84 protein-coding genes, 2 tRNA genes and 2 rRNA genes (1 of these 88 only partly in view) are annotated in these 96,417 nt (G+C 72.3%); 25 read left to right on the top strand and 63 right to left on the bottom strand.

Annotation, left to right across the window (positions count from 1 at the left end; all coding sequences use genetic code 11):
* The 5 genes from P3T27_RS11295 to proB form a co-directional block, all read right to left on the bottom strand.
* Positions 1-598: the 5' portion of a hypothetical protein gene (locus P3T27_RS11295; RefSeq protein ID WP_280677071.1), read on the bottom strand. It extends 464 nt beyond the left edge of the window; only the first 598 of its 1,062 coding nucleotides appear in the window; the start codon lies at positions 596-598; the stop codon falls past the left edge of the window.
* 104 nt (positions 599-702) lie between these two features.
* Positions 703-1,287: a hypothetical protein gene (locus P3T27_RS11300; protein ID WP_280677073.1), complete on the bottom strand. Its 585-nt coding sequence runs from the start codon at positions 1,285-1,287 to the stop codon at positions 703-705.
* Positions 1,288-1,400: 113 nt separating this feature from the next.
* Complete coding sequence (locus P3T27_RS11305) at positions 1,401-2,723, bottom strand: glutamate-5-semialdehyde dehydrogenase (RefSeq protein WP_280677075.1); 1,323 nt, start codon at positions 2,721-2,723, stop codon at positions 1,401-1,403.
* 70 nt (positions 2,724-2,793) lie between these two features.
* Positions 2,794-3,318: a hypothetical protein gene (locus P3T27_RS11310; RefSeq protein WP_280677077.1), complete on the bottom strand. Its 525-nt coding sequence runs from the start codon at positions 3,316-3,318 to the stop codon at positions 2,794-2,796.
* Between the two features lie 168 nt (positions 3,319-3,486).
* Positions 3,487-4,623: a glutamate 5-kinase gene (gene proB / locus P3T27_RS11315; RefSeq protein WP_280677079.1), complete on the bottom strand. Its 1,137-nt coding sequence runs from the start codon at positions 4,621-4,623 to the stop codon at positions 3,487-3,489.
* A gap of 310 nt (positions 4,624-4,933) precedes the next feature.
* Between proB and P3T27_RS11320 the strand changes: the two genes are divergently transcribed.
* Positions 4,934-5,668, top strand: a complete 735-nt coding sequence (locus tag P3T27_RS11320; protein WP_280677081.1) for a hypothetical protein — start codon at positions 4,934-4,936, stop codon at positions 5,666-5,668.
* Between the two features lie 91 nt (positions 5,669-5,759).
* Here the strand turns inward: P3T27_RS11320 and obgE are convergent, their stop codons facing one another.
* The 5 genes from obgE to P3T27_RS11345 form a co-directional block, all read right to left on the bottom strand.
* Positions 5,760-7,235 (bottom strand): GTPase ObgE, encoded by a 1,476-nt coding sequence (gene obgE, locus P3T27_RS11325; RefSeq protein WP_280677083.1) that lies wholly within the window; start codon positions 7,233-7,235, stop codon positions 5,760-5,762.
* A 100-nt stretch (positions 7,236-7,335) separates the two neighbouring features.
* On the bottom strand, positions 7,336-7,593 hold the full coding sequence (rpmA, locus tag P3T27_RS11330; protein ID WP_280677085.1) for a 50S ribosomal protein L27: 258 nt from the start codon (positions 7,591-7,593) through the stop codon (positions 7,336-7,338).
* Positions 7,594-7,607: 14 nt separating this feature from the next.
* Entirely contained in the window at positions 7,608-7,925 is a 318-nt protein-coding gene (rplU, locus tag P3T27_RS11335; protein ID WP_280677087.1) for a 50S ribosomal protein L21, read from the bottom strand.
* A gap of 230 nt (positions 7,926-8,155) precedes the next feature.
* On the bottom strand, positions 8,156-11,761 hold the full coding sequence (locus P3T27_RS11340) for an Rne/Rng family ribonuclease (RefSeq protein ID WP_280677089.1): 3,606 nt from the start codon (positions 11,759-11,761) through the stop codon (positions 8,156-8,158).
* Between the two features lie 432 nt (positions 11,762-12,193).
* Entirely contained in the window at positions 12,194-12,955 is a 762-nt protein-coding gene (locus P3T27_RS11345) for a TIGR03936 family radical SAM-associated protein (protein WP_280677091.1), read from the bottom strand.
* 329 nt (positions 12,956-13,284) lie between these two features.
* On the opposite strand from P3T27_RS11345, the gene P3T27_RS11350 reads away from it, so the two are divergent.
* Positions 13,285-14,898 carry a recombinase family protein gene (locus tag P3T27_RS11350; protein ID WP_280677093.1) on the top strand — a complete coding sequence of 538 codons (1,614 nt, stop codon included), beginning with the start codon at positions 13,285-13,287 and terminating at the stop codon, positions 14,896-14,898.
* Between the two features lie 54 nt (positions 14,899-14,952).
* Here the strand turns inward: P3T27_RS11350 and P3T27_RS11355 are convergent, their stop codons facing one another.
* The 5 genes from P3T27_RS11355 to P3T27_RS11375 are packed head-to-tail and all read right to left on the bottom strand — an operon-like array spanning position 14,953 to position 18,408.
* Positions 14,953-15,108, bottom strand: coding sequence for a hypothetical protein (locus P3T27_RS11355; RefSeq protein ID WP_280677095.1), 156 nt, complete (start codon positions 15,106-15,108; stop codon positions 14,953-14,955).
* Entirely contained in the window at positions 15,105-16,559 is a 1,455-nt protein-coding gene (locus tag P3T27_RS11360; RefSeq protein WP_280677097.1) for a replication initiator, read from the bottom strand. The genes P3T27_RS11355 and P3T27_RS11360 overlap by 4 nt, the downstream gene beginning before the upstream one ends.
* The gene (locus tag P3T27_RS11365) at positions 16,556-17,809 is read right to left on the bottom strand and encodes an FtsK/SpoIIIE domain-containing protein (RefSeq protein ID WP_280677099.1); all 1,254 of its coding nucleotides are present in this window, start codon (positions 17,807-17,809) and stop codon (positions 16,556-16,558) included. Before P3T27_RS11365 ends, P3T27_RS11360 begins: the two co-directional genes overlap by 4 nt.
* Positions 17,810-17,845: 36 nt before the next feature.
* Positions 17,846-18,052 (bottom strand): hypothetical protein, encoded by a 207-nt coding sequence (locus P3T27_RS11370; protein WP_280677101.1) that lies wholly within the window; start codon positions 18,050-18,052, stop codon positions 17,846-17,848.
* A complete protein-coding gene (locus tag P3T27_RS11375; RefSeq protein WP_280677103.1) occupies positions 18,052-18,408 on the bottom strand; it encodes a hypothetical protein in 357 nt (118 codons plus the stop codon). The genes P3T27_RS11370 and P3T27_RS11375 overlap by 1 nt, the downstream gene beginning before the upstream one ends.
* On the opposite strand from P3T27_RS11375, the gene P3T27_RS11380 reads away from it, so the two are divergent.
* From P3T27_RS11380 to P3T27_RS11400, 5 genes are all read left to right on the top strand, one after another.
* Positions 18,407-18,685: a hypothetical protein gene (locus tag P3T27_RS11380; protein WP_280677105.1), complete on the top strand. Its 279-nt coding sequence runs from the start codon at positions 18,407-18,409 to the stop codon at positions 18,683-18,685. The two genes, P3T27_RS11375 and P3T27_RS11380, sit on opposite strands and share 2 nt — an antisense overlap.
* 83 nt (positions 18,686-18,768) lie before the next feature.
* Positions 18,769-19,389 carry a hypothetical protein gene (locus P3T27_RS11385; RefSeq protein ID WP_280677107.1) on the top strand — a complete coding sequence of 207 codons (621 nt, stop codon included), beginning with the start codon at positions 18,769-18,771 and terminating at the stop codon, positions 19,387-19,389.
* A 7-nt stretch (positions 19,390-19,396) separates the two neighbouring features.
* A complete protein-coding gene (locus P3T27_RS11390) occupies positions 19,397-20,128 on the top strand; it encodes a creatininase family protein (RefSeq protein WP_280677109.1) in 732 nt (243 codons plus the stop codon).
* A gap of 453 nt (positions 20,129-20,581) precedes the next feature.
* Positions 20,582-20,947 carry a peptidoglycan-binding domain-containing protein gene (locus tag P3T27_RS11395; protein WP_280677110.1) on the top strand — a complete coding sequence of 122 codons (366 nt, stop codon included), beginning with the start codon at positions 20,582-20,584 and terminating at the stop codon, positions 20,945-20,947.
* A gap of 156 nt (positions 20,948-21,103) precedes the next feature.
* A complete protein-coding gene (locus tag P3T27_RS11400) occupies positions 21,104-21,316 on the top strand; it encodes a hypothetical protein (protein WP_280677111.1) in 213 nt (70 codons plus the stop codon).
* A gap of 119 nt (positions 21,317-21,435) precedes the next feature.
* Here P3T27_RS11400 and P3T27_RS11405 read toward each other — a convergent pair whose 3' ends face one another.
* From P3T27_RS11405 to P3T27_RS11415, 3 genes are all read right to left on the bottom strand, one after another.
* The gene (locus tag P3T27_RS11405) at positions 21,436-21,798 is read right to left on the bottom strand and encodes a hypothetical protein (RefSeq protein WP_280677112.1); all 363 of its coding nucleotides are present in this window, start codon (positions 21,796-21,798) and stop codon (positions 21,436-21,438) included.
* A gap of 274 nt (positions 21,799-22,072) precedes the next feature.
* Entirely contained in the window at positions 22,073-22,276 is a 204-nt protein-coding gene (locus P3T27_RS11410; protein WP_280677113.1) for a hypothetical protein, read from the bottom strand.
* 8 nt (positions 22,277-22,284) lie between these two features.
* On the bottom strand, positions 22,285-24,228 hold the full coding sequence (locus P3T27_RS11415) for a TIGR03960 family B12-binding radical SAM protein (protein ID WP_280677114.1): 1,944 nt from the start codon (positions 24,226-24,228) through the stop codon (positions 22,285-22,287).
* Positions 24,229-24,685: 457 nt separating this feature from the next.
* Between P3T27_RS11415 and P3T27_RS11420 the strand changes: the two genes are divergently transcribed.
* The gene (locus P3T27_RS11420; protein ID WP_280677115.1) at positions 24,686-25,978 is read left to right on the top strand and encodes a M14 family zinc carboxypeptidase; all 1,293 of its coding nucleotides are present in this window, start codon (positions 24,686-24,688) and stop codon (positions 25,976-25,978) included.
* 120 nt (positions 25,979-26,098) lie between these two features.
* On the opposite strand, the gene rodA is transcribed toward P3T27_RS11420, so the two are convergent.
* The 8 genes from rodA to P3T27_RS11460 all read right to left on the bottom strand — a co-directional run bounded on the left by rodA (position 26,099) and on the right by P3T27_RS11460 (position 34,964).
* Positions 26,099-27,298, bottom strand: a complete 1,200-nt coding sequence (gene rodA / locus P3T27_RS11425; RefSeq protein WP_280677116.1) for a rod shape-determining protein RodA — start codon at positions 27,296-27,298, stop codon at positions 26,099-26,101.
* Positions 27,295-29,598: a penicillin-binding protein 2 gene (gene mrdA / locus P3T27_RS11430; protein WP_280677117.1), complete on the bottom strand. Its 2,304-nt coding sequence runs from the start codon at positions 29,596-29,598 to the stop codon at positions 27,295-27,297. Before mrdA ends, rodA begins: the two co-directional genes overlap by 4 nt.
* Before the next feature lie 69 nt (positions 29,599-29,667).
* On the bottom strand, positions 29,668-30,309 hold the full coding sequence (mreD, locus tag P3T27_RS11435) for a rod shape-determining protein MreD (protein WP_280677118.1): 642 nt from the start codon (positions 30,307-30,309) through the stop codon (positions 29,668-29,670).
* Between the two features lie 3 nt (positions 30,310-30,312).
* Positions 30,313-31,257 (bottom strand): rod shape-determining protein MreC, encoded by a 945-nt coding sequence (gene mreC / locus P3T27_RS11440; RefSeq protein ID WP_280677120.1) that lies wholly within the window; start codon positions 31,255-31,257, stop codon positions 30,313-30,315.
* A 96-nt stretch (positions 31,258-31,353) separates the two neighbouring features.
* Positions 31,354-32,379, bottom strand: coding sequence for a rod shape-determining protein (locus P3T27_RS11445; RefSeq protein ID WP_280677238.1), 1,026 nt, complete (start codon positions 32,377-32,379; stop codon positions 31,354-31,356).
* 319 nt (positions 32,380-32,698) lie between these two features.
* A complete protein-coding gene (gene ndk, locus P3T27_RS11450; protein ID WP_280677122.1) occupies positions 32,699-33,112 on the bottom strand; it encodes a nucleoside-diphosphate kinase in 414 nt (137 codons plus the stop codon).
* Positions 33,113-33,220: 108 nt separating this feature from the next.
* A complete protein-coding gene (locus P3T27_RS11455) occupies positions 33,221-33,571 on the bottom strand; it encodes a DUF4233 domain-containing protein (RefSeq protein WP_280677124.1) in 351 nt (116 codons plus the stop codon).
* 1 nt (position 33,572) lies between these two features.
* Complete coding sequence (locus P3T27_RS11460) at positions 33,573-34,964, bottom strand: folylpolyglutamate synthase/dihydrofolate synthase family protein (RefSeq protein WP_280677126.1); 1,392 nt, start codon at positions 34,962-34,964, stop codon at positions 33,573-33,575.
* A gap of 174 nt (positions 34,965-35,138) precedes the next feature.
* Between P3T27_RS11460 and P3T27_RS11465 the strand changes: the two genes are divergently transcribed.
* The 3 genes from P3T27_RS11465 to P3T27_RS11475 all read left to right on the top strand — a co-directional run bounded on the left by P3T27_RS11465 (position 35,139) and on the right by P3T27_RS11475 (position 39,551).
* A complete protein-coding gene (locus tag P3T27_RS11465) occupies positions 35,139-36,572 on the top strand; it encodes a glycosyltransferase (RefSeq protein WP_280677128.1) in 1,434 nt (477 codons plus the stop codon).
* Positions 36,573-36,628: 56 nt separating this feature from the next.
* Complete coding sequence (wecB, locus tag P3T27_RS11470; protein ID WP_280677130.1) at positions 36,629-37,783, top strand: UDP-N-acetylglucosamine 2-epimerase (non-hydrolyzing); 1,155 nt, start codon at positions 36,629-36,631, stop codon at positions 37,781-37,783.
* 229 nt (positions 37,784-38,012) lie between these two features.
* Positions 38,013-39,551 carry a glycosyl hydrolase family 18 protein gene (locus P3T27_RS11475; protein ID WP_280677132.1) on the top strand — a complete coding sequence of 513 codons (1,539 nt, stop codon included), beginning with the start codon at positions 38,013-38,015 and terminating at the stop codon, positions 39,549-39,551.
* Positions 39,552-39,578: 27 nt separating this feature from the next.
* Here P3T27_RS11475 and P3T27_RS11480 read toward each other — a convergent pair whose 3' ends face one another.
* Both P3T27_RS11480 and P3T27_RS11485 read right to left on the bottom strand, forming a co-directional pair.
* Positions 39,579-40,106, bottom strand: coding sequence for a hypothetical protein (locus P3T27_RS11480; protein ID WP_280677134.1), 528 nt, complete (start codon positions 40,104-40,106; stop codon positions 39,579-39,581).
* Positions 40,107-40,416: 310 nt separating this feature from the next.
* Complete coding sequence (locus tag P3T27_RS11485; protein ID WP_280677240.1) at positions 40,417-43,029, bottom strand: valine--tRNA ligase; 2,613 nt, start codon at positions 43,027-43,029, stop codon at positions 40,417-40,419.
* A gap of 217 nt (positions 43,030-43,246) precedes the next feature.
* On the opposite strand from P3T27_RS11485, the gene P3T27_RS11490 reads away from it, so the two are divergent.
* Positions 43,247-44,092: a hypothetical protein gene (locus tag P3T27_RS11490; protein ID WP_280677136.1), complete on the top strand. Its 846-nt coding sequence runs from the start codon at positions 43,247-43,249 to the stop codon at positions 44,090-44,092.
* 73 nt (positions 44,093-44,165) lie between these two features.
* Positions 44,166-44,930, top strand: a complete 765-nt coding sequence (locus P3T27_RS11495; RefSeq protein ID WP_280677138.1) for a hypothetical protein — start codon at positions 44,166-44,168, stop codon at positions 44,928-44,930.
* Positions 44,931-45,007: 77 nt separating this feature from the next.
* On the opposite strand, the gene clpX is transcribed toward P3T27_RS11495, so the two are convergent.
* The 5 genes from clpX to P3T27_RS11520 form a co-directional block, all read right to left on the bottom strand.
* Positions 45,008-46,297: an ATP-dependent Clp protease ATP-binding subunit ClpX gene (gene clpX / locus P3T27_RS11500; RefSeq protein WP_063347569.1), complete on the bottom strand. Its 1,290-nt coding sequence runs from the start codon at positions 46,295-46,297 to the stop codon at positions 45,008-45,010.
* 249 nt (positions 46,298-46,546) lie between these two features.
* Positions 46,547-47,209, bottom strand: a complete 663-nt coding sequence (locus tag P3T27_RS11505; RefSeq protein ID WP_280677142.1) for an ATP-dependent Clp protease proteolytic subunit — start codon at positions 47,207-47,209, stop codon at positions 46,547-46,549.
* 56 nt (positions 47,210-47,265) lie between these two features.
* The gene (locus P3T27_RS11510) at positions 47,266-47,871 is read right to left on the bottom strand and encodes an ATP-dependent Clp protease proteolytic subunit (protein WP_280677242.1); all 606 of its coding nucleotides are present in this window, start codon (positions 47,869-47,871) and stop codon (positions 47,266-47,268) included.
* Positions 47,872-48,150: 279 nt separating this feature from the next.
* The gene (gene tig, locus P3T27_RS11515; protein WP_280677144.1) at positions 48,151-49,542 is read right to left on the bottom strand and encodes a trigger factor; all 1,392 of its coding nucleotides are present in this window, start codon (positions 49,540-49,542) and stop codon (positions 48,151-48,153) included.
* Between the two features lie 306 nt (positions 49,543-49,848).
* Positions 49,849-49,922: transfer RNA gene (locus P3T27_RS11520), tRNA-Pro, on the bottom strand.
* 157 nt (positions 49,923-50,079) lie between these two features.
* On the opposite strand from P3T27_RS11520, the gene P3T27_RS11525 reads away from it, so the two are divergent.
* Positions 50,080-50,150, top strand: a tRNA-Gly gene (locus P3T27_RS11525).
* Positions 50,151-50,199: 49 nt separating this feature from the next.
* Here the strand turns inward: P3T27_RS11525 and P3T27_RS11530 are convergent.
* Positions 50,200-50,739 (bottom strand): hypothetical protein, encoded by a 540-nt coding sequence (locus P3T27_RS11530; RefSeq protein WP_280677149.1) that lies wholly within the window; start codon positions 50,737-50,739, stop codon positions 50,200-50,202.
* A 209-nt stretch (positions 50,740-50,948) separates the two neighbouring features.
* Between P3T27_RS11530 and P3T27_RS11535 the strand changes: the two genes are divergently transcribed.
* Positions 50,949-51,734: a DUF6348 family protein gene (locus P3T27_RS11535; RefSeq protein ID WP_280677151.1), complete on the top strand. Its 786-nt coding sequence runs from the start codon at positions 50,949-50,951 to the stop codon at positions 51,732-51,734.
* 34 nt (positions 51,735-51,768) lie between these two features.
* Here P3T27_RS11535 and P3T27_RS11540 read toward each other — a convergent pair whose 3' ends face one another.
* The 4 genes from P3T27_RS11540 to P3T27_RS11555 form a co-directional block, all read right to left on the bottom strand.
* Entirely contained in the window at positions 51,769-51,966 is a 198-nt protein-coding gene (locus P3T27_RS11540) for a hypothetical protein (RefSeq protein ID WP_063347574.1), read from the bottom strand.
* Positions 51,967-52,468: 502 nt separating this feature from the next.
* Entirely contained in the window at positions 52,469-53,608 is a 1,140-nt protein-coding gene (locus P3T27_RS11545; protein ID WP_280677155.1) for a PP2C family protein-serine/threonine phosphatase, read from the bottom strand.
* Positions 53,609-53,997: 389 nt separating this feature from the next.
* Entirely contained in the window at positions 53,998-54,483 is a 486-nt protein-coding gene (locus tag P3T27_RS11550; protein ID WP_063347575.1) for a ribose-5-phosphate isomerase, read from the bottom strand.
* A 44-nt stretch (positions 54,484-54,527) separates the two neighbouring features.
* Positions 54,528-55,127 carry a biotin transporter BioY gene (locus P3T27_RS11555; RefSeq protein ID WP_280677159.1) on the bottom strand — a complete coding sequence of 200 codons (600 nt, stop codon included), beginning with the start codon at positions 55,125-55,127 and terminating at the stop codon, positions 54,528-54,530.
* Between the two features lie 375 nt (positions 55,128-55,502).
* Between P3T27_RS11555 and P3T27_RS11560 the strand changes: the two genes are divergently transcribed.
* Positions 55,503-56,813, top strand: a complete 1,311-nt coding sequence (locus P3T27_RS11560) for an amino acid permease (RefSeq protein WP_280677244.1) — start codon at positions 55,503-55,505, stop codon at positions 56,811-56,813.
* Between the two features lie 58 nt (positions 56,814-56,871).
* Here P3T27_RS11560 and P3T27_RS11565 read toward each other — a convergent pair whose 3' ends face one another.
* Positions 56,872-57,504: a DsbA family protein gene (locus P3T27_RS11565; protein ID WP_280677161.1), complete on the bottom strand. Its 633-nt coding sequence runs from the start codon at positions 57,502-57,504 to the stop codon at positions 56,872-56,874.
* A 224-nt stretch (positions 57,505-57,728) separates the two neighbouring features.
* Here P3T27_RS11565 and pepN point away from each other — a divergent pair, with 224 nt between their 5' ends.
* Positions 57,729-60,293 (top strand): aminopeptidase N, encoded by a 2,565-nt coding sequence (pepN, locus tag P3T27_RS11570; RefSeq protein WP_280677163.1) that lies wholly within the window; start codon positions 57,729-57,731, stop codon positions 60,291-60,293.
* A gap of 83 nt (positions 60,294-60,376) precedes the next feature.
* Here pepN and P3T27_RS11575 read toward each other — a convergent pair whose 3' ends face one another.
* The 3 genes from P3T27_RS11575 to P3T27_RS11585 form a co-directional block, all read right to left on the bottom strand.
* On the bottom strand, positions 60,377-61,684 hold the full coding sequence (locus tag P3T27_RS11575) for a glycoside hydrolase family 18 protein (RefSeq protein WP_280677165.1): 1,308 nt from the start codon (positions 61,682-61,684) through the stop codon (positions 60,377-60,379).
* Between the two features lie 166 nt (positions 61,685-61,850).
* A complete protein-coding gene (gene acnA / locus P3T27_RS11580) occupies positions 61,851-64,496 on the bottom strand; it encodes an aconitate hydratase AcnA (protein ID WP_280677167.1) in 2,646 nt (881 codons plus the stop codon).
* A 222-nt stretch (positions 64,497-64,718) separates the two neighbouring features.
* Positions 64,719-64,883 carry a hypothetical protein gene (locus tag P3T27_RS11585; RefSeq protein ID WP_280677169.1) on the bottom strand — a complete coding sequence of 55 codons (165 nt, stop codon included), beginning with the start codon at positions 64,881-64,883 and terminating at the stop codon, positions 64,719-64,721.
* A gap of 176 nt (positions 64,884-65,059) precedes the next feature.
* Between P3T27_RS11585 and P3T27_RS11590 the strand changes: the two genes are divergently transcribed.
* Together P3T27_RS11590 and P3T27_RS11595 are read left to right on the top strand one after the other, a co-directional pair.
* Positions 65,060-65,467, top strand: coding sequence for a type II toxin-antitoxin system VapC family toxin (locus P3T27_RS11590; protein ID WP_280677171.1), 408 nt, complete (start codon positions 65,060-65,062; stop codon positions 65,465-65,467).
* 75 nt (positions 65,468-65,542) lie between these two features.
* On the top strand, positions 65,543-66,076 hold the full coding sequence (locus tag P3T27_RS11595) for a superoxide dismutase family protein (RefSeq protein WP_280677173.1): 534 nt from the start codon (positions 65,543-65,545) through the stop codon (positions 66,074-66,076).
* An 84-nt stretch (positions 66,077-66,160) separates the two neighbouring features.
* Here P3T27_RS11595 and argF read toward each other — a convergent pair whose 3' ends face one another.
* The 3 genes from argF to P3T27_RS11610 all read right to left on the bottom strand — a co-directional run bounded on the left by argF (position 66,161) and on the right by P3T27_RS11610 (position 71,546).
* The gene (gene argF / locus P3T27_RS11600; protein WP_280677175.1) at positions 66,161-67,162 is read right to left on the bottom strand and encodes an ornithine carbamoyltransferase; all 1,002 of its coding nucleotides are present in this window, start codon (positions 67,160-67,162) and stop codon (positions 66,161-66,163) included.
* A gap of 137 nt (positions 67,163-67,299) precedes the next feature.
* Positions 67,300-69,972: a polynucleotide kinase-phosphatase gene (locus tag P3T27_RS11605; RefSeq protein WP_280677177.1), complete on the bottom strand. Its 2,673-nt coding sequence runs from the start codon at positions 69,970-69,972 to the stop codon at positions 67,300-67,302.
* On the bottom strand, positions 69,969-71,546 hold the full coding sequence (locus P3T27_RS11610) for a 3' terminal RNA ribose 2'-O-methyltransferase Hen1 (RefSeq protein ID WP_280677179.1): 1,578 nt from the start codon (positions 71,544-71,546) through the stop codon (positions 69,969-69,971). The genes P3T27_RS11605 and P3T27_RS11610 overlap by 4 nt, the downstream gene beginning before the upstream one ends.
* A 208-nt stretch (positions 71,547-71,754) precedes the next feature.
* Here P3T27_RS11610 and dapD point away from each other — a divergent pair, with 208 nt between their 5' ends.
* A complete protein-coding gene (gene dapD, locus P3T27_RS11615) occupies positions 71,755-72,744 on the top strand; it encodes a 2,3,4,5-tetrahydropyridine-2,6-dicarboxylate N-succinyltransferase (RefSeq protein ID WP_280677181.1) in 990 nt (329 codons plus the stop codon).
* 577 nt (positions 72,745-73,321) lie between these two features.
* Positions 73,322-73,507 (top strand): hypothetical protein, encoded by a 186-nt coding sequence (locus P3T27_RS11620; RefSeq protein ID WP_280677183.1) that lies wholly within the window; start codon positions 73,322-73,324, stop codon positions 73,505-73,507.
* Here the strand turns inward: P3T27_RS11620 and P3T27_RS11625 are convergent.
* The 6 genes from P3T27_RS11625 to P3T27_RS11650 form a co-directional block, all read right to left on the bottom strand.
* Positions 73,504-74,127 carry a DUF6099 family protein gene (locus tag P3T27_RS11625; RefSeq protein WP_280677185.1) on the bottom strand — a complete coding sequence of 208 codons (624 nt, stop codon included), beginning with the start codon at positions 74,125-74,127 and terminating at the stop codon, positions 73,504-73,506. The two genes, P3T27_RS11620 and P3T27_RS11625, sit on opposite strands and share 4 nt — an antisense overlap.
* Before the next feature lie 156 nt (positions 74,128-74,283).
* Positions 74,284-74,667: a nucleotide pyrophosphohydrolase gene (locus tag P3T27_RS11630; protein ID WP_280677246.1), complete on the bottom strand. Its 384-nt coding sequence runs from the start codon at positions 74,665-74,667 to the stop codon at positions 74,284-74,286.
* A 50-nt stretch (positions 74,668-74,717) separates the two neighbouring features.
* Positions 74,718-76,076, bottom strand: a complete 1,359-nt coding sequence (locus P3T27_RS11635; RefSeq protein WP_280677187.1) for an ATP-binding protein — start codon at positions 76,074-76,076, stop codon at positions 74,718-74,720.
* Positions 76,077-76,204: 128 nt separating this feature from the next.
* Positions 76,205-77,035: a putative RNA methyltransferase gene (locus tag P3T27_RS11640; protein ID WP_280677189.1), complete on the bottom strand. Its 831-nt coding sequence runs from the start codon at positions 77,033-77,035 to the stop codon at positions 76,205-76,207.
* Between the two features lie 167 nt (positions 77,036-77,202).
* On the bottom strand, positions 77,203-77,997 hold the full coding sequence (locus P3T27_RS11645) for an alpha-L-glutamate ligase (protein WP_280677191.1): 795 nt from the start codon (positions 77,995-77,997) through the stop codon (positions 77,203-77,205).
* Positions 77,994-78,977, bottom strand: coding sequence for an ATP-grasp domain-containing protein (locus tag P3T27_RS11650; protein WP_280677192.1), 984 nt, complete (start codon positions 78,975-78,977; stop codon positions 77,994-77,996). Before P3T27_RS11650 ends, P3T27_RS11645 begins: the two co-directional genes overlap by 4 nt.
* A 340-nt stretch (positions 78,978-79,317) precedes the next feature.
* Between P3T27_RS11650 and P3T27_RS11655 the strand changes: the two genes are divergently transcribed.
* Entirely contained in the window at positions 79,318-80,187 is an 870-nt protein-coding gene (locus P3T27_RS11655; protein WP_280677194.1) for a GNAT family N-acetyltransferase, read from the top strand.
* Between the two features lie 109 nt (positions 80,188-80,296).
* On the opposite strand, the gene P3T27_RS11660 is transcribed toward P3T27_RS11655, so the two are convergent.
* The 4 genes from P3T27_RS11660 to P3T27_RS11675 form a co-directional block, all read right to left on the bottom strand.
* Positions 80,297-80,719, bottom strand: a complete 423-nt coding sequence (locus P3T27_RS11660) for a fic family toxin-antitoxin system, toxin component (RefSeq protein ID WP_280677196.1) — start codon at positions 80,717-80,719, stop codon at positions 80,297-80,299.
* Positions 80,716-80,952 carry a toxin-antitoxin system HicB family antitoxin gene (locus P3T27_RS11665; protein ID WP_280677198.1) on the bottom strand — a complete coding sequence of 79 codons (237 nt, stop codon included), beginning with the start codon at positions 80,950-80,952 and terminating at the stop codon, positions 80,716-80,718. Before P3T27_RS11665 ends, P3T27_RS11660 begins: the two co-directional genes overlap by 4 nt.
* A 270-nt stretch (positions 80,953-81,222) precedes the next feature.
* Entirely contained in the window at positions 81,223-83,853 is a 2,631-nt protein-coding gene (locus P3T27_RS11670) for a collagenase (RefSeq protein ID WP_280677200.1), read from the bottom strand.
* A 220-nt stretch (positions 83,854-84,073) separates the two neighbouring features.
* The gene (locus P3T27_RS11675; RefSeq protein WP_280677202.1) at positions 84,074-85,033 is read right to left on the bottom strand and encodes a LysR family transcriptional regulator; all 960 of its coding nucleotides are present in this window, start codon (positions 85,031-85,033) and stop codon (positions 84,074-84,076) included.
* Between the two features lie 371 nt (positions 85,034-85,404).
* On the opposite strand from P3T27_RS11675, the gene P3T27_RS11680 reads away from it, so the two are divergent.
* Entirely contained in the window at positions 85,405-85,602 is a 198-nt protein-coding gene (locus P3T27_RS11680) for a hypothetical protein (protein ID WP_218206900.1), read from the top strand.
* 153 nt (positions 85,603-85,755) lie between these two features.
* Here P3T27_RS11680 and P3T27_RS11685 read toward each other — a convergent pair whose 3' ends face one another.
* A complete protein-coding gene (locus tag P3T27_RS11685; protein WP_280677248.1) occupies positions 85,756-87,102 on the bottom strand; it encodes a class I SAM-dependent RNA methyltransferase in 1,347 nt (448 codons plus the stop codon).
* A gap of 422 nt (positions 87,103-87,524) precedes the next feature.
* Complete coding sequence (locus P3T27_RS11690) at positions 87,525-89,606, bottom strand: APC family permease (protein WP_280677206.1); 2,082 nt, start codon at positions 89,604-89,606, stop codon at positions 87,525-87,527.
* A gap of 229 nt (positions 89,607-89,835) precedes the next feature.
* Here P3T27_RS11690 and P3T27_RS11695 point away from each other — a divergent pair, with 229 nt between their 5' ends.
* Entirely contained in the window at positions 89,836-90,504 is a 669-nt protein-coding gene (locus P3T27_RS11695) for a TrkA family potassium uptake protein (RefSeq protein WP_280677208.1), read from the top strand.
* Positions 90,504-91,175, top strand: coding sequence for a TrkA family potassium uptake protein (locus tag P3T27_RS11700; protein WP_063347598.1), 672 nt, complete (start codon positions 90,504-90,506; stop codon positions 91,173-91,175). Before P3T27_RS11695 ends, P3T27_RS11700 begins: the two co-directional genes overlap by 1 nt.
* Before the next feature lie 77 nt (positions 91,176-91,252).
* Here the strand turns inward: P3T27_RS11700 and P3T27_RS11705 are convergent, their stop codons facing one another.
* The 6 genes from P3T27_RS11705 to P3T27_RS11730 all read right to left on the bottom strand — a co-directional run.
* The gene (locus P3T27_RS11705; protein WP_280677209.1) at positions 91,253-92,011 is read right to left on the bottom strand and encodes a DUF3159 domain-containing protein; all 759 of its coding nucleotides are present in this window, start codon (positions 92,009-92,011) and stop codon (positions 91,253-91,255) included.
* A 2-nt stretch (positions 92,012-92,013) separates the two neighbouring features.
* Positions 92,014-92,421, bottom strand: a complete 408-nt coding sequence (locus tag P3T27_RS11710; protein ID WP_063347599.1) for an OB-fold nucleic acid binding domain-containing protein — start codon at positions 92,419-92,421, stop codon at positions 92,014-92,016.
* A 65-nt stretch (positions 92,422-92,486) separates the two neighbouring features.
* Positions 92,487-93,167, bottom strand: a complete 681-nt coding sequence (locus P3T27_RS11715) for a response regulator (protein WP_033351413.1) — start codon at positions 93,165-93,167, stop codon at positions 92,487-92,489.
* 125 nt (positions 93,168-93,292) lie between these two features.
* Positions 93,293-95,881, bottom strand: coding sequence for a sensor histidine kinase KdpD (locus tag P3T27_RS11720; RefSeq protein WP_280677212.1), 2,589 nt, complete (start codon positions 95,879-95,881; stop codon positions 93,293-93,295).
* Between the two features lie 240 nt (positions 95,882-96,121).
* Positions 96,122-96,238, bottom strand: a 5S ribosomal RNA gene (gene rrf, locus P3T27_RS11725).
* Between the two features lie 86 nt (positions 96,239-96,324).
* Positions 96,325-96,417, bottom strand: a 23S ribosomal RNA gene (locus P3T27_RS11730); the annotation flags it as partial.

Genomic DNA, 96,417 nt, shown 5'->3' on the forward strand with positions numbered 1-96,417 from the left:
CGTCGAACTGGGCCTGCTCACCGGGGGTGACGAAGGCCCGGACGTCGGCGGTGGCGCCCTGGACGAGGGTGGCCGGGGTCAGCGAGGAGGCGACCAGGTAGCGCTGGACGGTATCGAGCGCCTTGGTGACCTCGACCCGGCTGAAGTGCTCGGTGGCGGCCCCGGTCGGGGTGCCCAGTCCGATCGCCCCGTCGCTGTACCCGGTCGGCAGCGCGGCGAACGGATCCGCCGGGTCGGCCACCGCCCTGACCGCCGAGGCCGGGCTCAACGCGACCAGGCTGACGGTCAGTTGACTGCCCTCGGGCCGGGCCGACATCCCGGTCGGCGAGCGGACGCCGAAGTACACCGCGGCCCCGAAGGCCAGCAGGATGAGCAGCAGCAGGGCGAGCGCCTGCCGCGGCACGGTGCCCAGCGGGCCGAGCCGCACCCGCGGGCGGGTGGCCCGGCCGAAGGACCCGGCCAGCCGCTCCCGGGCGGACAGCTCCTGGATCCGGGCAGCCCGGACGAACGATTCGTCGAACACGACGGACCGGTATTCGTCCTCGTTGCCGGAACCACCGTCGGGCGCACCCTCAGGAGGCTCTCGCGGGTCACCCATGACACCAGGGTAAGGCGCATCCGCGCCCCGCCACGAGGGTGTTCACACAGATTCCCGGGAACGCCCGGCGACCGCCCGCCCCGGCGCGCACCACCCCTACGACGTCACCCCGCGGGTGCGGTGACCACGAGCGAAGGCTCGGCCGGCGCGGGCCTCGGGTCGGTCCCGGGGCTGCTGCTGCCGGACTCCGGGCGCCGGGGCGCGCCGGCGGAGCCGCCCACGCCCTGGTAGATCGCCGCGACCGCGACCGCCACCAGGCTCACGCCCATGATCACGGCCAGCACCCACGCCACCGGCCGGTGCCAGCGCTGCTGGGCCACGTACCGCCCGCGCCCGGGCACCGGGTCGTAGCTGCGCCGGCCCCGGCGCCGACCGGGGCGGCCGGTCGCCCGGCCGGGGCCCGACCAGGGATCCGGGTAGAGGCGGTCGTCGTCGAGTCCGCTCGGGTACGGGCGCAGCTCCAGCGGCAGCCCGTCCCCGGGTGTGACGTCATAGCCCCAGCCCGGGCCCGCGGTGTCCGGCTCGAACCTGGCCTCGGCGGCGGCGAGCTGCCGCTCCTTGGCCGTCGGCTCGTGCACGGCGGCGGATCGGACGAAGGCCTCATCGAAGACCACGGTGGCGAACTCGTCGTCCGCACCACCGTGGTCGGCGCCGTCGGGGTACGGCAAGCCCCCCACATCGTCAGCCACGGATTCAGCGTATTACCGGGCGGACGATTTGTCTGTGGCTCATCGCAGTTGGTCCGTCACACGTGTGACGCGCGACGGTCCGGGCCGCCCCGGCCCCGCCGCCCGGGTCCCGCTCAGCGGGCGTCCGCGGCCCCGCCCACGGTCTGCGTCGCCTCGCCGCGCACGTGCCCGTCACCAGTGACGATGTACTTGGTGCTGGTCAGCTCGGGCAGGCCCATCGGGCCACGGGCGTGCAGCTTCTGGGTGGAGATGCCGATCTCCGCGCCGAAGCCGAACTCCCCGCCGTCGGTGAAGCGGGTGGAGGCGTTGACGGCCACCGTGGTCGAGTCGACCAGCCGGGTGAAGCGACGGGCGGCGGCCTGCGAGGTGGTGACGATCGCCTCGGTGTGGCCGGAGGACCAGCGGCGGATGTGCTCGACGGCGGCGTCCAGCGAGGGCACCACGGCCGCGGCCAGGTCGTACGAGAGGTACTCGGCGCCCCAGTCCTCGTCGGTGGCGGGCACCACGGTCGCGGCACCGCCCTCGGCGGCCTTGAGCACCGCGTCGTCGCCGTGCACGGTCACCCCGGCCTCGGCGAGCGCGGCCAGCGCGAGCGGCAGGAAGGCGTCCGCGACGTCCTGGTGGACCAGCAGCGTCTCGGCGGCGTTGCAGACGCTGACCCGCTGCGCCTTGGAGTTCAGCAGGATGCCGACGGCCATCGCCAGGTCGGTCTGCGCGTCCACGTAGACGTGGCAGTTGCCGGTGCCGGTCTCGATCACCGGCACGGTCGAGCCCTCGACCACGGTGCGGATCAGCGAGGCACCGCCGCGCGGGATCAGCACGTCGACCAGGCCGCGGGCGCGCATCAGCTCCTGGACGGAGTCCCGGCTCTCGCCCGGGACGAGCTGGACGGCGTCGGCGGGCAGCCCGGCCTCGGCGACGGCATCCCGCAGGACGGCGACCAGCGCGGTGTTGGAGCGGTAGGCGGAGGCGGAGCCGCGCAGCAGCACCGCGTTGCCGGACTTGAGGCAGAGCGCGGCGGCGTCCACCGTGACGTTCGGCCGGGCCTCGTAGATGATGCCGACCACGCCGAGCGGCACCCGCACCTGGCGCACGTCCAGGCCGTTGGGCAGCGTGTAGCCGCGCAGCACCTCGCCGACCGGGTCGGGCAGGCCGACGACGTCGCGCACGTCGGACGCGATCGCGGCGATCCGCTCGTCGTCGAGGCTCAGCCGGTCGATCACCGACTCGGCGGTGCCGGCCTCGCGGGCCCGGGCCACGTCCTCGGCGTTGGCGGCGGTGATCTCGGCACTGCGGGCCACCAGGGCGTCCGCGATCGCCAGCAGCGCGGCGTCCTTCGCCTTGCGCGGCAGCGGGGCGAGCGCGGCGGCCGCCTCCCGGGCTCGGCGCGCTACGGCGAGGACGGGGCTGTCGGCGGTGGCGAGGTCGCTGGTCATGCGCCAAGGGTAGCGACTGCGCCGAGCCCGCCGAGCGGCCATTTCGCCCGGTGAGACGGCGTCCGGACGCTCAGTACGGGTGCACCCCGCCCAGGTGCGGCGGCGGATCGCCGAAGCCCTCCGCCACCCGCTTGTGGTACGTCGCCCGGTCGACCACCTCCAGGCCGACGATCTCCCACGGCGGCAGGTTCGCGGTGACCTTGTGCTCGCCCCACAGCCGCAGCGCGATCGCCGCCGCGTCGTGCAGGTCCCGGGCCTGCTCCCAGTACCGGATCTCGGCGTGGTCGGCGGCGTACCGGGCGGTGAGGAAGAACGAGTGGTCGTGCGCCAGCCGCTCCAGCGAGGCGCGCAGCGAGGACAGCGGGGTGACCTGCCCGGACACGCTCAGCACCACGTGCCAGAGCCGGGCCTGCTCGGGCACGGTGGGCGGCTCCCCCGCGTCGGCACGCCGCGGCCGCAGCCCGCGCACCCCGCCGGGCCCCTGCGGCGGCGGACCGGCCGGCTCGGCGGGGCCGTCCCCGCGGCCGCCGTCGATGCTGGTCAGCCGCCGGCCCGCCGTCCCTGCGGTCAGCGCTGCCTCGCGCCTGCGTTCCACCGGCGGCCTCCTGTTCGGCGATGTCGTGTCGTCCCCCACACCGGCCCCGCCGGCCCGCGGCCGACCGGTACGGCTGCGCCCCTCCTCGCCCGCGGCCGGGCCTCTCCCCGTACGCAGCGGTCCACCGACCGCACTCCGCCGGCGGGCCGGCACCGGCACACCGGCCGGTCAGCCGCGCAGAACGACCAGGTCGTCGCGGTGGACGACCTCACGCTCGTACGCGGCGCCGAACTCCTGGGCCAGGTCGCGGGTGGACCGGCCGAGCAGGCGGGGCAACTCCCTCGCATCAAAGTTGACCAGTCCGCGCGCCACGATGTGGCCGTTTTCGGCAAGAAGGTCCACCGGATCACCCGCGGTGAACTCCCCGTCGACCTTGGTGACCCCGGCGGGCAGCAGCGAGGCGCCGCCGGAGACGACGGCCGTGACGGCGCCCGCGTCCAGGTGCAGGGCGCCGCGCGGGCTGCTCGCGTGGGCCAGCCAGAGCATCCGGTCGGAGGTGCGGCTGCCGGTGCGCAGGAAGAGGGTGCCGGTGGGCCGGCCGGCCAGCGCGTCGGCGGCCTGGCTGGCGGCGGTGAGCACCACCGGGATGCCCGCGCCGGTGGCGATCCGGGCCGCCTCGACCTTGGTGACCATGCCGCCGGTGCCGACGCCGGCCTTGCCCGCGCTGCCGATCTCGACGCCGTCGAGGTCGTGCGGGCCGCTCACCCGGTCGATCCGGCTGCTGCCGGGGCGGGCCGGGTCGCCGTCGTAGAGGCCGTCCACGTCGGAGAGCAGCACGAGCAGGTCGGCCCGGACCAGATGGGCGACCAGCGCGGCCAGCCGGTCGTTGTCCCCGAACTTGATTTCGGCGGTGGCGACAGTGTCGTTCTCGTTGACGATCGGCATCGCCCCCATCGCCAGCAGCTGGTCGAGGGTGCGGTAGGCGTTGCGGTAGTGGGCGCGCCGGCTGGCGTCCTCGGCGGTGAGCAGCACCTGGCCGACCCGGATGCCGTACCGGGCGAAGGAGGCGGTGTAGCGGGCGACCAGCAGGCCCTGGCCGACGCTGGCGGCGGCCTGCTGGCGGGCCAGGTCCTTGGGCCGCCGGTCCAGGCCGAGCGGGGCGAGCCCGGCGGCGATGGCGCCGGAGGAGACGAGGACGACCTCGGGCGCCTCCGGGCGGCTGCGTGCTTTGGCGAGCGCGTCCACCAGGGCGTCGACCCGGTCGGCGTCCAGGCCGCCGGCCGCCGTGGTGAGCGAGGAGGAGCCGACCTTGACGACGATCCGCCGCGCGGTCAGCACCTCCTCGCGCAGTGAGTCCTCGCTCATCTCGCTGTACGCCCTTCCGGTGTGGTGCGGGTGCGGCGGGCCCGGCCCGGGGCCGCCACCCCCGAAATCTACGCGATCCGCGCAGGTCGCCCGCAGGGTGTTTCACCGGCTGGACCCGCCCTGGTCACGGCGTCGCCACAGCCCGGCCGCCAACCCGGATGGCTGGTATGGTCCCTGACCGCAAGCCAGATCGGGGGACGGCTTCTTGCCCGCTGAACCCATTCGTCTTCGACGTTCCTGTCATCGGGGCGGCGCCGCACTGGGCAGGCCGGCAACGGTTCGCGGCCGCGCGCCCGGGAGAAAGCGCACCATGCGTTCGTACACCACCAAGCTGACCGTCGCCGCCCTGGCGGCGGCCACCGCCCTGTCGCTCGCGGCCTGCGGTCCGGACAGCACGGACACCCCGGCCGGGGCGGGCGGCGCCACCGGCGCGGCGCCGGCGCCGACCACCGCCGCCTCCGGGGCCGCGACCGGCGGTTCGGCCACGGGCGGCGCGGCGACCGGCGGTTCGCCCGCGGCCCCGACCAGCGCGGCCCCCGGGGCCGGGACGGCCGGTGCCACGGGCGGTGGCGCGGGCGGCGCCGTGCCCGCGGCCGCCACCGCGGTGAAGGTCGGCCGGCCCGCGACCGTGGACTTCGCCGACAAGACCTCCAAGGTCGCCACCAAGCTGGAGATCACCGTCACCGGTGTCGAGGCCGGCTCGCTCCAGGAGCTGACCGCCGCGAAGGTCCCCACCACCGGTTTGGAGGGCCGCACCCCGATGTACGTGAGCTACACCATCAAGAACCTCGGGGACGCCAGCCTCTCCTTCACCGCCCCGGACTCGAAGTTCGTCGTCTTCGACAACACCGGTCAGAAGGGCCTGAACGTCATGAACGCCGCCAACCCGCTGCCCAAGTGCACGGGGGCGAAGTTCCAGGGCGTCACGAAGGGCGTCGAGGCCAAGGGCTGCATCATCATCGCCACCACCGGCACCGCCCCGGTCGCGGTCGGCTACACCGACCTCACCGACCTGCTGAAGCTCCAGGCCTCCTGGACGAAGTGACGCCCCGTCGGCCGTGAGCACGCGAGCGGCCCCCGCCACCTCGAAGGGTGGCGGGGGCCGCTCGTGCCGGTAGGCCCGGGGGCCCGTCCGGTCAGTCCTCGTCGTCGCCCTCGATGGAGGCCTGGCGGCCGCTGGAGAGCGCCTCGAAGGCGAGGAACTCGGCCTCGGCCGCGTCCTTGCCCTTCTGCTTCTCGCGGCGGCGGTCGACCGCCGGGCGCGGGTTCTCGAAGCGGTGGTCCTCACCGCGACGGCCGAGCATCTCGGCGCCGGCGGCCATGGTCGGCTCCCAGTCGAAGACGACGGCGTTCTCGTCCGGGCCGATGATGACGGTGTCGCCCTCGTGCGCCCCGACCTTCCACAGCTTGTCCTCGACGCCGAGGCGGGCCAGCCGGTCGGCGAGGTAGCCGACGGCCTCGTCGTTGGAGAAGTCGGTCTGGCGGACCCAGCGCTCCGGCTTGGTGCCGCGGATGCGGAAGGCGCCGTCCTCCTCGGTGATGGTGAAGCCGGCGTCGTCAACGGCCTTGGGGCGCAGCACGATCCGGGTCGACTCCTCGACCGGCTTGGCCGCGCGCGCCTCGGCGACGATCTGCGCCAGCGCGAAGCTCAGCTCGCGCAGGCCCTTGCGGGAGGCCGCGGAGACCTCGAACACCCGGTAGCCGCGCTCCTCCAGGGACTCCCGGGTGAGGTCGGCGATGTCCTGGCCGTCCGGCACGTCCACCTTGTTGAGCGCGACCAGGCGCGGGCGCTCGTCCAGGCCGCCGTACTCGGCCAGCTCGGCCTCGATGGTCTCCAGGTCGGTCAGCGGGTCGCGGCCGGGCTCCAGGGTGGCGCAGTCCAGCACGTGCACCAGCACCGAGCAGCGCTCGACGTGCCGCAGGAACTCCAGGCCGAGGCCGCGGCCCTGGCTGGCGCCGGGGATCAGGCCGGGCACGTCGGCGATGGTGTAGACGGTGTCGCCCGCGGTGACCACGCCGAGGTTGGGGATCAGGGTGGTGAACGGGTAGTCCGCGATCTTCGGCTTGGCCGCGGAGAGCACCGAGATCAGCGAGGACTTGCCGGCGCTCGGGTAGCCCACCAGGGCCACGTCGGCGACGGACTTGAGCTCCATGACGATGTCCCGGGCCTCGCCGGGCTCGCCGAGCAGCGCGAAGCCGGGCGCCTTGCGGCGGGCCGAGGCCAGCGCCGCGTTGCCGAGGCCGCCGCGGCCGCCCTGGGCGGCGACGAAGCTGGTGCCGTGCCCGACCAGGTCGGCCAGCACGTTGCCCTGCCTGTCCAGCACCACGGTGCCGTCCGGCACCAGCAGGACGAGGTCCTCGCCGTCCGCGCCGGTGCGGTGGCCGCCCGCGCCGGGCTTGCCGTTGGTGGCCTTGCGCTTGGGCGAGTGGTGGTACTCGAGCAGGGTGGTGATCTGCGCGTCGACGGTGAGGATGACGCTGCCGCCCTCCCCGCCGTTGCCGCCGTCCGGGCCGCCGAGCGGCTTGAACTTCTCCCGGTGCACGGAGGCGCAGCCGTGGCCCCCGTTACCCGCGGCGACGTGAAGTTCGACGCGGTCCACGAAGGTGGTCATGGTGTGCCTCCAGTGTGCGAAAGTCTGCTTCTACCTGCGTAAAGCGCGAAGGGTGGACCGGATCATCCCGGCCCACCCTTCACTGTGAGTCTGGTGTGACTCAGGCCTCGACGGCCACGATGTTGACGACCTTGCGGCCGCGGCGGGTGCCGAACTGCACCGCGCCGGCGTTCAGCGCGAACAGCGTGTCGTCGCCACCGCGACCGACGCCCGCACCCGGGTGGAAGTGGGTGCCGCGCTGGCGGACGAGGATCTCGCCGGCGGAGACGACCTGGCCGCCGAAGCGCTTCACGCCGAGGCGCTGGGCGTTCGAGTCACGGCCGTTACGGGTAGAGCTTGCGCCCTTCTTGTGTGCCATATCTCGCTATCCCCTTACTTGCTGACCGAGTCGATGCTGGTGATGCGCACCGCGGTGTGCTTCTGACGGTGACCCTGGCGACGGCGGTAGCCGGTCTTGTTCTTGTAGCGCAGGATGACGATCTTGTCACCCTTGGTCTGGTCGACCACCTCGGCGTGAGCCTTCACGCCGGCCAGGACCCACGGGTCCGAGGTGACGGCCTCGCCGTCGACGATCAGGATGGTCGAGAGCTCGACCGAGTCACCCGGCTTGGCCTCGATACGGTCGATCTCCAGCACGTCGCCGACGGCGACCTTGTGCTGGCGGCCGCCTGCGCGAACGATCGCGTACATGCGGTACCTGCTTTCCTTACTCGGTCTGAACCCCCGACGCCAGCCACCTGGGTACGGACACAGGGGCCTCTCCCCGCCCGTGCCGCGCGAACGCGGCGCCTCGGGAAGGTGATGTGCTCGGGAGCGTGGCGTAGACACGCCAGTGGTCAAGAATACGGACCGGCCGCCCCGGGGGCAAACCGGCCCGTACGGCCCGGGGCGGGAGAAGTCCCGCCCCGGGCGCGTGGGCACTACTCGGCCGCCGTATCACCTTCGGCGGCCGCCGCCTTCTTGGCCGCCGCGCTCGTCCGCTTGGTCGCGGTCTTGCGGGCGGTGGTCTTCTTGGCCGCCGTGGTCGTCTTCTTGGCGACGGTCTTCTTCGCGGCGGTCTTGCGGGCGGCCCGCTTCTTGGGCGCCGGGGCCTCCTCCGCGGCCGGTTCCTCGGCCTCGGCGGCCGGGGTCCCGGTCGCCGCGGCCTCCTCCGCCGGAGCCTCGACGGCCTCCGGGGCGGCGGCCTCGACGACCACGGCCTCCTCGACCGCCACCGGCTCGGCCGGCGCCTCGGTGGCGGCCTCCACGGCCTCCACGGCCTCGGGGGCCACGGCAGCCGGGGCGGCGGCCTCCAGGGCCGCCTCCAGGGCCGCGTCGGCCCGCGCCTGCAGCACCACGATCTCGGCCTCGCCCGGCACGCCGGCCGGAGCCGTCGCCTTGCGCACCGCGCGGCGGCGGGTGCGGCCGGCCGGAGCCGCCGGGGCGGCCGGGATCTCGACCAGGTCCGCCGGGGCGGCCGGGGCCTCCTCCGCGGCCGGCTCCTCGGCACCCGGGACCTCCAGGGCCAGCTGGCCCTCGATCTCCTCGCGCACCGGCTCGGCCGGCAGCTCGACGACGGCCTCGGCCACCTCGACCTCGACGGCCTGCGGCTCCTCCTGGACCGCCCCGCCCTTGCCCCGGCGACGGCGCTTGCCGCCGCCCGAGGCCGCCTCGGCCGACACGGCCGGGGCGTGGACGTGGGCGCTCGGCTGCTCCATGTGGACGATCACGCCGCGACCGTTGCAGTGCACGCACGACTCGGAGAAGGACTCCAGCAGGCCCTGGCCGACCCGCTTGCGGGTCATCTGGACCAGGCCCAGCGAGGTGACCTCGGCCACCTGGTGCTTGGTCCGGTCCCGTCCCAGGCACTCCAGCAGGCGGCGCAGCACCAGGTCCCGGTTGGACTCCAGCACCATGTCGATGAAGTCGATCACGATGATGCCGCCGAGGTCGCGCAGCCGCAGCTGGCGCACGATCTCCTCGGCCGCCTCGATGTTGTTGCGGGTGACCGTCTCCTCCAGGTTGCCGCCCTGGCCGACGAACTTCCCGGTGTTGACGTCGATGACGACCATCGCCTCGGTGCGGTCGATCACCAGCGAACCGCCGCTGGGCAGCCAGACCTTGCGGTCCAGCGCCTTCATCAGCTGCTCGTCGATCCGGTAGGTGGCGAACACGTCCACCTCGGAGGTCCACCGCTGGAGCCGCTCGGCGAGGTCCGGGGCCACGTTGGAGACGTAGTCGTGGATGGTGCTCCACGCCTCGTCGCCGGAGACGATGACCTTGGTGAAGTCCTCGTTGAAGATGTCGCGGACGACCCGGACGGTCATGTCCGGCTCGCCGTACAGCAGCGCGGGGGCGTTGCCGGTCGCGGCCTTCTTCTGGATGTCCTCCCACTGCTGCTGCAGCCGCTGGACGTCGCGGGTCAGCTCCTCCTCGGAGGCGCCCTCGGCGGCGGTGCGCACGATGACGCCCGCGTCGTCCGGGACGATCTTCTTGAGGATCTGCTTCAGCCGGGCGCGCTCGTTCTCGGGGAGCTTGCGCGAGATGCCGGTCATCGAGCCCTCGGGCACGTACACCAGGTAGCGGCCGGGCAGCGAGATCTGGCTGGTCAGACGGGCGCCCTTGTGGCCGATCGGGTCCTTGGAGACCTGCACCAGCACGGACTGGCCGGACTTCAGCACCGACTCGATCCGGCGCGGGCCGCCGTGGCCGCCCAGCGCACCGAAGTTGACCTCGCCGGCGTACAGCACGGCGTTGCGGCCCTTGCCGATGTCGACGAAGGCGGCCTCCATCGACGGCAGCACGTTCTGGACCTTGCCCAGGTAGACGTTGCCGACGTACGAGGTGGCCTGCTCCTTGTTGACGTAGTGCTCGACCAGCACGCCGTCCTCCAGGACGCCGATCTGGGTCCGCTGGCCGTTCTGGCGCACCACCATGACGCGCTCGACCGACTCGCGGCGGGCCAGGAACTCGGCCTCGGTGATGATCGGCACCCGGCGGCGGCCCAGCTCGCGGCCCTCGCGGCGGCGCTGCTTCTTCGCCTCCAGGCGGGTCGAGCCCTTGATGGACTGCACCTCGTCCGGGTCGAAGGACGGCTCGGTGGAACGGCGGCGCGGCTCGCGCACCTTCACCACCGTGCGGACGCCGTCCTCGGTGGTCTCGGCGACCTCGACGGCGCCGGCCTCACCGCTGCGGCGGCGACGGCGACGACGGCGACGGGACGAGGACAGACCGGCGGCCAGGTCGTCGTCCTCCTCGCCCTCCTCCTCGACGTCCGCGGCCGACTCCTCGGCGGCGGGCTGCCCGGTCTCGACGACCTCGGCCTCGAACTCCTCGGCCTCGCCACGGCGACGGCGACGGCCACCCCGGCGGCGACGGCGCGACGGACGGCCGTCGTCCTCCCACTCGCCCTCGGTCTCCGGACCGGCGACGGGGGCCTCGACGGCGGGCGCCTCGACCGGGGCCTCGGCGGCCTTCTCGACGACCTTGGCCTTCTGGACGACCGCGGCCTTCTCGACGGCCTTCTCGGCCGGCTTGGCCTTCTCCGCGGCCTTGGCCTTCTCCGCGGCCTTCGAACGGCTCGGCGGCTGCACCCGCACCGAGGTGCGCACCCGGCGGCGGCGGCCGACGCCGCTGTACTCGAACTCGTCCTCCTCGCGCTCGGCGGCCGGGGCCTCGACCGGCGCCGACGCCGGCGCGGCCGCGGTCGCGGGCTGCTGCTGCGCGGCGGGCGCGACGAAGGGGGCCGGCTCCTGGAACACCGGGGCCTGGAAGATCGCGGTGGACGGGCGGACCGCACGGCGGCGCACCCGGTGGGTCGGCTCGGCGGCCGGCTCGGGCCGGACGACCGGCTCGGGCTGGACGGCCACGGCCTCCTCGACCGGCTCCTCCTCGGCGGGCTCCTCGACGGCCGGCTCCTCGACCGGGGCCTCGACGACCGGCGCGGCCTCGACCACGCGGCGACGACGGGCCCGGCGGGCCGGAGCCGCGGGGGCCTCCTCGGCGACCGGCTCGGCGGCGGGGGCCTCGACGGCGGGCGCCGCGACGGCCGGCTCAGCGGCCGGGACCTCAGCGGCGGCCGGCGCCCCGGCGGGGGCCTCGGCGCGCTTGCGGGTGCGGCGGGCCCGGACGGGCTTCTCCGCCTTCTCGTCCTTCTCAGCGGCCGGCTCAGCGGCCTTCTCGACCGTCTCCTCGGTCGCCTTCTCGGCCGTCTTCTCGACGGCGGGCGCCTCGGCGGCCACGCTCGGGGTCGCCTCCGGCGCCCCGGCGGGGGCCTCGGCGCGCTTGCGGGTGCGGCGGGCCCGAACCGGCTTCTCGGCTGCCGGAGCCGCCTCCGGGGCGACGGCCGGAGCAGTCTCCGCCGTCGGCGCCTCGGCCGGGATGACCGTCTCGGCCGTCTCGGCGGCCGCGCCCTGCGGGGTGCCCGCCGGGCGGGACACCGCACGGCGACGGCGACGCGGAGGCGCGGACGCGCCCTCGCCGCCGTTCGCGGCGTTCTCGTTCTGTTCCGTTGCCGCGTTCTGCTGCGGATCGGTGTTATCGAGCATGCGGGTGGATCTCCCGTCAGGCCCCCGGGCTCCACATCCGGGCACGGCACGGCACCGGTGGCCGACCGGCATCGCGACGATGCTCGGCCCGGACCCTTTCACGGTGCCGCCGCGCGGACGCGAGGCCGCACAGGGGCTCGTAGTCTCGCTCGGCGCCCCACGCTCAGTGGGGTGTCGAAAAGTCTTCTGGTCTGACCAGTCTTCTGAGGTTTTCCCAAGCTGCGCCGTTCCCCAACCCCGGGTGGCTCCCGGACGGGGTTCCCGGGCCCACCGACCGTCCTGGTCGGCGGGCCTCAGGTGGCCGGCCTGTGCTGCGACGACGCTCGCTCCCCTGGGGAGCCGCGGGAACCTGGAGGACCGTCGGGTCCAGTGAGGCACTGGACCCGGCCTCCGCCCGTCAGGCGGACGCGGCCCCGCGAACCCTGGCGGCGGTCAGCCGGCCGGGGCCGCGGCGCGGTCGAGCGCCAGCGGGTCGGTCACCGTGCCGGTCCCCTCGTCGAGCGGCCCCTGCGCCAGCCTGGTCACCTCTGCGGGGACCGGCGGCGCCAGGTCGGCCGTCGCACGGAGACCGGACAATACGTCGTCGGGTCGTACGGCGGGTGTGGCGTGTCGTACTACCAGGCGCAGTATCGCACAGGGACGGCCGGTCCGAACATCGCGGTCCGCTTCGACCACCGTGTCCGCACCGCCGTCGACCTGCGGCGGGAGAACGTCGAGCGCCGCCACCGCACCGCGCGCGTCGAATACCCGCACGCCGTTCTTGGTCAGGCGTTCCACCTCCACCCGCTCCGCGGCGAGGAACACCGCGACCGCGCGGGCCGCCTCCTGCGGCTCGACACCATCCAGCCGGACCAGCCACTCGGAGGCTTCCAGGCGCTCCACGAAGTTCGGCGTCCGGACCTCGACCGCGTCGATCACGTCCAGGCCGGTCGGCAGCGACCCGTCCAGCTGCGCCCGCAGCTCCTCGGGGTCACGGAGAGCGGCCAGGCCGATCTCCAGGTACTCCGCCTCGCTCGCCACCCCGGTCGGGGCCGCGTTGGCGTAGGACACCTTCGGGTGCGGAGTGAAGCCGGCCGAATAGGCCATCGGCACGGCGGACCGGCGAAGAGCGCGCTCGAAGGCGCGCTGGAAGTCGCGGTGGCTGGTGAAGCGGAGCCGGCCGCGCTTCGTGTAGCGGAGACGGATCCGCTGCACCGTGGGCGCGGGCGGCGGACCGTCGGGCGTACGGCGTGCCAGGGTCGCTCAGTCCTTAGTCAGTTGTCCCCGTCCGGCGCGGCGGCTGCCGCCGCTGTCCGGACTCTGTCACCTCAAAGGGTACGCGCCCCGTCACCCCCCTCGTTCCGCCCCTGGTCAGCCGCACACCGACGACCCCCGGCCGGAACGGGTCCAACCGGGGGTCGCGGCGCGCGAAAGGACTACTTGTTGACGACGCTCAGCGGCAGCAACTTCTTGCCGGTGGGATCTGGAGGTCCATCTGAGGCTAAATGGCGACAGGTCTAAAACTGTCGACAGGGGTCACCGGCATGGCGAAGCGCACCCGCACAGCACGCAGCGCGCAACAGAAGGCGTACACGGTCGAAGCCGAGTGGACCGCCGCGGATCTGGCCCTGTTGGAAGAGCTGAAGAGAGCCGAGGCCGCACTTCCGGCGGACGCGCCCCGGGCGCTGCTCTCCGTCCGGCTGTCCGTGCTGACGGAGGACACCACCTCCCCCGTCCGCCAAGAGCTCGACCTTCGCCGCGAGGCCCTGAACCGGGGCTGCCGCGTCGTCGGCGTCGCCAGCGACCTCAACGTCTCCGCGACGAAGGTGCCGCCGTGGAAGCGGAAGCAGCTGGGCGACTGGCTGAACAACCGGGCGCCGGAGTTCGACGTCCTCCTGTTCTGGAAGCTCGACCGCTTCATCCGCCGGCTCTCCGACCTGAACGCGATGATCGACTGGGCGCTGAAGTACGGGAAGAACCTGGTCTCCAAGCACGACTCGATCGACCTGACCACCGTGGTCGGCAAGATCATGGTCACGCTGATCGGCGGCATCGCGGAGATCGAGGCCACCAACACGAGCACGCGCGTCGCGAGCCTCTGGGACTACGCCAAGACCCAGTCCGCCTGGCTCGTCGGCAAGCCGGCTTTCGGCTACACCACGGCCGAGGACGAGGACGAGAACGTCGTCCTTGTTATAGAGGCCGACGCCCACAAGGCCCTGCACTGGTGCCGGCGCCTGGCCCGCCGCGGCGTGTCCGCCCGCCGCATGGTCACGCTGCTCAAGCGCGCCGGTCTCGCCAGCGACGGCCTCACCCCCACCACCCTCCGCCGCCAACTGCGCAACCCGGCGCTGATGGGCTACCGCGTCGAGGAGGACAAGACGGGCGGCGTCCGCCGGTCCAAGCTCGTCCTGGACAAGAACGGGAAGCCCATCGGGGTCGCCGAGGCGATCTTCGAGGACGACGAGTTCTACGAGTTCCAGGCCGACCTCGACAAGCGCAGCAAGAACCAGCCTCAGCGGCAGCCGGGCAGCGCTACGAAGTTCCTCGGCGTCTTCATCTGCGCCGACTGCAAGACGAACATGACCGTGCAGAGGAACCGCGTCAAAGACCGGATGTACGCGTACCTGCGGTGCCAGGGATGCAAGGCCGGAGGCCTGGGCTCCCCCAACCCTGATGCGATCAACGCCAAGCTCGTCAGTGACGTGCTGTCCGTCCTCGGCGACGAGCCTGTACAGGTCCGGGAGTACGCGCGAGGCGCCGAGGCCCGCGCGAAGGTGGCCCAGCTTGAAGAGTCCGTCGCCTATTACATGAAGGAACTTGAGCCCGGCGGCCGGTTCTCGAAGACCCGATTCACCCGCGAGCAGGCTGAGGAGACCCTGGACAAACTGATCGCTGAGCTCGGGGAGATCGACCCCGCGACCACGGAAGACCGGTGGGTGAACGTGGCCAACGGCAAGACGTTCCGACAGACCTGGGAGGAAGGCGGCATCGAGGCCATGTCGGCCGACCTCCTGAGGGTGGGCGTCCGCTGCGAGGTCACCCGCACCAAAATCAAGGGCCAGCGCGCACCCGAGGTGAAGCTGAGGCTCATGATCCCCAAGGACTACCGGGACCGCCTGGTCATCAAGGAAGACCACTCCGCCGGAAAGATCTGAACAGACAAGGAGACGTGCGACAGCCCCCGACATCAGAGCCGGGGGCTGTCGTCGTCAGTGCCGCGTCGGGTCGTAGGGCTCCTCGTTGCCTTCGTCGTCCACGATGACGATCTCGCTCCTGATGACCGGCGCGCGCGCTTGCTCCGAAGCCCGCTCGGCAGAGCTTCCCGCCAGAGGGGTCGTGCCCGGCGTGGCGGGACGAACCGTCACGGCACTTCCCGGCGCCGGTCAGAGAGCCCCGCGGCGTCGCGGGCCACCTCACGGTTGGTCGTAAGGTCCTCCGCGATACCCGCAGCGATGAGCGCTTCCCCCGGACTGTGACCGGACCCGACGAAGCGCCATGCGGCGTCGACCGTCGTCCCGGTGTCCCAGTCGGCGTACAGGTCCCGGCCGGCGGCGACGGCGCGGGCATGTTCGGCACGGGCGGCACGGAGTTGGCCGTAGGTGGTGGAGTAGGCGCGGGTCTTGGTGAGGCAGTGGCCGCGGTATCCGAGCATGTGGGCCCAGGTGCGCAGGCGTAGGTGGCGCAGTTCGGGCAGGCCCCCGAGGCGCCAGGCGGTGGCGATGAGGGCCCTGACGTGCGGGTTGACGCGCAGCGTCCGTATCTCTGCCAGCGACGTGATGCGGCGGTCGGCGGCCCCGGCGGTTTCGGCGCTCTTGCTGGTGTATTTGGCGACGTAGGCGGCTACCGCGTCGTCCGTGAGCCGTCCGCCGTCCCCGTTGGTGAGGGGATGCGCGTCGAGCTGAGTACCAAAGCTGAGCCGTCCGCCGCTGTAAGCCTCCGAGTCGGGGCACGGCAGCGCGACGGCGGAAGCCGCGGAGTGGACCGTCTCCAGGAGGAGGTCCGGGGTGGCCCAGGGCGGGGGTGGCGATGTGGGTCCGTCGGGCCCGTCAAAGCGGATGACGGCGTGGAAGTGGACGGCGCCGCGCTTCTGGTACTCGGCGACCTTGGTGGCCGAGACCCGAACCAGGGTGCGCACCTGCGTCCGGCCTATGCCAGCCCCTGCGGCGATGTGGTGGTAGAGGTTGTCGCGGAAGGCCTTCCATAACGCCGGGGCCATGACGTTCCACAGGATGTGGCCGGGGTAGTCGTAGCAGTCGGCGCAGAGCGGCTGTCCGATGAGCGGGTCCGTGTCGGGGTGGGTTCGGCCGCAGCCGTGGTGGCCGCCGTGTTCGCAGCGTCGGCGCCGGGCGGGGTGGCAGTCGTCGGCGCGGTGGACCGGGCCGAACGAAGGCGCGGTCAGGGTGACGAACAGACGCGGGTGCGTCCGCACGGTGTCGGGGACGCCCTTGCCGCCGATGAGGCCGGAGCGGACCACGTGGAAGGTGTCGCCGCTGTGCTCGCGGGAGCAGGGTGCGCAGCGGGTGGCCCGGCGGTTGCGGCAGCGGATCGGGAGCCGGCCGCCGGGTTCGGTGCCGGTCGAGTAGTGGCGCAGGACCTCGCGGGTCTCGGCGTCGAGGGTGGTGGTGCTGCCGGTGAGGTAGATCGGTTGGGCGCAGCCGCCGGTGGCGCGGATCTGGTCGAGCCAGCGGTTGAGGTCGGGCATCTCGCCGAGGCGGACCAAGTCTCGCTCAATGAGAGGAAGTTGGCGCATCCGCGCCTCCCGGTCGAGGAGGGCGCGGCGTGCGGTGGGGTCGGTGTAGGGGTTGTTACGGGTCATGGTGGGTGTCTCCAGGGCCAGGGGTCGCCGGGCCCCGGCCGAGCCATGTGTGCGGTGGCTCGGCCGGGGGGACGAGCCTGGTCGGGAGTGACGTGGATGGAGCGGGCCCGGGTCCACCGACCGTCGGTGTCGGCGGTGATGGCGACGCCCTGTTCGGCGAGGGTGATCCGTTGTGCTGCCTCCAAGGCGTTCTTGTTGAGGTCGCCCAGCACCATCTCCGCCGTCCCCGCGTCGCTCACCCGGTGGCAGACCCGGCCGGCCAACTGCGCCCGCAGGGCCGTGACCCCGGGGCCGAGGTCCGAGCCGACGCGTTGCCCCGCGATAATCAGGTGGACTCCGAGGGCCGCGCCGAGCTGGGACAGGCGCAGGAGGTTCGTGGAGATCTCGCCGACCTCTGCCTTGTCCTCCCACGTGGCCATCAGGTACAGCTCCGCGACCTCGTCGACGATCAGGACGACAGGCAGCACCCGGGCCTTGGCGGGCAGGTCCCAGATCGACCGGGCCCCGACCGATCGGCACAACTGCATCCGCGCCTCAGTCTCAGCGACCAGTTCGGCCAGGAGCCTCGCCGCCTCGGCCCGGGTGGACGCCAGCGCCGACAAGCGGTCCTCGAACAGCGAGAGCTCAATGCCGCCCTTGAGGTCGATGCCGAACAGGGCGACCCGCTGCGGGGCAAGTTCCTTCACCAGGGAGGCGATCAGGGTGGACTTGCCCGAGCGGGTCGCGCCGACGATCAGCCAGTGCGGCGCGCGCCGGAAGTCGATCACCCAGGCCCGGCCGTCCTCCAGCAGCCCAACCACCGCCCGCAACACGCGCTGCTTCAACTGGTACGGCACGACCGGCGCCCACAGCGGGTCCCAGGCCAGAGCCGACAGGGTCACGAACCCGCGCTCGTCCGAGAACAGCCGGACCGCGTGAACCCGCCAGGCGTGCGTCAGCGCCTCCACGGCGGACAGGAAGTGGTCCGGCACCTGCCCCGGGTGCATCCGCACCGCCACGTCCAGGCCACCACGCCACAGCTTCGGCACGCCCAGGCGGGGCGGAACCGGCTTGAGGGGATCACCCCTCACCACCAGGTCGCCGAGCAACGCCCGCCCGGGACGCTTGGCCACCGCGAGGCCGAGGTTCGTTGTCAGCCGACGCCAGGTGAGCCGGACCCGGATCACGGTGACCGGGTAGCCGAGCACGCACCACCAGATGTAGGGGTAGCTGCGCCGCAGCCCCGGGGCCGTGGCGAGCAGGATGAGCACCGTGGCCAGCAGGCACCCAGAGGAGCTGGGCGAGGATCACGGCCGGCCCCCGTTCTCCATCGCGGTGTTGTGGGCCTCGGTCTCCAGATCACGGGCCTGGCCGGCGGCCTTGGCGGCGAGGGTCGCGATCTGGTCGAACAGCTGCGCGCCGCTGCTGTCGGCGGCGAACGGGCTGACCTCGTCGGCCAGGTCACCGAGCTCACACAGCAGACGCCGGAGCCGCGCGCGGGTGACGGTGCTCATCAGGCATCACCACCCTTAGGCGAGGCCGACGCGGGAGCGGGGACGGGGACGGGGGTGATCGTGTCAGCGCGGAAGGACAGGCCGTGCCGGTCCCCCATCGCCCACGAGAAGGCGGTCAGGCCGGTGACGTGCACCCGCACGCCCTCCACGACGCCGACCGGTTCGCCGGACGCGCTGATCTCGATGATCGAGGCCCGCCGGCCGTCCTGCCGTACCGCGACACCGACCGTGTACACGGTCTGCCCCTCACGGTCCTTCCTCACCTCCCCGGTCTCACGGTTCGCGATCCGCACCTCCGGGGCGACGATGCAGGTCATCGTGCCCAGCCGGGTTCCGTCCACGGGAATGGACTGCATGAGCGCACCGACACAGCCTCGATGCCACGCTCCGGCGCCGACCGCCGGCAGCCAGGACCTCCGTGCGCCGATCGACCCGGAGTTCCTCGTCGCCCACCTGCGCACGGTCATGCCCAGCCACTGCAAGGCCGCCAACCTGCTCGGCTCCCGTCATGCGCTCGACGCGGTGACCCGACACGTCGAACTGCTCGACCGCCTCCAGCAGAGCACGGGCGGCCGTGCCCGGGACGAACTCCTGACGATCGGCGCCCGCACCGCCGAGTTCCTGGCTGGCTGAACCAGGACCTGGGGGACTTCAACGAGGCCCTCTATTGGTCAGACCGCGCTATGGAATGGGCCCAAGAGAGCGGCGACGACGTCATGGCCGCTTACGTGCTCTTCCGGAAGAGCAACCAGGCCACCGCCCAGCGCAATGCCCAGAAGGCCGTGAGTCTCGCCCGAGCCGCCCAACGTTCGGTCGGCGCCACGCGCCGCATCCGGGCTCTGGCCGCACAGCAGGAGGCCCAGGGCCATGCCCTCATGGGCAACCCGCGCTTCGCCGAGGCAAAGTTCGACGAGGCCCACGAACTCGCCGCCGTACCGGACGACTCTCACGCGGACGAGGCGCTGGATCTGGCGTACTGCACGCCGACCTACATCGAGATGCAGCGTGCGAACTGCCTGATCGACTTCGGCGACCCGCGCACCGCCGTGGGCATGTTCGAGGCGGAACTCCGATCCCTGCCGCCGATCTACCGCAACGACCAGGGCGTGTACCTCTCACGGCTTGCACGCGCCTACGCCGTGTCCGGCGAGCCGGAACAGGCCGCCGCCGCAGCCGGCCGAGCCCTCTCGATCGCCATCGACACCGAGTCCGCCCGGACGATGTCCGAGCTGTCCGCAGCTGGAAAGGCCCTTCAGCGCTGGCACGCTATACCCGAAGTAGCCATGTTCACCGGTCGTTTGACCCTGATGAGCACGGCGAACCCTCTCGACCGCTGACGACCTGATGAGAGAGGCTGGGCCCACGGACGCACTGATCACGGCCGCCACCTCCGCAGACGAACGCCGGCGCGGCGCCAAGGTCGCCGTGCTGCCAGTCGGCAGCTTCGAGCAGCACGGCGACCACTTGCCGCTCACCACGGACACCGTCGTCGCCAGCCTGATCGCCCAGCGGATCGCCGCCGACTACGACCTGTTCCTCCTGCCGCCCATCACGCTGTCCTGTTCCCACGAGCACGCCCACATGCCGGGCACCGTCAGCATCAGCGCCGCGACGCTCTACGCCGTGATCAACGACACATGGAAGTCCCTCCAGGCGTCCGGGGTCCCCGGCCTCCTGATCGTGAACGGCCACGGCGGCAACTACGTCCTCTCGAACGTCGTCCAGGAGGCCAACACCGACAGCCCGCGCGTCGCCCTCTTTCCCGTTCGGGAGGACTGGCACCAGGCCCGCGAAGCGGCCGCCCTGGAGAGCTCAGGTGCCGAGGACATGCACGGCGGCGAGTTGGAAGTGTCCCTGCTCCTCCACGGCGCTCCCCACCTCGTCCGCGACGGCATCGAGGGCGACGACCACGACGCCCCGGAGCGTCCCCACCTCCTGACCCTGGGCATGGCCGGCTACACCGAGAACGGCATCATCGGCCGCCCGTCACTCGGTACGGCCGAGAAGGGCAAAGCCATCCTGGAGAGCCTGTCCAAGTCGGCCGCCGCACACCTGTCACTCATGGGGAGTAGCTGAGAACAACCGGGTATCGCTCGGAAGTGGATACCGAGGCCACGCGGGCACCCGATGAGCTGGCCAGGACTTGCCTCGCGAGCCATCGTCTCCCCCGGGCTCTCGTGCCAACGAGCAGTTGGCTTCGAGCGTACGCAGCGAGTACATAACCGGACTAGACATCGGCCGGACCCAGTGAAAATCAAAATGCGGCCATCCGTGCAGTCCTGCACATTCGGACCATGGCGGGGGTCATCGTGCTCCTTGAGCTGGACCAGGCCCAGGCAGGCTTTGTGGGACGTCTCAACTGAGGTGGCTAGCCATGTCTCAAATCCCAGGTCAGCGCCGTGAGACGCTGTAACTGACTGCTGGCGGAAGCTCCCTGACTACTTTTCGACACCTGCCCCTAGTAGGGTCAGCCCACGTCGGAGTCACCTTCGGCGTGATCTTGTGGTGCAAATTTTTCAGGAGGTTCAGATGAAGTCGTCACTCCGCGGCGGAATAGTGGCCGCATGCGCTGCCGCACTACTGGTGGCGGGCACCTCGTCAGCGAGTGCCAAGCCGGGGGTTCCCTACATCCAATATGGCGACAGCGGCCCGGCGGTTAAGTGCGTTCAGTTGCTGTATAACAACTGGAAGGTCCGAATAGATGGCCCGACAATTAACATCCTGAACCCCGACGGGGTCTTCGGAAACGACACCCTCAGCAAGATCAAGGACTACCAGAGCAGGATCGGGTCAACTCCCGATGGAATTGTCGGACCGGACACCGGCTCCTCGCTCCAGCAGTGGCAGGATGGCAACACGGCTTACTGCTGGAACTACGTACCGACCTACGTGTGACCATGCCCGCTCTGGGTGACGCGACGGCGGCCACATAGCCGGCTCTGCTGATTGGTCCCAGGACACATTGAAGGGCCAGGCCATCCGGCTTGGCCCTTTTCCGCCTTGAGAGTCAGGGCCCAACGTGCATGGAACGCCGTGCCGCACCACCGAAGCATGGCAGAGATCATGATCCTCTACGAGCTCGACCAGGCCCAGGCAGAGAGCCCGGAGGGCGACGAGTCCGCGGTGCTCCTGGTGCACGCCGCCGGCCGGGACCCCGAGGTCCGAGGGCCCTGGACTCTCCGCGGGAAGGACACCGGCCCCATGGGGCACTCCCATGACCGGCCGGAGAGGCCCGGCGCCGTCCGGCCTGCGAGGACGTCCTGAGGAGGCTCTGAGGGACCCTCGGGCCGCGGAGGTGCCCCGCCAGCCGTAGGGGCCTGGCCGGGCAGTTTGCTTTACTACCGAATGCCTTCTCGGTGCTTATCGAATCAGCCCGGGCAGCCTCACCCGCACACCTCCCCCTCCGAAGGAAATGCAGCAGCGTGGTAGTGAGTTGTCTCGGGCTTCAGCGTCGGCAGGACTGTTGCGCCCTCGGCGTCGCCTCCCCAGTGTTCGGACGCCAGTGCGCGGTGCTCCTCATGGCCGATCCAAGCCTCCACGATGCCCTGGACGGAAGCGTCGTTGGCGTCGCCCTTCCACCCGGACGCGGCGGTGTTGGCGTAGTGACACGTCGAGCACACCCAGGCAACCGACGTGCTAGCCGAACCGGGTGCCGCGCTCTCCGTGCCCGCGTTTGCAAGCGCCACACCAGTGCCCAAGCTGAACAGCGCGGCTGCTGCCACGCCGACTACTACACGCTTGATCACGATGGACCTCCAGTACCTCGAAGGGGTCAGTGCTCCGAGTCCACCAGGCGCGTGTAGACGTTCGATCAACGTGCTTTTGCTGAGGCGCTGAGAGGCACCGAACCTGCGCGGTCCGGCCTGCGAGGACAATCCTGAGGTGGTTGTGAGCGTCAGGGATGCGACGATGTGGCCCCAGGAGCGCCACGCAGAAGCCCCCTAGCGACGCCAGAGGGCTTCTGTCGATCTCCGCCTCGGAAAGGCCTGAGAGAGCCCTAGGGGGGCCTCCTGTGACTTCTCAGACCCACTCGATCGAGGACTCGATGCCCGGGGCACTCCGGGCGGCGGGCAGAGGGGTCCTCTGGCCGCCTTGCCGGGCCTCCCTGTGGTGGGCGGGGGCGCCCGGGGCGCGCATCATGCCGAGCGCGCCCAGAACGAACTCCCGCTCACCCTCCGGAAGGCCGTGAAGGAAGTCACACAGCTCGCTGACCGTGTCACCCATGCTTCGGGCTATTTCTGCTGGCCAGCGGCGTTGACGACCGTCAGCGGAAGCATCTTCTTGCCCGTCGGGCCGATTTGTATGGCCGTGTCCATCTGCGGGCACACGCCGCAGTCGAAGCACGGCGTCCAGCGGCAGTCGTCGACCTCGACCTCCTCCAGGGCGTCCTGCCAGTCCTCCCAGAGCCAGTCCTTGTCGAGGCCGCTGTCCAGGTGGTCCCAGGGCAGCACCTCCTCGTAGGTACGCTCGCGGGTGGTGTACCAGTCGACGTCGACGCCGGTGCTGGCCAGGCCCTTCTCGGCGGAGGCCATCCAGCGGTCGTAGGAGAAGTGCTCGCGCCAGCCGTCGAAGCGGCCGCCGTCCTCGTAGACGGCGCGGATGACGGCGCCGATGCGGCGGTCGCCGCGCGACAGCAGGCCCTCGACGATGCCGGGCTTGCCGTCGTGGTAGCGGTAGCCGATGTTCTTGCCGTACTTGCGGTCGCCGCGGATCGAGTCGCGCAGCTTGGCCAGGCGGGCGTCGGTGGCCTCGGCGGACAGCTGCGGGGCCCACTGGAACGGGGTGTGCGGCTTGGGCACGAACCCGCCGATGGAGACGGTGCAGCGGATGTCGTTCTGGCCGGTGACCTCGCGGCCCTTCTGGATGACGTTCTTCGCCATCTCGCCGATCTGGAGCACGTCCTCGTCGGTCTCGGTGGGCAGGCCGCACATGAAGTACAGCTTCACCTGGCGCCAGCCGTTGCCGTAGGCGGTGGCGACGGTGCGGATCAGGTCCTCCTCCGACACCATCTTGTTGATCACCTTGCGCATCCGCTCACTGCCGCCCTCGGGGGCGAAGGTGAGGCCCGAGCGGCGGCCGTTGCGGGACAGCTCGTTGGCGAGGTCGATGTTGAAGGCGTCGACGCGGGTGGACGGCAGCGACAGGCCGATCTTGTCGTCGCTGTAGCGGTCGGCCAGGCCCTTGGCGATGTCGCCGATCTCGGTGTGGTCGGCGCTGGACAGCGAGAGCAGGCCCACCTCCTCGAAGCCGGTCGCCTTCAGCCCGCGCTCGACCATCTCGCCGATGCCGGTGATGCTTCGCTCCCGCACGGGGCGCGTGATCATGCCGGCCTGGCAGAAGCGGCAGCCGCGGGTGCAGCCGCGGAAGATCTCCACGGACATCCGCTCGTGCACCGTCTCCGCGAGCGGGACGAGCGGCTGCTTCGGGTAGGGCCACTCGTCGAGGTCCATCACGGTGTGCTTGGACACCCGCCACGGCACGCCCGGGGCGTTCGGCACGACGCGGCCGATCCGGCCGTCGGCCAGGTACTCCACGTCGTAGAACTTCGGCACGTACACCCCGCCGGTGCGGGCCAGGCGCAGCAGCAGCTCGTCGCGCCCGCCCGGGCGGCCCTCGGCCTTCCAGCCGCGGACGAGCCCGGTGATGTCGAGCACGGCCTGCTCGCCGTCACCGACCACCGCGCAGTCGATGAAGTCCGCGATCGGCTCGGGGTTGAACGCGGCGTGGCCGCCGGCCAGGACGATCGGGTCCTCGTCGGTGCGGTCCTTGGCCTCCAGCGGGATGCCGGCCAGGTCGAGCGCGGTCAGCATGTTGGTGTAGCCGAGCTCGGTGGAGAACGACAGGCCGAACACGTCGAAGGCCTTCACCGGGCGGTGCGCGTCCACGGTGAACTGCGGGACGTCGTGCTCGCGCATCAACGCCTCGAGGTCCGGCCAGACGCTGTAGGTGCGCTCGGCCAGCACGCCCTCGCGCTCGTTGAGCACCTCGTAGAGGATCATGACGCCCTGGTTGGGCAGGCCGACCTCGTAGGCGTCGGGGTACATCAGCGCCCAACGGACGTCGCAGGCGTCCCAGTCCTTGACGGTCGAGTTGAGCTCGCCGCCGACGTACTGGATCGGCTTCTGGACGTGCGGGAGGAGGGCCTCCAGGCGTGGGAAGACCGATTCGACAGTCATGTACTAGGAACCCTTACGACGTGATTCGGTGCCGCGCGCATCGGCAGGCGACGGCGGGGAGGGGTGACCCTCAAGGGTAGCCCAATCCGGGGAACGGCCCGCTGGCTCACCCCCGGGCACGCCCCCGCCCGGCCCGGACGCCCGGCCGTGCTCCGGCGCGGCGGGCCCCGGTCCCGGCCGCCCCGGCACGCGCAGCGCGCGCCCGCCGCCCGACGCCGTCCGCCGTTGACATGTCCGGACGGCCCGTGCGGTACTGACAGGGCTCCGCCAGAGACCTCTGCACCCCTTCCGGACAGGGGAGTTGAGCCGTACGCTCGACCCTCGCCGACTCCCCGGCGACCCCCCTCCCCGGCGCTCAGGGCCCGTCCCCGGCCCCGCCGACCGCGTCCGGCGGCGCACCCGCACGCCCCGACGGCCTGGCAGCCGGGCAGCCACGCGGACACGCCCTAGGAGAGCCATGACCGACACCGACCGGCGGGCCCGCCCCTGCCGGCCCCTCGACACCCGGCCGGCCCGCTACCCCACGGTGGCCCAGGCCGAGACCGCGGCCCGGCGGCTCGCGCTGCGCCACCCGCAGCGCTGCCGGCTGCGCGAGGTGGGCCGGTCCCGGGCCGGGCGCCCGCTGCTGCTGCTGTCCGTCGACCGGGGCCCGCGCGCGGTCCTGGTCGTCGGCGGCCCGCACCCCAACGAGCCGATCGGCACGGCCGGCGCCCTGCGGCTGGCCGAGGTGCTGCTGGCGCGCCAGGCCCGGCCCGGCCTGTCCTGGCACCTGCTGCTCTGCCTGGACCCGGACGGCGCCGCGCTCAACGCGGGCTGGCTGGACGGACCGCTCACCATGCGCCGGCACTACGAACACTTCTTCCGTCCCTCCTTCGAGGAGCAGCCCGAACTGCTGCCGGCCGCCGACGCGGGCCGGCCCCCGATGCCGGAGAGCCTGGCGCTGACGGGCCTGATCGACGAGCTGCGCCCGTTCCTGCAGTGCTCGCTGCACGGGGTGGACTTCGGCGGCGCCTTCATCCAGCTGACCTCTCCGGTGCCACGGCTGCCCGAGCTCTTCGCCTCCTCGGTGCGCCGTGCCGGCCTCCCGCTGGACGTCGACCCCTTCGACGCGCTCGGCTGGGCCAGCCCGTCCCCCGGCACGTACCTGATGCCCGCGGCCGACGGCGCCGGCCGCTCGCGGGTGCTGCCGGACGAGCCGGAGCTGTCCACCTGGTCGTACGCCCGCCGGTACGGCGGGGTGACGGCCGTGCTGGAGGTGCCGATGTGGGCCGTCGACGCGGTCGGCGACGGCCGCCCGCACCCGGCGGTGGAGCGCGCGGTCGGCGCCGCGGCCCGGACGCTGCGGGAGCGCGCCGAGGAGCTCTCCGGACTGCTGGCCCAGGTGCCCGCGCACACCAGGGCGAGGTACGGCGCGCTGGTGCGCACGGCCGGGTTCACCCTGGAGGTCTGCCCGCCGGTGGCGGACGAGTGGCTGGCCCGCTGGTGCGCCGAGCCGCTCACGGTGTCCCGGGTGACCACCGCCGGGATCGTCGCGGCCCGGATCCCGCTGCGGGTGGCGTCGATGCTGCTGCGGTTGCTGGCGGACACCGGCGGTCCGGCGGTGGAGGCGGCCCGGGGCCGGGCCCGCGACATCGTCACCGAGAGCCTGGACCGGCTGCGCCACCGCTTCGGCGCCCGCTGGGTGCCGGTCCAGGACCAGCTGGCCCACCAGGTCCGCGCGGTGCTCACCGCCGCCGACTGCCTGCTCTGACCCGATGCCAGCCCCAACTCACCTTCCAGGTGGCCGAGTTGCGGTCCCGGGTGCGCCGCGGCAGACACCGCGAGGGCCGGCCCGAGAGGTTCTCGGACCGGCCCTCGCCGGACGGCTCGCTCAAGCCGCTATCGGCCGCTGACTGCGGACCGCCTGGAGCAGCCCGACCGCGATCCACACCGCGAACATCGACGACCCGCCGTAGGAGACGAACGGCAGCGGGATGCCCGCCACCGGCATGATGCCCAGGCACATCCCGATGTTCTCGAAGGCCTGGAAGGAGAGCCAGGCGATGATCCCCGCGGCCACGATCGTCCCGTACAGGTCGGTCGCCTGCCGGGCGATCCGGCCGGCCCGCCACAGCACCACGCCGACCAGCACGATGATCGCCAGCGCCCCGATGAAGCCCAGTTCCTCGCCGGCCACCGTGAACACGAAGTCGGTCTGCTGCTCCGGCACGAACTGCCCGGTGGTCTGCGTCCCGTGGAACAGCCCCTTGCCGGTCAGCCCGCCCGAGCCGATCGCGATCCGGGCCTGCGCGGTGTTGTAGCCGACGCCGGACGGGTCCAGCTGCGGGTTGGCGAAGGCGGCGAAGCGGTCGATCTGGTACTTGCTCAGCACCCCGAGCTTCCAGATCGCCACGCACCCGCCGGCGCCCGCCAGCAGCAGCCCGAGCACCCACCGGTTGGCCGCCCCCGAGCCGAGCAGGATGCCCAGCACGATCGAGGCCATCACCATCACCGAGCCGGCGTCCGGCATCAGCAGCACGATGCACATCGGCAGGCAGGCCCAGACCAGGCCGCGGAACACCGCCCGGTGCGAGGGGAACTCCCGCTCCCCCGCGTCCACCTGGTCCGACAGCACGACCGCCATCGACAGCACGATCGCCAGCTTCGCGAACTCGGCCGGCTGGATCGAGAAACCGCCGCCCAGCTGGATCCAGGAGTGCGCGCCGTTGATGGTCGAGCCCAGCGGGCTGAGCGTGGCGAGCAGCAGCAGGATCACGCCGACGTACAGGAACGGCACCAGGGTGCGGAAGCGCCGACTCCCTATCCCTATCACCACCGCGCACAGCACCAGCCCGACCACCAGGTTGGTCAGGTGCCGGTACAGGAAGTATTGCGGGTCGCCGTGGGTGAGCGAGTCCCGCCCGCGGGTCGCCGACCAGACCAGCAGCGAGCCGCCGAGCGACAGGGCCAGCGCGGCGAGCAGCAGTATCCAGTCCAGCCGCCACAGCGGGGAGTCCTTGGCCAGGGCCTTGGAGACCCCGCTGCGCTGCGGGGTCAGCCGCAGCTGCCGGTACGAGCCGTAGGAGGTCATGCCCGCCCCCTTCCCGGGCCGCGGTTCGGTTCGAGTGCGGCGTCGGCCGCGGTGCCCGGAGCCGGCCGGCCGGTCGGCTGCGGCGGGTCGAGGAAGGCCGATGCCGGGGCCGGCCCGCCCTGCACCGCGTCCAGCAGGGCCGGGGTCACAGCGGCCGGGGCCACGCCGGCCGGGGCCGGGTCGACGGTGTAAGCGGCCGGCTTGACGATCGCGGTGCCGTCCGCGTTGAACTTCGGCAGCTCGGCCTGCGGCGCGGGCAGCAGCGCCTTGCCGTTGTCGATGGCGCCCTTGTCGTCGACGCCGTACAGCGCCTGGTAGATCCGGCGGACCGCGTCACCCGAACCGCCGGAGCCGGTGCCGCCCTGGCTGATCGTCATGACGACCGCGTAGTCCTTGCTGTACGTGGTCAGCCAGGAGGTGGTCTGCTTGCCCTCGACCTCGGCGGTGCCGGTCTTGGCGTGCAGCTCGATCTTGTCCTGCGGCCAGCCGGCCCCGGCGAACTTCCAGGCGGCGGTACCGCTGGTGATGACACCCGCGGTGGCCTGGTTGATGTAGCTCAGCAGCTTCTGGTCGCCGGGGAACTTGGCGTCCTCGTGCGGGGCGATCTCGCGGACGAGATCCCCGCTCGGGCTTATCACCGCCTTGGCGATGGTCGGCCGGTAGAAGGTGCCGCCGTTGGCCAGCGCCGAGTAGATCCGGGCCATCTGGACCGGGGTGACGAGCGTGTCGCCCTGGCCGATCGCGAAGTTGGCGGCGTCACCGGCGCGCATCTGGTAGCCGTCGACGCAGTTCTCCTTGGCGATCTGGTCGGAGAAGCTGTTGCCGCCCTGCGCCGCCTGCTTGCACCAGGCGTCCTTGTTGTTGTCGTAGAAGGACTGCTTCCACTGCCGGTCCGGCACCCGGCCGGTGACCTCGGCGGGCAGGTCGATGCCGGTCTTGGCACCGAGGCCGAACTGGTGGGCGGTCTTGAAGAACCAGTCGCCCGGGTCCTTCTTCGGCTTGATGCCGCCGTCCTTCAGCCACTGGTCGTTCGCCAGGCCGTAGAAGACGGTGTCGCAGGAGACCTCCAGCGCCCTCTCCAGGGTGATGGAGCCGAAGCTCTCGCTCTCGAAGTTCTTGAACTCGCGGCCGCCGATGGTCACGCTCTTCGGGCACGCGTACGTCCCGTCCAGCGGGTAGCCGGCCTCCACGGCGGCGGTGGTGGAGATGACCTTGAAGGTCGAGCCGGGGGCGGACTGACCCTGTATGGCCCGGTTCAGCAGCGGGAAGTTGGAGTCCTTGCTGTTCAGCGACTGGTAGTCCTTGCCGCTGATGCCGCCCACCCAGAGGTTGGGGTCGTAGGTCGGCGCGCTGGCCATGGCGACGATCCGTCCGGTGTGGACGTCCATCACCACGGCGGCGCCGGAGTCGGCCTCGTAGTTGCGGTTGGTGACCTTGTCGAAGGTGTTCCGGGCGTCGGAGATGGCCTGCGCCAGGTTGTCCTCGACCACCTTCTGCACCCGGGCGTCGATGCTGGTGACCAGGTTGTTGCCGGTCTGCGGCGCCGCGGTGCCGGCGGTGCCGATCACCCGGCCGAGGTTGTCCACCTCCAGCTGGGTGATGCCGGCGGTGCCGCGCAGGTCGCGGTCGTACACCGACTCCAGCCCGGCCCGGCCGATCTGGTCGGCCGGCAGGTAGCGGTCCAGGCCGCTCTTGTCGGCGGTCTTGCTGACCTCGTCGTCGGTGACCGGCGAGAGATAGCCGAGCACCTGGGCCATGTTGGCGCCCTCGGCGCCGGTGTAGCGGCGCACGGCGGTGGGCTGCGCGGTGACCCCGGGGAAGTCCTCGCGGCGCTCCATTATCTGCATCGCCTGCTGGGTGGTCGCCTCCTTGGTGACCGGGATCGGCTGGTAGGGCGAGCCGTTCCAGCAGGGCTGCGGGGTCTTGGCGTCGCAGAGCCGGACCTTCTCCTGCACGTCCTTGGCGGGCATCCCCAGCACGTCGGCCAGCCGGCCGAGCACCGCCTTGCCGCCGTCCTTCTGCTGCAGCAGCGAGGTGCGGCTGACCGAGACCACCAGTCGGGTCTCGTTGCCGGCCAGGATCCGCCCGGAGGCGTCCAGGATCTCGCCGCGGACGGCCGGTTCGACCACCTCGCGGATGTGGTTGCCGGTCGCCTTGGCGGTGTAGACGCTGGCGTTGCGGATCTGCAGGTACCACAGCCGCCCGCCGAGGGTGGCGAGCAGCGACAGCACCAGGATCTGCAGCACCACCAGACGGATCGTCACCCGCCGGGTACGGCCGGTCTCGGGGATGTTGCTCACGTCTCGTGCGCTCCAGGATGCGGGAAGTCGGGAGGTCGGGGTCCGGACCGGTGACGGGCGCCGGGCCGGTTACGGGCGCCGGGCGAAGCCGGGCACGCGCCGCTTCTTGTAGGACGGGCCGGCCGAGGCCTCACGCGTGGTGCGGTAGCGGGCCAGCGTGCCCAGACCGGGGCCGCCCCCGTCGTCGTCGCTGGCGGCGCTCACCGGGTCGCGCCCGAAGCGGCGGCCGATCAGCATCACCAGCGGCACCACGAACGGCGCCAGCAGCAGGTCGTACAGCAGGGCGCTGACCACCAGGCCGCCGAGGCCGACGTGCCGGGCCGCGGTGTCGCCGACCAGGGCGCCGACCATCGCGTACAGCAGGGTGGAGGCGACCGCCGCGCCGGCCACCGCCAGCAGCGCGCCGGACACCGACCGCTGGCGGCCGTGGTCCGGGCGCAGCAGCCCGGCGGCGTAGCCCATCAGGCAGAGCACCAGCGCGTAGCGGCCGATCGCGTGGTCGGAGGGCGGCGCGAGGTCGGCCAGCAGGCCGGCCGAGAAGCCGACCACGCAGCCGCCGGACGGCCCGTAGACCATGGCCAGACCGACCACGACGAGCAGCAGTATGTCCGGGGTGGCCCCCGGGAGCTGGAGCCGGCCGAAGACGCTGACCTGGAGGATCAGGCCGAGCAGGATCAGGACGGCGGAGACGGGAATGCGGGCGAGGCGCATGGCTCAGTTCCCCCCAGTGGGCTTGGCGGGCGGGGCGGCGGGCGTGGCCGGGGCCTGGGTGGGGGCAGCCGGGGCCTGTCCCTGGGCGGGGGCCGGCGGCAGGACGCCGTCGCGCGGGTCGCTGCGCGGCGGCACGACCACCACGCCGACCAGGTCCAGCCGGGTGAACTGGACGAAGGGCTCGACCATGACGGTCTTGGTCAGCTGGCCCGGGGTGGCCTCGACCTCGACCACCTTGCCGACCGGCACGCCGGGCACGAACGGGCGGCCGCTCTGCGAGCCGAAGGTGACCAGCCGGTCGCCGGCCTTGACCTGGGCCTTGCCGTTGAGCAGCGAGACCTTCATCGGGCTGGTGCCGCCGCCGGAGGCGAAGCCGATCTCGCCGGTGCCCTCCAGCCGGGTGCCGGCCGAGAAGCCGGGGTCGGAGGCGAGCAGCACGGTGGCGGTGGTCGGGGCGACGGTGGTGATCCGGCCGACCAGGCCCTGGCCGTTGATCACCGTCATGTCGCGGGCCAGGCCGTCGTCGCTGCCGGCGTCGATGGTGATGGTCCAGGAGAAACCCTGGGCCGGGCCGATCGCGATGACCTGGGCGGCCTTGACGGTGTAGCCGCCGGCGCCGGCGGTGCGCAGCAGGTCGTCGAGCTGCTTGGTGCGCCCGGTGGCCATGTCGGAGGAGGCGAGCTTCTGCCGGAGTTCGGTGTTCTCGCGGGTGAGCTGGTCGGTGCGGCCGTTGTTGCCGGCGGCGTCGCGGAAGGCCCGGACGGTGTCGGCCACCGGGTCGACGAGGGTGGCCGCGCCGCGCTCGACCGGGCCGAGGACGCCGGCGGCCGCGCGTCGGGCACCGCCGAGCGGGGAACTCTCACCGCCCTTGATGTCCACGGTGATGAGTGCGAAGGCGACGGCCACCAGCAGGATGAGCAGCAGCCGGCTCTCTCGTGTGTCCCTCACGGTGCTGGTACTGCCCCTTCGTACCTGGCCGACCGCCCGGGCTGTGGGGCCCGGGCGGTCGGCCCGTTCAGTTGAGTGTCGGATGTCTCGTCGGTACTAACGGCGCGGGTGCGCGTCCAGTACCTGCTGGAGCGCCTCGAACTCCTCGACGCACTTGCCGGAGCCGAGCGCGACCGAGTCGAGCGGGTTCTCGGCGATGTGGATCGGCATGCCGGTCTCGCGGCGCAGCCGCTCGTCGAGGCCGCGCAGCAGGGCGCCGCCACCGGTGAGCACGATGCCGCGGTCCATGACGTCGCCGGCCAGCTCGGGCGGGCACTGGTCGAGGGTGGTCTTCACCGCGTCGATGATCGAGTTGACCGGCTCGTCGATGGCCTCGCGGACCTCGGCGGCGGAGATGACCACGGTCTTGGGCAGGCCGCTGACCAGGTCGCGGCCGCGGATCTCGGCGTGCTCGTCCTTCTCGCCCTCCAGGCCGAAGGCGCTGCCGATGCTCATCTTGATCTGCTCGGCGCTGCGCTCGCCGAGGAGCAGCGAGTACTCCTTCTTGATGTGCTGGACGATCGCGTTGTCCAGCTCGTCGCCGGCCACCCGGATGGACTGGGCGGTGACGATGCCGCCGAGGGAGATGACCGCGACCTCGGTGGTGCCGCCGCCGATGTCGACGACCATGTTGCCGGTGGCCTCGTGGACGGGCAGCCCGGCACCGATGGCCGCGGCCATCGGCTCCTCGATGATGTGCACCTGGCGGGCGCCGGCCTGCGAGGAGGCCTCGATCACGGCGCGGCGCTCGACCCCGGTGATGCCGGAGGGCACGCAGACCACGACCCGGGGGCGGGCGAGGTAGCGGCGGCGGTGGATCTTGAGGATGAAGTAGCGGAGCATCCGCTCGGTGATCTCGAAGTCGGCGATCACGCCGTCCTTGAGCGGGCGGATGGCGACGATGTTGCCCGGGGTGCGGCCGATCATCTTCTTCGCCTCGGCGCCGACCGCCAGGATGCCGCCGGTGTTGGTGTTCACCGCGACGACGGACGGCTCGTTGAGGACGATCCCCTTGCCCCTGACGTACACCAGCGTGTTGGCAGTTCCAAGGTCGATCGCCAAGTCGCGGCCGATGAACGACAGGTTGCTCGCCATGGGGTGTAGGTGCCTTCCCGGGCTCGGAGTTCATGGGGGTTGGACGGAAGCGCGCCCACGCTTGGGCGGAGACCAGCTGAGCTGCCTGACCGGGCCCTTGAGTCGCGTCCATCGTAGTCACGCCGCACGGCACGGACGTCGACGCGGGGCATACCGTCCATTGTCCGGAGCGTGATCGCTTCTCCGGGCATTGGGACGCCGTGTCGGCGTCCCCAGTTCCCTATTTCACGATAAGAATGCCCCGGCCGGGCCAATGGTCCCGACCGGGGCAGTGCCAAGGTCCCTCGGGCGTGCAGCCCGGCCTGGCTCAGGCGTGCGCCGGGAAGAAGATCTTGATCTCGCGCTCGGCCGACTCCGGGGAGTCGGAGGCGTGGATCAGGTTCTCGCGGGTGATCGTCGCGTAGTCGCCGCGGATGGTGCCCGCCCCGGCCTCCAGCGGGTTGGTCGCGCCGGCCAGCATCCGGATACCGCGGATGACCTCCTCGCCCTCGACGATCAGGGCGATCGACGGGCCGGAGGTCATGAACTCCAGCAGCGGCTCGTAGAACGGGCGGCCGACGTGCTCCGCGTAGTGCTGCTCCAGCGTCGCCCGGTCGAAGGTGCGCAGCTCGACGGCGGTGAGCCGCCAGCCGGCCTTGCGCTCGATGCGGCTGATGATCTCGCCGGCCAGGCCACGCTGGACGGCGTCGGGCTTGAGCAGGACGAGAGTGCGCTGGGACACGGTGCGTCTCCTGGGGATTCGGTTCGGCAGACAGTCGGGCCGCCAGGCGGGAGCCGACACGCAGAGATTACCTTGCGTGAGCGGCGTGTCGGCCCGCCGGTCCGGGCGCTAAGCCTGTACGGCGGCCGCCTCGGCGGCGGCGCGGGCGGCCTTGAACTCGTCCACCTTGCGGCCGTAGTGCACCGAGCACCACCACAGGCCGGCGAAGACCACACCGAGGACGAACATCGTCGGAAGGATGAAGCCGCTGGCGATCAGCCCGATCTGCAGCGCCCAGCCGACGGGCACCGCGCCGGGGCGGTTGATCATGCCGCACAGCGCGACGCACAGCGCCATGGCGATGCCACTGACGATCCACACCGTGGCCGTGGAGACGTCGGAGAGCTGCATCGCGACCAGCGCCGCGAAGAGGATCAGCAAGGCCTCGCCGATCAGCGTCGAGGAGCAGAGCGTCCTCATGTCACTTCCTCCCGAGCAGCAGGCGGGCCTCGCCCACCGTGATGACCGAACCGGTGACCAGCACGCCGGCGCCGCCGAGGTCGCCCTCCTCCTCGGCGAGGGTGACGGCGGCGGCGATGGCGTCGTCGAGCCGGGGCTCGACCTGGACGCGGTCCCCGCCGAAGATCTCGACGGCCAGCGCCGCCAACGCGTCGACGTCCATCGCGCGGTGGGTGGTGTTCTGGGTGATGACGACCTCGGCGAGGATCGGCTCGAAGGCCTCCAGCACGCCGGCCACGTCCTTGTCGCCGGAGGTGCCGATCACGCCGACCAGCCGGGTGAAGCCGAAGGACTCGCCGAGGGCGGCGACGGTGGCGCGGGCGCCGTGCGGGTTGTGCGCGGCGTCCAGGATGATCGTGGGGCTGCGGCGGACGACCTCCAGGCGACCGGGCGAGGAGACACCGGAGAAGGCCTGGCGGACCTTGTCCACGTCGAGCTGCCCGCCGCGGGCGCCGCCGACGCCGAAGAAGGCCTCGACCGCGGCCAGCGCCAGCGCCGCGTTCTGCGCCTGGTGCTCGCCGTGCAGCGGGATGAAGACGTCCTCGTACTCCTCGCCGCCGAGGCCACGCAGCGTCACCAGCTGGCCGCCGACGCCGAGCTCACGGCGGATCACGCCGAACTCCATGCCCTCGCGGGCCACTGTGGCGTCCACCTCGACGGCGCGCCGCAGGATGTTCTGGGCGGCGTCCAGCTGCTGCTGGGCGACGACGGCCACCGAGCCGGGCTTGATGATCCCGGACTTCTCGACCGCGATCTCGCCGGTGGTCTCGCCGAGCTTGTCGGTGTGGTCCAGCCCGATCGGGGTGATCACGGCGACGGCGGCGTCGATGACGTTGGTGGCGTCCCAGGAGCCGCCCATGCCGACCTCGACCACGGCGACGTCCACGGGGGCGTCGGCGAAGGCGGCGTAGGCCATGCCGGTCAGCACCTCGAAGAAGGACATCGGCACCGGCTGCTGGGCGTCGACCATCCGCACGTACGGCTCGATGTCGTTGTAGACCTCGACGAAGCGCTCGGGGGTGATCGGGGCGCCGTCCAGGCTGATCCGCTCGGTGACGCTCTCCACGTGCGGGCTGGTGTAGCGGCCGGTACGCAGTTCGAAGGCGTTGAGCAGCTGCTCGATCATCCGGGCGGTGGAGGTCTTGCCGTTGGTCCCGGTGATGTGGATGGAGGGGAAGGACCGCTGGGGCTGCCCCAGGATGTCCATCAGCGCCTCGATCCGGTCGAGCGAGGGCTCCAGCTTGTTCTCCGGCCAGCGCTTGGAGAGCTCCACTTCGACGTCGCGCAGGGCGTCGCCGGTGTCGCCGTCGGCGGGGCGGAGGGTGTACGGGTTCGGGTCGGCCTTGTCGCTCACGACCACAGTCTACGGAGCGTTGGCGGGCCGCCCTCACGGGGTGAGAACGGCCACTTTGGGCAGACTTTCCAGTTTGCCCGCTTTACTATTGATTTAGCGATTTTGAACCGCAATGAAGCATCGATTCGCACCCCCTGGAGCCGCACCGCCTTTGATCACGAGGAGAACCACGCCATGCCCGACGTTCTGCACGAGTGGATCGTGCTCCGCCAGGACGGCATCGTCTGGTTCGCCGGACTGGTCTCGCTGGCACTCGTCGGCTACATGGCCTTCGTCTTCGGACGCTTCCTCGTCTACTGGGCCGGCTCCCGGCACGCCTTCAAGCACAACCGGCCCGCCGAGCCCGGCGACCCGACCGCCTTCCGGTGGCACCTGGTCATCCCCTGCCGCGACGAGGAGGCCGTGGTCACCCAGACCCTGGCCGGCCTGCGCGAGAGCGCGCCCGAGGCCCACCTGTGGGTGATCGACGACGACAGCGAGGACGCCACCCGCGACCTCGTGCTCGCCGCCGCGGCCCACGACGACCGCGTCCACCTCGTCCAGCGCCGCCGCCCGCACGCCCGGATCGGCAAGGGCGCCGCCCTCAACGCCGCCTACCGCGAGATCTCCGCCTGGCTGCCCGAGGACACCGACCGCTCGCGCGTGGTGATCGGCGTGGTCGACGCCGACGGACGGCTCGACCCCGGCACCCTCGCCCAGGTCTGCAACGACAAGGCGCTCGCCCGCCCCGACACCGGCGCCGTCCAGATCGGCGTCCGGATGCGCAACGCCGACGACGAACTCCCGCTGCCCGGCCGCGGCCGCGCCGCCAACGCGCTCGCCCGCGCCCTGGTCCGGATGCAGGACGTCGAGTTCCAGGCCAACAACGCCGGCATGCAGCTGCTGCGCCGCCGCACCGGCAGCGTCGGACTCGGCGGGAACGGCCAGTTCGTCCGCCTCACCGCCCTCGACTCGCTCACCGCCGAGGAGGGCCGGGCCGGGCGCCCCTGGCCCGAGCGCGCCCTGCTGGAGGACTACGAGTCCGGCCTCGACCTGCGCCTGGCCGGCTGGCGGCTCACCCACGTCGCCGAGACCCAGGTCTCCCAGGAGGGCCTGATCTCACTGCGCCGCTTCCTCACCCAGCGCACCCGCTGGGCCCAGGGCAACATGCAGTGCCTGCGCTACACCGGCCGGGTGCTGCGCTCCCCCTACTACACCTGGGCCGGCAAGGCCGAGGTGCTCTACACCTTCCTGCAGCCGGTCGTCTGCGTGCTGCTGGTCCTGCTGACCCCGCTCTCGATCGGGATCACGGCGGCCGGCCTGGTGCTCTTCCCCGCGGAGACCGCCGACTTCCAGCTCCGGTTCGGGCCGTACATGCTGCTCGCCTTCGCGATCGCCACCGTGCCGATGGTGCTCTGGGGCTTCGCCTACCGCCGGCTCGCCCACCCCGACCGCCGCCGGCTCACCGGACTGCTCTGGGGCGTCCTGGTCTGGCTCTACGCCTACCACCTCTTCGTGGTCGCCGCCCGGGCCGCCGCCCGGATCGTGCTCGGCCGCAACGGCTGGGCCAAGACCCGGCGCAACGCCGAGAAGACCGCCCTCGGCGCCCCCACCGCGCTCGAGTCCTGAGCCCCCACCGCCCCTGCGTCCTGAGCCGCCCCACCCCTCGGAGCCTCCCCATGAGCATGCGCCTTCCCCCCGCCAGCGTAGCCGTCGTCCTCGGCACCCGCCCCGAGCTGGTCAAGCTCGCCCCGCTGATCCACGAACTCGGCGACGCCACCCGGCTGGTACACACCGGCCAGCACTGGGACGAGGCGATGTCCGGCCGCTTCCTGCGCGACCTCGACCTGCCCCGCCCGGAGCTGCTCACCGGTGTCGGCGGCCGCCCCCGGGCCGGCCAGATCGCCCAGTCCCTCGGCCAGCTGGACGCCGCCTTCACCGAGGACCGCCCCGCCGCCGTGGTCGTCCAGGGCGACACCAACGCCACCCTCGCCGGGGCGCTGGCCGCCAACGCCCGCGAGATCCCGCTGGTGCACGTCGAGGCCGGGCTGCGCAGCTTCGACCGGGCGATGCCCGAGGAGCACAACCGGGTGATGGTCGACCACGTCTCCGACCTGCTCTGCGCCGCCACCGGGGACAACGTCGCCAACCTGCGCGCCGAGGCCCTCGCCGAGGAGCGGATCGCGCTCACCGGCAACACCGTCGTCGAGGTGGTCCGCCGTCAACTGCCGACCGGGGCGGCCCGCGCCACGCTGCTCGCCGCGCACGGGCTGAGCCCGGACGGCTACGTCCTGGCCACCGTGCACCGCCCGGAGAACACCGACACCGCCGAGGCGCTCGGCTCCGTGCTGGCCGAGCTGGACCGGATCGCCCGGGCCGGCACCCCGGTGCTGTTCCCGATGCACCCGCGCACCCGGGCCGCCGTCGAGCGCTTCGGGCTGGACGCCCTGCTGGAGCGCCTGTCCGTCACCGGACCGGTCGGGTACGCCGACTTCCTGGGCCTGGCGAGCCACGCCGCGCTGCTGGTCTCCGACTCCGGAGGAGTGCAGGAGGAGTGCACCGTGCTCGGCCGCCCGCTGCTGGTGGTGCGCCGCTCCACCGAGCGCCCGGAGGCCGTCGCGGCGGGCTTCGCCGCGCTGGTGGGCCCCGGCGAGGAGCTGGGCGAGCTGGCCCGGACCTGGCTGGCCGACACCCCCGAGCGGCTCGCCCGGCTCGCGGCCACTCCGAGCCCGTACGGCGACGGCCTGGCCTCGGCCCGGATCGCCGCGCTGACCGCCGCGATCGCCGAACCGGCCGAGGCCGGCGCGGTCGACGCCGAGGCGCGGCCGCTGGCCGCCTAGGTCTGACCATTCCCGCCGAGCGCGCGACGCGAACGGTCAGACCCGCCCTGGGCCCCGGCGCCCTCTTGACAGCCGGATTGGTCTACTCCACCTTGTGAGGCAAGTCTCCTTTCCCAACAGGGACTTGAGTTGTCGGTAGCTCCCGCACGCGCACCATCGACACCCCGGACGGCGCTCCACCCCCACCACCCGGGCGCGCCGCCGGGCCTCCCCCACAGGAGATGGAGTCATGCCACCTGCCCGACACCGGCGCCCGCGCGCCGTCCACACCCTGCTCGCCGGGGCCGGCGCCGTCGCCCTGGGCCTGAGCGGGCTCGTCCTCGCCACCGGCCCCGGCGCCCAGGCCGCCGACCCCGACCTGATCACCAACGGCGGCTTCGAGACCGGCACCCTGTCCGGCTGGTCCTGCGGCAACGGCGCCGTCCAGAGTGCGACGGTGCACTCCGGCGGCTACGCCCTGCAGTCCACCCCGGGCGCGGGCGACACCGGCGAGTGCACCCAGACCGTCGCCGTGAAGCCCTCCTCGGCATACACGCTGAGCTCCTGGATCCAGGGCTCGTACGTCTACCTCGGCGCCCGCGGCACCGGGGGCACCGACCCGGGCACCTGGACGAACTCCGCCGGCTGGAGCCAGTTGAGCACCACGTTCACCACCGGCCCGGGCACCAGCAGCGTCACCGTCTACCTGCACGGCTGGTACGGCCAGCCCGCCTTCCTCGCCGACGACGTCTCGCTGATCGGCCCGGGCGGTCCGCAGCCCTCCCAGAGCCCGACCGCCACGACCTCCCCGAGCCCGAGCCCGACGGCCACCGACACCGGCGGCCCCTCCCCCACCGGCAGCCCGACCGCCACCTCGACCGGCAGGCCGCCCGGCCTGCCCAAGCACATCCTGACCGGCTACTGGCAGAACTTCGACAACGGCGCCACCGTCCAGCGGATCAGCGACGTCCCGGCCGCCTACGACGTCATCGCGGTCTCCTTCGCGGACGCCACCAGCACGCCGGGCGGGCTGAGCTTCACCCTGGACCCGGCCCTGTCCTCCCGCCTCGGCGGCTACACCGACGCCCAGTTCAAGGCCGACATCGCGGCCAAGCGGGCGGCCGGCAAGAAGGTGGTGCTCTCGGTCGGCGGGCAGAACGGCACGGTGTCGGTGAGCGATCCGACCTCCGCGGCCAACTTCGCGAACACCGCCTGGTCGCTGATGCAGGGCTACGGCTTCGACGGCATCGACATCGACCTGGAGAACGGCGTCAACGCCACCTCCATGAGCCAGGCGCTGCACTCGCTCGCCGCGAAGGCCGGCAACGGGTTCATCCTCACCATGGCGCCGCAGACCATCGACATGCAGTCGACCGGCATGGAGTACTTCAAGCTGGCGCTGAACGTGAAGGACATCCTCACCATCATCAACATGCAGTACTACAACTCCGGTGCGATGAACGGCTGCGACGGCAACGTCTACTCGCAGGGCACCGAGAACTTCCTCACCGCACTGGCCTGCATCCAGCTCAAGGGCGGGCTGCGGCCCGACCAGGTCGGGCTCGGGGTGCCGGCCTCCACCAGCGCGGCGGGCGGCGGGTACGTCAGCCCGAGCGTGGTCGACAACGCGCTGGACTGTCTGGCCGGCGGCACCAACTGCGGCAGCTACAAGCCCGACACCACCTGGCCGGGCATCGGCGGGGCGATGACCTGGTCGACCAACTGGGACGCCAAGGCGGGCAACCCGGTCGCGGGCACCATCGGCGCGCACCTGCACGCCATGCCGTGACGGCCCCCGCAGGCCCGGGACGGGGTCTCAGACCCCGCCCCGGGCCTCCGGGACGTGCGCCCCGGGCCCGCCGTGGCGGCGGCGCAACTCGGCCGTGATCTCGGCCAGTTCGCCCTCGGGCAGCAGCGGCAGCATCATCGCGACGCCCTGCAGCAGACCGCCGAGCAGGAAGGTGGTGTCGGCGGTCGAGGCGACCAGGCCGCGCACCTCGGCCACCTCGCCGGCCGCCACCGCCTCGATCAGCAGGGCGGCGTTCGCGCTCTCCTCGTCCACCGCGACCGCGCCGCTGTCGGCCGGGGACCGGCGGGCCATCGCCCGCAGCACCCGGTCGCCGACCTCGGGCGCGTACGCCTTGCGGACGGCCTCGGCGGCGATCCAGGCGAGCAGGGTGGTCACCTCTCGTTCGGCGTGCTCGGCGAGGAGCAGGTCCAGCTCGTGGTCGAACGCGAGCTGGTTGCCGTGCCGGAACGCCAACAGCAGGGTCGCCGCCCTGGCCTTGGCTTCCTCCACCGCCTCCGCAGGCAGTTCGTCGGCCAACTCCTCGGTCACCACCACGCCATGCCCTCCCGTCCGTCGGCTCAGCAGGAACGCTCAGCAGAAACACCTATCGGAAACTCCGTGCACACCGTACACATCCGACCTGCAAACTTCCGCGAAACCGCGCGGGCAAGACCGGAATGAATTCGGGCGGAATAAGACCTCACCCGGTCCAGGATGAATATTCGCCGGAAGGGAGCAATGTTTCTGGGCTATTAGGCGTAGTGCAATGAACACCCCGCCGCGCCCGGGCGGTGACATCCGGAAACGCCCGAGGGGCCGCACCCCGCGCGTCGCGGAGTGCGGCCCCTCGCGGGCCGGTGCGGGCTCAGCCCTGCGGCAGCGCCGCGAGCTGGGCGGTGATCCGGGCGATGTCGACCTCGGCGGCCTCCTGGCGCGCCTTGATCTTGGCGACCACCTCGTCCGGCGCCTTGGCCAGGAAGGCCTCGTTGCCGAGCTTGGCGGTGGTCTGGGCCTTCTCCTTCTCGGCGGCCGCGAGGTCCTTGGCGAGGCGCTTGCGCTCCGCCGCGACGTCGATGGTGCCGGAGAGGTCCAGCGAAACGGTGGCGCCGGCGACCGGCAGCGAGGCGGTGGCCGCGAAGCCCTCCTCGGGGACGGTCAGCTTCAGCAGCGAGCGGATCGCGTCCTCGTGGACGGCCAGCACGGTGCCGTCCAGCTCCAGCCGCGCCGGGACGCGCTGGCCCGGCTTGAGGCCCTGGCTCACGGCGAACCGGCGGACCTCGGTGACGACCTGCTGCAGCGTGGCGATCTCCGCCTCGGCCTCGGCGTCGCGGTAGCCGCCGTCCTTCGGCCAGTCGGCGATGACCAGCGACTCGGCGCCGGTCAGCGTGGTCCACAGCGTCTCGGTGACGAACGGCACGATCGGGTGCAGCAACCGCAGCGTGACGTCCAGGACCTCGCCGAGCACCCGGCGCGCGGCGTCGGCCTGCGGGCCGCCCTTGGCCAGGGTGGTCTTGGAGAGCTCGACGTACCAGTCGAAGACCTCGTCCCAGGCGAAGTGGTACAGCGCCTCGGAGAGCTTGGAGAACTGGTAGTCCTCGTACAGCCCGTCCACCTCGGCGACGGTGCTGTTCAGGCGCGAGAGGATCCAGCGGTCGGCCGGGGTCAGCTCCTCCGGCGCGGGCAGCGGGCCCTCGACGGTGGCGCCGTTCATCAGCGCGAAGCGGGTGGCGTTCCAGATCTTGTTGGCGAAGTTGCGGGCCGCCTGGACCCAGTCCTCGCCGATCGGCACGTCGACGCCCGGGTTGGCACCGCGCGCCAGCGTGAAGCGCAGCGCGTCGGAGCCGTACTTGTCCATCCAGTCCAGCGGGTTGACCACGTTGCCGAAGGACTTCGACATCTTCTTGCCGTTCTGGTCACGGACCATGCCGTGCAGCGCGATGGTGTGGAACGGCGGGGTGCCGTCCATCGCGTAGAGGCCGAACATCATCATCCGGGCGACCCAGAAGAACAGGATGTCGTAGCCGGTGACCAGGACGGAGTTCGGGTAGAACTTCGCCAGGCTCTCGGTCTGCTCCGGCCAGCCGAGCGTGGAGAACGGCCACAGGCCGGAGGAGAACCAGGTGTCCAGGACGTCGCTGTCCTGGTGCCAGCCCTCGCCGGTGGGCGGCTGCTCGTCCGGGCCGACGCAGACGACCTCGCCGCCCGGGCCGTACCAGACCGGGATGCGGTGGCCCCACCACAGCTGGCGCGAGATGCACCAGTCGTGCAGGTTGTCGACCCAGTCGAAGTAGCGCTTCTCCATCTCCTGCGGGTGGATCTTGACCCGGCCGTCGCGGACCGCGTCGCCGGCGGCCTGCGCGAGCGGGCCGACCTTGACCCACCACTGCATGGACAGCCGCGGCTCGATGGTGGTCTTGCAGCGCGAGCAGTGGCCGACGGAGTGCACGTACGGGCGCTTCTCGGCGACGATCCGGCCTTCGGCGCGCAGCGCGGCGACGATCGCCGAGCGGGCCTCCAGCCGGTCCAGGCCGAGGAACGGGCCGTGCACGGTGATGACCGCGCGCTCGTCCATGACGGCGATCGAGGGCAGGTCGTGCCGCTGGCCGATCTCGAAGTCGTTCGGGTCGTGCGCGGGCGTCACCTTGACGGCGCCGGTGCCGAACTCCGGGTCGACGTGGGCGTCGGCGACGACCGGGATCCGACGGCCGGTCAGCGGCAGCTCGATCTCGGTGCCGACCAGGTGCCGGTAGCGCTCGTCGTCCGGGTGGACGGCGACCGCGGTGTCGCCCAGCATCGTCTCGGCGCGGGTGGTGGCGACGACGATCGCGTTGTCGCCCTCGCCGTAGCGGATCGAGACCAGCTCGCCGTCGTCGTCCTGGTACTCCACCTCGATGTCCGAGATGGCGGTCAGGCAGCGCGGGCACCAGTTGATGATGCGCTCGGCGCGGTAGATCAGCTCGTCGTCGAAGAGCTTCTTGAAGATGGTCTGGACGGCCTGAGACAGGCCCTCGTCCATGGTGAAGCGCTCGCGGGACCAGTCCACGCCGTCGCCCAGGCGGCGCATCTGACCGGAGATCTGGCCGCCGGACTCCGCCTTCCACTTCCAGACGCGCTCGACGAAGGCCTCCCGGCCCAGGTCGTGGCGGGACTTGCCCTCCTTGGCGAGCTCGCGCTCGACCACGTTCTGGGTGGCGATGCCGGCGTGGTCCATGCCGGGCTGCCACAGCGCCTCGTAACCCTGCATCCGCTTGCGGCGGACCAGCGCGTCGATCAGCGTGTGCTCGAAGGCATGGCCCAGGTGCAGGCTGCCGGTGACGTTCGGCGGGGGGATGACGATGGTGAACGGGGGCTTGTCGCTCTTCGCGTCGGCGGTGAAGTAGCCACGCTCCACCCAGCGCTCGTACAGCTCGCCCTCTACGTCCGCGGGGGTGTAGGTCGTCGGGAGGGTCGCTGCTTCGTCCCCGGCAAAGGTGCTCACGGGGCGCTGGTTCGTCGTGTCGGTCACGACGCACAGTTTACGTAACCGTGGGCGCGTGTTACGAACCGCTTTCGCTCCGCGGACGCGCCCCGCCCGAACGGTTCGATTCCAGGCTCCGTACGGTACCGTTCCCGGGCACTCGTCCGGTCTCCGCGCGGGTGCGGAACACCTCAACACCACGACAGGCCGCGGGTGCGGCGGGGGAGCACGAACGCAGATGTACGGCCAGGGCCAGCAGTATCCGCAGGGACAGCCACAGCCTCAGCCGTACGGGGGGCAGCCCCCGTACGGTCCGCCGCAGCCGCAGCCGCCCTACGGCGCCCCGCAGCCCCAGTACGGCTACCCGCCGCAGGGCGGCCAGCCGTACGGCGCGCCCCAGCAGCCCTACGGCGCCCCGCAGCAGCCGTACGGCGTGCCGCCGCAGGCCCCGTACGGCCAGCCGGGCTACCCGCCGCCGCCGAAGAAGGGCCGGACCGGCCTGGTGGTCGGCCTGGTCGTCGGCGCGCTGGTGCTGGGCGGCGGCGGCTTCGCCGCGTGGAAGTTCCTCGGCGGCGGCGACAGCGGCGGCCAGTACAAGATCTCCGCGCCGCAGTCCCTGCCGGACGGCTACACCCAGAAGTCGGCCAAGGAGGAGGCCGTCGACCCGAGCAAGCCCGAGGCGGCGAAGTTCGGCAAGAACCTCAACGCGCTGGCGGCCAGCTACAGCAAGGGCTCCGACGCACTCGACACGCTCTCGGTGATCGGCGTCTACGGGGAGCTCAACGACCCCGACCAGATCATCGCCGACTCGAAGAAGGACACCGGCGGGCTGACCTGGTCCACGCCGATGACGGACTTCCCGGCGCAGGACGGCCACAGCTCCTCGGCCAAGCTCGCCTGCGGCGTGGCCAGCGTCATCGCGGGCAAGGCCGGGCCCACGGTCTGCGTGTGGGCGGACAAGTCCACCACCGGCCGGATCACCTTCAGCAAGATCAGCCTGACCGGCGGCGCCCAGGGGCTCGCCCCGGCCCAGGCCGCCGACAAGACCCGGGCGATCCGCGACGCGATGGTCGTCGCGAAGTAACCCGGACACCGTCCCCTTCCGCCGCCCGGGCCGCCGGCCGGCGCCCGCGCACCGCCACCAGAGAGAGTCTCGCGTGACCGAGCAGAACCCCTACGGCCCCCCGCCGCAGCCGGGATACGACGCACCGCCGCCGGCCGCCCCGGGCTACGGCGGCATCCCGCCGCAGGGCCCGCCGCCCGGCTATCCCCCGGCCGGCGAGCCCGGTGCCTACCCCGGGTACGGCGCGTACGCCCCGGTGCCGCCGCCGCGCAAGTCCCGCAAGACGCTCTGGACCGTGCTCGGCGTCGTCGGCGGCGTCCTGCTGCTGGGCGGCGGCGCGCTCGCCTACCTCGTCTACGACGTGACCAGTAACGCGGGCACCGAGAAGATCGTCCTGCCGGCGACCTTCAAGGAGCTGACCAAGAACACCGACCCCCAGGTCACCGACAGCATAGAGAAGGAGCTCACCTCGGGCTTCGGCAAGGGCGACGGCAACTGGAAGCCCACCGGGGTGGGTGCCCTCTACCAGGACGCGCAGTCGCAGCCGCAGCTGGTCGCGGTCGGCGCCTACGGCAAGGTCCTGGCGCCGAAGCAGGAGCTGGACCAGGCGTTCACGGGCATCACCGCGAGCGGTCCGAAGCTCAGCGGCCGGCACGCGGTGGACGCCGGGCCCAAGGGCGGCACGATGGAGTGCGCCGTGGCCGCCGACAGCGACACCACGATGGGCCTGTGCGCCTGGGCCGACAACAGCAGCATCGTCATCGTCATGAAGGTGGTCGACTCCGGCACCCAGCCGGACCTGGACAAGCTCGCCGCCGATTCCCGCGACCTGCGCGCGGTCGCCGAGGTGCCCAAGTAGTCCACGGCGTCCGGCACGGACGAAGGGGGCCCCGCACCGGTCGGTGCGGGGCCCCCTTCGTCCGTGCCGGACGCGGGTCAGGCGCTCTTCTCGCGCCGCTCGCGCTTGATCATGTCGCGCGGGACGAGGGTGGGGATGGCGTGCTTGGAGACCACGTCCCCGGTGACCACCACGCGGGCGACGTCCTGACGCGAGGGCACCTCGTACATCACGGACATCAGCACCTCCTCCATGATGGCCCGCAGACCACGCGCGCCGGTGCCGCGCAGGATCGCCTGGTCGGCGATCGCCTCCAGCGCGTCCCGGGAGAACTCCAGCTCCACGCCGTCCAGTTCGAAGAGCTTGCGATACTGCTTGACCAGCGCGTTCTTCGGCTCGGTGAGGATCTGCAGCAGCGCCTCGCGGTCCAGGTTGTGCACGCTGGTGATCACCGGCAGACGGCCGATGAACTCGGGGATCATGCCGAACTTCACCAGGTCCTCGGGCATCACCTGGCGGAAGTGGTCGCTGGCGTCCGACTCCCGCTTGGAGCGGATGTTGGCGCCGAAGCCGATGCCCTTGGCGCCGGCCCGGCCCTCGATGATCCGCTCCAGGCCGGCGAACGCGCCGCCGACGATGAACAGCACGTTCGTGGTATCGATCTGGATGAACTCCTGGTGCGGGTGCTTGCGCCCGCCCTGCGGCGGCACCGAGGCGGTGGTGCCCTCCAGGATCTTCAGCAGCGCCTGCTGCACGCCCTCGCCGGAGACGTCCCGGGTGATCGACGGGTTCTCGCTCTTGCGCGCGACCTTGTCGATCTCGTCGATGTAGATGATCCCGGTCTCGGCCTTCTTGACGTCGTAGTCGGCCGCCTGGATCAGCTTGAGCAGGATGTTCTCGACGTCCTCGCCGACGTACCCGGCCTCGGTCAGCGCGGTGGCGTCCGCGATCGCGAACGGCACGTTGAGCATCCGGGCCAGGGTCTGCGCGAGCAGCGTCTTGCCGGAGCCGGTGGGGCCCAGCAGCAGGATGTTGGACTTGGCCAGCTCGATGGCGTCCTCGCGGCCGTTGCCGCCGCTGCGGCCCGCCTCGCCGGCCTGGACCCGCTTGTAGTGGTTGTAGACGGCCACCGACAGCGCCTTCTTGGCGAGGTCCTGGCCGACCACGTACTGGTCCAGGAACTCGTAGATCTCGCGGGGCTTCGGCAGCTCCTCGAAGCGCACCTCGGAGGTCTCGGCGAGTTCCTCCTCGATGATCTCGTTGCACAGGTCGATGCACTCGTCGCAGATGTACACGCCTGGTCCGGCGATCAGCTTCTTCACCTGCTTCTGCGACTTGCCGCAGAACGAGCACTTGAGCAGGTCGCCACCGTCTCCGATGCGTGCCACGAGGTGCTTCCCCTTCGCCAGGGGCCCCGCAGGGGTTCCGGGGCCTGGTGCTGTGGACCGTCAACGCCGACGGCGATCGGTCTCGCTATCCGACGGTACTCTGCCGGGCCCCTGATTCCGTCCTCTTCGCCGGGTCTGCCCTACGCCCTGGGCGAATTGATACCGAACAGATGCCGTTTACGGAGGCCGCCGATGAGCCCGAGCGGGGCGCGCACCCTGGTGCGCGCCCCGCTTCGGAGGATGCCGGCCTCAGGAGGTCAGCGAGGTCTTGCGGGTGGAGATGATCTGGTCGATCAGGCCGTACTCCAGGGCCTCCTCGGCGGTGAGGATCTTGTCGCGCTCGATGTCCTCGCGCACCTGCTCCACCGGCTTCTTGGAGTGCTTGGAGAGCATCTCCTCCAGCTGCTCGCGCATCCGGAAGATCTCCTTGGCCTGGATCTCCAGGTCGGACACCTGGCCGCGGCCGGTCTCGGTGTACGGCTGGTGGATCAGGATCCGGGCGTTCGGCAGCGCCATCCGCTTGCCGGGGGTGCCGGCGGCGAGCAGCACGGCCGCGGCGGAGGCCGCCTGGCCCATGCAGACCGTGGTGATGTCCGGCTTCACGTACTGCATCGTGTCGTAGATGGCCGTCAGGGCCGTGAACGAGCCGCCGGGCGAGTTGATGTACATCTGGATCTCGCGGTCCGGGTCCATCGACTCCAGGCACAGCAGCTGCGCCATGATGTCGTTCGCCGAGACGTCGTCGACCTGCGAGCCGAGGAAGATGATGCGCTCCTCGAACAGCTTGGCGTACGGGTCGTACTCGCGGATGCCCTGCGTGGTGCGCTCGACGAAGCGCGGGACGATGTAGCGGCCCTCGGCGCGCATGTCCTCGACGCGGGCCTGGGCGGCCGACAGGCTGGGGATGTTCATGGGGGTCCTTGTCCTCCGGGGCGTTGTGGCTGTCGTCTCGTGGGCCGGGCCGAGGCTCAGGCGCCCGTGCCGCCGCCGCCGGGGACGTCCGCGGCGCTGTGCATGATCGCGTCGATCAGGCCGTACTCCAGGGCCTCCTCCGGCGTGAACCAGCGGTCGCGGTCGGAGTCCCTGGTGATCTGCTCGAAGGACTGGCCGCTGTGGAAGGCGATCAGCTCGGACATCCGCTTCTTGGTGCGCAGCAGCTGCTCGGCCTGGATGCGGATGTCGGTGGCGGAGCCGCCGAGGCCTGCGGAGGGCTGGTGCATCAGGATGTTGGCGTTCGGCAGCGAGAAGCGCTTGCCCTTGGCGCCGGCGGTCAGCAGGAACTGGCCCATCGAGGCCGCCATGCCCATCGCGATGGTGACGACGTCGTTCTTGATGTACTGCATGGTGTCGTAGATCGCCATGCCCGCCGAGATCGAACCGCCCGGGGAGTTGATGTAAAGGAAGATGTCCTTTTCCGGGTCCGCGGCCAGCAGCAGCAGCTGCGCGGTGATCTTGTTGGCGATGTCGTCGTCGACCTGCTGGCCGAGGAAGATGATCCGCTCGTTGAGCAGCCGGTTGTACACCTGGTCGCCCAGGCCGCCGAGCACGTCACCAGAGGCGGCGTGCGGCGCCATCGGGCCAGGCATCTGCATCTGCGGGAACGTCACTTAGCCACCTGCTCAGTCGATTTGGAGGGCCGTTCCACGGCTCTCACGGTGTCGCACAGCTTCCGGGTATCACGGTGTGATTGTTGCTGTCCAAGGACCCTAACGCGCAGGCCGGGCCGCAGAATCCCTCACGCAGAACTGTTCGCTGTGAGCGCAGGGTCGCGACCGCACCCGGTGGGACGACAGCGGGCCCGGACACCGTACGGTGTCCGGGCCCGCTGCGGGCCTCAGGGGCTACCGGGGCACTCAGGCCTCGGTCTTCTCCTCGGCGGCGGTCTCCTCGGCGGTGGCCTCGACGGTCTCGCCCGTCTCGTCCTCGTCGTCGAAGTTGATCTCGTTGCCCTCGGTGTCGACGACCTTGGCGGCCTCGACCACGGTGGCCAGCGCCTTGCCGCGGGCGACCTCGCCGACCAGCAGCGGCACCTGGCCACCCTGGACGACCTGCTGCGCGAACTGGTCCGGGGTGAGACCCGAGCCGGCGGCGCGGCGGATGAGGTGCTCGGTCAGCTCCTCCTGGTTAACACCCAGCTCCTCGTCGGCGACGATCTGGTCCAGGACGAACTGGGTCTTGATGCCCTTCTTCGCCTGCTCCTCGATCTCGGCCTCCCACTCCTCGCGGGTCTTGCCCTGGGTCTCCAGGTAGGTGTCGATGTCGAGGCCCATCGGCTGGAGCTGGTGGTGCTCCAGGTTGTGCTTGCGGGTCTCGATCTCGTCCTTGAGGAGCTTCTCCGGGAAGTCGATCTCGACCAGGCCGAGCAGCGCGTCCAGCACCTTCTCCTGGGCCTGGGTGGCCTGGTCGTACTCCTTCATGCGCTCCAGGCGCTTGCGGGAGTCGGCACGCAGGTCCTCCAGGGAGTCGAACTCGCTGGCCAGCTGGGCGAACTCGTCGTCCAGCTCGGGCAGCTCCTTCTCCTGGACGGCGGTGACGGTGACGGTGACCTCGGAGGTCTTGCCCGCCTGGGTGCCGCCCTTGAGCTCGGTGGAGAAGGTGGCGGTGCCACCGGCCTCCAGGCCGGTCACGGCGTCGTCGATGCCGTCGATCAGGCGGCCCGAGCCGATCTCGTAGCTGACGCCGTTCGCGGTGCCGTCCTCCGGCACCTCGCCGTCGACCTTGGCGATCAGGTCGACGACCACGATGTCGCCGGCGGCCGCGGCGCGCTCAACGTCCTTGACCGAGGAGAAGCGCTCGCGCAGCTGCTCCAGGGACTTCTCGACGTCCTCGTCGGAGACGGCGATCGGGTCGACGGCCACCTCGATGGAGGCGAAGTCGGGAAGGGTGATCTCCGGACGGATGTCCACCTCGGCGGTGAACTTCAGGTCACCGCCATCGGCGATGGTCTCGACACCCTCGATGTTGGTGATGTCGGGCTGGCCGAGGACCTCGATCTTGCCCTCGTCGACGGCCTGCGTGTAGAAGCGCGGCAGGGCGTCGTTGACGGCCTCCTCCAGCACGGCACCGCGGCCGAAACGCTGGTCGATGACGCGAGCCGGGATCTTGCCCTTGCGGAAGCCCGGAACCGTGACCTGCTGGTTGATCTTCTTGTACGCCGCGTCGAGGCTGGGCTTGAGCTCCTCGAAGGGCACCTCGACGGTGAGTCGAACCCGGGTCGGGTTCAGAGTCTCGACGGCGCTCTTCACGGTTAGGTCTCCTATGGGCTTGCGGTCAGGTTGCCTCCGCCGTTCCCGGCCGCCGGCCGAGGCCGTACGAGTGGGTCGGGCGAGACGGGCGATGGGCGGTTGGAGCAACATCTCCCGTGGGGGGTGAGCGGTGAGCGTGACTCCTCGCCCTCGTGCGGTTGACCTGGGTTGACGCCACAGGGACTACCGCCAGCGGCCCATCCTACCGGTACCACGAAAGGCGGACGCCAGGCGCCACCGTACCGCCCCAAGTACCGCCCCAACAGAACAGGGCCCCGCCCCGGTGGGCGAGACCCTGCCGCACTGTCGGGGTGACCGGATTCGAACCGACGGCCTTCCGCTCCCAAAGCGGACGCGCTACCAAACTGCGCCACACCCCGTGGTGCCGAGAGGAAGCGTACACGTCGGGCCCTGGCGGCTCGCCGACTTATTCGGGGGTGGTCCGAAGGAGTGCGCGGGAAATGCGGTGTGCACGGAAGCGGCCGGACCAGGTACGCTGTTCCCCGAACTTCCGGCCGGCAACGTCCGGGGGATCACGCGGGCGTAGCTCAATGGTAGAGCCCTAGTCTTCCAAACTAGTCACGCGAGTTCGATTCTCGTCGCCCGCTCGTCAGACCGGCCCCGGTGCGTCTCCACGCACCGGGGCCGGTCGCGTTTTCAGAGGCCGAGCCGGCCGGCCCGGGCGGCGGCCCGGCCGAGCAGCTGGTGGACGTCGGCCTCCCGGGTGGTGGGGCGGTCGTTGTACTCGTCCGGGGAGTGCGCCGGGCGGCCGGTCGCGTGCAGCACCTCCATCAGCTGGACCCGGGCGGTGCGGACGGTGGCCGGGGTGCCGTAGCCGTGCGCGAGGACGGCGGCCTGGGCGCCGAGCAGGCAGACCCGGCCGCGGGCGTCCCACATCGCGCCCTGCAGCCAGCCGTGGGCGCCGATGTAGCGCGAGGCGAGCCGCAGGTGGTCGGCGGCGCTGACCGGCACCGGGCGGGCCGGGCGGCACAGCACCCGGTCGAGCAGGGTGGCCCGGGGCGCCGGGTGGCCGGCACACCAGGGCCGTACGGCGGTGCCGTGGGGGCAGACGTACGGCGCCGGGAGGCGTACGGGGGCGGGCAGCGAGGCGAGGTAGGCCTCGATCTCGGCGACCAGGCCGGAGCCGTCCGGGTGGACCAGGAGCGGCGGAGGGGGCGTCAGGCCGGTGCGGGGCATGCGGGTTCTCCAGGCGGACAGCAGGGCCCCGGCCGGTGGCCGTGGGCGATTCCGCCTCCCAAAATGGTGTATTCGGGACATTCCCGCGACCGGAGGGCCGGTCGCCCCCGGCGGTTTCCCGCTCGGGTGCCGGGCCGATAGCCTCGGCGGCGTTCGAGCGCAGTTCGAGCGCGAGCTCACCCGCCGCGCTCCGAGGTGGAGGAGTCCCGGTGCGTCCCCAGGAGCGACTGGCCGTCATACAGCGGTGTGTGGTCCGGGAGATGGCCCGCCTCGGGCAGGAGTTCACCGCGGACGGCGAGGTGGTGCGCGGCCCGGGGACGACGGCGGTGGCGGTGCGCGAGCACCCCGGGGACGACGGCTCGGGCCATGTCGACCTCGGCTTCGTGCTGCACCTGGGCCGGGCGGACGCGCCGGTGGTGTGGGACTGCGCGGCCGGCCTCGGCAAGACCGAGGAGGAGAAGCTCGCCAACGCGGTGAAGATGTGGGCGACCACCACCGCCTCGGTGCTGGTCGAGCTGGCGGACGGGCGCGGCGTGCACGCCGACCACGCGGACCACGCCGAACTCCCGGGCTGGCACGCCGTCCAGGGGCCGGCGGCGGTGTTCGGCTTCGGCAACGAGCACCTGGCGGGCTGGCTCGCCGAACACCGGGTGCTGCCGGCGCTCGCGCCCGCGCTGCGGCCGCAGTTGGCCGGGCCGGGGCCGGTCGGGGTGAAGCTCTTCCTGGGCGGGAAGGCGGACGACGACGTCGCCGAGGTCCGGGTCAACGGCGAGGTGTCGGAGGCCGCCTCGGCGGCGCTGCGCGCGATGGACTGGCCGCGGGGCGAACGGCTGTGCTGGGCGCGGCTGTTCGTGCTGTTGACGGCCGAGCGGGCGGCGGCGGGACAGGCCGCGTCGGCGGGCGCCGTGGCACCCGCACCGATGCGCGCCCCGGCCCCGGCCCGCCCCCGGGGACTGTTCGCCCGCTGGCGGGAGGCCAGACGGGCCGGCCGGTGATCCCCTCGCGGGGAGCGCGGACGGCCCGGTCCGATCAGCCGCCGGTGATGCCTGAGATGCTGTGGGCGAGGTTCGCCAGCAGGGAGTTGATCGAGCCCGCGACCGTGGTCTCGTGCAGCATGAAGCCGAACAGGGCGGCGATGATGCCGTGCGCGATCTTCAACTGCTTGTTGCGGATGAAGATGATGCACAGGATCGCGAACAGGACCAGCGCGGAGACGGAGAGTGCCACCCGGACTCACTTCCTCGTTTCATAGCGTGGTGCCGCCGCCCGGCGGCACCTGCGAAGCCGGACCCCGGCCTGTCCGACGGTCCCGAGGCGGAATCCCGGACCGACCGGCACATCGCCGGCGAGGGAGCCCGGCGCGGTCGAACGATGTCTGTCGTGCCGCACGTGACGCCCCCCATCCCCCGAATCCTGAACAGTCCCGCCCGGACTCAGTGTGGTCGACCGTGCCGATTGCGTAAAGGTCTGACAGTCAGCCCAACGCCGATATCCTGCGATGCGAGACGAGTTTCCGCCGACCGGGACGATAGCGGAGCCGTTCTGACGAATCGTCGGCGGGGCGGCGCTGAGCGGCCGGGAAGCGGCCGGGGGCGGGTAGCGGAAGCCGCAGGTCCGGTCAGCCGGCGGGCCGTCCGATTTGGCCGAAGATCGGCTGCCCGGCTTGACAGCGACTGCCGGTGGCATGTGCCGATCCCGCCCGGTGACGGACGGCCGGGGCGGGCGGGCGTCAGTCGCGCCAGAGCAGCAGGACCGCGCGGTCGTCGTTGATGTCCCGGGCCACCGTCTCGATCAGCGCGGACGCCGCGCCGACCCCCGCGGCCGGACCGCTGCCGGGCACCAGCCGGTCCGCCTCCCCCATCAGCCGGTCCATCCCCTCGGAGAGGTCCCGGCCCGGCTCCTCGACCATGCCGTCGGTGCACAGCATCAGCACGTCGCCGCGGTTCAGCCGGCCGTGCACCCCCTCGAACTTCGCGCCGTCGTAGATCCCGAGCAGCGGGCCCTCGGCCTCCTTGACCTCCCAGCGCCCGGCGCCCGCCAGCCGCTGCATCCCGGGCAGGTGCCCGGCCGACAGCAGCTCGTACTCGCCGGTGTCCAGGTCCAGCACCAGGTGGACGGCGGTGGCGAAGCCCTCCTCCCAGGACTGGCGCAGCAGGTAGCCGTTGGCGGCGGGCAGGAAGTCGTGCGCGGGCAGCGAGCCCACCAGGCCGCCGAAGGCGCCGGACAGCAGCAGCGCGCGGGAGCCGGCGTCCATGCCCTTGCCGGAGACGTCCGCGAGGACCACCTCCAGCAGCCGCTGGCCCGGGCCGGTGCGGGCGGCGACCACGAAGTCCCCGGAGAAGGACTGCCCGCCGGCCGGGCGCAGCGCCATGTCGGCGTGCCAGCCGTCCGGCAGCTCCGGCACCCGGCTCTGCACCCGCAGCCGCTCGCGCAGGTCGAACAGCATGGTCGAGCCGCCCCACCAGGGCACGCCGACCCGGGCCCGGAACTGGGCCAGCAGCAGGCCGCCCACCCCGGCGGCGCCGACCACCAGGGCCGCGCCCGGGGTCACGCCGTAGATGTAGGCCTCCGGGTTCTCGCTGGCCACCCGCTGGCCGGTGTGGATCACCGACTCGGCGGACAGGCCGAGCGCCGCCAGCGCGTACAGCACCACCAGGCTGCCGGGGCGCAGCAGCAGCGCGCCGGCCAGGATCGGCAGCACCAGCGCGGTGGGCGGCGCCCAGGCGGGCATCCAGATGTTGAGCAGGATCAGCAGCGGGACGAGCAGGGCGAGGGCGCAGAGCACCGGCCAGTCGGCGGCGCCGCCGCGGAAGTAGTCGACACCGGCCGTGCGCAGCCTTCGGCGGACCCGGCGGAGCCTCCTGCGCAACCGGGCCGTCACGGGTCCGGACGCCTGAGCGGCGCCGGGCCTCGTCGCAGTCGTCTGGGGCGGTGCGCCCGGCGGTCTGCCAGCCATGGGGCCCGACCTTATCCACGGGCACCGCCCGGCGTCGACGGGCCGGACCCGGGCGGGTGCGACGAGGCGCGGGACCGTCGGCCGGTTTCGGCCGATCGCCGCGGCGGCGGGCGCGGCGTCAGGAGGCGTACGCCGGTTGGGCGTACGAACCACGCGGGCGGCGCACGCGCCTCGCGTGCGCCGACGTCCGCGCGCCGGGGCCTGTGGCCGACGACACAGGCCCAGGGGTCCGGAAACGGCGGCGGCCGGCCGCGGTGGAGCGTGCGGCCGGCCGTCGGAGGAGGGTGGACGGGTGGGGTGGATCAGCCCTGCGGGTGGTGGGCCGGGATGGGCGGGAGCTCGCCGGTGGTCTCGTACTCGCTCAGCATCTCGATCCGGCGGGTGTGCCGCGGCTCGCCGCTGTAGGGGGTGTTGAGGAAGACCTCGACGAACTTGGTGGCCTCCTCCAGCGTGTGCATGCGGCCGCCGACGGAGACCACGTTGGCGTTGTTGTGCTCGCGGCCGAGCCCGGCGGTCTGCTCGCTCCAGGCCAGCGCCGCCCGCACGCCCTTGACCTTGTTGGCGGCGATCGCCTCACCGTTGCCCGAGCCGCCGATGACGACGCCCAGCGCCTCCGGGTCGGCGGCGGTGCGCTCGGCGGCGCGCAGGCAGAACGGCGGGTAGTCGTCCTCGGCGTCGTAGATGTGCGGCCCGCAGTCGACCGGCTCGTGCCCGGCCTCCTTGAGCCACTCCACGAGGTGGTTCTTCAGTTCGTATCCGGCATGGTCTGAGCCCAGGTACACGCGCATGCCATGAGTGTGGCATGCGCGTGCGCCCGGACCCGGCAGGGGGCTCACCGCTTCGCGGCGAACTTCCAGACCAGCGGCAGGGCGCCGGCGGCGAAGGCGGCCTTCAGGGCGTCGCCGACCAGGTAGGGGTAGAGGCCCAGCTCGGCGGCCCGGGCGAGCGGGACGTGCAGCGACAGGGCCAGGTACGGGACGCCGACCGCGTAGATGGCGAGGCTGCCGAGGACCATGGTGACGGCGGTGTTCACCGGGGTGCGGTCGGCGCCACGGCGGGCCAGCGCGCCGGTCAGGGCGGCCGCGAGGACGAAGCCGAGCACGTAGCCGAACGAGGGCATCGCCCAGCCGGAGGTGCCCTCGGCGAACCAGGGCACGCCCGCCAGGCCGGCCAGCAGGTAGAGGCCGAGCGAGGCGACGCCGCGGCGGGCGCCGAGCGCGGTGCCGACCAGCAGCGCGGCGAAGGTCTGGCCGGTGACCGGCACCGGCGAGCCGGGGACGTTCACCGACAGCTGGGCGGCCACGCCGGTCAGGGCGGCGCCGCCGGCCACCAGGGCCAGGTCGCGGGCCTGGGCGCCGAGGCGGGTGGTGGCGGCGGGCAGCAGGTCGGCGAGGACGGCGCGGCGCGCTATCGGGGTGGTGGCAGTGGCCATCAGGGGTCTCCTCCGTGGGGTGCTCAGGTGAGTGAACACCTGTGAACCTACGCGGTGATCCACTGCGTCACCGTCACGGTTTCGGACAAAGCCCCGCCCTCGACCGTTGTCGGAACCGGCCCATCGGGGCCCGCGCCAACGCTCTGTCATCGAACGAACCCACCGCGTCACCGGTCGGTCCGCATGGTGGTCCCGAGGTCCGCGCTCCTGGCATGAACAGAGGTGCCCACGGATATTGGACAGCTCATGCCGTATTCCGAACAGTCTGGATCCAGCCCTATGGCCCCCACCTCCGCGCCCGGGACCACCGGCACCGACAGTCCCCCGGCCACCGGCCAGCAGCTCTCGCACGGCCTCAAGCAGCGCCACCTGTCGATGATCGCGCTGGGCGGGGTGATCGGCGCAGGCCTGTTCGTCGGCTCCGGCGCGGGCATCGCGGCCGCCGGTCCGGCGATCATCCTCGCGTTCCTCCTCTCCGGTCTGCTGGTCATGCTGATCATGCGGATGCTCGGCGAGATGTCCGCCGCCCGCCCCGCCTCCGGGTCGTTCTCGGTGCACGCCGAGAAGGAGATCGGCCCCTGGGCCGGGATCACGGCCGGCTGGATGTACTGGGTGATGCTGTGCTGCGGCGTCGCCGCCGAGGCCACCGCCGCCGGAAAGATCGTCAACGGCTGGGTCCCCGGAGTCTCCTCCTGGGTCTGGGTCGGCCTGTTCATGGTCTTCTTCTGCGTCAGCAACCTCACCGCGGTGAAGAACTTCGGCGAGTTCGAGTTCTGGTTCGCCACCATCAAGGTCGCCGCGATCATCGCCTTCCTGGTCCTCGGCGGGCTCGGCATCGCCGGGGTGATAGGCCCCGGCGCCCCCGGCACCCACAACCTGACCGGCGAGGGCGGCTTCCTGCCCACCGGGGTCAACGGGCTGATCGTCGGACTGCTCGCCTCGGTCTTCGCCTACGGCGGCCTGGAGACCGTGACCATCGCCGCCGCCGAGTCCGACGACCCCCGCAAGAACGTCGCCAACGCGGTGCGCACGGCGGTGTGGCGGATCGCGATCTTCTACATCGGCTCGATGGCCCTGGTCGTCACCCTGGTCTCCTGGAAGGACCCGGCGGTGGTCGCCGACGGCCCGTACGTCACCGTGCTGCGGCACCTCGGGGTGTCCGGCGCCGGAACGATCATGCAGGTGGTGGTGCTGATCGCGCTGCTCTCCGCGATGAACGCCAACATCTACGGCGCCTCCCGGATGGCGTACTCGCTGGTCGGCCGCGGCCAGGGCCCCCGGGCGCTCGCCAAGGTGAGCGGCGGGGTGCCGCGCCGGGCCGTGCTGGCCTCCTGCCTGTTCGGCTTCGGCGCCGTGCTGGCCGCCAAGTTCTGGCCGGCCACCGTCTTCACCTGGCTGATGAACACCACCGGCGTGGCCATCCTCGTGGTCTGGCTGTTCATCTGCGCGGTCCAGCTGCGGATGCGCCGCCGGCTGGAGCGAGAGGCGCCCGAACTGCTCACCGTGAAGATGTGGGGCTACCCGTACCTGACCTGGATCGCGATGGCCGCCGTGGCCGGCATCCTCGCCCTGATGACCACCACCGAGGACAACCGGCAGCAGCTGTACGCGGCCGGGGTACTGGTCGCCCTGCTGATCGTCGCCGGCCTGGTCAAGCAGCGCCGGGACGCGGCCGCCACCCGCTGAGCCCGGAACGCGCGAGGGCCCGGTACCTGGTCGGTACCGGGCCCTCGCGCGTCCGGCGCTACTCGAAGGACGGGCCCGCCGTACGGGTCCGCTTGATCTCGTAGAAGCCCGGGGTGGAGGCCACCAGCAGGGTGCCGTCCCAGAGCCGGGCCGCGGCCTCGCCCTTCGGGGCCGGGGTGACCACCGGGCCGAAGAAGGCGACCCGCTCGCCGTCCGCGCCCTCCACCGCGATCACCGGGGTGCCGACGTCCTCGCCGACCAGGGTGATGCCCTCCTTGTGCGAGGCGCGCAGGGCCTCGTCGTACGCGTCCGTGTCGGCCGCGTCCGCCAGCTCCGCGGGCAGCCCGGCGGCCACCAGCGCCGCCTCGACGGTCTCCCGGTTCTGCGGCAGGCCCTGGTTGTGGAAGCGCAGGCCCAGCTCGGTGTAGAGCCGGCCCAGCACCTCGTCGCCGTGCTGCTGGGCGGCCGCGATGCACACCCGCACCGCGCCCCAGGCGTTGTCCAGCAGCTCGCGGTAGTTCTGCGGGAGGTCGCGGTGCTCGTTCAGCACCGACAGGCTCATCACGTGCCAGTTCACGTCCACCGGACGCAGCTGCTGGACCTCGATCAGCCAGCGGGACGTCATCCACGCCCACGGGCAGGCCGGGTCGAACCAGAAGTCGGCGGTCTTGCGCTCAGCGGCAGTCGTCACGGCTGTCGTCCTTCGTGAGGTGATAACGAGGCGGGGAGGTGTTCCACCCCCTGCCCCAACACCCGCCCGGCGCCGCTGATTCCGGCCCCGCCGGGGCGGCCTGTGCAATGGTACCGGCGAGGGAGGGCGTGAAAGGATGCCCCCGCGGGGCGCAGGACACCGCGCACCGAGACCGCACCACCCACAGACGCACCACCGTGCGAGCCGGACAAAGGAGTACCGCCGTGCCGGGCAAAAACCTGAGCCGCGACGAAGCCCAGCAGCGGGCCAGCATCCTGGCCGTGGACAGTTACCGGGTCCGGCTGGACGTGACCTCCGCACCCGACCCGGCGGCCGCCACCTTCCGCTCCACCACCACCGTGGCCTTCCGCTGCTCCCAGCCCGGCGCCGCCACCTTCCTCGACCTGCTCGCCCCGGCCGTCCGCTCGGTCACCCTCAACGGCCGCTCGATCGACCCGGCCACCGCCTACGACGGCGCCCGCGTGCACGTCGACGGCCTCGCCGCCGAGAACGTCCTCACCGTCGAGGCGGACTGCGCCTACAGCCGCACCGGCGAGGGCCTGCACCGCTTCACCGACCCGGTGGACGGCGAGACCTACCTCTACACCCACTACGAGCCGGCCGACGCCCGCCGGGTCTTCGCGACCTTCGAACAGCCCGACCTGAAGGCCCCGTTCAGCTTCACCGTGACCGCCCCGGCCGCCTGGGACGTCTGGTCCAACGCCGTCCACGAGGACGTCGTCGAGGAAGGTGCCGCCCGCACCTGGGAGTTCGCGCCGACCAAGCCGATCTCCACCTACCTCACCGCCGTCGTGGCCGGCCCCTACCACGTCGCCCGCGACCACTACAGCCGCGAGCTCGCCGACGGCACCACCCTGGAGATCCCGCTCTCCGCGATGTGCCGCAAGTCCCTCGCCCCGTCCTTCGACGCGGACGAGATCCTCGGCGTCACCAAGCTCGGACTCGACTTCTTCCACGAGGAGTTCGACTACCCGTACCCCTTCGGCAAGTACGACCAGGCGTTCGTCCCCGAGTACAACATCGGCGCCATGGAGAACCCCGGCTGCGTCACCTTCCGCGAGGAGTTCGTCTTCCGCTCGAAGGTCACCGACGCCGCCTACGAGGGCCGCGCCAACGTCATCCTGCACGAGATGGCGCACATGTGGTTCGGCGACCTGGTCACCATGCGCTGGTGGGACGACCTGTGGCTGAAGGAGTCCTTCGCCGACTTCATGGGCTCCTACGGCCTGATCGGCGCCCGCACCCGGTACTCCTCCGCCTGGGTCACCTTCGCCAACCAGCGCAAGGCCTGGGCCTACCGGCAGGACCAGTTCCCCACCACCCACCCGATCACCGCCGACATCCGCGACCTCGAGGACGCCAAGCTCAACTTCGACGGCATCACCTACGCCAAGGGCGCCGCCGTCCTCAAGCAGCTGGTCGCGTACGTCGGCTCCGAGGCCTTCTTCGAGGGCGCCCGCCGCTACTTCCAGCGCCACGCCTTCGGCAACACCGAACTCGCCGACCTGCTGGACGTCCTGGAGGAGACCAGCGGCCGCGACCTCAAGGCCTGGGCCGCCGCCTGGCTGCAGACCGCCGGGGTCGACTCGCTCACCCCGCAGGTCACCACCGACGCCGAGGGCCGGATCACCGAACTCGCCGTCCTCCAGGACGGGGAGGTGCTGCGCCCGCACCGGATCGCGGTCGGCCTCTACGACCGGGACGCCGACGGCTCCCTGGTGCGCACCGGGCGGATCGAGCTCGACGTCACCGGCAACCGCACCGTCGTCGCCGAGGCCGCCGGCCGCCCCCGCCCGGCACTGGTGCTGCTCAACGACGAGGACCTCACCTACTGCAAGATCCGCTTCGACGCCGAGTCGCTGCAGACCCTGCGCGCCGGCCTCGGCGACATCCACGACGAACTGGCCCGGGCGCTGGCCTGGTCCGCCGTCTGGAACCTCACCCGGGACGGCCTGATGCCGGCCCGCGACTACGTCGCCCTGGTGCTGCGCTTCGCCGGCCAGGAGGGCAACATCGGCGTGCTGCAGTCGCTGCACACCCAGGCCAAGACCGCCGTCGACCTGTACGCCGACCCGAACTGGCGCGCCGAGGGCGGCCGGCTGCTGGCCGACGGCGCCCTGCGCGAGCTGCGCGAGGCCGTCCCCGGCAGCGACCACCAGCTGGCCTGGGCCCGCTTCCTCGCCCAGACCGCGGGCGGCGCCGAGCACCTCGGCCTGGTCCGCGGCCTGCTGGCCGGCAGCGCCCGGATCGACGGCCTGGACGTCGACCAGGAGCTGCGCTGGTCGCTGTGGCTGGCGCTGGCCGCCGCCGGCCAGGCCGGTGACGAGGAGCTGGCCGGGGAGCTGGCCGCCGACAACACCGCCAGCGGCAAGCGCCGGTACACCCAGTGCCTGGCCGCCCGGCCCACAGCCGAGGCCAAGGCCGTCGCCTGGTCGGCCGTCGTCGACTCCGAGGAGCTGCCGAACGCCCTGGTCGAGGCCAACATCGCGGGCTTCGCGGTGCCCGCCCACCGCGACCTGACCGCGCTCTACGCGGCGCCCTACTTCAAGCTGCTGGAGCGGGTCTGGTCCGAGCGGACCATCGAGATCGCGATGCGGATCGTCGGCGGGTTCTTCCCGCACGCCCAGACCGACGAGCAGACCCTGGCCGAGGCCGACGCCTGGCTGGACGGCCACCCGCAGGCCGCGCCGGCGCTGCGCCGCCTGGTGCTGGAGTGCCGCGACGACCTGGCCCGCGCGCTGCGGGCGCAGGCCTGCGACCGGGCCTGACGCACAGGGGTGAAGGGCCCGCCGTGTCCGGCGGGCCCTTCGGCGTTCGGGGGGGCGGTCGGTCGGGCCAGCCCGTCAGCCGGTCAGCCGCGGCGCAGGCCGCGGTCCAGGGCGGCGATCGCGCTGCCCTGGGCGTCGTCGCCGTCCAGCGACCAGACCATCACGCCGCCCAGGTCGTTCCGGCGCACGTACCGCGCCTTCTGGGTGAGCACCTCGGCGGTGTCGTAGCTGTAGAAGGTGGTGCCGTCGTACTTCCAGGACGCACCGTGGTCGCGGTCCACGTACACCGTGCCGGGCAGGGCGTCGACCTCCCGGTAGGAGAGGTCGGGCGCGGTGGCGGTGGCGCTCTGGTAGAGGCCGCCGCGCTCGCCGGGCGCGACGCCCGTCCAGCCGTGGCCGTACAGCGGGGCGCCGAGCACGATCTGCTCGGAGGGCAGGCCGCGCTCCTGGTAGTGCACGACGGCCTTGTCGGCGCTGCGCTGACGCGGCTCGGGGTCGGTCGGGTCGGAGTAGAGGTTGGCCTGGTGGTTGGCCGGGCCCTTGCCCTCCCAGGGGCCGTGCAGGTCGTAGGTCATCAGGTTGAGCCAGTCCACCGAGTCGCTCAGCTCGGGCAGTTCGAGCCGGTCGGCGACGGTCTCGTTGGCGGCGACGGCGGCGGTCAGCAGGTAGTGCTTGCCCTTCCTGCCGCTCAGCGCGTCCAGCTGCCTGCGGAACTCCCGCATCAGCAGGGTGTAGTTGCGCCCGTCCTCGGGCCGGACCACGTTGCCCGCGTCCCCGCCGCCGCCCGGGTACTCCCAGTCGATGTCGATGCCGTCGAAGACGCCCGCGGCCGCTCCCGCGCCGCCCTCCGGGGAGCCGGGCAGGACCGGCAGGTCGCCCTTGAGGTAGAGGTCGATGCAGGAGGAGACGAACTTCTTGCGGGCGGCGTCGCCGGCGGCCGCGTCCGAGAAGTACTTCGACCAGCTCCAGCCGCCGATCGAGATGACCGTACGCAGCTGCGGGTTCTTCGCCTTGAGCTTGCGCAGCTGGTTGAAGTGGCCCTTGAGCTTCTGGCCCGGGGTGTCGGCCACGCCGTCCACGGACTCGGCGGCGCCGAAGGAGCGCTGGTAGTCGTTGTGGGCGTCGCCCTGGCCCGCGTCGTCGGTCTCGTAGCAGGTGCCGTCGGCGGAGACGTTGCCGAAGGCGTAGTTGATGACGGTGAGCTTCCCGGCCTGGCCGGAGTCCTGGACGCGCTTGGCGGAGCTGTCGGCGCCCCACTGGGTGAAGTAGCCGACCCGCTGGCCCTTCGGCTTCGGGCCGTGGTGGCCGTCGGCGGCGTTGGCGGTGGCGGGGGCGGCGAGCAGCGCGGCGACGGTGGCGGCGGCGAGCAGGGCTGAGGCGCGAGTGGGCATACCGGACCTGTTCTCTGAATGAGCGTCAATTGGTCTGGACCAGATGGGATAGAGGTTTAGTCCATCGCGGCACAGCGCACAAGAGGCCGGGCACAGGTGGGGCAGCATGCAAAAGAGGCCGGACCGCGAAGTGCGGTCCGGCCTCCCTTGAGGCCTGTGCCGAGGCTCAGCCGATGAGCGAGCGCAGCACGTACTGCAGGATGCCACCGTTGCGGTAGTAGTCCGCCTCACCGGGGGTGTCGATGCGGACGACCGCGTCGAACTCCTTGTCACCGGCCTTGACCTTGACGGTCTTCGGGGTGCGGCCCTCGTTGAGCTCGGTCACGCCGGTGAAGGAGAAGGTCTCCTCGCCGGTCAGGCCGAGGGAGTCGGCGCTCTCGCCCTCCGGGAACTGCAGCGGCAGGACGCCCATGCCGATCAGGTTCGAGCGGTGGATGCGCTCGTACGACTCGGCGATGACGGCCTTGACGCCCAGCAGCGCGGTGCCCTTGGCGGCCCAGTCGCGGGACGAGCCGGAGCCGTACTCCTTGCCGGCCAGGACGACCAGCGGGGTGCCGGCGGCCTGGTAGTTCTGCGAGGCGTCGTAGATGAACGACACCGGGCCGTCGGCCTGGGTGAAGTCGCGGGTGTAGCCGCCCTCGGTGCCCGGCGCGATCTGGTTGCGCAGGCGGATGTTGGCGAAGGTGCCGCGGATCATCACCTCGTGGTTGCCGCGGCGCGAGCCGTAGGAGTTGAAGTCGCGCTTCTCGACACCGTTGGCGGTCAGGTACTGCGCCGCCGGGGTGCCCGGCTTGATGTTGCCGGCCGGGGAGATGTGGTCGGTGGTGACCGAGTCGCCCAGCTTGGCCAGGACGCGGGCGCCGGCGATGTCGGTCACCGGGCTCGGGGTCTTGGCCATGCCCTCGAAGTACGGGGGCTTGCGGACGTAGGTGGACTCGGCGTCCCACTCGAAGGTGTTGCCGGTCGGGACGGGCAGCGACTGCCAGCGGTGGTCGCCGGCGAAGACGTCCCGGTAGCCCTTGTCGAACATGGCCTCGTCGATGGAGCCGGCGACGACCTCGGCGACCTCCTGCTCGGACGGCCAGATGTCGGTCAGGAAGACGTCGTTGCCGTCGGCGTCCTGGCCCAGCGCGTCCTTGGTGATGTCGACGTTCATGTTGCCCGCGAGGGCGTAGGCGACCACCAGCGGCGGGGAGGCCAGGTAGTTCATCTTGACGTCGGGGTTGATCCGGCCCTCGAAGTTGCGGTTGCCGGAGAGCACCGAGACGACGGCCAGGTCGGCCTCGTTGACGGCGGCCGAGACCTCCTCGGGCAGCGGGCCCGAGTTGCCGATGCAGGTGACGCAGCCGTAGCCGACCAGGTTGAAGCCCAGCTTCTCCATGTACGGGAGCAGGCCGGCCTTCTCGTAGTAGTCCATGACGACCTTGGAGCCGGGCGCCAGGGTGGTCTTGACCCAGGGCTTGACGCGCAGGCCCTTCTCCACGGCCTTCTTCGCCAGCAGGGCGGCGCCCAGCATGACGGAGGGGTTGGAGGTGTTGGTGCAGGAGGTGATCGAGGCGATCACGACCGCGCCGTTGTCGATCTCGTACTTCGAGCCGTCGGGGGCGGTCACCGCGGTCGGCTTCGAGGCCTCGGCCGAGTAGGTCGGCAGCGCCTCGGCGAACTTGGTGGCGGCCTCGGCCAGGATCACGCGGTCCTGCGGGCGCTTCGGGCCGGAGATCGACGGGACGACGGTGGAGACGTCCAGCTCCAGGTACTCGGAGTAGACCGGCTCGACCGACGGGTCGTGCCAGAGGCCCTGCTCCTTGGCGTACGCCTCGACCAGGGCGAGCTGCTGCTCGCTGCGGCCGGTGAGCTTCAGGTAGCTGATGGTCTCGGCGTCGATCGGGAAGATCGCGCAGGTCGAGCCGAACTCCGGCGACATGTTGCCGATGGTGGCGCGGTTGGCCAGCGGGATCGAGGAGACGCCCTCGCCGTAGAACTCGACGAACTTGCCGACCACACCGTGCTTGCGCAGCATCTCGGTGATGGTGAGCACCAGGTCGGTGGCGGTGGTGCCGGCCGGCAGCTGGCCGTTGAGCTTGAAGCCGACCACGCGCGGGATCAGCATGGAGACCGGCTGGCCCAGCATGGCGGCCTCGGCCTCGATGCCGCCGACGCCCCAGCCCAGCACGCCCAGGCCGTTGACCATGGTGGTGTGCGAGTCGGTGCCGACGCAGGTGTCCGGGTAGGCCTGGCCGCCGCGGACCATGACGGTGCGGGCCAGGTGCTCGATGTTCACCTGGTGGACGATGCCGGTGCCGGGCGGGACGACCTTGAACTCGTCGAAGGCGGTCTGGCCCCAGCGCAGGAACTGGTAGCGCTCCTTGTTGCGGCCGTACTCGATCTCGACGTTCTGGACGAAGGCGTCCGGGGTGCCGAACTTGTCGGCGATGACGGAGTGGTCGATGACCAGCTCGGCCGGGGCCAGCGGGTTGATCTTGGCCGGGTCGCCGCCCAGCTCCTTGACGGCCTCACGCATGGTGGCGAGGTCGACGACGCACGGCACACCGGTGAAGTCCTGCATGATCACGCGGGCCGGGGTGAACTGGATCTCCTGGCTCGGCTGGGCGTCGGCGTCCCAGTTCCCGAGCGCGCGGATGTGGTCGGCGGTGATGTTCGCGCCGTCCTCCGTGCGGAGCAGGTTCTCCAGCAGCACCTTGAGGCTGTACGGCAGCCGCTCGGAACCCTCGACGGCGGAGAGCTTGAAGATCTCGTACGACTCGTCGCCCACCTGCAGCGAGCTGCGGGCGTCGAAGCTGTTCGCGGACACGACGGACTCCTTCTGGGTGCTTCGCGCGATATCCGGCCGCCGCGGTGGTAAGGTCAGCCTTACTTAGGCCCACCTTGCCCGCATCGCCGGCGAGCGCCTCTCGGCAAGTATCTTGATGTCGAGATATATCGTAAGGGGCAGTTATCTCGATGTCGAGATAAACCATAGTGCATGCCGCCGCCTTCACCACCGCAGGCATGCCCGGGTGCACAACGGCGCAGGTCAGCGACCGTCCGGACCGCGACGCTCGCGCTCCAGCCGGATCAGCCGGATCGGCCGGACCACTCCCGCCACCACCGCGGCGGCCACCAGCAGCACTACCACCAGCTCACCACCGGAACCACCGGTCGGCGACGGGGCGACATCGGCCGGCAGGGTCGTCGTCATGCCCGCGCCCCGCGCAGGGCCGGCACCCGGGCGTCCGGGCGGACGATCCGGCCGTTCCACGACAGCACACCGGAGCGGACCAGCCGTCCGACGCCGCGGCCGTGAAGCCCGGCCCCGCCGGGTGAGATCCGGCCCGGTACGGTGGCCGGTGTGGTGACATCCAGAGGGGGCCGGCGATGATCGTGGTGGACGCGTCCGCAGTGGTACTGGCACTCGCCGACGAGGGCCCGCGCGGGGCCGCCGCCCGGGCCGAACTCGCCGCCGACGGCGAGTGGTTGGCGCCCGAGCACGTCGTGGTCGAGGTGATGCAGTCGCTGCGCGGCCTCTACCTGGCCAAGGAGCTGACCGCCGAGCGGGTCGCCGAACTCACCCACGAGCTCGCCGCCCTGGCGATCCGCAAGGTCGAGGTGGCACCGCTGCTCAGCCGGATCTGGGAGCTCAAGGACAACCTCACCCCGGACGACGCCGCGTACGTGGCGGTCGCCGAGCAGTACGGGGTGCCGCTGGTCACCGCCGACCTGCGGCTGATGCGGGCCAGCGGGCCGCGCTGCGAGATCCGGGGGATCCACCGCGCCGCGGAGTAGCCGTCCGACGGTGTCCGCAGGCGCCCGGCGCCGTTGAGCAGGGTGTCCGTCACCCCGCCCGTGGAAGGCCCGCCGATGTCCGCTCCGCTCGCCACCGCCCTGTTGCCGCTGGCCCTGCTCGCCCCCACCGCCTCGCCGGTCTCCGTCGTCGAGGCCGCCTTCGACCCGGCGACGGCCTTCGTCCCGCCGACCGCGGTGAGCTACGCGGACGACCTCGTGCCGTACGGCGCGCACACCCGGATCGTCACCGACCGCTCCATCCCGGGGCGGACGGTGCTGACCATGACGGTCTCCGGACTCGCCCCCGACCACGAGTTCCCGGCGCACCTGCACATCGGCGCCTGCGGGGCCGACCCGGCCTCGTCCGGGCCGCACTACCAGGACGCCCCGGACCCGGTGCAGCCGTCCACCGACCCGGCGTACGCCAACGAGCGCAACGAACTGCGGCTGGTGCTGCGCACCGCCGGGCAGGGCGAGGGCACCGCGACGGCCGCGGTGGCCTGGCAGCCGCGGCCGGGTGAGGCGCGCTCGCTGGTGCTGCACGCGGGCACCCCGGCCGGCCCGCACGCGGCGGGCGACCGGGTGGCCTGCGTCAAGCTGGGGAAGTGAGCCCGGCTTCGGCCCCGGCTTCGGTTTCGGCCCCGGCTTCGGCCCCGGTTCCAGTCCTGAGGCCGGGGCTCGCGGGCCCCGGCCTCAGGAGCCGAGGGTGGCGACCAGGACCGCCTTGATGGTGTGCAGGCGGTTCTCGGCCTGGTCGAACACGACGGAGTGCGCCGACTCGAACAGCTCGTCGGTGCACTCCAGTTCGGCCATGCCGGTCGCCTCGTACATCTGCCGTCCGACCACCGTGCCGAGGTCGTGGAAGGCGGGCAGGCAGTGCAGGAACTTCACGTCCGGGTTGCCGGTGGCCCGGACGGTGTCCATCGACACCTGGTAGGGCTTGAGCAGGTCGATCCGCTCGGCCCAGACCTCCTTGGGCTCGCCCATCGAGACCCAGACGTCGGTGTAGAGGAAGTCCGCGCCGGCCACGCCCTCGGCCACGTCCTCGGTGAGGGTGATCCGGGCGCCGGTGGACCCGGCCAGCACCTCGGCCGCCTTGCGGACCTCCTCGGCCGGCCAGAGGGAGCGCGGGGCGACGATCCGGATGTCCATGCCGAGCAGGGCGCCGGTGACCAGCAGCGAGTTGCCCATGTTGGAACGGGCGTCGCCGAGGTAGGCGAGGGCGGTCTCGGCGAGCGGCTTGGCGGTGTGCTCGGTCATGGTGAGCACGTCGGCCAGCATCTGGGTGGGGTGCCACTCGTCGGTGAGGCCGTTCCAGACCGGGACGCCGGCGTGCGCGGCCAGCTCCTCGACGATCGCCTGGCCGTGGCCCCGGTACTCGATGCCGTCGAACATCCGGCCGAGCACCCGGGCGGTGTCCCGGATGGACTCCTTGTGGCCGATCTGCGAGCCGGCCGGGTCCAGGTAGGTGGTGGTGGCGCCCTGGTCGTGGGCGGCGACCTCGAAGGCGCAGCGGGTGCGGGTGGAGGTCTTCTCGAAGATCAGCGCGATGTTCTTCCCGCGCAGCCGGGGCTGCTCGGTGCCCGCATACTTGGCCGCCTTGAGCCCGGCGGCGAGGTCCACCAGGAAGCGGAACTCCTGGGGCGTGAAGTCGAGCTCCTTGAGGAAGTGCCTGTTCCGGAGGTTGAAGGCCATACCGGGCTCCTGGGATGACGGGACGTACGGGAAAGCGGCAAGTGTATACGACGCTCGGAATTTCTATACACCGCAGGGGTGAACCGAGGGGGGAGCCCTGACGGACTCCCCCCTCGGCGGTCGGCCGTCCGGGCGATCTACAGGCGCGGATCGACCGGCTCGGACTCCAGCGCGAGCACCGCGAACACCGGCTCGTGCACCCGCCACAGCGGCTCGCCGGCCGCCAGCCGGTCCAGCGCCTCCAGGCCCAGCGCGTACTCGCGCAGCGCCAGCGAGCGCTTGTGGCCCAGCGACCGCTCGCGCAGCCGGTGCAGGTACTCGGTGTAGTCCGGGCCGTAGACGATCCGCAGGTACTCCCGGCCGCGCACCTTCACCCCCGGCTGCACCAGCCCGCCCGGACGGCCCTCGCCCCGCTCCGTGCGCACCATCGAGGCCAGCGGCTTCACCACCATGCCCTCGCCGCCCGCCCCCGTCAGCTCCTCCCACCAGGCGGTGGCGGCGGCCACCGACGCCTCGTCCTCGGTGTCCACCAGGAGGCGGCCGGTGCGGTGCAGGACCGGTGCCTGCCCGTCGTCCGCCGCGACCAGGCGGTCGATCCAGGCGAGGTGCTCGTCGTGCGGGCGCACCGCGAGGTTCGCCCCCTCGGCGGCCAGCACCTGGAACGGCGCCAGCCGTACGCCCGACAGCCCCTCGGTCGGCCAGCAGTACCGCCGGTACGCCTCGGTGAACGCCCGCGCGTCGGTCGCGCGCTGCCGCTGCCGGACGGTGAGCTCCGCCAGGTCCAGCCCGCGCCCGGCTGCCCGCTCCAGAGCGGCCAGCGCCTCCGGCAGGGCGGCGCCCGCCGCCGCACCGACCGCCGCGTACTGGCGGCGCAGCAGCTCCACGGCCTTCAGCGACCAGGGCATCAGCTCGGCGTCCAGCAGCAGCCAGCCGGTGCCCAGCTCGTCGAACAGCCCCGAGCGTTCGGCGACCGCCCGGACCCGGCCCAGCACGGCGGCGGTCAGGTCGCCGTCGGCGAGGAACGCCCGGCCCGTCCTGGTCCAGATCGCGCCCGGACCGGCCACGCCGAAGCGCCGCTCCAGCGCCGCGTCGTCCCGGGCGACCAGCGCCACCGCGCGCGAACCCATGTGCTTCTCCTCGCACACGACGTGCCGCACGCCGTCCCCGCGGTAGGCGGCGAACGCCTCCTGCGGGTGCTCCAGATAGCCGTCCCGGCGGGAGGTGGCGCTCGGCGCCATGGTCGGCGGCAGGTAGGCGAGCAGCCGCGGGTCCAGCGCGAAGCGGCTCATCACCTCCAGCGCCGCCGCCGCGTTCTCCTCCCGCACGGCGACCCGCCCGTGCAGCGCGGTCTCGACGCTCCGGCGGCCCGTCACGTCGGCGAGATCCAGCGGACGGCCCTCGCGGGCGCCCGGCGCGTCCGTGACCAGCGGCCGCACCGGCGCGTACCACTCCTGCTCGGCGGGCACGCTCACCAGCTCCCGCTCCGGGTAGCGCAGCGCCGTCAGGCTGCCGCCGAACACGCAGCCGGTGTCCAGGCAGACGGTGTTGTGGACGAAGCTCGCCGACGGCACCGGCGTGTGGCCGTACACCACCAGCGCCCGGCCCCGGTACTCCTCCGCCCACGGGTAGCGCACCGGCAGGCCGTACTCGTCGGTCTCGCCGGTGGTCTCCCCGTACAGCGCGTGCGAGCGCACCCGGCCCGAGTTGCGGCCGTGGTACCGCTCCGGCAGACCGGCGTGGCAGACCACCAGGGCGCCGCCGTCCAGCAGGTAGTGGCTCACCAGACCGCGCATGAACTCCCGGGCCTCGGCCCGGAACTCCTCCGACTCGGCGGCCAGCTGGTCCAGCGACTCCTGCAGGCCGTAGGCGACCGTGACCTTCTTGCCGTCCAGCGCCCGGCCCAGCTTGTTCTCGTGGTTCCCCGGCACGCACAGCGCGTGCCCGGCCGCCACCATGCCCATCACCAGGCGCAGCACGCCCGGCGTGTCCGGGCCGCGGTCGACCAGGTCGCCGACGAACACGGCGGTACGGCCCGCCGGGGGCACCGCGTCCACCGGTCGGCCCTCGGCGTCCCGGGTGAGCGTGTAGCCGAGCCGGGTCAGCAGGGTCTCCAGCTCGGAGCGGCAGCCGTGGATGTCGCCGACGATGTCGAACGGGCCGGTCAGGTGGCGCAGGTCGTTGTGGCGCTTCTCCAGCCCCACCTCGGCCGTCGCCACCTCGGCCGCGCCGCGCAGCACGTGCACCTTGCGGAAGCCCTCGCGCTCCAGACCGCGCAGGGAGCGGCGCAGCTCGCGGTGCTGGCGGGGGATGACGTGGGCCGGCAGCCGGCGGTCCGGGCGGGTGCGGTTGCGCTCGGCGCACACGCCCGGCGGGACGTCCAGGACGATCGCGATCGGCAGCACGTCGTACTCGCGGGCGATCCGCACCAGTGCGTGGCGCGCCTCGGGCTGGACGTTGGTGGCGTCCACGACGGTCAGCCGGCCGGCCGCGAGGCGCTTGCCGACGATGTAGTGCAGGAGGTCGAAGGCCTCGGCGGAGGCCGACTGGTCGTTCTCGTCGTCGGCGACCAGGCCGCGGCAGAAGTCGGAGGAGACGACCTGGGTGGGCAGGAAGTGGCGGCGGGCGAAGGTGGACTTGCCCGCGCCGCTGGGGCCGATCAGGACGACCAGGGAGACGTCGGTGACGGGGAGGCGGCGGGGTGCGGCCTGGTCGTGGTGCTGGTCGTGGTGCTGGTCCTGGTGCTGGTCCTGGTCGTGGTGCTGGTCGTGGACGTGGTGCTGCTCGGACGCCGGGGCGGCTTCATCGGTCATCGGGGTTCGCCTCCTTCGGGCGTCGTGGGGGTGGGGGTGGGGGTCGGGGTGTGAACGGGAGTGGGGGTCGACTCGGTCGGGGTGCCGAGGCGGAAGAGGGCCAGCTGGGTCGGCGCACCGACCTCCCCGTCCTCCGGGCCCACCGGGCGCAGCACCACCGTGTAGCCGTACGAGGCCGCGACCCGCTCAGCCCAGGTGCGGAACTCGGCGCGCGACCACTCGAAGCGGTGGTCGGCGTGCCGGACGACGCCCGCCGGCAGGCTCTCCCAGCGGACGTTGTACTCGACGTTCGGCGTGGTGACGACCACGGCCCCCGGCCGGGCCGCGCCGAACACCGCGTACTCCAGGGCGGGCAGCCGCGGCAGGTCCAGGTGCTCGATCACCTCGCACAGCACCGCCGCGTCGAAGCCCTTCAACCGGGCGTCCGTGTACGTCAGCGCACCCTGTGCCAGCGTCACCCGGGCCGCCTGCCGCTCCGGCAGCCGGTCCAGGCGCAGCCTGCGGGACGCCGCCTGCAGGGCCCGCGCGGACACGTCCACGCCGAGCACCTCGGTGAACCGGGTGTCCGTCAGCAACGCGCCGATCAGCTCGCCCTGGCCGCAGCCGAGGTCGGCGACGCGGGCCGCACCCACCTCGCGGAGCGCGGCGACGATCGCGGTACGGCGCTGCTCGGCGAGGGACGGCGGCCTGGGCTCCGCCGACGGCCCGGTGGCCTTCTCGGTCTCCTCGGTCTCCTCGGTCTCCTCCGGACGGTCGTCGACCGCGTTGTCGATCTCCTCGGCCTCGCGGTCGTCCGCCTCCGCCAGCCTGGCCAGCTCCAGACGCTCCATCGCCGTCCGGGTCAGCGACCAGCGCCGGGCCAGGTAGCGGCGGGTGATCAGGGCGCGCTCCGGATGGGCGGCCAGCCAGCCCTCGCCGGCGGCGAGCAGCTTGTCCACCTCGTCCGGGGCGACCCAGTAGTGCTTGGCGCCGTCCAGCACCGGCAGCAGCACGTACAGCTGCTGGAGCGCGTCGGCGAGCCGCACGGCGTCCGACACCAGGACGAGCCGCACGTACCGGGACTCGCCCCACTCCGGGAACGACTCGTCCAGCGGGATCGCCGCCGCCTCGACCCGCCAGCCCAGCGGCTCGAACAGCCGGGCCGCCATCGCCGGGCCGCCGCCCTCGCCCGCGCCGTTCGCGGGCACCGCGGGCAGCGTGATCCGCAGCGGGCGCGGCCGGTCGGCCAGCCCGGGCCGGGCGGGGCAGGCCCCCTTCATCGCGGACCGGAACACCGTGCGCAGCGCCACCGCGAGCAGCGAGGACGCCGCGTACGGGCGGTCGTTGACGTACTGGGCGAGCGCGCAGTCCGGCGAACCGCCGCGGCCCCGGCCCTTGCGGACCAGGGCGATCGGGTCGACGTCCAGCAGCAGCGCCGCCGTGCAGAGCTCGTCGCCCGCCTCGGGGTAGAAGACGTGCGCCTCGCCGTGCGACGTCGCGAACCGCTGGACCCTGTCAGGGTGCTTGTGCAGCAGGAACCCGAGATCGGTGGCCGGGCTCTCGGCGCTGCCGGTGGTGGAGATCGACATGAACACCCGTCCGAGTATTGCCCAGCACACACCCGCTGAGCACCGGTTTTTCCCGCCCGGCGACCGTCCGTCGGGGCCCGCCCGCGGCCGTGCCCGCGCGGTGGGCGTGTTCGCACCACGGGCGTCCTCGCAGGTGGGGGTGTTCGCGCGGTGGACGTGTTCGCACCGTGGGCGTGTTCGGCAGCAGAGCCCCGCATTGGTTAACGTGCACGGTGTGACTGCTGAATCCACCTCCCTCCCGAGCGGCGCCGTCGCCGCCGGCCTCGCCACCATCGCCGCCGACGGCACCGTCCTCGACACCTGGTTCCCCGCCCCCGCCCTGGCCACCGAGCCCGGCCCGGCCGGCACCGTCCGGCTGACCGCCGAGCAGGCGGAGGCCGAGCTCGGCGCCGGCGCGGCCGAGGCGCTGCGTGTCGACGCGCGCCGCGGGGTCGAGGTGGTCGCCGTGCGCACCACCATCGCCTCGCTCGACGAGAAGCCGCTCGACACCCACGACGTCTACCTGCGCCTGCACCTGCTCAGCCACCGCCTGGTCAAGCCGCACGGCCAGAACCTGGACGGCATCTTCGGCCTGCTCGCCAACGTCGCCTGGACCAGCATCGGCCCCGTCCCGGTGGACAGGGTCGAGCAGACCCGCCTCGCGGTCCGTGCCCAGGGCGGCCAGCTCGCCGTGTACGGCATCGACAAGTTCCCGCGGATGACCGACTACGTCGCCCCGTCCGGCGTGCGCATCGCCCACGCCGACCGCGTCCGCCTCGGCGCCCACCTGGCCGCCGGCACCACCGTGATGCACGAGGGCTTCGTCAACTTCAACGCCGGCACGCTCGGCACCTCCATGGTCGAGGGCCGGATCAGCGCGGGCGTCGTCGTCGGCGACCACAGCGACATCGGCGGCGGCGCCTCGATCATGGGCACCCTCTCCGGCGGCGGCAAGCAGGTCGTCTCGGTCGGCGAGCGCTGCCTGCTCGGCGCCAACGCCGGCATCGGCATCTCGCTCGGCAACGACTGCGTCGTCGAGGCCGGCCTCTACGTCACCGCCGGCACCCGGGTCACCACTCCGGACGGCGCCGTGGCCAAGGCCATCGAGCTGTCCGGCCAGGACAACCTGCTGTTCCGCCGCAACTCGCAGACCGGCGCCGTCCAGGTCATCGCCCGCTCCGGCTCCTGGGGCGGCCTCAACGCCGACCTGCACGCCCACAACTGATCTGCGGGCCCGCACCGTCGGGGTCCGGAGCCGGTTCATCGGCTCCGGACCCCGGTCTCGTTCTACGGTCTGCGGTGGCGCCCCGGCGCCGCGCTCGCGGCGCCGGGGCCCAACTTTTGGCGCTCTGCTGTTCCGGTGGGCCCCTCCCCCTCCCCCCTCCGCCCCCCACCCTGTGATCCCGACCCCCTGCTCCCTCCCGGGCTGCTCGGCGCCGGGCATACCGGCGCCGAGCAGCCACTACCGGCCCACCCGCCTATCGCCCCACTCACCCACTGGCCTACTCGTCGCAACCCACCTCGTGGGCTGCCCGCAATCGAGGGGGCGTCCCTCCACTCGCAACCTCGCCCACCTAGCTCAGGCTGCTTTGCGGCGGCAAGCCGGGCTCACTCGGGAGACTTACGGCGTACCGGAGTTGGACCGCATCGGGTGGTGCGCGGTGACTGCTCTCCGGAACGGTTCGTTAGGTGCTGCGGCGGGGGCGCGTGCCTCGGTGGCACGGCATCAGGCACCCTCGCTGCGCAGGCCGAGCCACCGTCGGCCGCTTCACGCCGCACTGCCGATCCGAAGAGGTCCCGCCATGTCCGAACCAACGACCACGCCGCAGCTCCCGAGCAGCCCGGCGGACTTGGCCGCCGGTACCTCGTCCGGGCCCGCCACGCACAAGAGCCTGCTGGAACAGATGCAGGAACTGCTCGCCTCGGTGACCGCGGATCTCGCCGAGCTGCAGTCCTCCGGCGCTCGGGACGCCGACCCGGCCGCCTAACCCACCGGCACGGACACCTCCTCCGACGCTCCGGCCGCGCCAGGCACCCGGTAGTCCGGTGCCCGCCCCCCGTCCGTCGGCCCGCCCTCATCCGGCGGGCCGAGCCGGACCACGAGTAAGGGTGAACCCCGCTCGGCCGGTGCCCCGCCGAGCGCCACGCTCTCCTCGCTCTCCGACCTGCTCACCGCCTTCCGCAGCCGCCCGGTCAGGTCCTTGCACTCCGCCACCGCGTCGACGCCGTCGATGCACGTCCAGTAGAGGCTCTCGGTGTCGGCCCCGCAGGCCAGCACCACCAGCGTCTCCCCGACGTCCCGCAGCAGCCCGTCCAACGCCCCCAAGGTCGGCGCCAGTTCGCCGAGTCCGGTGAGCCGCCCGGCCCGGCCGCCGCTCAGCACGGCGGCCCTGACGACGGAGCGCTCCAGGCACACCGCCGCGTGCGCCCCGGCCTCGGACAGCTGCTGCCCCAACCCGGTGAGCTCGTCGTCGTCCAGCTCCGCCAGCCCGGCCCCCACCGCCTCGGTGAGCAGCGCGGCCTGCCGCGCCTCGGCCAGCACGTCCGGTACGTGTCTGGCCTCGGCCAGGGCGTGCCGGGCCCTCTTGATCAGTCGCAGCGCCTCCATGGCCGCCACTCCTTTCGCTCGCTGTCGCCGTGGGACCGCGGCCGCCAAAGGGGCGGCCACGTGGTCACGGCGAAAGCGTGCGGCGAAGTCGGCAGGCCCGCATCCACCTATTCCGAAGCTGTGGAAAAGTCCGGGGCTGTGGACAAATCCCGTCCTTCACACGGATTGGTCGCCCACGTCCCGGTTGACGTCCGGCCCGCCCTCGCCGTCTCCGCCGCCGGCCGCCGACCCGTCCGGCACCGGGAAGCGGAGCTCGTTCCGCTCGATCTTGGCCGCGAGGGCCTCCAGCGGATCCACCCCGACGACCGTGCAGAACTGCACCAGGTACGCGAGGACGTCCGCGACCTCGTCCCGCACCCGGTGGGCGCGCTCCGGCTCGGACATCACCGCGGCCGCCTGCTCGGGCGTCAGCCACTGGAAGATCTCCAGCAGTTCGCCGGACTCCACGCTCAGCGCGGCCGCCAGGTTCTTCGGCGTGTGGAAGGGCTCCCACCGCCGGGCCGCCGCGAAGTCCACCAGCCGCTGCCGCAGGCCCTCCAGGGTCGGCCCGGTGGGCCCGGCCGGTTCCCCCGGCCTCGTCACTCGTTCGCTCACTCGTCCAGGTCTACCTCATCCGCCTCCGGGGCGGCCCCGTCCCCGCGCCCGCACTGGGCCGGCACCCGGGCCGTCTCGGGCCGCAGCACGGTGTGCCCCGAGTCCGGGTCGCGCCGGCACTCGACCAGCACGGCCGCGCCCGACCGCGGGTCGGCCGCGCCCAGCGCCTCCCGCGCCGCGGCCGGCTCCTGCAGGGCGGCGAGGACGCGCAGTTGGTTGCGCCCGGACATGTCCTGCGCCAGCCGCAGCAGTGCGGCGGTCTGCTCGTCGGAGAGCCCGGCGCCGAGGTCCTCGGCGAGCACGGTGAGCTGCCGGTGCGCCCACGGCACCTCGGCGGCCACGTCGAGGTCGAGCACCCCGGCCCCGGTGAGCAGCACCGCGGCGAACGCGAGGTGGCGCAGCATGCCGTCGGAGGCCTGGTCGGCTCCGGTGCGCCCGAGGACGCCCTCGTCGAAGACGGCGAGGACGCGCTCGTCGGGCCCGCTGCCGCGGTGGGCGAGCGAGAGCCCGAGCAGCGGGTGCGGCGCGGCGGCCTGGACGGCGCGCAGGAGCTGCCCGTAGCGGCGCGGGCATTCGTTGGCGAGCCTGGCGATGACGGCGGAGATGTTGGCGGCGTTGCTGCGTAGCCGGGCCTGCGGGTCGGGCCGGGCCCAGCCGCGCATGAGGGCGGGGACGGGGTGGACGGGGAAGACCTCGCGCAGTGCGGTGAGCAGGTCCTCGGCGGCGGCGAGGACCTGGCGTTCGCCCGGGGAGGAGCCGGCCACCCGCAGCGGCAGTTGCGCGGTGATCATGGTGCCGCTGGGGAAGGGTGCCCGGATGTCGCCCTGGCGGGTGTCGTTGTGCCAGCAGACGTTGACACGCCGCTTGCGGACGTTCTGCTCACCGGTGTCGACGAGGGTGCGGCCGTCGAGGGTGAGCGATTCGCGGGCGATCCGGACCGGGCCGTCGGTGCGGACGACGACGTCGAGCCGGATGCGGCCGTGCGGGGAGCGGACGGTGCAGCCGAGGATGACGGCGTCGCGCCCGTGCGGGACGCACCCGTCCAGGCCGCCGCGGACGGGCCGGGCGAGGGGGCCGGTGCGGTCGGGCAGCCCGTCGAGGGAGTCGGCGATCTCCTCCCCGAGGGCGAGCCGGGACAGCACGGCGAGCGCGTCGAGGGCATTGGACTTGCCGACGCCGGCGGGCCCGTGCAGGACGGTGAGGGGCGCGAGCGGCAGGACCGCGCGCCGATAGGACTTGAACGAGGTGAGCCGGAGCTCCTCGACGGTGGGACGTGTTACGGATGACCGATCGGGCCCCGGGGCGCTCGGTCGGGGGTGGGCCGGCGCGGCGGGCCGGGTGGCGTCGCGGTTCACCCGTCGGACGTTAGCCGCAGGCCGGGCGGCAGAAACGTGCCTGCTCGGCAGATTCATCCCAACGTGGCGGCCGTTCCCGACCGGGCACCCCGCAGCCCCGCCGTCCTGCCGACCCGTGGCCCCGCCGTTCAGCGCCGGTAGGCAGCCACCGTCACGGAGGCGGTCACCTCGACCGGATCCGGCAGGTCGGCGAGCGCGGCGGCCAGGCGGTCCGGGTCGGTGTGCCAGGCGCTGGGGCCCATGCCGACGACGGTGCGCACGTCCTCCGGGCCGAGCCGCAGGGTGAACTCGACCTGCCGCTGCCGGGCAGGGGTCAGGTACGGGCCGAGCTTCTCGTCGATCCGCCGCTGCTTCTCCTCGTCGACCGACAACAGACCCAGCGCGTCGACGAGTTCGCGCAGATGGCGAGCGGTGGGCGAGACCAGCAGCAGGGTGGCGCCGGGGCGCAGCACGCGGCGGATCTCGGGCCCGTTGCGCGGGGCGAAGACGTTGAGCATCAGCCCGGCGGAGGCGTCGCGCAGCGGCAGCGGCCGCCAGGCGTCGCAGACGACGGCGCCGATCCGGGGGTGGGCCTTGGCGGCGCGGCGCAGCGCGTACTTGGAGATGTCGAGCGCGGCGCCGACGCGGCCGGGCAGGGCGTCGAGGACGTGGGCCAGGTAGTGGCCGGTGCCGGCGCCGAGGTCGGCGACGAGGCCTTCCGGGTCGGCGGCCGCGGCGGCCTCGGCGAGGGCGTCGACGATGGGCCGGTAGTGGCCGGCGGCGAGGAAGTCGGCGCGGGCGGCGACCATCTCGGCGGTGTCGCCGGTGCCGGTGTGGGCGTCGCCGGCGAGGAGGCTGACGTAGCCCTGCTTGGCGAGGTCGAAGCTGTGGCCGGCGGGGCAGCGCAGGGCGCGCTCGTGCCGGGTGAGGTCCTGCGCGCAGAGGGGGCAGGCCAGGTAGTGCTCGATGTCCTGCAGCAACGTTCCGTCTTCTCTCGCCGTTCGGCCCGGGCGCCCAGGGGTCTCGCCGGTCCCCGGACGCCCCGGGGTCTCGCTGGCCCGGTGGCCCTGAGCAGCCAGCCTAACGACCCCGCCGGGCGCGACGGCCCGCCCGACCTGCCGGCCCGGCGAGGTCGGGCGCACCCGGCCTACCGACCCCGCTCCGCCGATACGCGACCGCGCTCCGCCGCGACGCGCAGGGCGAGGGCGGCGAGCGCCTCGGGCGCGCCGGGCCGGCCGCGGACCCCGGGGAAGGCGTTGACATCGACGATGACGGGTTCGGTGGGCCCGTCGAGCAGGTCGACGCCGTAGACGTCGAGCCCGAACACCTCGCCGACGCGCAGGGCAAGGGCGGCCCGCTCGGCGGGCGGCTCCCAATCCTGTGTCCCCAATTCCCGTGAATCAGAGGTGAGTTCGGACCGGCGCCGGGCAGCGAACACCTGCCGGTCGATCACCCACAGCTTCTGGTCCCAGCCGGTCCCCCGGACGAACGGCTGGGTGACGACGGGCTCGTCAGGCCAGTGCGCGGCGAGTTCGCGCAGCCGAGCGGGGCCGTCGACCCGCGCGACCAGGTCGTGGCGCCGACTGTGCCGACTCTTGACGACGAACGGGTAAGCAGGATCGGCGAGTTCGGCGAGCCGACCGGCGTCGACGGTCGCCGCGAAGGGCAGCCCGGCGGCGTCCGCGAGCTCGGCCATCCGCACCCGGTCCTGACAGAGCTCGGTCGCTGCGGCGGAGTTGACGACGGGCGCACCGCTCCGCTCCAACTCCCTTGCCAGCACAAGCGCTTGGCGGGTACGCGCCTTGAGTAGATAGACGTCGGCCGACCCGCCCGCCGACCCGGTGGGGTCGACCGTCACCACCTCGTGCCGACGCGCCAGCAGCGCGGCGGTCGCCGCGAGCACCGGGTGGTCGGGGCTGGCGGTGATCAGCCCGATCCTCATATCGCCCCACCGAACTCCGAGCCGCCGAACTCGGACCGACCGTACTCTGACCGGCTGAACTCCGACCGGCCGAACTCGGATCCACCGAACTCCCCGCCACCGAAGCCCAGTTGCCCGTACCCGGCGCCGCCCGCCGGCACCAGCGCGGGGGCGGGAGCCGAGACGGCCGTCCCGCTGCGCGCGAGCCGCAGCACCGCCCGGGAGACCCTGGCGACGGCGTCCGGCACCTGGCGGAAGCTCGGGAAGTCGTTGACGTCGACGACCACCGGCCCGTCCGGCCCGAGCAGCACGTCGACGCCGTACAGGTCGAGCCCGAACACCTCGCCGACCTGCGCCGCGATCCGCGCGACGTCCCCGGGCAGCGGCACCTGCCGCTCGCGGACGCCCTGCCCGGGGTGGAGCGGGGAGGAACGTTCCGTCGCGAAGAGCTCGCCGTCGACGCAGTACACCTTGAGGTCGGTGCCGGAGTTGGGCACGTAGGGCTGGGCGATCAGCAGCCCCTCGTCGGCGAGTTCGGAGCCGAGGTCGAGCAGGTGGTCGGGGCTGGGCACGAGCCGGACGGCGCGCCCGGAGCTGCCGTCGGCGGGCTTGACGACGAGCGGGTACTCGGCGGCCGGTATCTCGGCGAGCCGCTCCCAGCGGGCGGCGGCGTAGGTGACGGGGACGGGCAGGCCGCGGGTGCGGGCGATGACGGAGGCCAGCGCCTTGTCGCGGACGCCGCGGATGGAGCGGACGTCGTTGACGGTGGTGAGGCCGACGGCGGCGGCCGCGTCGAGCAGGGTGAGCCCGGGCCCGCCCGAGACGGTCTTGAGCACCCAGGCGTCGTGGCTGCCGGCCCGGACCGCCTCGGAGATCGCCATCAGCGAGTCCCCCGGGCGCAGCACGTCCACCCGGTGCCCCCACGCGGTGAGCTGGCGCACCACGTCGAGCGGCATGCCGTCGTGCCGGTAGTGCTCCTCCACCAGAAAGCAGAGCCTCATGGGCCTGTCTTCCCCCCTTGCCGAACCGAGTGCGGACGTCCGCCGTCCCCCCTCGGCAGAGCTGTAAAGGCATCAGCATGCCACGCGGTATACGTACAAGATCGCTGCGAGCCGGTAAGCGTTCGGCAACAATCAGGCGCCCGGACCGTGCCCACGCCCGCGCACCGTCGCTCCCCCGCCACCACGAGGCGCCCCCGACCGGCACACGGCAGTACGAGGCACGAGCCACGAGGCACCACCAGCCGGCACGCGGCAGTACGAGGCACGAACCACGAGCGCACCGGCCCCGGAGCGAACCCCGGGAACAATACGGTGGCGATCCGCCGGGGCCCCTGCTTGGATGCGCGCTGTGACTTCTGCCGATCATGCTCCCGACCACCCCCTGCTCGACGCGATCGAGCGCTACTACGACGCGGTGCCGCGCAGCGCCGCCCGCGTCGAGGACTTCGGCCCGCTGACCCTGTTCCTCCGCGAGGGCGCGGGCTGGCCCTACTACGCCCGCCCGACGCTCGACCACGACGGCACCGCCGCCACCGCCGAGGACGTCCTCCGGGTACTGGCCCGCCAGCGGGAGGTGGGCGCGCCGGAGGCCTTCGAGTGGGTGGCCGAACGGAACCCGGAGCTGCGCGCCGCGGTGGAGGCGGCCGGGCTGGCGGTGCACGAGCACCCGCTGCTGGTGCTGGGCCCGCAGGACGAGCCGGCCCCCGCGCCCGGGCTGCCGGAGCAGGTACGGGTGGAGGTCCTGGCCGCGGACGCGCCGGAGCTGGCGACGGCGGTCGCCGTTCCGCACGTGGCATTCGCCGACCCGGGCACCGACGTGGGCGCCGCCGGCGCGGCCGAACTGGCCGAGACCGCAGGCCGGTTGGCGGCGGATGGCACGGTGGAGCGGATCGCGCAACGGATCGTCGACGGCACCACCGTGCTGGCCGCCGCGCTGGCGGACGGTTCGGCGCTGTGCGCGGGCCAGCACAGCCCGGTGGGCGCGGTCACCGAGGTGGCCGGGGTCGGAACGCTGCCGACCGCGCGCCGGAGCGGGCTGGGCCTGGCGGTCACGGCGGCCCTGGTCGCACACGCGCGGGCGAACGGCGTGCGGACGGTGTTCCTGTCCGCCGCCGACGAGGACGTCGCCCGGATCTACCGCCGGGCGGGCTTCCGCCCGTTCGCGACGGCCCTGATCGCCGAGCCCGCCCCGGACCAGCCCGGCGCCTGACCAGGCCAGGACCCGTCCGGCGCCCGACCAGCCCCGGCCCGGGGCCCGCACCGGGCCGGGCGGAGCGGACAGGAACGGACGACGAGGACGACCCGCACCGCACGACGGCTCAGTCGTCGTCCTCGTCGTCCGCCCCGCTGACGCCCTCCCCTTCGGCCTCGTCCACCACCCAGGCCGCCAGCCGCTCGGCCACCCCGGAAACGCCGAGTCGCCCCTCCCGGATGGCCCGGGCGAGGCTGCGCACCTCCCGGGCGGTGGTCGCGACGGTGCAGCCGCTGGCGACGAGGTAGGCGTAGGCGACGGCGGTCGCGTAGAGCTCGTTGGTCTTCTCCAGGGCCGGCACCCGGATCAGCTGGTGCATCAGGGCGGCGGCGCGGTCCTGCGGTTCGGGGTAGACGGCGATGTCGAAGATCTCGGCCTGGTGTCGGGCGACGGCCGCGAGCAGCGATCCGTAGTCGATGACCTGCGGGTCACCGGGCGTGTACTGCTCGGCGGTCATGAGCAGCCACGAGAGGTCGACCTCCAGTTTCAACGGCGCACGTCCTGCAGGTCGCCCGGCTCCGCGAACTCGGCCAGGAAGGCCGTCTCGTACTCCTTCATGAACTGGGCGGCGGCGTCGACGAACGCCCGCCCCGCCTCGCCCATGTCCTGCTGGACCAGGCGCTCGATGTACTGGTTCATGCTGATCCCCTGCTGCTCCGCCCGTTCCCGGGCCATCTCAGCGGTCGTGGCGTCCACCCGGACGTTCAGCTGCTTCTTACCCATGAACCCCAAGCTAGCGCCGAAGTGCTAGCACAACAAGGGCGCGCAGACACCGGACAAGCGCTCGCCGGACGAACACGCACCTCCCACCACGCCCCCTCCCGACCAACGCGCCCCCGACCGGCAGGTCCCCGACCAACGCGCCCCCGACCGCCATGTCCCCGGCCGATACGCCCGACCACCGTAGCCCCGACCGACGCCGGGCGGCCACGCCCGCGGCGAGGTGCCGCGACCGTGGCCGCCCGAGAGCCGCCCGAGGGCGGGGAGGACCGGTCAGAACTGGGTGCTGACCGTCACCCCGCTGAAGTCGGTGTTCGCGTAGAGGCTGATGTAGCGGTACCCGGCGGTCGGGTTGGCGACCGTGATGCTCTGCGTGCTGCCGGAGCTGGTGGAGGAGGCGGAGAAGGCCTTCGGCGAGGCCCAGGTGTCCGCGTTGTAGTACAGGTACGCGGTGCCGGTGCCGCCCGTGGTGGTGACCTTCAGGGTGCTGACGCCGGCCGGCAGGTAGACGTACAGGTAGTCGAGGTTGCCGGCGGTGGCGGAGAGGCTGGAGCGCGAGCAGTTCTGGCCGAGCGCGTCGGTGCGCGGGTCGGTGCAGGTCGGCAGGGTGGTGCCGCCGCCGGTGCCGGCACCGGTGGTGACGGTGACCGAGGCCGGGGTACTGGCGGTCTTGCCGGTGCTGTCGGTGACGGTCAGGGCGACGGTGTACGTGCCGGCGGCGGCGTAGCCGTGGGTCGGGTTCCGCTCGTCGGACGAGGTGCCGTCGCCGAAGGTCCAGTGCCGGGCGGTGATCTGGCCGGGGCCGGTCTGGACGGACGTGTCGGTCAGCGTGACGGTGGCGCCGTTGACGGACTGGTTGAACAGCGCGGTCGGGCCGGCCGCGTAACAGGCGCCGGCGGCGCAGCCGTTGAGCCAGGCGTCGAAGTCGGCGTCGTAGCCGGTACCGATGCCGTTGTAGACCGCGTAGCCGCCCTGGTAGTCACCGGTGCGGAAGTGGCCGAGCATGGCGGAGATGTCGGCCGGGTGCTTCTCGAACATGTACCGGACGGCGAGGTAGCCCCACGGGTAGGTGCGCACCGAGTCCGAGTTGTCGTACGAGTTCTGGAAGACGGTGCTGAGCTTGTAGGTGTGCTTGGCGGCCTCGGCCATCGCCTGGGTGTCGGTGGTGCCGCGGTAGGCGTAGGACTCGTACTCGGCGACGCCCTCGATCCACCAGATGTCGGGCACGGAGATCTCGGTGGAGAAGTTGCCCTTCATGTCGTAGATGCCGTCGAGGTAGTGCGTGTACTCGTGGTTGAGGTTCCACACGTTGGCGGTGAAGCCGTCGTTCCACGACTTCTGGTACATCACGCACACGGCGTGGTTGTTCGGGTCGGTCGGGTCCATGACGGTCTGGCCGCCGTTGTTGGTGGAGTTCCCGAAGATCGCCCAGGAGTAGTTCAGGTAGTCGGCCTGGTTGGCGAAGACCGCGAGGGTGAGGTTCTTGCCGTACTGGTTGACCGGGCCGTTGTCCTTCACCAGGTTGTGGAAGAAGGTGTCCTCGCCGCGCAGGCTGGCGCAGACGGCGGCGAGGTCGGCGGGCGACAGCGCCTCGGTCTGGATGGTGCGGTTGTCGCAGACCAGCTGGTTGGGCAGCACCGCCGCGGTCAGCTTGGCCGGCAGGTCACAGGTGCCGTAGTACGAGCACTGGCCGGGGTCGAAGGCGTTGGCCTGGTAGGCGGTGTGGACGTACAGCGGGCCGGTGGCGCCGGTGATCTGGGCGCCGTCGAGCACCGCTTTGACCTGCCCCTTGACCGCGGCCTCGACCGCGGGGCCGTCGCCCGCCATCCGACCGAGGTCGTTGCCGGCGTTGACGTCGAGGTAGGCGTTCGCGGTGCCGAGCAGGTCCTTGTGGTTGAGCGCGAAGGAACCCAGGGTGGTGCCGATGCTCGGGTCGGCGCCGACCGCGGCGACGAAGTCGGGGTTCCAGTTGCCCCGCCACAGCGGCGCGGACAGCACGGCGTTGACCGCCTTGAGCATCTTCGGGAACGCGTTGTACGAGTTGTTGTAGCTGTTCAGCACCTGCTTGTAGACGCCCAGGTAGCTGCCCTGCAGGTTGGCACTGTCGGTCAGCACCAGCACCTCGTTCAGCACGGTGCCGTTGTTGTCCGTGACATCGGTCCAGTGCGCGCTCGCGAAGAAGGCGTCGAGTCCGGCCTTGGAGGCGCTGGTGAGCGCGGCGTCGTACGGGCCGACCGCGCCCGCGTTGTTCGACTGGACGTAGTAGCCGGCCCGCAGGAAGAGCACGAGCTGCAGGATGCCGGTGGAGTTGTCCCCGGTGTAGTTCGCCGCCAGGCCCTGGTAGGCGTTGGCGACGGTGAGCATCTGGGATTCCTTGAAGATCCTGCCCGCGTCGGTGCCGGTGACGTTGAACAGGGTGTTGACGCAGTCCGGGGTCGAGCTTTCGAGGAAGGAGACCAGGTCGGCGCCGCTGCGCCCGCCGAAGTCGGCGGGGGTGCAGCTCGCCGCGGCGGCGCCGGCCGTACCGGCGGCGGCGCGGGCGGAGGCGGCGGGCTTGGCCGCGGGCGGTGTGTGCGGCTGGGCCGGGCGCGGCGCGGTCTGCACGGTGGTGCCGGCCGGCTGGCCCATCACGACCTGGCCCAGCAGGGCCGGCGGCAGCGGCTTGGCGACGGGGGCGGGGGCGGTGTCCTCGGAGGGGGTGGCCGTGAGGAAGGCCCCCAGTGGCTTCGGGACGGCCGAAGCGGCGTCGGCGGACGCGGCATCGGCGGACGACCGGGCGCCGGCCGACGGCGGGGCGGTCGGCCCGGACGCGGCGAGCGCGGGGACCGGCAACAGGGTGGCGGCGGTGGCACAGCCGGCGACGACGCCGGCCATGAGCGTGGGGAGGGGTATGCGAAGGCGCACTGCTGGGTCCTTCTCCTGTGGGGGGAGGCGACTGGACGACTGCCGAGGCATGGGGGAAGTCGACGTGATCCTGTCACCGGGCGACCCCTCAGAACAATGTCACAGGTCATATGACATCAAGCGCGTCCGGCATAACACGGCCCCACCGGCACCGCAGCCGCCCGGCCGGTCGGTCAACCGGCCGACGCCGAACCCCGGCCGCCGGCCGCCGGCCATCGCCCTACGGCCGGACCGGCCGGTACGTCCGCGCCGCCCAGGCCTGGAAGGTCGGCGAGCAGGCGATCAGGTCCCGGTACGCCGCGGCCGCCGCACCGAACAGCGTCTCCACCACCTCGCCGCTCACCCCCGCGGCCCGCCAGGCGAGCAGGTGGCGGACCCAGATCGGCGTCCCGGCGAGCGGTTTGACCACCACCTCGGCGAGCGGCCGGGTGGTCGCCTGCACGACGGAGATCCCGAGCCCGGCGGCGATCATCTCCTGCAACTCCAGCCGGCCGCCGAGGAATTCATGGACGGTCACCGGGGTGAAGCCCGCCGCGGCGCAGGCGCCGTAGAAGACGCCGTGCCAGCCGGCCCCGTCGTCGGGGGTGAGGAACCAGTCCTCCTCGGCCAGGTCCACCAGGGCGATCTCGGTGCGGTGGCGGAGCCGGTGGCCCGCCGGGAGCGCGACGAAGGCGGGCTCGGTGACGATGCCGCGGTGTGCGACGGACGGCGAGTGCCGCACCTCCCGGCCCGGGTAGTCGACGGCCACGGCGGCGTCCGCGTCGCCCTGCTCCAGCAGGTCGACGATGTCCGAGGAGCGGTAGACGGAGGTCACCGTGAAGCGCTGGTCGGGCCGCTGGTGCCGGGCCCTGGTGACCAGCCCGGGCAGGATCGGCGAGATGGTCGCGGCCAGGCGCAGCTCCTGGACGGCCGACGCGCCAGGGGCGGCCGGGCGGCGGCCGAGGCAGTCGGCACGGGTGAGGAGGTCGCGCGCGGCGGCCAGCACCTCGACCCCGAAGCAGGTCGGCGCGACGCCCGCGGCCGTGCGCTCGAACAGCGGCGCACCCAGGTGGCGCTCGATCCGGCGCAGCTGCGTACTGGTCGCCGGCTGCGAGGCGCCGAGCAGGACGGCGGCCCTGCCGACGCTCCCGGTGTCGGCGATGGCGCACAGCACGCGCAGGTGCCGCAGTTCCAGCTCCATGACCCTCCCCCTCACGCAAGGGCCGCACCGCTCCGGCCGACCGCTCCGGGCGGGAGGGTCGGCCCCGGCGGTGGCTGTGCAACAGCACACATGACATGTCGGCCGCTCACCTTCGCCCCGCGCGAATCGCCTCGTCAAGCCCCTTCCGGGGGCCGAACGGAGCTACCGGCAGCGGCCTTTACCCGGGCATTGCGTCCCCCTTGCCACCCCCTGACCCACGCACCGCCCCGCCGACCGCTCCACGCCGGACCCGCACCCGCCCGCTCGGCGCCGCACCACCGGAACGAGCGAGACTTGAAGAGTTCTTCACCTTCCGGGACTCTGAACTCTCGAGCTTTCCGGGGAGCGGCACCGACCGGTGGAGGCCGGCAATGACAGCCATGTTCGACCAGGAGCTGCGCGAGCAGCTCGCCCAGGCCCGCCGGGACCTCGCGGCGGCCCGGGCCGAAGGGGACGCCGACGGCGTCCAGGCGTACGAGGGCCGGATCGCCGGACTGCTCCGGCTCGCCGCCCAACACGGGATCGACCTTCCGCACAGCGCCGACGAGGAGGAGCACAACGAGCCCTGACCGTCCCACACCCGAACGACGAGGAGGCGGCACCCGCGTGGACGGGTGCCGCCTCCTCTTCCGTCGCTCTGCCGGCGCCGGTCGAAGCCGGTCAAGCCGGTCAGGGCCCGGCAAAGCCCGCCAGGGCCCCGGAGGGCCCCGAAGGCCCGCCGATCACTCCCCGATCGGCTCCAGGATCGCCACGCACTCGAAGTGGTGGGTCATCGGGAACAGGTCGAAGGCCCGCAGCGACACCGGCCGGTAGCCGCCCTCGCGGAAGAACGCCAGGTCCCGGGCGAGCGCCGCCGGGTCGCACGCGACGTACGCGATCCGGCGCGCCTCCAGGCCGACCAGGTGCGCGACGGTCTCGCGCCCGGCGCCCGAGCGCGGCGGGTCCAGCACGATCAGGTCGGTGGCGGTGATGCCGGTCCGGGGCAGCAGCGCCTCGACGCGGTCGCACTCGATCCGCACGTTGTCCAGCACGGCCAGGTTGTGCCGGGCGTCGGCCACGGCCTGCTTGGAGGACTCGATGCCGAGCACCGCGCCCTCCTCGCCGACCCGGTCGGCCAGCGCACCCGCGAACAGGCCGACGCCGCAGTACAGGTCGAGCGCGTTCTCGCCCCACTGCGGGTCCAGCCCGTCCAGGACGGCGTCGACCAGGGTGTCCGGCGCCTCGGGGTGGATCTGCCAGAAGCCGCCGTTGCTGACCCGCCAGGTCCGCCCGGCCGCCCGCTCGCGCACGAAGCCGCGCCCGTGCACGCGGTGCACGTCGCCCTGCTCGTCCACCCGGGCGATCGACACCGGCTTGTCCAGCTCGACCAGCGGCAGCTGCGCGCCGGGGCGCGGGGTGAGCACCACCTGGCGGTCCGAGGAGCCGGTCGCGGCGATCACCTCGACCGAGGCGACGCCCGGCCAGTCGCGGCCCTCGATGCCCAGCTCGGTGACGCCCTCGGCGGCGATCAGGCAGCGGTCCACCGGCTGCACCTCGTGCGAGCGGTGCTTGCGCAGGCCGACCTTCCCGGTCTCCTGGTCCACGGCGTACTGCACGCGGGTGCGCCAGGCCGGCACCTGCCCGGGCGGCAGCTTGCCGCCGACCGGCTCGACGCTGCCGTCCCAGCCCGCCTCGGCCGGGGTGAGCCCGGCCAGCTTCGCCAGCTGCTCGGTCAGCACCTGCCCCTTGAGCTTGCGCTGCCCGCCCGGGGTGACGTGCTGCCAGTCGCAGCCGCCGCACTTGCCGGGCCCGGCGAACGGGCACGGCGGCGCGATCCGCTCCTTGGCGGGCTCCAGGATCTCCACCGCGTCGGCCCGCAGGAACCGGGAGGTGGAGGTGCCCTCGGTGACCAGCGCGACCACCTTCTCGCCGGGCAGCGCGTGCCGGACGAACAGCACCCGGCCCTCGTGCCGGGCCACGCAGTGCCCGCCGCCGTGCGCGACCGGGCCGACCTCGACCTCGTAGCGCTGCCCGGCCAGCGGGTCACCGGACGGCGTCTCGGGCCGCGCGGCCCGCGGCGCGGTGCGCAGCGCCTTCGGCGGCCGCACCGTCTGCTTGCGCGGCCCCTTCCCCGACGCGCCCTTGCCGGCCGCACTCTGCGCGGAGCCGCCCTTTCCGGAAGCCCCCTCGCCGGAAGCCCCCTTGCCGGACGCGCCCTTGCCGGACGCGCCCTTGGCCGCTCCGGCCTTGCCCGCCACGCCCTTGGCGGCGCCGCCCTTACCCGCCGCAGCGGCCTTGACCGCCGCCTTCCCGGCCGGCAGCGGCCCTTCCGTCCGCTCTCCCGGGGCGAGCGGCGCGGTGCGCGCGGTGAGGCCGTCGCGGTCGGTGGCCTCCGGGCGGGTCGGCCGGCCCCAACGCGGTCGGGCGGCCTGCCCGGGCTGGGTGCCGCCCCGACGGGCGCCCTTGCCGGAAGCGCCGGAGGAGCCCGAGGAGCGGGGCGGATTGTTGCGGGTCACTGGGAGGAGTCCTTGCTGCGGTCGGAGGTGGCACCGGTGCGCGCACCGGTGGAGGCGGAATCCTTCGACTGTACGGCCTTCGGCGCCCGCGGCTCGCCACGCCGGACGGCGCCCGGCGCCGACCAGGCCTTCTGCGGGCGGCGCCGCTCGGAGGACTCCAGCTGCCACGGCACCGAGGTGACCATCACCCCGGGCTTGAACAGCAGCCGCCCCTTGAGCCGCAGAGCGCTCTGGTTGTGCAGCAGGTGTTCGTACCAGTGGCCGACCACGTACTCGGGGATGTAGACCGACACCACGTCACGCGGGCTGCTGCGGCGCAGGTTCTTCACGTAGTCCAGGACGGGCCCGGTGATCTCGCGGAACGGCGAGTCCAGCACCTTGAGCGGCACCTCGATGCCGCGCTCGTCCCACTCCCGGCGCAGCGCCACCGTGTCGGCCGGGTCGACGTTGACGGTGACGGCCTCCAGGGTGTGGGCACGGGCGAGCTTCGCGTAGGCGAGCGCGCGCAGCGCCGGCTTGTGCAGCTTGGAGACCAGCACGATGGCGTGCACCCGGGTGGGCAGCACCACGTCGTCCGGCTCCTCGGCGGTGGTGAGCTCCTCGGAGACCCGGTCGTAGTGGCGGCGGATGCCCTTCATCATCACGAACAGCACGACCATCGCGGCGATCGCGATCCAGGCGTGGCTGATCTTGGTGACCAGGACGACGATCAGCACGGCCATGGTCATCACCAGGCCGAAGGTGTTGATCGCCCGGCTGCGCTGCATGTGGCGACGCTTGGCCGGGTCGGTCTCGGTGCGCAGCAGCCGGGTCCAGTGCCGGATCATCCCGGACTGGCTCATGTTGAAGGAGACGAAGACGCCGACGATGTAGAGCTGGATCAGCCGGTTGGGGTCGGCGTCGAAGGCGATGACGAACAGGATCGCGGCGATCGCCAGCAGGATGATGCCGTTGGAGAAGGCCAGCCGGTCGCCGCGGGTGTGCAGCTGGCGCGGCAGGTAGCGGTCCTGGGCGAGGATCGAGCCGAGCACCGGGAAGCCGTTGAAGGCGGTGTTCGCGGCGAGCACCAGGATCAGGCCGGTGACGGCGGCGACGAAGTAGAAGCCGGGCGTGAAGTTGGCGAAGACAGCTTCGCTGATCTGGGCCAGCGCGGTCTTCTGGTGGTAGCCGGGCGAGGCGCCGACGAGCTGCTCGGTCGGGTTCTCGGCCATCTGGACGCCGGTGAGGCGGGCCAGCCAGATGATGCCCATGAACATCACCACGGCGATGCTGGCCATCATCAGCAGCGTGGTGGCGGCGTTCTTGCTCTTCGGCTTGCGGAAGGCCGGCACGCCGTTGGAGATCGCCTCCACGCCGGTGAGCGCGGCGCAGCCGGAGGAGAACGACTTGAGCAGCAGGAACACCATGGCGAATCCGGCCACCGATTCGTTGCCGGGGGTGGCCGCGAGGTGGAAGCCGGAGCTCTCGGCGGGCATGTCCTGGCCGAGCAGGAAGTGCCGGACGAAGCCGTAGCCGACCATGCCGACGACGCCGATCATGAAGGCGTAGGTCGGGACGGCGAAGGCGGTGCCGGACTCGCGGACGCCGCGCAGGTTCATGCCCATCAGCACCACGACCACGATCACCGACAAGGTCAGCTCGTGGCCGCGCAGCGCGGGGACGGCGGAGACGACGTTGGCGACGCCCGAGGTGGTCGAGACGGCCACGGTGAGCACGTAGTCGACCATCAGGGCGCTGGCGACGACAAGGCCCGCGTTGGGCCCGTGGTTGACGGTGGCGACCTCGTAGTCACCGCCGCCGCTCGGGTAGGCGTGCACGTTCTGCCGGTACGAGGCGACCACGGCGAGCATCACGATGGCGACGACGAGGCCGATCTGCCACGAGAAGTGGATCGCCGAGGCGCCCGCCACGGAGAGCGTCAGCAGGATCTCCTCGGGGGCGTACGCGACCGAGGAGAGCGCGTCCGAGGCGAAGACGGGCAGCGCGATCCGCTTGGGCAGGAGCGTTTCGCCCAGTTTGTCGCTGCGCAGAGCGCGCCCGATCAGGATGCGTTTCGGTAGGTCAGTCGGCATAGGCACGTTAAGGAATCGTAGGGGCTTCCCGGGCCGGGCTCCGCCTTTTGTCCCCCCCTTCGTCGCGACTGCGTTCTATGGACCGGCTAGCGTGTCGGATACGAGTCGGCGGGCAACACTCAGGTTGTGAGTCGGCGCCGCACGAGAACGCTCGCCCAGGGAAGCCGGGCGGGAAAGGGAGATGAACGGTGTTTGCGCAGGTCAAGAACCCTACGGGACGGGTGAGGTAGCGCCGGTGCACATCGTCATCATGGGCTGCGGCCGCGTGGGCTCGGCCCTCGCCAGAGCCCTGGAGAAACAGGGCCACTCGGTGGCCGTGGTCGACCAGGACCCGACCGCGTTCCGTCGGCTGGGCGCCGGGTTCAACGGGCGCCGCGTGACCGGGGTCGGCTTCGACCAGGACACCCTGCGCGAGGCGGGCATCGAGGAGGCCGGCGCGTTCGCCGCGGTCTCCAGCGGTGACAACTCCAACATCATCGCCGCGCGGGTGGCCCGGGAGAACTTCGGCGTGGAGAACGTCGCGGCCCGGATCTACGACCCCCGCCGCGCCGAGGTCTACCAGCGCCTGGGCATCCCGACCGTGGCGACGGTCCGCTGGACCGCCGACCAGATGCTGCGCCGGCTGCTGCCGAGCGGCGCCGAGCCGCTGTGGCAGGACCCGAGCGGCGGCGTCCAGCTGGCCGAGGTCGCCTACGCCCCGGGCTGGGTCGGCCGGCGCATCAGCCTGCTGGAGGAGGCCTCCGGCGCCCGGGTGGCGTTCGTCACCCGGCTCGGCGAGGGCGTGCTGCCCTCGCCCCAGATGGTGGTGCAGGAAGGCGACCTGGTGCACGTGATGCTGCGCCGGACCGACCTGACGGCGGTCGAGGCCGCGTTCGCGCAGGGGCCGAAGGAGGAGGGTCACTGATGCGGGTCGCCATTGCCGGGGCCGGTGCCGTGGGTCGCTCGATCGCGGGCGAGCTGCTGGAGAACGGGCACGAGGTCCTGCTGATAGACAAGAACCCCAACTCCATCTCGGTGGAGCGGGTGCCGATGGCGGAGTGGCTGCTGGCCGACGCCTGCGAGATCACCTCGCTGGACGAGGCCGCACTGCAGCGCTGTCACGTGGTGATCGCCGCGACCGGCGACGACAAGGTGAACCTGGTCGTCTCGCTGCTCGCCAAGACCGAGTACGCGGTGCCGCGGGTGGTCGCGCGGGTGAACAACCCGAAGAACGAGTGGCTCTTCAACGAGTCCTGGGGCGTGGACGTGGCCGTGTCCACGCCGCGTCTGATGTCCGCCCTGGTCGAGGAGGCGGTCAGCGTCGGCGACCTGGTCCGCCTGATGCGCTTCAGCCAGGGCAACGCCAACCTGGTCGAGTTGACCCTGGCCGCCGACACCGAGCTGGTCGGCACCCGGGTGGGCGACGTGGCCTGGCCGCAGGACACCGCGCTGGTGACCATCATCCGCGAGGGCCGGGTGCTGGTGCCGGGCAAGGACGACACCCTGGAGGGCGGCGACGAGCTGCTCTTCGTGGCCGCGCAGGAGCGCGAGGAGGAGCTGGAGGACCTGCTGTCGGCCTCCTCCGGCGCCCAGTAGCACCGCCGGCGCGAGCCGGACACGGGCGAGGGCCCGCACCCCTGGCGGGTGCGGGCCCTCGCCCGCGTGCGGGCCGGCTACCGGGCCGGCTCCTCCTCGTCGAGCTGCGCCTTGATCGGCGGCGGCGCCTTCAGCAGGATCTGCCAGGTGACGTACATCGCCAGCAGCATCGGCGGGATGCCGAGGGCCACCTTCAGCCAGCCGAGCAGGTTGACGTTGTGGGTGAAGTACAGCGGGAAGAGGATCACCGGCTTGAGGCCCATGATCACCACCCAGGCCCAGGTCGCCTTGGTGTAGGCGGCGAACCGGCCCGGGTTCTCCTTGCGCCAGGTGAACATCTCGCCGGTGACCGGGCCGAGCATCACGCCGATCATCGGCCAGCGCACCAGGGCGGAGATCGCCAGGGCGACGGAGTAGCCGACGTTCCACAGCAGGCCGGGCAGGTAGAAGTCCTCGGCGCGGCCGCTCTTCATCGAGATCCAGGCGCCGAGGACGACGCCGAACACCCCGCTGAAGGCGTGCTGGACGGTCTCCCGCCGGGCCAGCCGGGCCACCACGAACACCGCGCACAGGCCCAGCGCCGCCCAGGCGGAGGCGCTGACCTGGTGGGTGATGTTGTAGGTGACGATGAAGACCAGGCCGGGCAGCGTCATGTCGATCATGCCGCGCACGCCGCCGAAGGCCTGCAGGATGGTGTCGGCGGCCTCCTTGGAAGCGGCCGCCTTCCGGGCGGCCTCATCGGCGGCCGACTCGGCGCCGTGCGGGGCGGTCGCCGCCTGGTGGTTCTCGACCAGGTCGAGCTGGGCGGCGGACTCGCCGCCGGGCTGGTTGCTCACGCTCATTCGCTCCCGTGTCCGACCGGACGCAGCTCATACCGGGGGTTGAACAGCACGCGGCGCCCGCGTGCGTGGCTGATCCGGCCGCTGGCGACGAGCCGGCGGCCCGGCTCTATGCCCGCGATCGAGCGGCGGCCGAGCCAGACCACGTCCAGCGCCTCGGTGCCGTCGAAGAGTTCGGCCTCCAGGGCCGGCACCCCGGCCCGCGGGCGGAGCGTCACCGTGCGCAGCGTGCCCGCGACGGTGACCAGCTCGCGGTCCGCGCAGCCGGCGATCGGCGTGCAGCCCGACTCCGCCGCGCTCTCCTGGCGCAGCTCCTCGGCCTGCAGCTCCTCGGCCGAGGAGGTCAGCCGACTGAGCATGCGGCGAAAGCGCCCCTGCGGCTGGTCGCTGCTGTTGTCACCACTCATGCCGGAAGGGTACCGGTTCCCACGCCCCCGGCGGCAGGCCGTGCGGCCGCCGGGGGCGTCCCCGGTCAGCTCTCGAAGCGGTAGCCCATGCCCGGTTCGGTGATGAAGTGGCGCGGGTGCGAGGGGTCGCGCTCCAGCTTGCGGCGCAGCTGGGCGAGGTAGACCCGCAGGTAGTTGGTCTCGGTGCGGTAGGCGGGGCCCCACACCTCCTGGAGCAGCTGGGTCTGGCTGACCAGCCGGCCGGCGTTGCGGACCAGCACCTCCAGCAGGTGCCATTCGGTCGGGGTGAGGCGGACGTCGGTGCCGTCCCGGTTGACCTTCTTGGCGGCGAGGTCGACGGTGAAGCTCTCGGTGACGACCAGCGAGTCGTCCTCGCCGGCGACCGGCTCGGCGCGGCGCACGGCGGCGCGCATCCGGGCGAGCAGCTCGTCCATGCCGAACGGCTTGGTGACGTAGTCGTCGGCGCCGGCGTCCAGGGCCTCGACCTTCTCGTCCGAGGCGTGCCGGGCCGACAGCACGATGATCGGCACCCGGGTCCAGCCGCGCAGGCCCCGGATCACCTCGACGCCGTCCATGTCGGGCAGGCCCAGGTCGAGGACGACGACGTCCGGATGGCGGGCCGCGGCCAGTTCCAGGGCGCTCGCGCCGTCATGGGCCGCGTCGACCTCGTACTTGCGGGCCTTGAGGTTGATCACCAGCGCGCGGACGATCTGCGGTTCGTCGTCCACGACGAGGACCCGGGTCATTTACGGGCTCCGCCTTTCAGGGCTGTCGGACTTGCGGACTGTGGGACTTGCGGACTGCGGGACTTGATGAACGTACGACTTGCGGAACCGGGGAACCGCGGGCCGCAACGGCGCGCCACCGGCTGTCATGTGATCAGCCGGGACAGCGGCTCGTTGCCGTCGCCGGGTGCCTCCCCCGGTTCGGGCGGCCGCGCGGCGGCGGGCAGGCTGACGACCATGGTGAGGCCGCCGCCCGGGGTGTCCTCGGCCGTGACGGTACCGTCCATCGCCTCGACGAAGCCGCGCGCCACCGCGAGCCCGAGGCCCACCCCGGCGCCGCGCGGCGCGTCCCCGTAGCGCTGGAACGGCGCGAAGATGCGTTCCTTGGCGTCCTCGGGCACGCCCGGGCCGCGGTCGACGATCCGCAGCTCGACCCGCCCCGGCCCGCCCGGCTGGCGCAGCGCGTCGGCCTTGACCAGCACCTTGACGCCGTCCGGGCTGTACTTCACGGCGTTCTCGACCAGGTTGGCCAGCGAACGCTCCAGCAGGCCGCCGTCGGCCCGGATCATCGGCAGCGTCTCCGGGACGTCGAGGCGCACCGAATCGAGCGGCACCCCGCCGAGGGCGAACGGCACCACCTCGTCCAGGTCGGTCTCCTGGATCAGCGGGGTGACGGTGCCGGTCTGCAGCCGGCTCATGTCCAGCAGGTTGTTGATCAGATGGTCGAGCCGGTCGGCCCCGGCCTCGATGCCGGCCAGCAGCTCCGCCTCGTCCTCCGGCGCCCACTCGACGTCGGCCGCCCGCAGCGAGCTGACGGACGCCTTGATGCCCGCCAGCGGGGTGCGCAGGTCGTGCGAGACGGCCGCCAGCAGGGCGGTGCGGATCCGGTTGCCCTCCGCCTCCCGCCGGGCCGCGGCGGCCTCCCGGGCCAGCCGGCGGCGCTCCAGCACCACGGCGGCCTGCGCGGCGAACGCCCCGAGCAGGCGCCGGTCCGCCCCCGGCAGCACCCGGCCGCGCAGCACCAGCGCCAGGCTGTCGCCGACCGGGACGTCCACGTCGGCCTGCTCCGGCCGCTCCGGCGGACGCGGCCCGGCGGTGGCGACCGGCACCCAGGCGCCGAGCGGCTCCGGGCGCTCCAGCAGCGCGGCGCTCTCCTGCCCGAAGGTCTCGCGGACCTGCTCCATCAGCGCGGTCAGCACCCCGTCCCCGTTCGGCGCGCCCCGCAGCACGGTGCCGGCCAGCGCACTGAGCGTCTGCGCCTCCGTCTGGCTGCGGGCCGCCTGGTGGGTGCGCCGGGCGGCCAGGTCCACCACGGAGGCGACCGAGATGCCGACCACGGTGAATATCGCCACCGCCATGATGTTCTGCGGCTCGTTGATGGTGAAGGTGTGGAGCGGCGGCGTGAAGTAGTAGTTCAGCACCGAGGAGGCGACCAGCGCCGACCCGATCGCCGGCAGCAGCCCGCCGACCAGCGCGGCGCACACCGTCAACGACAGGAACAGCAGCATGTCGGTGGACAGGCCCAGCCCGCCGATCGCGGTCAGCACCACGGCCAGCACCGGCGGGCCGGCCAGCCCGATCAGCCAGCCCGCGATGGTGCGGGGGCGGCCCAGGTCGGTGATCCGGCGCACCGGCACCCGGCCGCGGCCGTGCCCGGCGTGCTCGTGGGTGACCATGTGGACGTCGATGTCGCCGGCCTCGCGGGTCACCGTGGTGCCGACGCCCGGCCCGTAGAGGTACTGCCAGGCCGGCCGGCGGCTGGTGCCCAGCACGATCTGGGTCGCGTTCACGCCCCGGGCGAAGTCCAGCAGCCCGGCGGCCGGATCGTCACCGAGGACGGCGTGGAAGGTGCCGCCGAGGCTCTCCACCAGGACGCGCTGCTCGATCAGCGTCTGCGGCGAGCCGGAGCCCGAGAGCCCGTCCGAGCGGGAGATGTGGACGGCGAGGAGTTCACCGCCGGAGACGCGGGCCGCGATCCGGGCCGCCCGGCGGATCAGTGTCGCCCCCTCGGGGCCGCCGGTCAGGCCCACCACAATCCGTTCCCGGGCCTGCCAGGTGCGCTCGATGCCCTGCTCGGCCCGGTACTTCTGCAGGTACTCGTCCACCCGGTCGGCGGTCCACAGCAGCGCCAGCTCGCGCAGCGCGGTCAGGTTGCCCGGGCGGAAGTAGTTGGCCAGGGCCGCGTCTATCTTCTCCGGCGCGTACACGTTGCCGTGCGCCAGCCGCCGCCGCAGCGCCTGCGGGGACATGTCGACCAGCTCGATCTGGTCGGCCCGGCGCACCACCTCGTCCGGGACGGTCTCGCGCTGGCGCACTCCGGTGATGCCCTCGACGGCGTCGCCGAGCGACTCCAGGTGCTGGATGTTGACGGTGGAGATCACGTCGATCCCGGCCGCCAGCAGCTCCTCGACGTCCTGCCAGCGCTTGGCGTTGCGGCAGCCGGGGATGTTGGTGTGCGGCAGCTCGTCCACCAGCGCCACCTGCGGGCGGCGGGCGAGGACGGCGTCCACGTCCATCTCGGTGAACTCGGCCCCGCGGTGTACCAGGAGCCGGCGAGGCACGACCTCCAGCCCCTCGACGAGCTCCGCCGTGTTCCGCCGGCCGTGGTCCTCCACGAACGCCACCACGACGTCCGTGCCACGCTGCTGCCGCCGGTGCGCCTCGGCGAGCATGGCGTACGTCTTGCCGACCCCGGGGGCCGCCCCAAGGTAGATGCGCAGCCTGCCTCGTCCCATGAGCACCATTCTTGATCCGGCTCTGCCCGGGGGCCACCCCCGGACACCTGTTCCCCTTCCCTTCGAGACTACGGCGTGAGCGGCGATTTTCCGCTGATCAGTGCACTGATCAGGCGCTTTTAGCGACATATTGACGGCGCCCGCCCCCTCGGCCGGGCCGGCCCGGAAGCCTTCCGCCCTGTCTCCGGGAAATGCAAAAAGACCCCCTCCCGGACGGGAGGGGGTCTTTTTGGAATGATTGTTCGGCGGCGTCCTACTCTCCCACAGGGTCCCCCCTGCAGTACCATCGGCGCTGTAAGGCTTAGCTTCCGGGTTCGGAATGTAACCGGGCGTTTCCCTCACGCTATGACCACCGAAACACTATGAAACTGTCAACCGCACCAACCCATAACCAAACGGGTTGGGGTCGTTGTTTCAGAACAACACAGTGGACGCGAGCAACTGAGGACAAGCCCTCGGCCTATTAGTACCGGTCAACTCCACCCCTCACAGGGCTTCCATATCCGGCCTATCAACCCAGTCGTCTACTGGGAGCC

This window comes from Kitasatospora sp. MAA19 (assembly GCF_029894125.1).
GTDB lineage: Bacteria > Actinomycetota > Actinomycetes > Streptomycetales > Streptomycetaceae > Kitasatospora.

Bases quoted from the DNA above. Each gene is read 5' to 3' on its own strand.
- P3T27_RS11680 (WP_218206900.1), top strand. From the start codon at position 85,405: ATGACAGCCATGTTCGACCAGGAGCTGCGCGAGCAGCTCGCCCAGGCC.
- P3T27_RS11410 (WP_280677113.1), bottom strand. From the start codon at position 22,276: ATGGGTGACACGGTCAGCGAGCTGTGTGACTTCCTTCACGGCCTTCCG.
- P3T27_RS11415 (WP_280677114.1), bottom strand. From the start codon at position 24,228: ATGACTGTCGAATCGGTCTTCCCACGCCTGGAGGCCCTCCTCCCGCAC.
- argF (WP_280677175.1), bottom strand. From the start codon at position 67,162: ATGGCCTTCAACCTCCGGAACAGGCACTTCCTCAAGGAGCTCGACTTC.
- P3T27_RS11510 (WP_280677242.1), bottom strand. From the start codon at position 47,871: ATGGCGCCGCACGCCGCCTCTGGTGACGTGCTCGGCGGCCTGGGCGAC.
- P3T27_RS11675 (WP_280677202.1), bottom strand. From the start codon at position 85,033: ATGGAGCTGGAACTGCGGCACCTGCGCGTGCTGTGCGCCATCGCCGAC.
- P3T27_RS11560 (WP_280677244.1), top strand. From the start codon at position 55,503: ATGATCGCGCTGGGCGGGGTGATCGGCGCAGGCCTGTTCGTCGGCTCC.
- P3T27_RS11370 (WP_280677101.1), bottom strand. From the start codon at position 18,052: ATGAGCACCGTCACCCGCGCGCGGCTCCGGCGTCTGCTGTGTGAGCTC.
- P3T27_RS11505 (WP_280677142.1), bottom strand. From the start codon at position 47,209: ATGAACATCCCCAGCCTGTCGGCCGCCCAGGCCCGCGTCGAGGACATG.
- P3T27_RS11595 (WP_280677173.1), top strand. From the start codon at position 65,543: ATGTCCGCTCCGCTCGCCACCGCCCTGTTGCCGCTGGCCCTGCTCGCC.
- P3T27_RS11380 (WP_280677105.1), top strand. From the start codon at position 18,407: ATGAGCGCACCGACACAGCCTCGATGCCACGCTCCGGCGCCGACCGCC.
- P3T27_RS11320 (WP_280677081.1), top strand. From the start codon at position 4,934: ATGCGTTCGTACACCACCAAGCTGACCGTCGCCGCCCTGGCGGCGGCC.
- P3T27_RS11605 (WP_280677177.1), bottom strand. From the start codon at position 69,972: ATGACCGATGAAGCCGCCCCGGCGTCCGAGCAGCACCACGTCCACGAC.
- P3T27_RS11555 (WP_280677159.1), bottom strand. From the start codon at position 55,127: ATGGCCACTGCCACCACCCCGATAGCGCGCCGCGCCGTCCTCGCCGAC.
- mreD (WP_280677118.1), bottom strand. From the start codon at position 30,309: ATGCGCCTCGCCCGCATTCCCGTCTCCGCCGTCCTGATCCTGCTCGGC.
- P3T27_RS11385 (WP_280677107.1), top strand. From the start codon at position 18,769: ATGGCCGCTTACGTGCTCTTCCGGAAGAGCAACCAGGCCACCGCCCAG.
- P3T27_RS11400 (WP_280677111.1), top strand. From the start codon at position 21,104: ATGGCAGAGATCATGATCCTCTACGAGCTCGACCAGGCCCAGGCAGAG.
- P3T27_RS11350 (WP_280677093.1), top strand. From the start codon at position 13,285: ATGGCGAAGCGCACCCGCACAGCACGCAGCGCGCAACAGAAGGCGTAC.
- P3T27_RS11390 (WP_280677109.1), top strand. From the start codon at position 19,397: ATGAGAGAGGCTGGGCCCACGGACGCACTGATCACGGCCGCCACCTCC.
- P3T27_RS11650 (WP_280677192.1), bottom strand. From the start codon at position 78,977: ATGAGGCTCTGCTTTCTGGTGGAGGAGCACTACCGGCACGACGGCATG.
- P3T27_RS11475 (WP_280677132.1), top strand. From the start codon at position 38,013: ATGCCACCTGCCCGACACCGGCGCCCGCGCGCCGTCCACACCCTGCTC.
- P3T27_RS11585 (WP_280677169.1), bottom strand. From the start codon at position 64,883: ATGACGACGACCCTGCCGGCCGATGTCGCCCCGTCGCCGACCGGTGGT.
- P3T27_RS11420 (WP_280677115.1), top strand. From the start codon at position 24,686: ATGACCGACACCGACCGGCGGGCCCGCCCCTGCCGGCCCCTCGACACC.
- P3T27_RS11625 (WP_280677185.1), bottom strand. From the start codon at position 74,127: ATGGAGGCGCTGCGACTGATCAAGAGGGCCCGGCACGCCCTGGCCGAG.
- rpmA (WP_280677085.1), bottom strand. From the start codon at position 7,593: ATGGCACACAAGAAGGGCGCAAGCTCTACCCGTAACGGCCGTGACTCG.
- P3T27_RS11550 (WP_063347575.1), bottom strand. From the start codon at position 54,483: ATGCGCGTGTACCTGGGCTCAGACCATGCCGGATACGAACTGAAGAAC.
- wecB (WP_280677130.1), top strand. From the start codon at position 36,629: ATGCGCCTTCCCCCCGCCAGCGTAGCCGTCGTCCTCGGCACCCGCCCC.
- P3T27_RS11620 (WP_280677183.1), top strand. From the start codon at position 73,322: ATGTCCGAACCAACGACCACGCCGCAGCTCCCGAGCAGCCCGGCGGAC.
- P3T27_RS11710 (WP_063347599.1), bottom strand. From the start codon at position 92,421: ATGAGTGGTGACAACAGCAGCGACCAGCCGCAGGGGCGCTTTCGCCGC.
- obgE (WP_280677083.1), bottom strand. From the start codon at position 7,235: ATGACCACCTTCGTGGACCGCGTCGAACTTCACGTCGCCGCGGGTAAC.
- P3T27_RS11700 (WP_063347598.1), top strand. From the start codon at position 90,504: ATGCGGGTCGCCATTGCCGGGGCCGGTGCCGTGGGTCGCTCGATCGCG.
- P3T27_RS11455 (WP_280677124.1), bottom strand. From the start codon at position 33,571: ATGAGGACGCTCTGCTCCTCGACGCTGATCGGCGAGGCCTTGCTGATC.
- P3T27_RS11395 (WP_280677110.1), top strand. From the start codon at position 20,582: ATGAAGTCGTCACTCCGCGGCGGAATAGTGGCCGCATGCGCTGCCGCA.
- P3T27_RS11530 (WP_280677149.1), bottom strand. From the start codon at position 50,739: ATGCCCCGCACCGGCCTGACGCCCCCTCCGCCGCTCCTGGTCCACCCG.
- P3T27_RS11720 (WP_280677212.1), bottom strand. From the start codon at position 95,881: ATGGGACGAGGCAGGCTGCGCATCTACCTTGGGGCGGCCCCCGGGGTC.
- rplU (WP_280677087.1), bottom strand. From the start codon at position 7,925: ATGTACGCGATCGTTCGCGCAGGCGGCCGCCAGCACAAGGTCGCCGTC.
- P3T27_RS11655 (WP_280677194.1), top strand. From the start codon at position 79,318: ATGCGCGCTGTGACTTCTGCCGATCATGCTCCCGACCACCCCCTGCTC.
- P3T27_RS11665 (WP_280677198.1), bottom strand. From the start codon at position 80,952: ATGGGTAAGAAGCAGCTGAACGTCCGGGTGGACGCCACGACCGCTGAG.
- P3T27_RS11490 (WP_280677136.1), top strand. From the start codon at position 43,247: ATGTACGGCCAGGGCCAGCAGTATCCGCAGGGACAGCCACAGCCTCAG.
- P3T27_RS11305 (WP_280677075.1), bottom strand. From the start codon at position 2,723: ATGACCAGCGACCTCGCCACCGCCGACAGCCCCGTCCTCGCCGTAGCG.
- P3T27_RS11465 (WP_280677128.1), top strand. From the start codon at position 35,139: ATGCCCGACGTTCTGCACGAGTGGATCGTGCTCCGCCAGGACGGCATC.
- rodA (WP_280677116.1), bottom strand. From the start codon at position 27,298: ATGACCTCCTACGGCTCGTACCGGCAGCTGCGGCTGACCCCGCAGCGC.
- P3T27_RS11575 (WP_280677165.1), bottom strand. From the start codon at position 61,684: ATGCCCACTCGCGCCTCAGCCCTGCTCGCCGCCGCCACCGTCGCCGCG.
- P3T27_RS11340 (WP_280677089.1), bottom strand. From the start codon at position 11,761: ATGCTCGATAACACCGATCCGCAGCAGAACGCGGCAACGGAACAGAAC.
- P3T27_RS11590 (WP_280677171.1), top strand. From the start codon at position 65,060: ATGATCGTGGTGGACGCGTCCGCAGTGGTACTGGCACTCGCCGACGAG.
- P3T27_RS11375 (WP_280677103.1), bottom strand. From the start codon at position 18,408: ATGCAGTCCATTCCCGTGGACGGAACCCGGCTGGGCACGATGACCTGC.
- proB (WP_280677079.1), bottom strand. From the start codon at position 4,623: ATGAGCGAGGACTCACTGCGCGAGGAGGTGCTGACCGCGCGGCGGATC.
- P3T27_RS11715 (WP_033351413.1), bottom strand. From the start codon at position 93,167: ATGACCCGGGTCCTCGTCGTGGACGACGAACCGCAGATCGTCCGCGCG.
- P3T27_RS11360 (WP_280677097.1), bottom strand. From the start codon at position 16,559: ATGACCCGTAACAACCCCTACACCGACCCCACCGCACGCCGCGCCCTC.
- P3T27_RS11645 (WP_280677191.1), bottom strand. From the start codon at position 77,997: ATGAGGATCGGGCTGATCACCGCCAGCCCCGACCACCCGGTGCTCGCG.